The organism is Methylomonas sp. HW2-6, from assembly GCF_052474525.1.
Map to the genome: position 1 here is coordinate 1,724,365 of NZ_CP184124.1, position 112,794 is coordinate 1,837,158.

At 57.0% G+C, this 112,794-nt stretch carries 115 protein-coding genes and 1 other RNA gene (2 of these 116 cut by a window edge); 51 read left to right on the plus strand and 65 right to left on the minus strand.

Features of this window, described 5'->3' with window-relative positions; translation table 11 throughout:
- The 10 genes from ACH518_RS08940 to ACH518_RS08985 all read left to right on the plus strand — a co-directional run.
- Nucleotides 1-539: the end of a Dyp-type peroxidase gene (locus tag ACH518_RS08940; RefSeq protein ID WP_445372631.1), read on the plus strand. Its footprint begins 805 nt before the window's first position; only the last 539 of its 1,344 coding nucleotides appear in the window; its start codon lies beyond the left edge, outside the window; its stop codon occupies nt 537-539.
- A 280-nt stretch (nt 540-819) separates the two neighbouring features.
- Entirely contained in the window at nt 820-2,310 is a 1,491-nt protein-coding gene (gene zwf / locus ACH518_RS08945) for a glucose-6-phosphate dehydrogenase (protein WP_445372632.1), read from the plus strand.
- Nucleotides 2,311-2,868: 558 nt separating this feature from the next.
- A complete protein-coding gene (locus ACH518_RS08950; RefSeq protein WP_445372633.1) occupies nt 2,869-7,047 on the plus strand; it encodes an EAL domain-containing protein in 4,179 nt (1,392 codons plus the stop codon).
- Between the two features lie 170 nt (nt 7,048-7,217).
- Nucleotides 7,218-9,296 carry a diguanylate cyclase gene (locus tag ACH518_RS08955; RefSeq protein ID WP_445372634.1) on the plus strand — a complete coding sequence of 693 codons (2,079 nt, stop codon included), beginning with the start codon at nt 7,218-7,220 and terminating at the stop codon, nt 9,294-9,296.
- 296 nt (nt 9,297-9,592) lie between these two features.
- Nucleotides 9,593-9,805 carry a cold-shock protein gene (locus tag ACH518_RS08960; protein WP_064022702.1) on the plus strand — a complete coding sequence of 71 codons (213 nt, stop codon included), beginning with the start codon at nt 9,593-9,595 and terminating at the stop codon, nt 9,803-9,805.
- A gap of 233 nt (nt 9,806-10,038) precedes the next feature.
- Nucleotides 10,039-10,302: an RNA recognition motif domain-containing protein gene (locus tag ACH518_RS08965; RefSeq protein WP_445372635.1), complete on the plus strand. Its 264-nt coding sequence runs from the start codon at nt 10,039-10,041 to the stop codon at nt 10,300-10,302.
- Nucleotides 10,303-10,435: 133 nt separating this feature from the next.
- A complete protein-coding gene (locus ACH518_RS08970) occupies nt 10,436-11,623 on the plus strand; it encodes a DEAD/DEAH box helicase (protein ID WP_445372636.1) in 1,188 nt (395 codons plus the stop codon).
- 66 nt (nt 11,624-11,689) lie between these two features.
- Complete coding sequence (locus tag ACH518_RS08975; protein ID WP_445372637.1) at nt 11,690-11,827, plus strand: hypothetical protein; 138 nt, start codon at nt 11,690-11,692, stop codon at nt 11,825-11,827.
- Nucleotides 11,828-11,973: 146 nt separating this feature from the next.
- A complete protein-coding gene (locus ACH518_RS08980) occupies nt 11,974-12,159 on the plus strand; it encodes a hypothetical protein (RefSeq protein ID WP_140913007.1) in 186 nt (61 codons plus the stop codon).
- A 69-nt stretch (nt 12,160-12,228) separates the two neighbouring features.
- Nucleotides 12,229-12,447, plus strand: a complete 219-nt coding sequence (locus tag ACH518_RS08985) for a type II toxin-antitoxin system RelE/ParE family toxin (protein ID WP_445372638.1) — start codon at nt 12,229-12,231, stop codon at nt 12,445-12,447.
- A gap of 396 nt (nt 12,448-12,843) precedes the next feature.
- On the opposite strand, the gene ACH518_RS08990 is transcribed toward ACH518_RS08985, so the two are convergent.
- Nucleotides 12,844-13,266 carry a DoxX family protein gene (locus ACH518_RS08990; protein ID WP_140913009.1) on the minus strand — a complete coding sequence of 141 codons (423 nt, stop codon included), beginning with the start codon at nt 13,264-13,266 and terminating at the stop codon, nt 12,844-12,846.
- A gap of 104 nt (nt 13,267-13,370) precedes the next feature.
- Here ACH518_RS08990 and ACH518_RS08995 point away from each other — a divergent pair, with 104 nt between their 5' ends.
- Nucleotides 13,371-14,246 carry a LysR family transcriptional regulator gene (locus ACH518_RS08995; RefSeq protein WP_445372639.1) on the plus strand — a complete coding sequence of 292 codons (876 nt, stop codon included), beginning with the start codon at nt 13,371-13,373 and terminating at the stop codon, nt 14,244-14,246.
- A gap of 34 nt (nt 14,247-14,280) precedes the next feature.
- Here the strand turns inward: ACH518_RS08995 and ACH518_RS09000 are convergent, their stop codons facing one another.
- The 4 genes from ACH518_RS09000 to ACH518_RS09015 all read right to left on the minus strand — a co-directional run bounded on the left by ACH518_RS09000 (nt 14,281) and on the right by ACH518_RS09015 (nt 19,902).
- The gene (locus ACH518_RS09000) at nt 14,281-15,411 is read right to left on the minus strand and encodes a fatty acid desaturase family protein (RefSeq protein WP_445372640.1); all 1,131 of its coding nucleotides are present in this window, start codon (nt 15,409-15,411) and stop codon (nt 14,281-14,283) included.
- A gap of 430 nt (nt 15,412-15,841) precedes the next feature.
- On the minus strand, nt 15,842-17,206 hold the full coding sequence (locus tag ACH518_RS09005) for an O-linked N-acetylglucosamine transferase, SPINDLY family protein (protein WP_445372641.1): 1,365 nt from the start codon (nt 17,204-17,206) through the stop codon (nt 15,842-15,844).
- Between the two features lie 181 nt (nt 17,207-17,387).
- On the minus strand, nt 17,388-18,473 hold the full coding sequence (locus tag ACH518_RS09010; protein WP_445372642.1) for a hypothetical protein: 1,086 nt from the start codon (nt 18,471-18,473) through the stop codon (nt 17,388-17,390).
- A 118-nt stretch (nt 18,474-18,591) separates the two neighbouring features.
- Complete coding sequence (locus ACH518_RS09015; RefSeq protein ID WP_140913013.1) at nt 18,592-19,902, minus strand: hemolysin family protein; 1,311 nt, start codon at nt 19,900-19,902, stop codon at nt 18,592-18,594.
- Nucleotides 19,903-20,104: 202 nt separating this feature from the next.
- Here ACH518_RS09015 and ACH518_RS09020 point away from each other — a divergent pair, with 202 nt between their 5' ends.
- Nucleotides 20,105-20,758: a type VI secretion system amidase effector protein Tae4 gene (locus tag ACH518_RS09020; protein WP_278209312.1), complete on the plus strand. Its 654-nt coding sequence runs from the start codon at nt 20,105-20,107 to the stop codon at nt 20,756-20,758.
- Nucleotides 20,755-21,030, plus strand: a complete 276-nt coding sequence (locus tag ACH518_RS09025) for a hypothetical protein (protein WP_445372643.1) — start codon at nt 20,755-20,757, stop codon at nt 21,028-21,030. The genes ACH518_RS09020 and ACH518_RS09025 overlap by 4 nt, the downstream gene beginning before the upstream one ends.
- A 17-nt stretch (nt 21,031-21,047) precedes the next feature.
- Here ACH518_RS09025 and ubiH read toward each other — a convergent pair whose 3' ends face one another.
- The 3 genes from ubiH to ACH518_RS09040 are packed head-to-tail and all read right to left on the minus strand — an operon-like array spanning nt 21,048 to nt 24,113.
- Nucleotides 21,048-22,262 carry a 2-octaprenyl-6-methoxyphenyl hydroxylase gene (gene ubiH / locus ACH518_RS09030; protein ID WP_445372644.1) on the minus strand — a complete coding sequence of 405 codons (1,215 nt, stop codon included), beginning with the start codon at nt 22,260-22,262 and terminating at the stop codon, nt 21,048-21,050.
- 3 nt (nt 22,263-22,265) lie between these two features.
- Entirely contained in the window at nt 22,266-23,573 is a 1,308-nt protein-coding gene (gene pepP, locus ACH518_RS09035) for a Xaa-Pro aminopeptidase (RefSeq protein WP_140913017.1), read from the minus strand.
- A gap of 12 nt (nt 23,574-23,585) precedes the next feature.
- Nucleotides 23,586-24,113 carry a UPF0149 family protein gene (locus ACH518_RS09040; protein ID WP_445372645.1) on the minus strand — a complete coding sequence of 176 codons (528 nt, stop codon included), beginning with the start codon at nt 24,111-24,113 and terminating at the stop codon, nt 23,586-23,588.
- 105 nt (nt 24,114-24,218) lie between these two features.
- On the opposite strand from ACH518_RS09040, the gene ACH518_RS09045 reads away from it, so the two are divergent.
- The 4 genes from ACH518_RS09045 to ACH518_RS09060 all read left to right on the plus strand — a co-directional run bounded on the left by ACH518_RS09045 (nt 24,219) and on the right by ACH518_RS09060 (nt 25,519).
- A complete protein-coding gene (locus tag ACH518_RS09045) occupies nt 24,219-24,446 on the plus strand; it encodes a TIGR02449 family protein (protein ID WP_445372646.1) in 228 nt (75 codons plus the stop codon).
- Nucleotides 24,443-24,739 (plus strand): cell division protein ZapA, encoded by a 297-nt coding sequence (locus tag ACH518_RS09050; protein WP_140913020.1) that lies wholly within the window; start codon nt 24,443-24,445, stop codon nt 24,737-24,739. The genes ACH518_RS09045 and ACH518_RS09050 overlap by 4 nt, the downstream gene beginning before the upstream one ends.
- 20 nt (nt 24,740-24,759) lie before the next feature.
- Nucleotides 24,760-24,939: non-coding RNA, 6S RNA (gene ssrS, locus ACH518_RS09055), on the plus strand.
- Between the two features lie 355 nt (nt 24,940-25,294).
- Nucleotides 25,295-25,519 (plus strand): hypothetical protein, encoded by a 225-nt coding sequence (locus tag ACH518_RS09060; protein WP_445372647.1) that lies wholly within the window; start codon nt 25,295-25,297, stop codon nt 25,517-25,519.
- A 163-nt stretch (nt 25,520-25,682) separates the two neighbouring features.
- On the opposite strand, the gene ACH518_RS09065 is transcribed toward ACH518_RS09060, so the two are convergent.
- Entirely contained in the window at nt 25,683-26,990 is a 1,308-nt protein-coding gene (locus ACH518_RS09065; protein ID WP_445372648.1) for a replication-associated recombination protein A, read from the minus strand.
- A gap of 81 nt (nt 26,991-27,071) precedes the next feature.
- Here ACH518_RS09065 and accA point away from each other — a divergent pair, with 81 nt between their 5' ends.
- From accA to ACH518_RS09145, 16 genes are all read left to right on the plus strand, one after another.
- Nucleotides 27,072-28,049: an acetyl-CoA carboxylase carboxyl transferase subunit alpha gene (accA, locus tag ACH518_RS09070; RefSeq protein WP_140913022.1), complete on the plus strand. Its 978-nt coding sequence runs from the start codon at nt 27,072-27,074 to the stop codon at nt 28,047-28,049.
- Between the two features lie 54 nt (nt 28,050-28,103).
- The gene (tilS, locus tag ACH518_RS09075) at nt 28,104-29,462 is read left to right on the plus strand and encodes a tRNA lysidine(34) synthetase TilS (RefSeq protein WP_445372649.1); all 1,359 of its coding nucleotides are present in this window, start codon (nt 28,104-28,106) and stop codon (nt 29,460-29,462) included.
- Complete coding sequence (locus ACH518_RS09080) at nt 29,446-29,664, plus strand: hypothetical protein (protein WP_260839357.1); 219 nt, start codon at nt 29,446-29,448, stop codon at nt 29,662-29,664. Before tilS ends, ACH518_RS09080 begins: the two co-directional genes overlap by 17 nt.
- Before the next feature lie 2 nt (nt 29,665-29,666).
- On the plus strand, nt 29,667-29,861 hold the full coding sequence (locus ACH518_RS09085) for a hypothetical protein (RefSeq protein WP_445372650.1): 195 nt from the start codon (nt 29,667-29,669) through the stop codon (nt 29,859-29,861).
- A gap of 158 nt (nt 29,862-30,019) precedes the next feature.
- Nucleotides 30,020-31,660: a CTP synthase gene (locus ACH518_RS09090; protein ID WP_278209304.1), complete on the plus strand. Its 1,641-nt coding sequence runs from the start codon at nt 30,020-30,022 to the stop codon at nt 31,658-31,660.
- Between the two features lie 12 nt (nt 31,661-31,672).
- Complete coding sequence (gene kdsA, locus ACH518_RS09095; protein WP_445372651.1) at nt 31,673-32,509, plus strand: 3-deoxy-8-phosphooctulonate synthase; 837 nt, start codon at nt 31,673-31,675, stop codon at nt 32,507-32,509.
- Between the two features lie 43 nt (nt 32,510-32,552).
- Nucleotides 32,553-33,836: a phosphopyruvate hydratase gene (eno, locus tag ACH518_RS09100; protein ID WP_445372985.1), complete on the plus strand. Its 1,284-nt coding sequence runs from the start codon at nt 32,553-32,555 to the stop codon at nt 33,834-33,836.
- A gap of 166 nt (nt 33,837-34,002) precedes the next feature.
- Nucleotides 34,003-34,236, plus strand: a complete 234-nt coding sequence (locus tag ACH518_RS09105) for a septum formation initiator family protein (protein ID WP_445372986.1) — start codon at nt 34,003-34,005, stop codon at nt 34,234-34,236.
- 3 nt (nt 34,237-34,239) lie between these two features.
- Nucleotides 34,240-34,935 (plus strand): 2-C-methyl-D-erythritol 4-phosphate cytidylyltransferase, encoded by a 696-nt coding sequence (gene ispD / locus ACH518_RS09110; protein ID WP_278209302.1) that lies wholly within the window; start codon nt 34,240-34,242, stop codon nt 34,933-34,935.
- On the plus strand, nt 34,932-35,405 hold the full coding sequence (gene ispF / locus ACH518_RS09115; RefSeq protein WP_445372652.1) for a 2-C-methyl-D-erythritol 2,4-cyclodiphosphate synthase: 474 nt from the start codon (nt 34,932-34,934) through the stop codon (nt 35,403-35,405). Before ispD ends, ispF begins: the two co-directional genes overlap by 4 nt.
- 42 nt (nt 35,406-35,447) lie before the next feature.
- Entirely contained in the window at nt 35,448-35,900 is a 453-nt protein-coding gene (locus ACH518_RS09120) for a hypothetical protein (protein WP_140913030.1), read from the plus strand.
- Nucleotides 35,901-35,917: 17 nt separating this feature from the next.
- Complete coding sequence (gene truD, locus ACH518_RS09125) at nt 35,918-36,961, plus strand: tRNA pseudouridine(13) synthase TruD (protein WP_445372653.1); 1,044 nt, start codon at nt 35,918-35,920, stop codon at nt 36,959-36,961.
- A gap of 125 nt (nt 36,962-37,086) precedes the next feature.
- The gene (locus ACH518_RS09130) at nt 37,087-39,237 is read left to right on the plus strand and encodes a type I secretion system permease/ATPase (protein ID WP_445372654.1); all 2,151 of its coding nucleotides are present in this window, start codon (nt 37,087-37,089) and stop codon (nt 39,235-39,237) included.
- Nucleotides 39,234-40,598: an HlyD family type I secretion periplasmic adaptor subunit gene (locus tag ACH518_RS09135; protein ID WP_445372655.1), complete on the plus strand. Its 1,365-nt coding sequence runs from the start codon at nt 39,234-39,236 to the stop codon at nt 40,596-40,598. Before ACH518_RS09130 ends, ACH518_RS09135 begins: the two co-directional genes overlap by 4 nt.
- A gap of 27 nt (nt 40,599-40,625) precedes the next feature.
- Nucleotides 40,626-41,276 carry a response regulator transcription factor gene (locus tag ACH518_RS09140; protein ID WP_278209298.1) on the plus strand — a complete coding sequence of 217 codons (651 nt, stop codon included), beginning with the start codon at nt 40,626-40,628 and terminating at the stop codon, nt 41,274-41,276.
- Nucleotides 41,273-42,601 carry a TolC family outer membrane protein gene (locus ACH518_RS09145; protein WP_445372656.1) on the plus strand — a complete coding sequence of 443 codons (1,329 nt, stop codon included), beginning with the start codon at nt 41,273-41,275 and terminating at the stop codon, nt 42,599-42,601. Before ACH518_RS09140 ends, ACH518_RS09145 begins: the two co-directional genes overlap by 4 nt.
- Before the next feature lie 373 nt (nt 42,602-42,974).
- Here ACH518_RS09145 and ACH518_RS09150 read toward each other — a convergent pair whose 3' ends face one another.
- The 7 genes from ACH518_RS09150 to ACH518_RS09180 form a co-directional block, all read right to left on the minus strand.
- Nucleotides 42,975-43,331, minus strand: coding sequence for a hypothetical protein (locus ACH518_RS09150; protein ID WP_445372657.1), 357 nt, complete (start codon nt 43,329-43,331; stop codon nt 42,975-42,977).
- Nucleotides 43,332-43,643: 312 nt separating this feature from the next.
- Complete coding sequence (locus tag ACH518_RS09155) at nt 43,644-44,603, minus strand: IS110 family transposase (RefSeq protein WP_445372658.1); 960 nt, start codon at nt 44,601-44,603, stop codon at nt 43,644-43,646.
- 930 nt (nt 44,604-45,533) lie between these two features.
- A complete protein-coding gene (locus tag ACH518_RS09160) occupies nt 45,534-45,755 on the minus strand; it encodes a formate dehydrogenase subunit delta (RefSeq protein WP_140913036.1) in 222 nt (73 codons plus the stop codon).
- Between the two features lie 4 nt (nt 45,756-45,759).
- Nucleotides 45,760-46,599, minus strand: coding sequence for a formate dehydrogenase accessory sulfurtransferase FdhD (gene fdhD, locus ACH518_RS09165; protein ID WP_140913037.1), 840 nt, complete (start codon nt 46,597-46,599; stop codon nt 45,760-45,762).
- A gap of 18 nt (nt 46,600-46,617) precedes the next feature.
- Nucleotides 46,618-49,470, minus strand: a complete 2,853-nt coding sequence (gene fdhF / locus ACH518_RS09170) for a formate dehydrogenase subunit alpha (protein WP_445372659.1) — start codon at nt 49,468-49,470, stop codon at nt 46,618-46,620.
- Between the two features lie 21 nt (nt 49,471-49,491).
- A complete protein-coding gene (locus ACH518_RS09175; RefSeq protein WP_445372660.1) occupies nt 49,492-51,036 on the minus strand; it encodes a formate dehydrogenase beta subunit in 1,545 nt (514 codons plus the stop codon).
- A gap of 1 nt (nt 51,037) precedes the next feature.
- Nucleotides 51,038-51,511, minus strand: a complete 474-nt coding sequence (locus ACH518_RS09180; protein ID WP_445372987.1) for a formate dehydrogenase subunit gamma — start codon at nt 51,509-51,511, stop codon at nt 51,038-51,040.
- A gap of 237 nt (nt 51,512-51,748) precedes the next feature.
- Between ACH518_RS09180 and ACH518_RS09185 the strand changes: the two genes are divergently transcribed.
- The gene (locus ACH518_RS09185; protein ID WP_140913040.1) at nt 51,749-51,940 is read left to right on the plus strand and encodes a (2Fe-2S)-binding protein; all 192 of its coding nucleotides are present in this window, start codon (nt 51,749-51,751) and stop codon (nt 51,938-51,940) included.
- A 67-nt stretch (nt 51,941-52,007) separates the two neighbouring features.
- On the opposite strand, the gene ACH518_RS09190 is transcribed toward ACH518_RS09185, so the two are convergent.
- From ACH518_RS09190 to ACH518_RS09210, 5 genes are read right to left on the minus strand one after another with little or no spacing between them, the layout of a single operon-like run.
- A complete protein-coding gene (locus tag ACH518_RS09190) occupies nt 52,008-53,003 on the minus strand; it encodes a peptidylprolyl isomerase (RefSeq protein ID WP_445372661.1) in 996 nt (331 codons plus the stop codon).
- Nucleotide 53,004: 1 nt separating this feature from the next.
- Nucleotides 53,005-53,280, minus strand: a complete 276-nt coding sequence (locus ACH518_RS09195; protein ID WP_278209290.1) for a BolA family protein — start codon at nt 53,278-53,280, stop codon at nt 53,005-53,007.
- Complete coding sequence (locus ACH518_RS09200) at nt 53,277-53,579, minus strand: YciI family protein (protein WP_445372988.1); 303 nt, start codon at nt 53,577-53,579, stop codon at nt 53,277-53,279. The genes ACH518_RS09195 and ACH518_RS09200 overlap by 4 nt, the downstream gene beginning before the upstream one ends.
- On the minus strand, nt 53,579-54,121 hold the full coding sequence (locus ACH518_RS09205) for a septation protein A (protein ID WP_140913043.1): 543 nt from the start codon (nt 54,119-54,121) through the stop codon (nt 53,579-53,581). The genes ACH518_RS09200 and ACH518_RS09205 overlap by 1 nt, the downstream gene beginning before the upstream one ends.
- Before the next feature lie 22 nt (nt 54,122-54,143).
- The gene (locus ACH518_RS09210; RefSeq protein ID WP_140913044.1) at nt 54,144-54,473 is read right to left on the minus strand and encodes a hypothetical protein; all 330 of its coding nucleotides are present in this window, start codon (nt 54,471-54,473) and stop codon (nt 54,144-54,146) included.
- A 113-nt stretch (nt 54,474-54,586) separates the two neighbouring features.
- Between ACH518_RS09210 and ACH518_RS09215 the strand changes: the two genes are divergently transcribed.
- From ACH518_RS09215 to ACH518_RS09230, 4 genes are all read left to right on the plus strand, one after another.
- A complete protein-coding gene (locus ACH518_RS09215) occupies nt 54,587-54,892 on the plus strand; it encodes a DUF1244 domain-containing protein (protein WP_445372662.1) in 306 nt (101 codons plus the stop codon).
- On the plus strand, nt 54,889-55,629 hold the full coding sequence (locus tag ACH518_RS09220; protein ID WP_445372663.1) for a methyltransferase domain-containing protein: 741 nt from the start codon (nt 54,889-54,891) through the stop codon (nt 55,627-55,629). Before ACH518_RS09215 ends, ACH518_RS09220 begins: the two co-directional genes overlap by 4 nt.
- 64 nt (nt 55,630-55,693) lie before the next feature.
- The gene (locus ACH518_RS09225) at nt 55,694-57,454 is read left to right on the plus strand and encodes an SPOR domain-containing protein (protein WP_445372664.1); all 1,761 of its coding nucleotides are present in this window, start codon (nt 55,694-55,696) and stop codon (nt 57,452-57,454) included.
- A 10-nt stretch (nt 57,455-57,464) separates the two neighbouring features.
- On the plus strand, nt 57,465-58,358 hold the full coding sequence (locus ACH518_RS09230) for a 5'-nucleotidase (RefSeq protein ID WP_445372665.1): 894 nt from the start codon (nt 57,465-57,467) through the stop codon (nt 58,356-58,358).
- On the opposite strand, the gene ACH518_RS09235 is transcribed toward ACH518_RS09230, so the two are convergent.
- Entirely contained in the window at nt 58,342-59,838 is a 1,497-nt protein-coding gene (locus ACH518_RS09235) for a hypothetical protein (RefSeq protein ID WP_445372666.1), read from the minus strand. The two genes, ACH518_RS09230 and ACH518_RS09235, sit on opposite strands and share 17 nt — an antisense overlap.
- 101 nt (nt 59,839-59,939) lie before the next feature.
- On the opposite strand from ACH518_RS09235, the gene lnt reads away from it, so the two are divergent.
- Nucleotides 59,940-61,481 carry an apolipoprotein N-acyltransferase gene (gene lnt / locus ACH518_RS09240; protein WP_445372667.1) on the plus strand — a complete coding sequence of 514 codons (1,542 nt, stop codon included), beginning with the start codon at nt 59,940-59,942 and terminating at the stop codon, nt 61,479-61,481.
- 348 nt (nt 61,482-61,829) lie between these two features.
- On the opposite strand, the gene ACH518_RS09245 is transcribed toward lnt, so the two are convergent.
- Nucleotides 61,830-63,080, minus strand: coding sequence for an urease accessory protein UreH domain-containing protein (locus tag ACH518_RS09245; protein WP_445372668.1), 1,251 nt, complete (start codon nt 63,078-63,080; stop codon nt 61,830-61,832).
- A 179-nt stretch (nt 63,081-63,259) separates the two neighbouring features.
- On the opposite strand from ACH518_RS09245, the gene ACH518_RS09250 reads away from it, so the two are divergent.
- Together ACH518_RS09250 and ACH518_RS09255 are read left to right on the plus strand one after the other, a co-directional pair.
- Nucleotides 63,260-63,727 carry a hypothetical protein gene (locus ACH518_RS09250; protein WP_445372669.1) on the plus strand — a complete coding sequence of 156 codons (468 nt, stop codon included), beginning with the start codon at nt 63,260-63,262 and terminating at the stop codon, nt 63,725-63,727.
- A 10-nt stretch (nt 63,728-63,737) separates the two neighbouring features.
- Nucleotides 63,738-63,995 (plus strand): hypothetical protein, encoded by a 258-nt coding sequence (locus tag ACH518_RS09255; protein ID WP_445372670.1) that lies wholly within the window; start codon nt 63,738-63,740, stop codon nt 63,993-63,995.
- A gap of 124 nt (nt 63,996-64,119) precedes the next feature.
- On the opposite strand, the gene arsB is transcribed toward ACH518_RS09255, so the two are convergent.
- From arsB to ACH518_RS09290, 7 genes are all read right to left on the minus strand, one after another.
- Nucleotides 64,120-65,181 carry an ACR3 family arsenite efflux transporter gene (arsB, locus tag ACH518_RS09260; protein ID WP_445372671.1) on the minus strand — a complete coding sequence of 354 codons (1,062 nt, stop codon included), beginning with the start codon at nt 65,179-65,181 and terminating at the stop codon, nt 64,120-64,122.
- Between the two features lie 55 nt (nt 65,182-65,236).
- Entirely contained in the window at nt 65,237-65,680 is a 444-nt protein-coding gene (locus ACH518_RS09265; protein WP_445372672.1) for an ArsI/CadI family heavy metal resistance metalloenzyme, read from the minus strand.
- The gene (locus ACH518_RS09270; RefSeq protein ID WP_445372673.1) at nt 65,677-66,213 is read right to left on the minus strand and encodes an arsenate reductase ArsC; all 537 of its coding nucleotides are present in this window, start codon (nt 66,211-66,213) and stop codon (nt 65,677-65,679) included. Before ACH518_RS09270 ends, ACH518_RS09265 begins: the two co-directional genes overlap by 4 nt.
- 9 nt (nt 66,214-66,222) lie before the next feature.
- On the minus strand, nt 66,223-67,980 hold the full coding sequence (gene arsA / locus ACH518_RS09275) for an arsenical pump-driving ATPase (RefSeq protein WP_445372674.1): 1,758 nt from the start codon (nt 67,978-67,980) through the stop codon (nt 66,223-66,225).
- A gap of 16 nt (nt 67,981-67,996) precedes the next feature.
- On the minus strand, nt 67,997-68,353 hold the full coding sequence (arsD, locus tag ACH518_RS09280; protein ID WP_445372675.1) for an arsenite efflux transporter metallochaperone ArsD: 357 nt from the start codon (nt 68,351-68,353) through the stop codon (nt 67,997-67,999).
- A 17-nt stretch (nt 68,354-68,370) separates the two neighbouring features.
- A complete protein-coding gene (locus ACH518_RS09285) occupies nt 68,371-68,850 on the minus strand; it encodes an arsenate reductase ArsC (protein ID WP_278212867.1) in 480 nt (159 codons plus the stop codon).
- Nucleotides 68,851-68,920: 70 nt separating this feature from the next.
- A complete protein-coding gene (locus ACH518_RS09290; RefSeq protein WP_445372676.1) occupies nt 68,921-69,250 on the minus strand; it encodes an ArsR/SmtB family transcription factor in 330 nt (109 codons plus the stop codon).
- 105 nt (nt 69,251-69,355) lie between these two features.
- Between ACH518_RS09290 and ACH518_RS09295 the strand changes: the two genes are divergently transcribed.
- Both ACH518_RS09295 and ACH518_RS09300 read left to right on the plus strand, forming a co-directional pair.
- Entirely contained in the window at nt 69,356-70,948 is a 1,593-nt protein-coding gene (locus ACH518_RS09295) for an alkaline phosphatase (protein WP_445372677.1), read from the plus strand.
- Nucleotides 70,949-71,119: 171 nt separating this feature from the next.
- Nucleotides 71,120-71,779, plus strand: a complete 660-nt coding sequence (locus ACH518_RS09300; protein WP_445372678.1) for a hypothetical protein — start codon at nt 71,120-71,122, stop codon at nt 71,777-71,779.
- 87 nt (nt 71,780-71,866) lie between these two features.
- On the opposite strand, the gene ACH518_RS09305 is transcribed toward ACH518_RS09300, so the two are convergent.
- The 6 genes from ACH518_RS09305 to ACH518_RS09330 all read right to left on the minus strand — a co-directional run bounded on the left by ACH518_RS09305 (nt 71,867) and on the right by ACH518_RS09330 (nt 78,303).
- Nucleotides 71,867-72,166, minus strand: a complete 300-nt coding sequence (locus tag ACH518_RS09305; protein ID WP_445372679.1) for a hypothetical protein — start codon at nt 72,164-72,166, stop codon at nt 71,867-71,869.
- Nucleotides 72,167-72,292: 126 nt separating this feature from the next.
- A complete protein-coding gene (locus ACH518_RS09310) occupies nt 72,293-73,720 on the minus strand; it encodes a PAS domain-containing protein (protein ID WP_445372680.1) in 1,428 nt (475 codons plus the stop codon).
- Between the two features lie 219 nt (nt 73,721-73,939).
- Nucleotides 73,940-75,427 carry an FAD-dependent oxidoreductase gene (locus tag ACH518_RS09315; protein ID WP_445372681.1) on the minus strand — a complete coding sequence of 496 codons (1,488 nt, stop codon included), beginning with the start codon at nt 75,425-75,427 and terminating at the stop codon, nt 73,940-73,942.
- 700 nt (nt 75,428-76,127) lie between these two features.
- Nucleotides 76,128-76,712 (minus strand): hypothetical protein, encoded by a 585-nt coding sequence (locus tag ACH518_RS09320; protein ID WP_445372682.1) that lies wholly within the window; start codon nt 76,710-76,712, stop codon nt 76,128-76,130.
- A gap of 1 nt (nt 76,713) precedes the next feature.
- On the minus strand, nt 76,714-77,232 hold the full coding sequence (locus ACH518_RS09325; protein ID WP_445372683.1) for a GNAT family N-acetyltransferase: 519 nt from the start codon (nt 77,230-77,232) through the stop codon (nt 76,714-76,716).
- A 66-nt stretch (nt 77,233-77,298) separates the two neighbouring features.
- Nucleotides 77,299-78,303 carry a hypothetical protein gene (locus ACH518_RS09330; RefSeq protein WP_445372684.1) on the minus strand — a complete coding sequence of 335 codons (1,005 nt, stop codon included), beginning with the start codon at nt 78,301-78,303 and terminating at the stop codon, nt 77,299-77,301.
- Nucleotides 78,304-78,621: 318 nt separating this feature from the next.
- Between ACH518_RS09330 and ACH518_RS09335 the strand changes: the two genes are divergently transcribed.
- Nucleotides 78,622-79,656: an IS30 family transposase gene (locus ACH518_RS09335; RefSeq protein WP_445370157.1), complete on the plus strand. Its 1,035-nt coding sequence runs from the start codon at nt 78,622-78,624 to the stop codon at nt 79,654-79,656.
- A gap of 67 nt (nt 79,657-79,723) precedes the next feature.
- Nucleotides 79,724-80,758 (plus strand): IS110 family transposase, encoded by a 1,035-nt coding sequence (locus tag ACH518_RS09340; RefSeq protein ID WP_445372086.1) that lies wholly within the window; start codon nt 79,724-79,726, stop codon nt 80,756-80,758.
- Nucleotides 80,759-81,650: 892 nt separating this feature from the next.
- Here ACH518_RS09340 and ACH518_RS09345 read toward each other — a convergent pair.
- The 4 genes from ACH518_RS09345 to ACH518_RS09360 form a co-directional block, all read right to left on the minus strand.
- Nucleotides 81,651-82,397, minus strand: coding sequence for a TylF/MycF/NovP-related O-methyltransferase (locus ACH518_RS09345; protein WP_445372685.1), 747 nt, complete (start codon nt 82,395-82,397; stop codon nt 81,651-81,653).
- 96 nt (nt 82,398-82,493) lie between these two features.
- A complete protein-coding gene (locus ACH518_RS09350) occupies nt 82,494-82,739 on the minus strand; it encodes a hypothetical protein (protein WP_445372686.1) in 246 nt (81 codons plus the stop codon).
- Nucleotides 82,740-83,210: 471 nt separating this feature from the next.
- Nucleotides 83,211-84,986 carry a bifunctional metallophosphatase/5'-nucleotidase gene (locus tag ACH518_RS09355; RefSeq protein ID WP_445372687.1) on the minus strand — a complete coding sequence of 592 codons (1,776 nt, stop codon included), beginning with the start codon at nt 84,984-84,986 and terminating at the stop codon, nt 83,211-83,213.
- 4 nt (nt 84,987-84,990) lie between these two features.
- A complete protein-coding gene (locus ACH518_RS09360) occupies nt 84,991-85,551 on the minus strand; it encodes a VPLPA-CTERM sorting domain-containing protein (RefSeq protein WP_445372688.1) in 561 nt (186 codons plus the stop codon).
- A gap of 378 nt (nt 85,552-85,929) precedes the next feature.
- Here ACH518_RS09360 and ACH518_RS09365 point away from each other — a divergent pair, with 378 nt between their 5' ends.
- Nucleotides 85,930-86,856 (plus strand): class I SAM-dependent methyltransferase, encoded by a 927-nt coding sequence (locus tag ACH518_RS09365; RefSeq protein WP_445372689.1) that lies wholly within the window; start codon nt 85,930-85,932, stop codon nt 86,854-86,856.
- 65 nt (nt 86,857-86,921) lie between these two features.
- Here ACH518_RS09365 and ACH518_RS09370 read toward each other — a convergent pair whose 3' ends face one another.
- Both ACH518_RS09370 and ACH518_RS09375 read right to left on the minus strand, forming a co-directional pair.
- The gene (locus ACH518_RS09370) at nt 86,922-87,638 is read right to left on the minus strand and encodes a hypothetical protein (protein ID WP_445372690.1); all 717 of its coding nucleotides are present in this window, start codon (nt 87,636-87,638) and stop codon (nt 86,922-86,924) included.
- A gap of 437 nt (nt 87,639-88,075) precedes the next feature.
- Entirely contained in the window at nt 88,076-89,041 is a 966-nt protein-coding gene (locus ACH518_RS09375; protein ID WP_445372691.1) for an AraC-like ligand-binding domain-containing protein, read from the minus strand.
- A gap of 143 nt (nt 89,042-89,184) precedes the next feature.
- Here ACH518_RS09375 and ACH518_RS09380 point away from each other — a divergent pair, with 143 nt between their 5' ends.
- Entirely contained in the window at nt 89,185-89,640 is a 456-nt protein-coding gene (locus ACH518_RS09380; protein WP_445372692.1) for a hypothetical protein, read from the plus strand.
- Here the strand turns inward: ACH518_RS09380 and ACH518_RS09385 are convergent.
- From ACH518_RS09385 to ACH518_RS09410, 6 genes are all read right to left on the minus strand, one after another.
- Nucleotides 89,637-90,887 (minus strand): amidohydrolase family protein, encoded by a 1,251-nt coding sequence (locus ACH518_RS09385; protein WP_445372693.1) that lies wholly within the window; start codon nt 90,885-90,887, stop codon nt 89,637-89,639. The two genes, ACH518_RS09380 and ACH518_RS09385, sit on opposite strands and share 4 nt — an antisense overlap.
- Before the next feature lie 134 nt (nt 90,888-91,021).
- Entirely contained in the window at nt 91,022-91,522 is a 501-nt protein-coding gene (locus ACH518_RS09390) for a hydrogenase maturation protease (protein ID WP_445372694.1), read from the minus strand.
- Nucleotides 91,522-93,027, minus strand: coding sequence for a Ni/Fe hydrogenase subunit alpha (locus tag ACH518_RS09395; RefSeq protein WP_445372695.1), 1,506 nt, complete (start codon nt 93,025-93,027; stop codon nt 91,522-91,524). The genes ACH518_RS09390 and ACH518_RS09395 overlap by 1 nt, the downstream gene beginning before the upstream one ends.
- Before the next feature lie 12 nt (nt 93,028-93,039).
- Nucleotides 93,040-93,579: an NADP oxidoreductase gene (locus tag ACH518_RS09400; RefSeq protein WP_445372696.1), complete on the minus strand. Its 540-nt coding sequence runs from the start codon at nt 93,577-93,579 to the stop codon at nt 93,040-93,042.
- Nucleotides 93,569-94,285, minus strand: coding sequence for a 2Fe-2S iron-sulfur cluster-binding protein (locus tag ACH518_RS09405; protein ID WP_445372697.1), 717 nt, complete (start codon nt 94,283-94,285; stop codon nt 93,569-93,571). Before ACH518_RS09405 ends, ACH518_RS09400 begins: the two co-directional genes overlap by 11 nt.
- A gap of 1 nt (nt 94,286) precedes the next feature.
- Entirely contained in the window at nt 94,287-96,068 is a 1,782-nt protein-coding gene (locus ACH518_RS09410; protein WP_445372698.1) for an NAD(P)H-dependent oxidoreductase subunit E, read from the minus strand.
- 272 nt (nt 96,069-96,340) lie between these two features.
- Here ACH518_RS09410 and ACH518_RS09415 point away from each other — a divergent pair, with 272 nt between their 5' ends.
- The gene (locus ACH518_RS09415) at nt 96,341-96,673 is read left to right on the plus strand and encodes an SMR family transporter (RefSeq protein ID WP_140913083.1); all 333 of its coding nucleotides are present in this window, start codon (nt 96,341-96,343) and stop codon (nt 96,671-96,673) included.
- A 27-nt stretch (nt 96,674-96,700) separates the two neighbouring features.
- On the opposite strand, the gene ACH518_RS09420 is transcribed toward ACH518_RS09415, so the two are convergent.
- The 3 genes from ACH518_RS09420 to ACH518_RS09430 form a co-directional block, all read right to left on the minus strand.
- Nucleotides 96,701-97,324 carry an inorganic pyrophosphatase gene (locus ACH518_RS09420; protein WP_140913084.1) on the minus strand — a complete coding sequence of 208 codons (624 nt, stop codon included), beginning with the start codon at nt 97,322-97,324 and terminating at the stop codon, nt 96,701-96,703.
- Between the two features lie 122 nt (nt 97,325-97,446).
- A complete protein-coding gene (locus tag ACH518_RS09425; protein ID WP_445372699.1) occupies nt 97,447-98,499 on the minus strand; it encodes a hypothetical protein in 1,053 nt (350 codons plus the stop codon).
- A gap of 81 nt (nt 98,500-98,580) precedes the next feature.
- Nucleotides 98,581-101,850, minus strand: coding sequence for an EAL domain-containing protein (locus tag ACH518_RS09430; RefSeq protein WP_445372989.1), 3,270 nt, complete (start codon nt 101,848-101,850; stop codon nt 98,581-98,583).
- Between the two features lie 256 nt (nt 101,851-102,106).
- Here ACH518_RS09430 and ACH518_RS09435 point away from each other — a divergent pair, with 256 nt between their 5' ends.
- Nucleotides 102,107-102,469 (plus strand): hypothetical protein, encoded by a 363-nt coding sequence (locus ACH518_RS09435; RefSeq protein WP_445372700.1) that lies wholly within the window; start codon nt 102,107-102,109, stop codon nt 102,467-102,469.
- A 15-nt stretch (nt 102,470-102,484) separates the two neighbouring features.
- Here the strand turns inward: ACH518_RS09435 and ACH518_RS09440 are convergent, their stop codons facing one another.
- From ACH518_RS09440 to ACH518_RS09505, 14 genes are all read right to left on the minus strand, one after another.
- Nucleotides 102,485-103,006, minus strand: coding sequence for a phage virion morphogenesis protein (locus tag ACH518_RS09440; RefSeq protein ID WP_445372701.1), 522 nt, complete (start codon nt 103,004-103,006; stop codon nt 102,485-102,487).
- A gap of 101 nt (nt 103,007-103,107) precedes the next feature.
- Nucleotides 103,108-104,268, minus strand: a complete 1,161-nt coding sequence (locus ACH518_RS09445; protein WP_445372702.1) for a PBECR2 nuclease fold domain-containing protein — start codon at nt 104,266-104,268, stop codon at nt 103,108-103,110.
- A gap of 119 nt (nt 104,269-104,387) precedes the next feature.
- Nucleotides 104,388-104,696, minus strand: a complete 309-nt coding sequence (locus ACH518_RS09450) for a hypothetical protein (RefSeq protein ID WP_445372703.1) — start codon at nt 104,694-104,696, stop codon at nt 104,388-104,390.
- The gene (locus ACH518_RS09455; RefSeq protein WP_445372704.1) at nt 104,693-106,279 is read right to left on the minus strand and encodes a DUF935 domain-containing protein; all 1,587 of its coding nucleotides are present in this window, start codon (nt 106,277-106,279) and stop codon (nt 104,693-104,695) included. The genes ACH518_RS09450 and ACH518_RS09455 overlap by 4 nt, the downstream gene beginning before the upstream one ends.
- Nucleotides 106,272-106,529 carry a hypothetical protein gene (locus ACH518_RS09460; RefSeq protein ID WP_445372705.1) on the minus strand — a complete coding sequence of 86 codons (258 nt, stop codon included), beginning with the start codon at nt 106,527-106,529 and terminating at the stop codon, nt 106,272-106,274. Before ACH518_RS09460 ends, ACH518_RS09455 begins: the two co-directional genes overlap by 8 nt.
- Nucleotides 106,519-108,213, minus strand: a complete 1,695-nt coding sequence (gene terL, locus ACH518_RS09465) for a phage terminase large subunit (protein WP_445372706.1) — start codon at nt 108,211-108,213, stop codon at nt 106,519-106,521. The genes ACH518_RS09460 and terL overlap by 11 nt, the downstream gene beginning before the upstream one ends.
- A 5-nt stretch (nt 108,214-108,218) precedes the next feature.
- Nucleotides 108,219-108,461, minus strand: a complete 243-nt coding sequence (locus ACH518_RS09470) for a hypothetical protein (RefSeq protein ID WP_445372707.1) — start codon at nt 108,459-108,461, stop codon at nt 108,219-108,221.
- Between the two features lie 3 nt (nt 108,462-108,464).
- Nucleotides 108,465-108,638 (minus strand): hypothetical protein, encoded by a 174-nt coding sequence (locus ACH518_RS09475; RefSeq protein ID WP_445372708.1) that lies wholly within the window; start codon nt 108,636-108,638, stop codon nt 108,465-108,467.
- Nucleotides 108,639-108,824: 186 nt separating this feature from the next.
- Nucleotides 108,825-109,319, minus strand: coding sequence for a DUF1804 family protein (locus ACH518_RS09480; protein WP_445372709.1), 495 nt, complete (start codon nt 109,317-109,319; stop codon nt 108,825-108,827).
- A 3-nt stretch (nt 109,320-109,322) separates the two neighbouring features.
- Nucleotides 109,323-109,652 (minus strand): hypothetical protein, encoded by a 330-nt coding sequence (locus tag ACH518_RS09485; protein ID WP_278211974.1) that lies wholly within the window; start codon nt 109,650-109,652, stop codon nt 109,323-109,325.
- Complete coding sequence (locus ACH518_RS09490) at nt 109,633-110,139, minus strand: hypothetical protein (protein ID WP_445372710.1); 507 nt, start codon at nt 110,137-110,139, stop codon at nt 109,633-109,635. The genes ACH518_RS09485 and ACH518_RS09490 overlap by 20 nt, the downstream gene beginning before the upstream one ends.
- The gene (locus ACH518_RS09495; protein ID WP_140911049.1) at nt 110,136-110,447 is read right to left on the minus strand and encodes a DUF4406 domain-containing protein; all 312 of its coding nucleotides are present in this window, start codon (nt 110,445-110,447) and stop codon (nt 110,136-110,138) included. Before ACH518_RS09495 ends, ACH518_RS09490 begins: the two co-directional genes overlap by 4 nt.
- The gene (locus ACH518_RS09500) at nt 110,444-111,097 is read right to left on the minus strand and encodes a transglycosylase SLT domain-containing protein (protein WP_445372711.1); all 654 of its coding nucleotides are present in this window, start codon (nt 111,095-111,097) and stop codon (nt 110,444-110,446) included. Before ACH518_RS09500 ends, ACH518_RS09495 begins: the two co-directional genes overlap by 4 nt.
- A complete protein-coding gene (locus ACH518_RS09505; RefSeq protein WP_445372712.1) occupies nt 111,097-111,438 on the minus strand; it encodes a putative holin in 342 nt (113 codons plus the stop codon). The genes ACH518_RS09500 and ACH518_RS09505 overlap by 1 nt, the downstream gene beginning before the upstream one ends.
- Nucleotides 111,439-111,598: 160 nt before the next feature.
- Between ACH518_RS09505 and ACH518_RS09510 the strand changes: the two genes are divergently transcribed.
- Nucleotides 111,599-112,108, plus strand: coding sequence for a DUF7338 family protein (locus tag ACH518_RS09510; RefSeq protein ID WP_445372713.1), 510 nt, complete (start codon nt 111,599-111,601; stop codon nt 112,106-112,108).
- Between the two features lie 6 nt (nt 112,109-112,114).
- Nucleotides 112,115-112,794: the 5' portion of a DUF2786 domain-containing protein gene (locus ACH518_RS09515; RefSeq protein WP_445372714.1), read on the plus strand. 22 nt of this gene lie beyond the right edge of the window; only the first 680 of its 702 coding nucleotides appear in the window; its start codon is at nt 112,115-112,117; its stop codon lies off the right edge, out of view.

Below are 112,794 nucleotides of genomic sequence, written 5' to 3' on the forward strand. Positions count from 1 at the left end.
GCCGCTGGAAAAGCGGTGCGGTGGTCGAGCCGGGGGAAAAGACCGATTCCAATAAAATCGACAACAGCTTTACCTTCGCTAACGACAAGGACGGCACCGGTTGCCCGTTCGGCTCGCACATTCGCCGCGCCAATCCGCGCGGGGTGGGTTTGGGCGAAAACGAGGCCGAATCGCTGAAAGTGGCCAACCGCCACCGCATCTTGCGCCGCGGCCGCAGCTACGGCAGCTATCTGGAAGATCCGAGCCAGGACACCGGCAAGGACGAGCGCGGTCTGCTGTTCATCTGCCTGAACGCCAACATCGAACGTCAGTTCGAATTCGTGCAACATACCTGGATCAACAACGTCAAATTTGCCGGCTTGTACGACGAAGACGATCCGTTGATCGGCAGCGCAGTGGAAACCGACCGCAAATTCACCATTCAGGACCAACCGTTACGGCGCCGGGTCTGCGGCTTCCAGCAGTTCGTCACGACCCGCGGCGGGGCTTATTTCTTCCTGCCCAGTCTGACGGCGTTGGCGATGCTGGCCAATACCTGATGACTTTTGGTTCGTGCCAACCGCGTCGTTCGCAGTAGCGTTTCCAGCCACGGCTCCCGTCAGCGCGGGAGCCAATTGCATCGGTCCGGCAAACCACCCCGAAAAATCAAGCTGCTAGTACCTGGCAACCGGTAATCCGCAGCTTTGCAGGGACCGATGCGACCTGCCTAGCCGCACTTCCTGGTGCTAGTGGTCACGCCAAGATCGACGGCTCTCGATAAATCATGCAAACTGGCTGAGACTGTTTTAAGCAGCGCCATTTCGGCAAGGAGTCAGAGCCATGAATACCGATCCCTGTACCTACGTGATTTTCGGCGCCACCGGCAATCTCGCCCGGCTGAAATTGATGCCCGGGTTTTATCATTTGCAACTGGAAAAAAAACTGCCGGACGACACCCGCATCCTGGCCGTCGGCCGGCGGCCGTGGGATCGGGCGACCTGGCTGGCCGAAGTAAAAACCTTGTTGCAGGAGCAGTCGAAAACGCCGCTGGACGAAGCCGAATTCGCCCGTTTCGCCGAACGCCTGGATTACCACCGTGGTGACCTGGACCAGGCCGAATGCTACCAAGCGCTGGCGGAAACCCTGGGCGGTCGCCCGCAATTTTCCCGCAATATCGCGTTTTATTTGGCGATCGGCCCCAGCGATTTCGGCAACGTGATCGAATCGCTGAGTAACGTCGGCCTGCTCAACGAAGAGTACGGTTGGCGCCGGGTCGTGATCGAAAAGCCGTTCGGTTACGATCTGGAGAGCGCGCAAGCGCTGCAAAAACGCCTGAACCGCTATCTGAGCGAGGACCAGATTTACCGGATCGACCACTATCTGGGCAAGGGCATGGTGCAGAACGTCCTGGTGTTCCGTTTCGCCAACGTGATGCTGGAGCCGTTGTGGAATCGCAATTACATCGATCACGTGCAGATCACCCATGCCGAAGAACTGGGCATCGGCAGCCGCGGCGACTATTACGACAGTGCCGGCGCGTTGCGCGATATGGTGCAAAGCCATTTGCTGCAACTATTGACCTTGGTGGCGATGGAACCGCCGGTATCGATGGACGCCGAATCGCTGCGTGACGAGAAAGTCAAAGTCCTGAAATCGATCCGGCCGATTCCGAAGTCGGCCGTGCATGCCCACGCCTTCCGCGGCCAATATGCCAAAGGCAACATCGCCGGCCAAAAAGTCCCGGCCTACCTGGAAGAACCCAATATCCCGGCCGAAAGCACGACCGAGACCTACGCCGCTGTGAAATTGCTGATCGACAACTGGCGTTGGCGCGGCGTACCGTTTTATCTGCGGACCGGTAAGCGTATGGCCAAGGGCCAGTCGTCGATTTCGATTTGTTTTCGCCATCCGCCCTTGCAGTTTTTCCGCGACACCCAGGTGCAATGCATGACGCCGAACTGGGTATTGATGGGGATTCAGCCTGACGAATGCATCCGGATGGAAATGACCGTCAAAGAAGCCGGGCTGGAGATGCGCACCCGCACTACCAGCCTGGATGCCAGTTTCCGCCAACCCGACGAGCGTCGGGTCGACGCTTACGAGGATCTGTTGCTGGACGTGATGAAAGGCGATCGCTCGCTGTTCCTGCGCTTCGACGAAGTGGAGTATGCCTGGCGTATCGTCGATCCGATCCTGCAAAACTGGGCAATCGAACGCGACTATATCCCTACCTATCCGGCCGGTTCCTGGGGGCCGGAAGAAAGCCGGCGTTTGTTCGAGAAAGAAGGCCAATACTGGCGAAGTTCGCTGTTGCCGGAGTGCCATCCATAGAGGGCTTTGCCCCATCTGGCGGCAAATCCGTGATTGGCCTTATTTTGATCAGCAGGGCAGCATGATTGCGCTCCTGCTGATCAGACCGGAGTCCAGCTCAATTCAAGTGGCTTTCGATTCCTCATCCTGCGATTTCATACTCTATAATTTTCTCGACCGTATTCGGCGCCGAGTTAGCTTCAGGTCAGTGACATTGCGTTAAGTCAATGGTTTAGGATGTTTTTCGTCGGTTGTGATAACCGCCTTCAGCTGAATCACACAAAGCGGTTTGCCTCAAACCAAAGCGCAAGACGGACGCCGGAATTGCCTGCCGTTTTTTTACGAACTGACACGTGGTTGTCGGAGAACCAGTCCCATGGAGTCTGTATTTTCCGACCGACTTGACTTCCTCTGACGCCACGTCCAAGTTGCGTAGGTTTTGAATAGAGTTTGTTGGTATTGGGGGTGCGATTGCTGGATCGGGTCAGGGCTCTAAGCCCAAACAGATTCGACGACATTCGGATGGGCCGGACGGGGCGCCGGGTGTTCCGAGTTACCTGAGTTGAAGAGGCAATATTGATGCCGTTGGCCTTAGAATTGGAACAGCGTTTTTCGCGGATGGCGGCCCATCTGCCGGGCTTTGTGTTTACCTTTCGCTTATCGCGGGATGGCCGTTTCAGCTTTCCCTATGCGAGTAGCGGCATATGCGATTTATATGGTTTGCAAGCGGAGCAGGTGGCCGAGGACATGGCTCCGTTGCATGCTATGGCCCATCCGGATGACAGGGAAATGATCGAGGCCGCGTTGGCCAACTCGGTGAAACAGCGGGGGCTGTTTCATATCGAGTTTCGTATCATTCACCCCGCCAAGGGAATCCGCTGGCTCGAAGCCAAGTCCGCCCCAGCCCCGGATCTGGGCCCCGAGGGTGAGATCGAGTGGCATGGCATCATGCTGGATATCACCGAGCGCAAGCAGATCGAACAAGCCTTGCAGTCCAGTCGAGTGGCGCTGGAAGAAGCCCAACGCATCGGTCATATTGGCAGTTGGGATGTCGATATCGTCAATGATGTGTTGACCTGGTCGGACGAGACCTTTCGCATCTGGGAAATCGACAAGACCCGGTTCGCTGCAACGTTTGAATCCTTCGTCGACACGGTTCATCCCGACGACAGAGCGCGAGTGGTGCAGGTGTATAACGCATCGATTGTGCAACGGACGCACTATGAAGTCGAACATCGTTTGTTGTTCCCGGATGGTCGCGTCAAATACATCCTCGAACGCGGTCAACCTTACTACGATGCCGACGGCAAGCCGGTGCGCTTTATCGGCACATCGCTCGATATCACTGAACGCAAGCACATCGAGAACACCCTGCAATTCATTGCGCAACGGCGTTGGCAGGCCGACGGCGAATCGTTTTTGTCGGCACTTGCCCGTTACTTGGGCGAGACGCTGGCAATGGATTATGTAGTCGTCAACCGGTTGCTGAAAGGCTCGGGGACTGCCGAAACCGTAGCGATGTACGCTAAGGGGGCTATGTTGCCCAATACCCAATACGACTTAAAAGGGACGCCTTGCGCCAACGTGATCGAGGGCGGCGCGTTGTGTTGTTACACGGAGCAGATACGGCGCCTGTTCCCGGAAGATGGATTGCTGGTTGAAATGGATGTCGAGAGCTATGTCGGTCTACCGCTGCTGGATTCCTCGGGCCAGGCGGTCGGTTTGATTGCCGTGATGGACGGCAAGCCGATGCACGACCTCGCCGGTGTGACCGCCTTGTTGCAACTGGTGGCGACCCGTGCGGCAGCTGAGCTGGAACGCGAGCAGTCGGAACGCCTGCTCAATGAGTCCCACCAATTTCTCGACAGGGTGATCGAAACGATCGCCGACCCGGTGTTCGTCAAAGACCGTGAGCATCGCTGGGTCAGGCTCAACCAGGCTTTTTGCGAGTTCATCGGCCAGCCGATGGACACCTTATTGGGGCAGCGCGATTGCGATTTTTTTTCCGCGCAAGAGGCCACCGTATTCCGGATTAATGACGATGCGGTGTTCGCCAGCGGCGAGGAGAATGTCAGCGAGGTGACGTTTACCGACCGTGCAGGCACCGCCCATACCATCATCATCAAGAAAACCCGCTGCAACGACGAGCGTGGCCAACAGTTCCTGGTGGGTACCATCCTGGACATCACCGAGCGCAAACGACACGAGCAAGAGCTGGCTCGCCTGCACTATGCCATCGATCGGGTCGAGGAATCGGTTTGTCTGATCGACGCCCATGCCCGCATCCGATACGTCAATGCGCACGCCTGCCAAGCACTGGGTTATAGCAAAGACGAAATGTTGGGCTTGAGCGTCCCGGATATCGACCCCAACTACCAGCATGCGATCTGGCCCGAACATTGGCGCGAGCTGCGGGAGAACGGCTCCTTGACCTTTGAGTCCTGCCACCAGACCAAGGACGGGCGGATGTTTCCGGTCGAGGTGGTCGCCAACTATTTCGAAGCCGACGGCCAAGGCTACAACATGGCGATGGTCCGTAACATCAGCGAACGCAAGCAGATGGAGTCTGCACTGGCCGAACGCCAACAAGAATTTCGCACACTGATCGAAAACTTGCCGACCTACGTGCTGCGTCTGGACTGGAGCTTGCACCACACCTACGTCAATCCGGCTTTCGTGGAAGCTGTCGATCTACCGGAAGCAGACATCCTGGGTTCGCATGTAACCGCATTCTGGCGGGCGACCAATGTGACGGTCGATGATTACATCGCCTTGTTGCGGCGGGTGTTGTCGTCCGGCAAACGTGAAGATGTGACGTTGGAATGGCGCAATAAGCAGGAGGTCTTGTACAGCCATCTGGTGCGTATCTCGCCGGAGTGTAATGCAAACGGGGAAATACGCGGTTTGCTGGTGTTGGGTTTCGACATGACCAAACATCGACGAGAGCAACTGTTGGATATTGAACGTCGACGGGTGTTCGAGCGCATGGCTCAAAGCGGTGACCTGTGCGAGATACTCACCCAAATCGCACTCTATGTCGAGTCTGCCTGTCCCGGTTGTCGTTGTCGGATTCAATTGCTGGATCAAACTGGCAAGCGTTTGATTCAGGGGGTGGCGCCGTCGTTTTCCATTCCCTGCCCCGTGCATGGGCAAGGCGTGGCAGTGGGCGAGCCGGGTTGCGGCTGTGCCATGGTATTCGATCGGGCCGAGCCTTTGATCATAGAGGATATGCGCTTGGCCACGGCTTCCGAAAAGTGTCGCGCGTTTGCCGCGGCAACCGGAATGGTCTCCAGTTGGTCGGATCCGATTATCGGCTCTTCCGGCCAGCAATTGGGCGTCATCACCCTGTATCGCGGCCAACCCGGCGAGCCGAATGAATTGAACCTGGGACGACTGCGCTATGCCAGTCATTTGAGCGCTATCGCTATCGAGCGCAAGCGCATCGAAGAACAGATGCAACATCAGGCCAGCTACGACACTTTGACCGGATTGCCCAACCGGCGCATGTTTCGCGACCGCTTGCACGAAGAAATCGGCAAAGCCGCCCGTGGCGGCGAGAGCCTGGCTCTGCTATTTATCGATTTGGATCGTTTCAAGGAAGTCAACGACACGCTGGGTCACGAAATCGGCGATCTGTTATTAGTCGAAGCCGCCCAGCGGATTCGTGCCTCTGTTCGCGAAACCGATACTGTCGCTCGGCTGGGCGGGGACGAATTCATTGTCATCTTACCGCGGGTGGATGACATGTCGCACCTCGGTCGAATCGCGCAAAACATCGTCGGCGACATTAGCAAGCCATTCAGCTTGGATATACACACCGTGTATATTTCCGCCAGCATCGGGATTGCCGCTTATCCTTTCGATACAGTCAATGCCGACAGCTTGGTCGGTTGCGCCGACCAGGCCATGTATGCCGTCAAACAACAGGGGCGCAACGGTTTTAGCTTTTTCACGCCCGCCATGCAGCAACAAGCGCAAAACCGCTTGCAACTTGCTAGTGATTTACGGGAGGCCTGGGTCAAAAGCCAATTGCAAGTTCACTATCAACCGATTGTCGACATTGCCAGCGGCCAAATCGTCAAGGCCGAAGCGCTTCTGCGTTGGCGGCATCCGCAACGCGGCATGGTGCCGCCCGACCAATTCATCTCGATTGCCGAAGAAAACGGGCTGATCCACGACATCGGCGATTGGGTCTTTCGTCAGGCCGTGGAAACCGCCCGGCGTTGGAACGCCGACAGTCGGCTCATCCGGCAAATTAGCGTCAATTTGTCGCCGCGCCAATTTATCAAGGGTGACTTTTACGTGTCTTGGCTGGCTGATTTGGCGCAAACCGGGCTCACGCCGGCACACATCGTCATCGAAATCACCGAGGGCTTATTGCTGGACGATCGTCCCGACATCCTGCAAATCATCAAACATCTGGGTCAGGTCGGCATGCAGGTGGCGTTAGACGACTTCGGCACCGGCTATTCGGCGATGGCTTACTTAAAAAGATTCCCCATCGACTACCTAAAGATCGATCGTTCGTTTGTGCGCGACCTGGAAAGCGATTCCAACGATCGTGCGATCGCCGAAGCGATTGTCGTGATGGCACACAAGTTGGGTTTAAAAACCATTGCCGAAGGAGTGGAGACAGTGGGGCAGCGTGATCTTCTGGCGGCGGCCGGTTGCGACTTCGTGCAAGGCTATCTGTATGCCAAGCCCATGCCGGCCGAGGAATTATTGGCGTTTCCGCTGACAGCTTCCCACTTTTCATAAAAGTTTCATGGCAACCAGCCGCGGCTCGTAAGGATCGGAAGAATGCCGGCGTCTGGTGCTGCATGACTGTCGGTATTTGCCTCGTTTTTCATTACCGGAATGTCTTTTAAACCAACCGGTACATGCTTAAATTCGCTAAACTGGAGATCTAAGTAGCGGAGACCGTACTGATGACCGGAGAGCCGTTTAAGGAAGCTAACATCGCGCAAAATCGTGCCATTGCCCGCGCCTTGATCAGGCGCTACGCCGTGGCGTTGCTGTTGGTTGCTGCGTCGTCTACCGCCGCCTGGTTCAGTTTGCGCTTGGTGATTGCAGAGCAGCAAAGCACGGCCGCGATCGTTAATGTCAGCGGCCGCCAGCGTATGCTCAGTCAGCGTACTGCATTGTTTGCCAATTTGTTGGTAATGACGCCGCCGGCCGGCCGGCCGGCCATCCGGGCCAGTTTGCAGGACGCTGTGGATTTGATGGAGCGTTCGCACCGGGCGCTGACGCTTGGCGATCCCGCCATGGGGTTGCCCGCCAACCATTCGCCGACGGTAGAGGCCATGTATTTTGCCGGTGCCGACGGCGTCGACGCTCAGGTGAACCGTTACGTCGCCGCGGTTCGGCAGTTGCTGGAACTAAGCGACGACGCGTTGACGACAAACCACCCGTTGCTGTTGCAGATCACGCGTACCGCGCCAACCACGCTGGTGTCGGCGCTGGACGGAATGGTCAAGCAATATCAGGCAGAGGGCGAGGCCAATGTCAGGCGCATCGAAGCCACCGAAACGGCGGTTTGGCTGCTGACTTTAGCCTTGCTCGTGCTCGAAGCGGGGTTGATTTTTCAACCGTTTGCCAGCCATATCAAACGCGTGGTCGGCAAACTGCAATTGCTTACCGACGAATTGCAACACCATCGGGATCACCTTGAAGAATTGGTGCGGCAACGTACCACGGAGTTGCAGAACAAAAGCGCGGAACTGGCGGAAAGCATGGAAAAGTTCCGCTTGATTAGTTCTGCGGCGCAGGATGCGATTGTCATCATCGGCAGGAACGCCGAGGTGGTGCACTGGAATCTGGCGGCGGAAAGAATTTTCGGTTACACCGAAACCGAAGCGCTGGGCCGAAACCTGCATGAGTTGATCGTGCCGTTACCGATGCGCGAGCTCGCGCATGCCGGTTACCGGACCTTCGAAAGCACCGGCCAGGGCATCATGATCGGTAAAACCCTGCAAACCATGTCGCTCAGAAAAAACGGGGACGAGTTTCCGATAGAGCTGTCGGTGTCGGCGATCAAATTGCAGAATAACTGGCATGCACTCAGCATTATTCGTGACGTTACTCAGCGGAAGGGCGACGAGGACAGTTTACGCAGCAGCGAGGAGCAGCTCAGATTTGTGTTGGAAGGCGCCGAATTGGGCTATTGGGATTGGAATATCAGCACCGGCGAAGTAATCCGTAATTCCCGTTGGGCGGAAATGTTGGGATACAGTCACGAGGAAATCCGCCATACCACCCAACAATGGAGCGATTTCGTGCATCCGGACGACCGGGCGGCGGCGTGGCAGTCAATTCGCGATGTGATCGAAGGTCGGTCGCCGTCGCACAAGCTGGAATACCGTATGCTGCACAAGGACGGCAGTATTCTTTGGGTTTTGGACCAAGCCAAAGTCATGCAGCGCGATGTGGCCGGCAAACCGGTTCGGATGAGCGGCACCCATTCCGATATCACCGAACGCAAAAGGCTGGAGGCGGAGCTGACCCGGCAGGCGCGTACCGACTATTTGACCGGTATCAGTAGCCGCGGGTATTTCTTGGAACAGGCCGAGCAGGAACTCGCCAGCGCGTTGCGTTACGGCAACCCGTTGACGATGTTGATGATGGATGTGGATTTCTTCAAACAAGTCAACGATATTCACGGCCACCGCGCCGGAGACGCAGTATTGAAAAAATTGGCGGACGTTTGCCGGGAGACCTTGCGCGAAGCGGACATCATCGGCCGGCTGGGCGGCGAGGAGTTCGCGATCCTGTTGCCGCAAACCGATAAGGGAAGCGCGGTCGAGGCGGCTGAGCGGCTGAAAGAGGTGCTCGGCACTGCGCAAGTCCCGCACGATGGCGGCAAGCCGCTGAGTTTTACCGTTTCGATCGGTGCGGCCGCCTTAACCGGCGGAGACGACAGCGTCGATGCGCTGCTGAATCGGGCCGATCAGGCGCTTTACCGAGCCAAGGAAAGCGGGCGCAATCGGGTCTGCGCAGCCGTTGACTAGCGCTCGATTCGACGCGGGCTTGGTTGGCAAGGCCCATCGTTCGAAGGTTTCGATCTGAGAGGCCACGCGCGATAAGGGGCGGGGTATTCGGCCGATCGGGAAAATACTGCTTGACTCGCGCCGGTTAGGCATCCATACTCCAGCCAGCTCCAAAATTAAGATTTACCCTGCTGATTACCATTTCGATGCCGCTTCCACCGAAGTCGCAACTCGCTCTGATTTCATAAAGTAAGTTCCAATTTTACCGGCTACACCTGCCATCTAGGCAGTATTTCACATTTATCAAGGACTTACTCATGTCTACAATCACGACTGGCACCGTAAAATGGTTCAATTCCGATAAAGGCTTCGGCTTTATCGAGCAACAATCCGGCCCCGACGTTTTCGTTCATTTCAAAAACATCATCAACTCCGGCGGTTACAAAACTCTGGAAGAAAACCAAAAGGTCGAATTCAGCATCGGCCGTGGCCCTAAAGGCCTTCAAGCTGAAAACGTAAAAGTCATTTAATCGATGGCTCTGCAGGTTGCCGGTAGCTTACGCGGCAACCTGTATTCAATACCGAACCAATCCGCACGGACAACGAATCAACCGAGTTAAAGCGATATCGCTGGCTTTGTTGCCTCAACGTTTTGATTTTCCAGTGCCGCGCCAATGGTCTGGAAAGTTCGCCAATCCCGCCTCCGTTACGCGCTCTGCCCAAAGCAGCAGCCGCATACTGATCCCCCAACTCAGGACTCATTTTGAAAAGAATATTTGTCGGCAATCTGCCTAGCGACGCGACCGAATCCACTGTCACGGCCCTGTTCTCCGAATTCGGCAAGGTGCATTCCATCGAACTCGTCATCGATATGTTCAGCGGCAAATGCCGCGGCTTCGGTTACATCGGGATGGAAGGCCATGAAGCCAGAGCGGCGATAGCCAAACTGAGCGGTTTTCAATTCGGCGGCAATATGCTCAGAGTCGGTTTCGAAAGTGCCGGCGGCAAACAAGGCAGACGCCGTTAACCGCGATCACACCCTGATACGACTTCAATCAGACACCGATGTTTCGGTGTCTTACCCTTTTCGCTGACCGGATGCTCCGGTTAGGGATTCCTTTTTTTCACGGGATTTCACTCCCGCACATCGAGAATTATTCATGCCATTTTCCAATCTCGGCTTGGCCGAGCCTTTAATCCGCGCCGTCCGCGAAGCCGGTTACAGCGCGGCGACGCCGATTCAACAACAAGCAATCCCGCTGGTGCTTTCGGGTCGCGACTTGCTCGCCGCCGCCCAAACCGGCACCGGCAAAACCGCCAGCTTCACCTTGCCGATTCTGCAGCGTTTGGCGACCAATCCCGGCGCCAGCCGCAATCGGCCGGTCAGGGCGCTGATACTGACGCCAACCCGCGAATTAGCGGCGCAAGTGGCCGAATCGGTCGCCAAGTACGGCGTTCATCAACAGCCGCGCTTGAAATCCGATGTCGTGTTCGGTGGCGTCAAAATCAATCCGCAGATGCTGCGTTTGCGCGGCGGCGTTGATATCCTGACCGCGACGCCGGGACGCCTGCTCGATTTGGTCGGCCAGAATGCCGTCAAACTGAATCAAGTTGAAATGCTGGTGCTGGACGAAGCGGACCGCATGCTGGACATGGGCTTCATCCGCGACATCAACAAAATTTTGGCCTTGCTGCCGAAAAACCGGCAGAACCTGCTGTTCTCCGCCACCTTTTCCGCCGACATTCGCCGATTGGCGCAAACGCTGCTGCGCAATCCGGCCCAAGTCGAAATCGCCGCCGAAAACGCCGCGGCCGACAGCGTCGAACAAATTGCCTATGCCGTGGAAAAACCGGCTAAAGCCGGGGTGCTGGCGCATTTGATTAAAAGCAACGACTGGCGGCAAGTGTTGGTTTTTACCAGCACCAAACACAATGCCAACCGCCTGACCGAGAAATTGAACGCGGCCCAAATCAGCGCCAAGGCGATCCACGGCAATAAAAGCCAGGGCGCCCGTACCAGCGCCTTGGCCGACTTCAAAACCGGCGACATCCGGGTGTTGGTCGCGACCGATGTGGCGGCACGCGGCATCGATATCGCCAAACTGCCGCACGTGGTCAATTTCGAGCTGCCGCGTTCCTCCGCCGACTACGTGCACCGCATCGGCCGCACCGGCCGGGCCGGGCGGAGCGGGCTTGCCGTGTCCCTGGTTGCCGCCGACGAACGCAGTGCGTTACGGCAAGTGGAAAAATTGATCGGTAATAAAATCGCCTTCGGCTCGATTGCCGCTGCTGCCCCCGCTGCTCCTGCGGAAGCGAAGCCCGTTCGGCCGAGTTCCGCCGGAAAATAAGCGCCCTTCGCTTTTGGGATTGAATTTGCCTGAGCCGAAATATTAATTGGCGCAGGCAAAACCCGGTTGGAATCCAAGGCAACAGATCATCTGTTACAGGCCATTGTATGGCTGAAGCCCTTGGTCGCCGAGGCTTTCTCGGTGTCGGCGGCGCTACAAATGGTGGCGACCACCACTTTATCCAGCGGATTGGCGGTGTTGTAGAGCAAGTATAACGAGACCGGTTTTCAACAATGGTGGTCACCGCGTCCTGTCTGTAAAATAGTGCTCCAAGGTGAAACTACTAGCTTGACACTAACCAATGTCAGACAAGCCTAGAATGCCATCAGCGACTAAAGGAGACGTTCACCATGCAGCTAAACACCGCTAAACAAGAAGCCCTCGCCATCATTCAGCGTTTACCTGATACCGCCGACATGGAGGAAATTATGTACCGGCTCTATGTGCTGGAAAGCATTCGGCGCGGCCAAATGGACGCTGAACAGGGCAGAGCCCTACCCGCCGAACAGGTACTAAGAGATATTCAGGCCTGGTAAAGTGGACCGATCACGCATCGGCCCAGCTTCGTCATATTCACGACTATATTGCGCAGGATTCGCCGCTTTATGCCAAGCGGGTGGCTGCGCTGGTTAGTAAAACGATTGGCTTGGATAAACTGCCGTCTTGGACTTATAGTGCCAGAATTAAGCAACGAGGCTGTGCGTGAACTTTCGCTCTATTCTTACCGCATTCTTTACGAGATCAAAACTACCCATATCGAAGTGCTCGCGGTGATTCATAAGCGCCGCGACTTACAACCTGACGAGATTCTGCGCGAGCAGTAATATAGAACCGGGCGACTTCCGCCAAAATGGTAGGCATACGGTCGCCGGGTGCGATTTGTTAAAACATATTGGGCAATAGGGCTACGCCTATTGTCAACCTAGCAATTGCGACTTACGGCCTTCGCACTCGAACAACTGGGCAATCGCTTTGAATGCGTGGCCAATCCCAGTGGCAGCGCCGCCGGCGCGCACCAACTGCTGGCGACAAGTCTTACAGTTGGCTGCTACCCGTTATACAAGGGATTGGCGGCATTCGCTCATTCGGCGCAGGCCGGGAGCAGGAATGATCCTTGCCGATGGTGCTTTTGGGTATCGGTGCCACGCGTTACCGCGGGATAGAGCTTTGTTTATCGCACCAGCCCATTGGGCATTTCGTTTGGCTTGGATGTCTCGGTGTTAGATTCGGCCCCGAATCGTGTACTCGTTTTTCCGCCCCCACAGCACGAACAGCGACAGACTTAATAAAACCAGGTTGATCGGCAACACGGCAAACTCACCACGCGACAAGTGAAATAACATCGCGCAAATCTGTAAAGTGGAACAGCCGGTAGCGGCCCAGACGGTTAAGCCGGGCTTTATACGGGTCAGCGCCGGGACAAGGATGCCGATCCCGCCCGCCAAGTCTATCAGCCCAATCACACGCACAAAGCTTTCCGGGGTAACGCCTGTCCACGGAATGGACACTGCGAGTTCGGCAATCGGTTGGGTAACTTTCATTGATCCGGCAGCGATATACACCAGTGCCAGCAGAACTTGCGCACCCCATAGCGTTACGTTCATCAGTTTGCCGGCGGGTTGGGGAATGACGGTTGTATTCATAGCAATGTTCTCTGCAAAAATTGGGAGGTCGTAGTCTAAGGCTTTCCTTTCATTGGATCATTCCCCATATAATTGATCTTGTCTTTCTCCTGAGGAAACAATTAATGGACAGACTTACCAGCATTCAAGTGTTTCTAAACGTCGTCGAATGCCGGAGCTTCGTCGCAGCGGCGGATCGAATGCAGATTTCCCCGGCAATGGCGAGCAAGCACGTAATGGCTTTGGAGCGTCATTTAGGTACCCGATTGTTAAATCGGACGAGTCGTAGCTTAAGTCTTACCGATGATGGCAGGCTTTATTTTGAGCAATGTCGTCACCTGCTGGATGGGCTAGAAGAGGTGGAGGCCAGTATCACTCAATCGAAATTTGTTCCGAAAGGCTTACTTCACCTCAGCGCACCGGTGTGGTTTGCCAACGCCACTTTCGTCGGCATTCTGGCCGATTTTCGTAAGCAATATCCGGAGGTGCGCTTCGATCTGGATATATCGGGGCGGTTCGTTAATCTGGTGGAAGAAGGTGTCGACCTTGCATTGCGGGTTTCGCAATCACTAGGCGACACCCTGATCGCCAGACCGGTCGGCTCGGTAACCTTCAACATGCTGGCGAGTCCAGATTATCTGCGACGTGCGGGAACCCCGACAACAGCGGCGGAATTGGTCGCTCATGACATGTTATGGTATTCCCTTCTCCCAACCGATTTGGGTAATTTGGGGTTTCCCTCCGTTAAAATAACTCCGGTTTTATCCAGTACCGATGAGTCCTTGTTGCGCTACGCGACTCTCCAGGGAATGGGCATCTCGGTGTTGCCCACCTGGCTCGCCGAAGAGGATATTCGCGCTGGCCGCTTAACGACGGTACTTTCCTCCAGTATGGATCGCCAAGTTAGCATCTATGGTGTCTACCCCTCACGAAAAAATCTGTCTTTCAAAGTGCGCGCATTCCTGGAGTTTCTCGCCCACGATCCGCGGATGAAAACTTAGATGGCACGTACTGCGGGTTTGTTCTGGGCTCAGGTCAAGCCTGTGCCAGCGTCGGCTTCAGCATCGAGGTCTTGCCGACCATGATGTCCACCGCCTTTAGCAGGCGTTTGAATACCGAATCCTGGCAATAAGGGATGCCGTGGTGGGCGCAGAGGGCTTTGACCTGGGGTTGCAGCTTTTGGTATTGACTCAACGGCAAATCCGGCCACAGGTGGTGCTCGATCTGGTAGTTCAGCCAGCCGTATAAAAAGTCGTTGGCGTTGGACCCGGTCGGGTAGTTGACCGAACCCAGGATTTGCCGCAGATAAAATTCGCCTTTGCTGTGTGCTTTTTCGTCGAAGCCCATCACGTCGTCGCCGGCGTGGTTGGGGATCATCACCAGAAAGGTATGCATGTTGGTGAAAATTTCCGCCAGGATGGAATTCAACAATACGCTGGTGGCGGCCACCGTGCCGAGCGGCAGGAACAGCGCCGGCAGCAACAGGAAACGATATGCCGCGTAAGGCAAAATGCTTTGTAGCCACAGGCCGCGGCCTTGCGGGGTGAACAGGCTCCAGGCGCCGAGCCGGGTCATTTGCGGTGCCGGTTGGTGCTGATGGCGGGCCTGTTCCAGGCGCAATTCCTTGTGGGTACGCGGTGTGTAATAGCTCAGCTTCCAGACGCCGGAGAACAGCGCCACAATCACGTAACGCAACCACATCGGCAAGCCGGATTGGCGCAGCCATTGCATATTGTGCTGGGCGTTATTGGGGTCGGCAGTCTCGCCCAAACGGTAATGGTGCAGCACGTCGTGTTCGTGGTGCCAGCCGGCCGGCGTCATCCAGTCCGGCCAATCCAGAAACCGGCGCCAACCTTTGGCAAAGCCTTTGCTTTGGTAGCGCGGCTTAGCCTGCTTGATTTTGTCGTAGCCGCGATGCTGGATCGGATGCGCCACCTGGGTCCAGCGGGCAAAACTGCCCTGGCTGATCAACAGTGCCGACAGCGGGTTCGGTGCGATCCAGGCCGTAGCGTAGCCGAGCAGCGAACAGGCTTGGCCCCAGCGCTCCATCCGCTGCATGTGGCGGTAATCTTCAGGCCCCAGATCGTCCTGGGCTTGTCGGTAAAGTTGTTTGATATCGTGCGCAAGCTGTTCGCGGTCGACGTTGCGGTAACTGGATAAACTCAAAAGAACCTCGTGGGTACACTAGCGGCGGAAAATCCCAGTGATCAGATTCGCCGTCGACACTGTCCCTGCGTCGGTGCCAAAACGTAATCGGGGTTGAGTGCCCTGAACGCGCTGGTAGCGTTGATGCGGAGTGGTGGATAACTTACGAAACACAACTGAGCCAATTGCCTGGCCGGGTCTGGTCTGGAAGCGAATAACGACTCTGGTTCGCTATGTCGTTTTAATCGGACGCGCTTAACTCGATTCTCCGAATTTTTAGCCCAGCAAGGCAGCCGGCAATTTTACTGCAAACGTCGGGAAAATATCTGAATTTGCTATATCCGGAGGTCAAAGCCGGTTCAAATCCGGCTCTGGCAAGGGTAGCGGGGATTACCGTCGCTCCGCGAATGGGGCGCGTGTTGGCTGGTGCTGCAGCCTCGATTGTGTGCGGTTAATCAGTTCGACCTATCGCCGCCGGCAATTGGCCGGCCAAATGCCTGTCCCACATGGCTTGATACAACGCTTCCAGGTCCAGTGTGTACGCCGCATTGTCGAATAAGGCGACCGATAAACGGTTTTGCTGCAGTTGCTGTCTGATTTCGGCCAGGCGTTGCGGATTGCTGCTGAGTGCCAGTGCCAACGCATAATAGGCATCCGCATCTTCGGCGATCAACTCTTCCAGATCCACCGCCCGCAGTAGGCTGCCCGCCACCCGAGACGCGAAAGTGTCGCCGGTAAACGTCACCAGCGGTACGCCGACCCACAAGGCGTCGCTGGCCGTGGTATGGGCGTTGTAAGGCGCCGTATCCAACACCAGATCGGCCAGACTCAAGCGCGCCAAATGCTCGGGCTGCGGCGCCTCGTCGGCAAAAATCAGCCGCTCCGGCGATATGCCGCGCTGATAGGCTTCGTTACGGAGCCGGCCTTTAGCCTGCGAGTTTTTCAGCAGCCACAGCACACTGCCGGGAGTGTTGTATAGCAGCCGGCACCAAATATCGAAGGTCTCGGGCATGATTTTGTAAGCCTGGTTAAAGCAACAAAACACGAAACCGTCGGCGGGTAGACCCTGTTCGGCTCGGCTGCTCGGTTGGCCGATCGCCACATCGCAGCCGTGCGGTTGATAGCTGCCGGGCATGCAAGCGAACGCTTCGCTGTAATCGCCGGCGCTGGCAGGTGGCGTTACATAATTATCGGTAATGATGTAATCGCAGAAATCGCCGCCCATCGTGCCCGGATAACCCAAATAATTCACCTGAATCGGCGCTGGACGGTAGGTCAGAATTTCGGTGCGGGTGCCGCGGGTATAACCTTTTAAGTCGATCAGAATGTCGATCCGGTCCGCGTAAATTGCTTTGGCGCAGGCGGCGATGGACAATTCCCCAAGATCGATGAAACGGTCGAAACAGCGTTCCAGGCGCTGGCGCATAGTGCCGTCGTCGGCGGCGCCGTAGGAATAGGCGTAAAGTTCGAAACGGTCGCGATCGTGGGCTTCCAGCGTTTCGGCCAGCAGGTAGGCGGTGGCGTGTTCCTGAAAGTCGGCGGATAGGTAACCCAGGCGAATTTTGCCGCGCGGCAAGCGGTCGAAAATGAACTCTAAATTTGCCCGTTCCGCCGAGCTGGCGGCCAAGCGATCGGACATCCAGACATCGGCACATTGGCGCTGTTCGGCAGCAGTGAATCCGGTCAGAGATAACAAATGAAACGGCGAAATCCGGCTTGTTTCGCCGCCGGCGAGGCTGCTGCGGATTTTGTCCCGCCATTCGTCCAGCCGTTCCCATTCGCAGATGCTCCGGCTGCGATCGTAGTACTTCATCATCGGGATCCACTCCGGTATCGGCGGTCAGCCTGGAAAGGCCCGACGTGCAGTCCGGGGCTGTCTGGCATCGTACTCCGATTCGCCGAAAATGCCGAGCAATTCCGCAGCAGTGCTCGAGTCCAGTTTGCGGCCGGCTGAATAGCCGGCGCGGTTGGCGCAAATGCGTATTTGCGGAAGTGCGTTACTGCGTCGGCTGCGAGTCGCCAGGCACCAATAAGCCTCGTAATGGTAAGCCGCCGGACGGCAGGTAGAACGCTATGCCAGCGGCTCGAATCCGCCGGCCGTCGCTGTGGCGCCAACGCTCGAAACCGGCTGCCACACAATCCGTTGTCCTTTGTTCGCCGGCTTCGGGCGGATTGCCAAGCATCTCGGTATAGTCCTGCAAGCCTTCTTGCAGCAGAATCAAGTGCATGCGCACGCGCGGAATCGGTGCGACCGGGTCCAAGCCGGCCTCGCGAAAATTTGCGCTGAAGAACTGAGGAGTGGATTTATCCGCGCTCGCCATGTCGGGCGTGAATTCGGTTGTGGCTGTCCTAGCGTCGGACTGCAGCCACGATAGCCGCAAATACGGCGGCGGCTCTTGCGCCGACCACATCAGATGAACGTCGTTGCCCTGTGTGCAGTAATTGGGGTGCTCGACATCGTATGCGGGCCAGTATCCGCCGAGACGTTGCTCGACGCGTTGCAAGCGGATGCCGGGTTCTGCCCGTAGCGATTGGGTGTATATCAGGCCGGCACCGGGCATCGTATAGGGCGTGACCGGCTCTACGCGATACGGCAGCGGTGGGTTGTCCGGCGGCAATTCCCGGCGCAAACCGATCTGCCGGGCGGCGGCGTGCAATGGGTTTTGCGCCGCGAAATAGGCCGTCAACGGCACGGCTAGAATCGCCAAGCCGCTGAAACCCAGCGCGATACTTTCGTTTCGGGAAAAACCGGGGCTTACCAGGCTGCCGCAAACGATGTGGCAACCGAACCAGAGCAACGGCGCCGCCGTGAACAGCGAGAGATAGAATACGGCAAGGCCTTCCATGCCGCTGACCGCTTGGGCCGGCAATACCAGAACGGCAAAGGTGAGCGGTGCGGCAATCAGCGACGCGATCCGCACTGCCAGCCAACTGCCGGCTCGGCCGCGGCGGCCAAAAACCCGGCTTTCCAGCCAGAGCAGGATGGCTACCGTTGCCGCCACGCCGGCCGTCGCCACTCGCCATTGGCGGCGTTCGGCCGGTGTGATTGCGTTCAGAATATCGAGAATTTGTGTCCAGTCCATATTGCAACCTCTAGTTGCCGGTGTTGACCAGGGACAGCAACGGCGAATTGGCTTGGTTCCGGCGAGTAGTGTCGGACGCGCGCTTTAACTTGGCGGCATTTAGGCGCTGGACAGGGGATTACGGTTTCGGATGCACTTCCACCCATTCGATGCGCGGGCCTTGCATTTCCTTGACCACGATTTCGAAATCGTTGAAAGCGATACGTTCGCCGACATCGGGTATGTCGCGCAATTGCGCCAGAATCATGCCGCCGACGGAATCGACATCGTCCAGGTCCAATTCTTCGTTTTCGATGTCGACGCCGAGAATGCGCTCCAAGGAGAAGATCGGCAGGCTGCCCTTGCCTAACAGGCTGCCGTCATCCTGCCGGGTCCAGTCGCTTTCCGATTGGCAGAATTCGTCGCGGATCTCACCGACTATCGCCGACAGCAGATTGTCCAGGGTGATGAAGCCCAACGGTTTTTGGCCTTTCTGGCCGATGACCGCAAAGTGGGGGGAGCCTTGGGTAAAGCGGCGGAATAGTTCCAATGCCGGCATGTGCGCGGAAATATGTAGAATCGGGCGCAGGTAGGCTTCCAGGTCGTGCAGCGGATCGCCTTTTTGCTGGGCCAGAAACAAATCCTTCAGGTGGATGATGCCTAACGCATCCATTCCGTTGCTGTCGAAGTACGGAAAGCGGCTGTAGCAACTGCTGGAAACGATTTCCAGCATTTCCTGCGGCGACTGGCCGCGTTGCAGTGCGGTGATTTCGTGGATCGGCCGCATCAAGTCAGAGACTTCCAGTTTGCCGAAATCCAGGGTTTTGGCTAACACCTTATATTCTTCGCCGGTAAAATTCTCGGCCGATCGGGTGGAACGCAGGATGAGTTTCAGTTCATCGGTGGAGTAATGGCTGTCGTGGTGGTGGCCCTCGCACAGCCCGCTCAAGCGCAAGACCAGGGTGGCGCTACCGTTCAGCAGCCAGATGGCCGGATACATCAACCAGTACAGCGCATACAGCGGCCCCGCGCTCCACAGACCGATGCCCTCCGGATTGCGAATCGCCAGCGATTTGGGGGCTTGTTCGCCGACCACGATATGCAGGAACGAGATGGTGCAGAAGGCAAAGGCGAAAGAAATATTGTGGATTAATTCGGGCGAAGTGATTTGCAACTGATCGAACAAGGGTATCAGTAAATCGGCGAAGGCCGGCTCGCCGATCCAGCCCAGGCCCAGAGAGGCCAGCGTGATGCCGAGCTGACAGGCCGATAAATAGGCGTCGAGTTGTTTGTGAACTTTGGCCAGAATCCGGCCGCGCCAGCCTTCGTTTTGTTCGATGGCTTTGATTCGGGTCTGCCGCAACTTTACCAGACTGAATTCCACGGCCACGAAAAAGCCGTTCAACAACACCAGCAGCAAGGCGCAGGCGACCAGAAAAACATTACTCATATACAGCTAAAGGATTACAACGGAAGATTCATTATACCGGTAATTGTGGGGTTTGCTTGACAGGCGTGGCGGCGGCCAAATGCCGGCCTGGTTTTAGCGGATGACGCGGCGCAGCAGACGTGCTGTAATCCGGGCTCTCGCCGGCCAAGCGATTCGTCGGCCGTTCTCAGGATAAACTTCTCGTCGTTTGGAGGAAGCCGTCATGCCCGGACAACGCCCTGGCCCCGTCTGTAACAGCAGAGGAAACGAAACCATAGACCAAGGTACCAGTTGTCGGGCGGTATCGCCGCGGCCGGGGCCGGTCGGTGCCTTCTCGGGAGCGGTCGGCATGGCGGCGAAGCCCATCAGTTTTGCCCGGTTGTGGGCCGGCTATCCGGACGAAGCGCCTTACCGCGACGGCAACGGCAACGTGCCTGTGGGGTATGAAAACCAATGCGCGATTAAAGTCAGCGCGGCATTGTATGCGGCCGGTGCCAAGCTGGATGGCTTTACCGGGGCTACGGTCAGCGTTGGCGGTAACCGGTTGGCGATTCGGGCGCAGGAAATGGCGGACTGGCTGCAGACGGCTTCGGTTAAGGTGCTGCAAAGCCGGGTTGCCGATGTCACCGGTCAGGATTGGCAAACCAAAATCAAGGGTAAGACCGGTATCGTCTATTTTCAGAATTATTGGTTGCGCCCCGGCGAAAAAACGCCTTCCGGCGACCATATCGATCTGTGGAACGGTAGCCGGCTGACGGCGTCCGGGTTTCAAGGGACGGTGGTGACCGTGTTGCGCTTCGGTTTGGGGGTGGCGTCCGGACCGGGTTTTTCCGATTTGAGTAAGTCGCAAAAGATTCTGTTTTGGGAGGTACCGTGAGTTTGCGCTTTCTATCTCGCTTGGCCGGTGCCGGTTTGGCGGTCGGCTTGGGCGTTGGTTTGTGGCGCTATTGGACCGGAATTTGTAACGAGGCCTGTGCCGCGGAACGGGCGCTGGCGATGATTTTGTTGAGTTTCCTGTTGCCGGCCGCGGCGTATTGGACCCTGCTGGTTTGGACCGCCGCCAGTCCGCGGCCGCGCGCGCGGGTTTTTGCCGCGTTGTTGACTGGCGTGTGTCTCGCGATATCGATCTGGTTGAGCGTTACCGGCTGATGCCGGCGGTTGGCGGCTTACTCGCGGTCGCCGATTTTCGGCAGCCGGTCGGCCAAGCCCATCGCGTGGCGGGCCAGCATTTGCTTGGCGAAGGGCAGGTGGTCCAATAAGGTCAGGCCGGCGTTGCGGACTGCGGCCAGCGGCAGGTTGCCGTTGGAGAAGATCTTGACCAAGTTGTCGGTGAAGCCGATGGTTCTGCCGTGGTCTTGCTGGCGCTGCCGGCTGTAGTTTTTCAGCATGCGGGCATCGCCGATATCGCGGTTATGCTGGTGTTGCTCGGTCAGCATTTCCGCCAGCAAAGCCACATCGCGGATGCCCAGGTTAAACCCTTGTCCGGCCACCGGATGCAGTTGGTGAACGGCGTTGCCGATGATCACGGTACGGCCAGAGACCATGCTCTCGGCCCGAATCAGGCTGAGCGGAAACGCCCGGCGCGGCGCGGCCAATTTCAGTTCGCCCAGCCGATAGCCGAAGCAATCCTGCAGTTCGGCAAGAAATTCGCGGTCGTTGGCATTGAGCAGAGTTTCGGCTTGCTCGTGGCTGCGGGTCCAGACGACGGCCGATTGCTTGCCGGCTACCGGCAACAAGGCCAGCGGGCCGAACTCGGTGAAACGTTCGAAGGCGGTGTTGCGGTGTGGCAGCGCCGAATGCACGGTGGTGACCAGCGCGGTCTGGCCGTATTCGGTGACTTGCTGCGGAATTTCCAACAGTTTGCGTACCGTGGAATTGCCACCGTCGGCGCCGACCAGTAATTGTGCGCTGACGTTCAGCGAACTGCCGTCGTGCTGCTTCAAGCTGACGTTGACCGCATCGCGGCCCGACATCAATCCGGCGACCCGGGTCTGGTGCAGGCAAACGGTATCGGTTTTCTCGGCCAAGTCGGCCATGTGCTGTTCGATGTCGCGGGCGACGATCACATAACCCAGGGCATCGACGCCCTCGGTTTCGGCCGATAGCCGGGTTTTGCCGAAATGACCGCGGTCGGAAACGTGGATGTGTTTGATCGGAGTGGCTTTGTCGGCTACGCCGCGCCAGGCCCCCAAGGCGTTCAACAATTCGACGGTGCCGGCCGCGAGGGCCAAGGCGCGGTCGCCGGCCGGCGAATTTCGCAACTGCTCGCGGCTGGCGGCTTCGACCAACGCGATCTTCAATCCGCTGCGCTTCAGGGCCAGAGCCAGGCAGTTGCCGGCCAAACCGGCGCCGACGATGATCAGATCGAAGTCGTGTTGCATTGTCTAGCCCGTCATTAGCGCTTCGATGGCGTCTATCGACTTCGGTACTCCGCCGGTCAATATCTCATGACCGTCCTTGGTGACCAGCACGTCGTCCTCAATGCGGATGCCGATGCCGCGCCATTGTTTATCCACCGTTTCGCAGTCGGCGGCGACGTAGAGGCCCGGCTCGACGGTCAACACCATGCCGGGTTCGAGCAGGCGCCATTCGTCTTTGATTTTATAATCGCCGACGTCATGCACGTCCATCCCCAGCCAGTGGCCGATGCGGTGCATGTAGAACTGTTTGTACTTTTCGTCTTTGATCAGTTTTTTCACCCTGCCTTTGAGCAGGCCCAGTTCCACCAAACCCCTGGTCAAAGTTTCCACCGAAGCGTCGTGGGCCTTGTTCCACGGATTGCCGGGTTTGATCTCGGCCAAAGCCGCGGCTTGGGCGTCCAGCACCAGTTGGTACAACAAGCGTTGCGGCTCGCTGAATTTGCCGGACACCGGGAAGGTGCGGGTGATGTCGGCGGCGTAATGGTCGCATTCGACGCCGGCGTCGATCAGCAACAGGTCGCCTTTGTTGAGTTTGTCGTTATTTTCGGTGTAATGCAGCACGCAGGCGTTTCTGCCGCCGGCGACGATGGACGGGTAGGCCACTGCGCGCAAGCCATCTTGCACAAATTCGTGCATCAGTTCTGCTTCGATCTGGTATTCGTATAAACCCGGCTTGCAGGCCCGCATGGCCCGAACATGGGCCTTGGCCGAGACTTCGGCGGCGCGGCGCATCAATTTCAATTCCTCGGCGCTTTTGAACAGCCGCATCTCGTGCAGGATGTGTTCCAGCGACACCAATTCGCCCGGCGCCGTGATACCGGAACGGGATTGCTTGCGGATGTTGTTGATCCATTCCATCAGCTTGTGGTCGAGATCGCTGTCCTTGCCCATCGGGTAGAACACCTTGCTCTTGTTTTCCAGCATGCCGGGCAGGATGTCGTCCAGATCGTCGATCGGAAACGAATCGTCGGCTTCGTAATGTTTGGTGGCACCTTCCAAACCGGCATGGGCGCCTTCCCACAAGGCCTTTTTCTCGTCGAATTCGCGGCAGAACAGGATGTATTCGCCTTGTTCGCGGCCGGGAATAAACACGGCCATCGATTCGGCTTCGTTGAAGCCGGTCAGGTAGTAAAAGTCGCTATCCTGGCGGAATGGGTAATGCACGTCGCGGTTGCGGGTGCGGTGGGGGGCGCTGGCAATGATGGCGATATTGCCTTTGCCGATTTGTTTCATCAGGCTGGCGCGGCGCTTTTTGAATTCGCTTTGTTTCATCGGGGCGGCGGCTTAGTGAGTTTGTAGCGGGTGTTGTTCGGCGAACTGGTCGCGTACGGTAAATACGGCAGCGCGCACGTATTCGCGGATTTCGATTAGCGCGTTTTCGTCGTCTTCTTCGCCAAGGTCGCTGTCGATTTTAGTCAGTTCGATCATGTCCCGCATCACCTCTGCCGTGTCGCCCGGCCAGTCGGCGTCGGTTTGGGCGTAGCCTACGCCGAACAGAAATCCCTGGCACCAACAGCGCAGGGCTTCGATCTGTTCCGCCAATGCCTCGTCCTCGTCCGGCAGCAGCAAGTCGAACGCGAACTCGTCGTTTTGATTTTCCAGTAAAGTGCGGGTTTGTTCGAAGACGCCGCACAGCAGGTTCTTGTCTCCCTCAATCAATTGTTCAATCTCGGCAAACAATTCCCGGAGCCAGTTTTCCACGTCGGCTTTAATTTCGACGCAGAGCATGCCGGTAGCGACGCCGTGTGCCTCCGCGGCGCCGACGTCCGCGTCGTGTTGTTGCAGAATTTCGCTGATCGCGCTGTATGTCATTGGATACGTGTTTCCTGTCAAGGAGCTGTTCAAATACCTGGCTTATGCTAACATTCCTAGCCGAACGTGAGGATTATAACGTCATATCAGCCCATACTTCTGACTATGTCTCAACTCGATAAAGATCCGTCTACCGAACTCGAAGCGCTGGAAAATAAACTGGATGTGCTGATCGCTCAGTTCAATCAAGTCAAAAATGAGAACAAGTCGTTGAAAGTCAAACAGGATGCCTTGGTTAAGGAGAAAGCCAAATTGCTGGAAAAAACCACGCTGGCCAAAGCCCGAGTCGAAGCGATGATCGCTCGCCTGAAAGCGATGGAACACGACTCATGAGTAAAGCCGTTCACCCCGTCTCGTTGAATATTCTGGACAAGGAATACAAGATCGCCTGTGCGCCGGACGAGAGAGATTCGTTGATTAGTTCCGCTCGCGAGCTCGACAAGCAAATGCGCAAGATCCGCGATACCGGTAAAGTCAGCGGGGCCGACCGTATTGCCGTGCTGGCGGCGTTGAATCTGGCTCACGATTGGGCTGCGGAAGCCCATAAGCCCACCGGCGACAGCGATATGGCGAATCGCTTGGCAGATTTGCGCATCAAAATAGAAAACGTTTTGGAAAACCCGTAAATCCGGTAAACTACAAGTCCAATCTCCTGCAGCGTTCGAGCAGTACTGGGTGTTTCCTGAACCTGCATTTGCCCCGGAAGCTTTTTACCCGTCATGGTGTGCATGCCTGTTCGTTCAGGAAGCCTGATTGGCGGGAATCGGTTTCCACTTGAACCTCCGGTTCAAGGACGAAAGTATCAGACGGCGCAGGCGGGAGATCTCTTTACCTTTCAAATCCCGCTCTTCTTCCCCCAAATAAAGTTTCGGATGGCGTTGGTTTTGCTGCGCCTATTGCGCGTGGGCGCCAGCCTCAAGACTGACCGATCCGCTCTCAGCTGAAATATTCAAGTGCCACCGCGCGATGTGGCTTTCGTGATGAGCGCCACATATTTAAATTCAATCTGAAGTCGGTTTTTTATTATTCGGCCTATGTCTCGGAAATCCGGTTTTTTGTGCGGAAGCCTATGGTTTTTTGGTTGAAATATGCGAAATGTATTAAATAACGGAAGATCGGTGCTGGCAGTAACTGAAGTTTTGGATTTTACTTAACTCACGTTGCCGCTTGAGGTGGCGAGAATGGATTTAACAGCGTTTTGGGTCGGACGTGTTTGCATATTAATTTATCGTAGGGTGGTCGCAATGAATGAATTTAAAAAAGACGTGTTTGTTGGCTTGGTTTCTTTCTCCGGCATACTGAGTTTTATTTTCGGGCAATTTATAATTTCAACCATGCTGTTCGGTATCGCGGCGCTTTCCAGCAACATGTTGCTGGAAAGTCGCGCCAAGCTCGAAAGGTTTTAAAAGTTTCTCCATTTGGCGGAGATTCGCAGGTAGATATTCTAAATATTTGCTTGCTTTTGCTCCCGTATCGGCCCTCCGGTACGGGAGTTTTTTTATGCCAAATACTCTAGTACGGACAATTGCGAAGATAGTATTGCAATCACCGGTTCCCGCTGCCGGTTTTTTATTGCTTCCGTAAAAACTCCAGTTTATCTTTTATCTTTACTTCCAGGCCGCGTTCTACCGGAAAATAATAACGTTTGCCTTTTAAAGGTTCCGGTAAATAGTTTTCGCCGGCGGCATAGGCGTTTTTCTCGTCGTGAGCGTAACGATACTCGGCGCCGTGTCCCAGTTCTTTCATGAGTTTGGTTGGCGCATTGCGCAAATGGATCGGCACCTCCAACGAGCCGCTGGTTCGAGCATCGGCCATTGCCGCCTTATAAGCGACGTACACGGCATTGCTTTTCGGCGCACAGGCTAGATAGACGATGGCTTGCGCCAGCGACAACTCGCCTTCCGGACTGCCCAGGCGCTCGTAGGCGTGAGCGGCATTCAGCGCCAGTTCCAGGCCGCGCGGGTCGGCGTTGCCGATGTCTTCCGACGCCATCCGCACCACCCGGCGGGCGATGTACAACGGGTCGCAACCGCCGTCTATCATCCGGCAGAACCAGTACAATGCCGCGTCCGGGTCGGTGCCGCGCACCGATTTGTGCAGCGCGGAAATCTGGTCGTAGAAAATATCCCCGCCCTTATCGAAACGAGCCGCATGGCCTTGCAAAACTTCGCCGATCACCTCGCGGTCGACGACTTCCCGGCCGTCCACGGTTTCCGCCAGGTCGGCGGCAATTTGCAGAATGTTAAGGCAGCGACGGGCGTCGCCGTCGGCCGCCTTCGCGATCATTGTCAGCACGTCGTCGCTGATTGCCAGTTTGCGCTTACCCAAACCGCGGGTTGGATCGGTCAACGCTTGGTGCAGAAGGTCCACCAAATCCTCATCTTCGATGCTGCGCATCACGTAAACCCGTAGCCTTGATAGCAGCGCGTTGTTGAGTTCGAACGACGGATTTTCGGTGGTGGCGCCGAACAGGATGATCGCCCCGCTCTCGATCGGCGCCAGCAATGAATCCTGCTGGCTTTTCGAGAAGCGGTGGATCTCGTCGATAAACACCACGGTGTTCAGGTTCCGGCTGAGCTTGACCTCCTCGGCCTCCGCCACCGCGGCGCGGATTTCCTTGACCCCTGCCATCACCGCCGACAGTTCGATGAAATGGCAATGGGCGCTGGCGGCGATAATTTTCGCCAGCGTGGTCTTGCCAACGCCCGGCGGCCCCCAAAACACCAGCGAATGCGGCACGCCCTGGTCAATCGCGGCGCGGAGCGACTTGCCCTTCGCCAGCAAATGCTGCTGGCCGATGTATTGGTCCAGATTGGTCGGACGCATGCGGGCGGCCAACGGCGCGTGCGGATTGATGTCGAAGGCGGTCTGGTTCATGATCCGGTAAAACTGATAGGCAATGGCAGCATTTTTCTTTAAAATCGCCGGCCATTTTATTGATTCTCTGGCCGGATTGACATGGATTTAAAATTCTTAGATTTCGAACAGCCCATCGCCGAATTGCAAGCCAAAATCGAAGAGCTGCGCAAGGTGGAGCTGGACAATAATTTCGACATTTCCGAGACGCTGAAACAGCTCGAGCAAAAATGCGAAATGCTGACCGAGAGCATTTTCAGCAACCTGTCCGACTGGCAGATTTCGCAATTGTCCCGCCATCCTGGCCGTCCCTACACATTAGATTACGTCAATCTGATGTTCACCGACTTCCACGAACTGCACGGTGACCGGGCGTTTGCCGACGATCAGGCCATCGTCTGCGGCTTGGCGCGGCTGGAAGGTCAGCCGGTGGTGGTGATCGGCCACCAAAAAGGTCGCGACACCAAGGAAAAAATCCATCGCAACTTCGGCATGCCGCGTCCGGAGGGTTATCGCAAAGCCTTGCGGGTCATGAAGATGGCCGAGCGTTTCAAGTTGCCGATTATCTGCCTGATCGACACTCCGGGCGCCTATCCCGGCATTGGCGCTGAGGAGCGCGGCCAAAGCGAGGCGATTGCCCGCAATCTGTTCGAAATGTCCAAATTGCGCACGCCGATCATCTGCACGGTCATCGGCGAAGGCGGCTCCGGCGGCGCGCTGGCGATTGGCGTTGGCGACCGCTTGTTGATGCTGGAATACAGCACCTACGCGGTCATTTCGCCGGAAGGTTGCGCCTCGATTTTATGGAAAAGCGCCGACAAAGCCCAGTTGGCGGCGGAAGCCATGGGCATTACCTCCGACCGAGTGCGCGAGCAAGGCTTTTTGGACGAGGTGGTGCGTGAGCCGGTCGGCGGCGGTCACCGTAATTTTCAGAAGATTGCCGAAAATTTGCAGGAGGCGTTATTGAGGCACTTGGCGGAATTGAACCAGGAGGCGGCTGCCAACATGGATCAAATGTTGGAAAAACGCTACCAGCGGATCATGCGCTTTGGCTCCTACATTGAAGAGCCGGTTAAATAGTCCGGCCACATTCGTCAGCTTAGATAAAAGGCCGGCTGCGTTCGGCCTTTTTTTATGAACCCGAAAATCTCTAGTCTCGACCCGGGTCTGATCACTGCGCTATTGCCGCCGGATTGTCGAACGGTTTACGTGGCCTATAGCGGCGGCGTGGATTCGCATGTGTTGCTCCATTTGGCCGCAGTCGGAGCCGGACTACAAGAGCGCATTGTCGCCGTATATGTCAACCACGGTTTGCAAGCCAGCGCCGATGCGTGGGGCGAGCATTGCCGCCGCCAGTGCCTGGAATTGCAGGTGGCGTTTCAAATTGTCAAGGTCGACGCCGTTGCCCGAAACGGTGAAGGCCCCGAGGCTGCGGCGCGCGAAGCAAGGTACCGGGCTTTGCGTCCATTGTTGGAGGAGGGCGACGTGTTGTTGCTGGCGCAACATCGCGAGGACCAAGCGGAGACGTTGTTGCTGCAATTGTTCAGGGGGGCGGGGGTGGCCGGCTTGGCTGGCATGCCTGTCGATGCGGCATTTGGCCGCGGGCGTATGCTGCGGCCTTTTTTGGATGCGTCCAAAAAAGATATCTGCGACTATGCGCGCGCCAATCATCTGCAATGGGTGGATGATCCGAGTAACCAAAGCAGCGATTTCGATCGCAACTTTCTGCGCAATCAAATCCTGCCGTTGTTGAAGCAGCGCTGGCCGGCGCTGGATAAAACAGTGGCGCGTTCGGCCGCGCATTGCGGCGAAGCCTCACTGATGTTAGAGGATTGGGTAGGACCGGTTTTGGCGGAAATGCTCGACCCTGAAAGCAAAAGTATCTGTCTTGCCGGTTTAAGCCGGCTCAGTGACTCGCAGCGCCGCTTTGTGTTGCGGAAGTGGCTGACCTCATTCGGGTTGAAGCCGCCGAGTGCCGCAGTGATCGATGCGCTGACGGCGCAAGTCGCCAACCGTCAGGGTAAAACATCGGCGCCGCAGCTCCAAATTCAGGGGTATCATGTCCTCGGTTATCGGCAAAAATTGTTTTGCATCCCGGCGGCCGAGTTGGATAAATTCGCAGGTAATTTGTTGTGGCCGAAACCGGATGCCCGGTTAGATTTGGGAAACGGCTATGGTTTGGTCAGGGCGGAAGCCTGTTCCGGAGTCGCCAAGGCTCATTGGGACGGAGCCGAAGTGTCGGTAAAGGCTCGAGTTGGCGGCGAAAGGCTCAAGTTACCCGGACGTGCTGGGCATCATTGTCTGAAGAAGTTGTACCAGGAGGCGGCTATTCCGCCCTGGGAACGTGATCAGCGGCCGTTGCTCTATATGGACGGGCGTCTGGCGGCGGTAGCGGGCTTATGGGTCGCGGAATGGGCTTGGGCCAGCGGTGAGGCGGCTTGTTATCGAGTGGATTGGAAGGCCAGTCGCTGGCTTGATGATTCCGTTTTTTGACCAGGGGGTGGAGATGTTTCCGGATGTTCTGCAGAGTGCGATTGTCGGGATGATGGTGGCGATCCCGACCATCGTGGTTTATAAAAAGGCCGGTTTGCATCCGGCTTGGGCTGCGTTGGTATTTTTGCCGGTGTTCGGCTTGTTGTTGGTATTCTTGCAGTTGGCGTTCCAAGGATGGCCTAGCCTGAAACAGGAGCGGTGACCATGGAATTGTTTTTTATCCTTTTGCCGGCCTACATTCTCTTCTGTCTTTGGCTGGGCAATCGCATTTTGCAAAAAGCCGGGTTCGACGGGCGTTGGGCGCTAGTGTTGCTGGTGCCGGTGGTGAACATCATCATGATTTGGGTGTTCGCATTCGGCTCCTGGCCGAATTTGCGGTCGGGCGCAAAGTTGGAATGATCGGGAGTTGCCGGCCTGTTAAGCAAAGTCGGCCTTCGGGTTCCGCTTGGGTGCTGTTTGGATTGATCGGGCTAATTTAGCGGCAAGCTGCGGCCAAAGCTGCTAAAATCGTCGTTTGTTTTGATCCTGCTATTCGCTAAACAGGGCGCAAATCCTTAATGACAAAATTCATCTTTATCACCGGCGGCGTGGTGTCTTCCTTGGGAAAAGGCATTGCCGCTTCATCGCTGGCGGCGATTCTGGAAGATCGCGGCCTGAAAGTCACCATCACCAAACTCGATCCTTACATCAATGTCGATCCCGGCACGATGAGCCCGTTCCAGCACGGCGAAGTGTTCGTCACCGAGGACGGCGCCGAGACCGACCTCGACCTGGGCCATTACGAGCGGTTTTTGAAAACCACGATGGCCAAGAAAAACAACTTCACCACCGGCCAGGTTTACGAGCAGGTTCTACGTAACGAACGTAAAGGTGAATACCTTGGTGCCACGGTGCAGGTCATTCCGCACATCACCGACGAAATCAAACGCCGGGTGTTCGCCAGTGCCGAAGGCATGGACATCGGCATCATTGAGGTCGGCGGCACGGTCGGCGACATCGAGTCGCTGCCGTTCCTGGAAACCATTCGCCAAATGGGCGTGGAATTGGGCCGCGACCGCGCGGTATTCATCCATTTGACGCTGGTGCCCTACATCAAGTCGGCCGGCGAACTCAAAACCAAGCCAACGCAGCACTCGGTCAAGGAACTGCGCACGATCGGTATCCAGCCGGACATTCTGATCTGCCGCTCCGAGCAGCCGATTCCGGCCAGCGAGCGTCGCAAGATCGCGCTGTTCACCAACGTCAGCGAAAAAGCCGTGATTTCGGCGATCGACGCCGACACCATTTATCGCATCCCGCTGTTATTGCGCGAACAAGGCCTGGACGACCTGGTGGTGCATCAGTTGCGCCTCGATGTGCCACCGGCCGATTTGACCGCATGGGAAAAAGTCGTCGACGGCCTGACCCATCCGACCGACGAGGTGCAAATCGCCATCGTCGGTAAATACGTCGACCACACCGACGCCTATAAATCGCTGAACGAAGCGCTGTTGCACGCCGGTATCCATACCCGGCATAAGGTCGAAATCAAATACATCGACTCGGAAACCATCGAGCAGGAAGGCACGGCGCAATTGAAAGACGTCGACGCGATTCTGGTGCCGGGCGGTTTTGGCGAGCGTGGCGTCGAAGGCAAAATTTCCACCGTGCGTTTCGCCCGCGAGCACAAAATTCCTTACCTCGGCATCTGCCTGGGCATGCAATCGGCGGTGATCGAGTTCGCCAGAAACGTGGTTGGTTTGGAAGGCGCGCACAGTACCGAATTTTTGCCGAAAAGCCCGCATCCGGTGATCGGTTTGATTACCGAATGGATGGACGAAGCCGGTGAACTGGTGACCCGCGACGAAGATTCCGACATCGGCGGCACCATGCGCCTGGGCGCGCAGAAATGCCGGTTGAAGTCCGATTCGCTGGCCTTCGATGTGTATCAGAAGGATGTGATCACCGAGCGTCACCGCCACCGTTACGAATTCAACAACCAGTATTTGAAACAATTGGAAGCCGCCGGCATGCGTTTTTCCGGCAAATCGCTGGACGGTCGTTTGGTCGAGATCGTCGAATTGGCCGACCACCCTTGGTTCCTGGCTTGCCAGTTCCATCCTGAATTCACCTCGACGCCGCGCAACGGCCATCCGTTGTTTTCCGGTTTCGTCGAAGCGGCCGCCAAGCACAAACAGCATTCATCCGCATCCAATTAATCAAGGTCAAGCATGCAACTTTGCAATTTCGAAGTCGGACTCGACAAACCGTTATTTCTGATCGCCGGCACTTGCGTCATCGAAAGCGAACAGATGACGCTGGATACCGCCGGTAAACTCAAGGAAATCACCGGCGAGCTCGGCATCCCGTTCATTTACAAATCCTCGTTCGACAAAGCCAATCGCTCGTCGATTAGCAGTTTCCGCGGCCTGGGCCTGGAAACTGGCTTGCAGATTCTGGAAAAGGTCAAGCAACAACTGAATGTGCCGGTATTGACCGACGTGCATGAGGACACGCCGTTGGCCGAAGTTGCCGCCGTCGTCGACGTGATGCAAACCCCGGCTTTCCTGTGCCGGCAAACCAATTTCATCCAAAGTGTCGCGGCCCAAGGCATACCGGTCAATATCAAGAAAGGCCAGTTCATGGCGCCCTGGGACATGGGCAATGTGGTTGCCAAGGCCAAGGCTACCGGTAACGACAAGATCATGGTCTGCGAGCGCGGTGTCTCTTTCGGTTACAACAATCTGGTGTCCGATATGCGTTCGTTGGCAGTGATGCGCGACACTGATTGTCCGGTGGTGTTCGACGCCACCCACTCGGTGCAGTTACCGGGTGGGCAGGGCAGTTGTTCCGGCGGCCAGCGCGAGCATGTGCCGGTGTTGGCGCGGGCGGCAGTGGCGGTCGGCGTTGCCGGCCTGTTCATGGAGACCCATCCGAAGCCGGAAGAAGCCCTGAGCGACGGTCCCAACTCCTGGCCGCTGCACCGGATGAAAGAATTGCTGGAAACCTTGATGACCATAGACCGCGCCGTTAAAGCTCAGGCCTTCATCGAAACCACCTTAGGCTGAAAAAATTAATAACTAATCCATCCTTACCACGGAGCAAGCAAAGATCATGAGAATCGTTGATGTAAAAGCTAGAGAAGTTCTGGACTCGCGCGGCAACCCCAGCGTCGAAGCCGAAGTGTATTTGGATTCCGGCGTCGTCGGCAGCGCGATGGTGCCGTCAGGCGCCTCCACCGGCGAGCGCGAAGCCATCGAATTGCGCGACGGCGACAAAAGCCGCTACCTGGGCAAAGGCGTGTTGAAAGCCGTCAATAACGTCAATACGGCGTTGAAAGACGCTGTCGTGGGCATGCAAGCCGACGATCAAGCGGCGCTGGATCAAAAAATGATCGATCTGGACGGCACCAATGCGAAAAGCAACCTGGGCGCCAACGCCATCTTGGGCGTATCGATGGCCGCCGCCCGCGCTGCCGCGCAAGAAGCCGGCAAACCGTTGTACCAGTTCATGAACAAATCCGGCGAATTCATCCTGCCGGTGCCGATGATGAACATCATCAACGGCGGTTCGCACGCCGACAACAGTGTCGACCTGCAAGAATTCATGATTCTGCCGGTCGGCGCTCCAACCTTCCGCGAAGCGATCCGTTACGGCGCCGAAGTGTTTCATAACCTGGCCAAAGTGTTGAAAGGCAAAGGCCTGGCCACCACCGTCGGCGACGAAGGCGGTTTCGCGCCTAACCTGCGATCCAACGAAGAAGCCATCGAAGTCATCCTGGAAGCGATCGAAAAAGCCGGTTACAAAGCGGGCCAAGACATCTACCTGGGTATGGACGCGGCCGCTTCCGAGTATTTCGAAAACGATAAATACTTCCTGTCCGCCGAAAACCGCAGCTTTACTTCCACCGAGATGGTCGATTTCCTGGCCGCCTGGGTTGATAAATATCCGATTATTTCGATTGAAGACGGTCTGGACGAAAACGACTGGGACGGTTGGAAATATCAAACCGAAAAACTGGGTAATCGCATTCAATTGGTCGGTGACGACTTGTTTGTGACCAACCCGGCCATTTTGAAAGAAGGCATCGAAAAAGGTATCGCCAACTCGATTTTGATCAAAGTCAACCAAATCGGTACCCTGACCGAGACCCTGGAAGCGATCAACATGGCTGGTGCGGCTGGCTACAGCGCCGTGGTTTCTCATCGCTCCGGCGAAACCGAAGACACCACCATTGCCGACTTGGTTGTCGCCACCGGCACCGGCCAAATCAAAACCGGTTCCTTGAGCCGCTCCGACCGCGTCGCCAAGTACAACCGTCTGATGAAAATCGAAGACGAGTTGGGTGCGAAAGCCCGCTATGCCGGCCGTAGCGCATTTAAAATGCTGAAATAAAAGCGTAGGTTGGGTTTACCCAAAGGGCATATAACGCGCTAGCCGTAACCCAACACGTCGGCTTTTAAGTTGGGTTACACCCTTCGCTACCGCTCAGGGTTAACCCAACCTACATTTTCGAGATAACGCCATCAAAACTCTGATCCTTGTCATCATTGTCCTGACGCTGCACTTCCAATACCGGTTGTGGTTCGGCGATGCCAGTCTGTCGCAAATTCGCGAATATCGCGCGCGGTTGGAGGAATTGACCAAGGAAGCTCAAGAGAAAAAAGAGCGTAACGATACTTTGTATGCCGAGGTTAAAGACTTGCGCAAGGGTCTGGAAACCATCGAAGAACGCGCCCGCTACGAACTGGGCATGATCAAGGAAAACGAAACTTTCTTTCAAGTGCTGGAATAGCGCATGAACCAAATTCCCCAATGCTGGGCTGTAGTGCCTGCAGCCGGAGTCGGCAAACGCATGCAAGCCGATCGCCCCAAACAATATCTGCCGCTGGCCGGCAAGACCGTCATCGAACACACTTTGAGTCGCTTGCTGGCATCCGGCGCGTTTCAAAAAGTCGCGGTGGCGATTTCCGTTGAAGACCCGTATTGGCCGGAACTGGAAATCTCCAAACATCCCGACGTGATTACCGCTCCCGGCGGCAAGGAACGCGCCGATTCGGTGTTGTCGGCTTTGAAAGCGTTGCAAGGCCTAGCTGAGGAAGACGATTGGGTGTTGGTCCACGATGCCGCGAGGCCGTGTTTGACCGCCTCCGATATTCATCTGCAAATCGACAGCCTGAAAGATGACGCCGTCGGCGGCATCCTGGCCTTGAGTTCGCACGACACCCTGAAACACGTCGACGGCGATACCATCACTGCGACCATCGACCGCAAGCACGTCTGGCGGGCGCTGACGCCGCAAATGTTCAAATACGCCATGCTGCGCGACGCGCTGCAACAGACCGAAGGCAATCCGGCCGTGACCGACGAAGCCAGCGCGCTGGAAATCCTGGGCTACAAGCCTAAAATCGTCGAAGGCCGCCCCGACAACATCAAAATCACCCGCCCGGAAGATCTGGCCCTGGCGCAATTCTATATGGAGCAACAAGCATGATCCGAGTCGGCATGGGCTACGATGTCCACCGTTTCAACGACGGCGACCACATCATTCTCGGCGGCGTCACCATTCCTTATGAAAAAGGCCTGGAAGCCCATTCCGACGGCGACGTGGTATTGCACGCGCTGGCGGATGCTATCCTGGGCGCGGCGACGCTGGGCGACATCGGCAAGCATTTTCCGGATACCGACCCCGAATTCAAGGGCGCCGACAGCCGGGTGTTGTTGCGCCACGTTTACGGCATCGTTAAGGAAAAAGGCTACAAACTGGTCAACGCCGACGTCACCATCATCGCCCAGGCGCCGAAAATGCTGCCGCACGTCCCGGCCATGCGCGCCAACATCGCCGCCGACCTGGAAACCGACATCGACTTCATCAACGTCAAAGCCACCACCACCGAGAAACTGGGCTTCGAGGGCCGTAAGGAAGGCATCGCGGTGCAGGCGGTGGTGCTTATTGAGAAATAAGCTTGGCGGAATTTGATGCGGAACCGGATTTGTCTCCCTAATTTGAAATTGGCTTTTGTTGGATTGACGGCAATCTGCCTCTCATATTCAGCGTTGGCAGACGAAAAATTCGCCAAAACGTTATGTGGTGGGGCTTCTGTCGAAGTAAGCGCAGAGAGATTTCCGGATGCCAAGTTAGCCTTATCTAAAATAGTCCTCTCCGCCAGCTCCGGGAAAGAATCAATTCGTTTGGTTTTTGACAACACGGTCGACGGTCCAAAAGCAGCCGAGTACTTTTTTGCCGCTTGTCTAAAAGGAAAAGATCAACGTTCGTACATCGTTTTCCAAAATTATTGCGGTGGTTCCGGATGCCATGATTTGGACAACTTTGGCATTATCGATGCGGCGTCACTGCGCGTATTGTTGGCACCGTCGGATAACAATCATTCTCTTGCTGACCAAATTATCGGTCATCCCGTCCAGCCTCTTTTTGACTATAAGGAACGTTTTTTCTGAGCCGCTTGCCGTTAAATTTGGAATCAAGCGGTTTTGATTTAATTTGCGGGCCATACGCCCACGGCGGCCCATCCGGCATTGGCGAAATCAAAACCACTCCCGACGACTTCATCGTCGAAGAAATCCTTGGCTTCGAACCGGAAGGCAGCGGCGAGCACGTTTTCCTTTACATCGAAAAAATCGGCGAAAACACCGAATACATCGCCCGCCTGTTAGCCCGCCATGCTGGGGTCAGGCAACGCGACATCGGCTACGCCGGCCTGAAAGATCGCCATGGCCGCACCCGGCAATGGTTCAGTGTCTGGCTACCGGGCAAAGACGATCCCGATTGGTCGGCGGTCGAATCGGAAACGCTAACAGTCCTGCAAGCGGTTCGCCATCCGCGCAAACTGAAGCGCGGCGTGTTGGTCGGCAACCGTTTCGAAATTCTGCTCCGCAACTGGCAGGGCGACCGCACGCAAACCGAATCCCAACTGCGACAGATCCAAGCGCATGGCTTCCCCAATTACTTCGGCCCGCAACGCTTCGGCCACCAAGGGCGCAACCTCGAGAAAGCTCTGGCGCTGTTCGCCGGCGCCAAAATTAAACGCGAGCAAGCATCGATCTATCTGTCCGCTGCCCGTTCCTATTTGTTCAATCTGATCCTGGCCGAGCGCGTCCGCCAAGGCTGCTGGAACCGCGCTTTAGCCGGTGATGTGTTCAAGCTGGCGGCAAGCAATAGCGTGTTTGCCGACGAAGCGGCGGATGCCGGCCTGTCAGCGCGGGTGGTGGCCGGCGAGATTCATCCGACCGCCGTGCTGTACGGCAAATCCGGCTTGTTTGCCGTGGCCGATGCCGGCGAAATAGAACAATCGGTTTTAAACAATAATCCGCTATTGGTCGAGGGCTTGCGAGATCATGCGGATGCCGCCGACCGTCGGGCATTGCGGGTGATACCGGGCGAACTGCGCTGGAACTGGGAAAGCGAGGGCCTGCGGTTAGTTTTTTCGCTGCCGGCCGGCAGTTATGCTACGGCGTTAGTGAGGGAGTTGATCGGCTGCGACGACGCTGGAGATCTGTAAATTTCAAAGTAAATTGGACTTGGGTACAAGTGTTGGTAGGAATGTGATCTTAATCAATTTATAATCTGGAGCCGAAGCCGGACCGGTTCCACTATAAAAATAATCACTACCGACCCAATAACCCGATGCCCGATAGCCTGCAGAGTGTAGGACCTGCCAATCCCAAGTTTGACGATCCGCTATTGCTGGCACTGCTCTCGGTCTGCAAAATTCTGCATATTCCGCAAACCGAGACTGCGCTGGTGGCGGGTTTGCCGTTGCAGAATCATAAACTCACTCCGGAATTGTTCCAACGTGCCGCCGAGCGCGCCGGCTTGCGCAGCAGCCTGCTGCGTAGACCTTTGGCGCGGATTTCCAATCTGGTATTGCCGGTCGTACTGTTGCTGAAGGACGGCAACACCTGCGTTCTGGTTGGCAGGGAAGGCGATCGCTGTAGCGTCGTCGTGCCGGAAACCGAAAGCGGCGAAAAAATCGTCGATGCCGGCGAACTGGAGGCCTTGTACAGCGGTATGGCGTTCTTCGTGCAACTTAACCACCGCTTCGATGCCAGAAGCGAGGAATCCGCGCTGCCAAAAGCCAAGCATTGGTTTTGGGATGTTATCGCCAAGTCCTGGCCGATTTACGCTGAAGTGGTGGCGGCGTCGTTATTGGTGAATCTGTTCGCGTTAGCGACGCCGCTGTTTTTTATGAACGTTTACGATCGGGTGGTACCGAACCGCGCCTTGGAGACTCTGTGGGTGCTGGCGATCGGTATTTTGATTGTATTCGGCTTCGAATTGGCGATGAAATTGCTCCGCAGCTACTTTATAGATTCGGCCGGCAAGCGGGCCGATATCATCCTGTCCGCGACTATTTTCGAGAAACTGATGGGGTTACGGATGGAGGCCAAGCCGGCCTCGGTCGGCGGTTTTGCCAATAATCTGAGCGAATTCGAGTCGTTTCGCGAATTTTTAACCTCGGCGACCCTCGCAACCCTGATCGATCTGCCGTTTCTGGTACTGTTTTTGTTGATTATCTCCAGCATCGGCGGCCATCTGGCTTGGATTCCGTTCGGCATATTGCCGCTGGCGGTGTTGATCGGCGTCACCTTGCAAGCACCGTTGAAGGCTACGATTCAAGCCCTGTTTAAAGCTGGCGCCGAGAAAAACGCCACGCTGGTCGAAGCGCTTACCAATCTGGAGACGATCAAAGCCGCCGGCGCCGAAGGTCAGTTGCAGGCGCGTTGGGAAAAAGGCATCGGCGAGATCGCACGCTTGGGTTTGAAGTCGCGGTTCTACTCAGGATTGGCGGTCAACTTAACCGCATTCTTTCAGCAATTGGCCTCGGTGATGATGGTTGTGGCCGGCGTTTACCTGATTGCCGACGGCGATTTGACCACCGGCGGGCTGGTAGCGTGCACGATGTTGACCTCGCGCGCTTTGGCGCCGGTCGGCCAGGTCGCGGCACTGTTGACCCGCTATCATCAGGCGCGTGCGGCGCTGGATTCCTTGACCCGGATGATGGCCTTGCCGGTCGAACGTGAAGCCGGGCGCGACTATTTGCATCGGCCGCGCTTTGCCGGCGATATCGAATTCAAAAACGTGGTGTTCAATTACCCGCAGCAGCCGGTCAACGCACTGGAAGGCGTCTCGTTCAAAATTAAAGCCGGCGAACGGGTCGGCGTCATCGGCCGTATCGGCTCCGGCAAGAGTACGCTGGAGCGCCTGATCCTAGGCCTTTACCAGGTCCGGCAGGGGGCGGTATTGATCGACGGCACCGATATTCGCCAACTCGATCCGGCCGACTTGCGCCGCCAGATCGGTTATGTGCCGCAGGATATTTCGTTACTCTACGGCAGCGTCAAAGACAATATCACGCTCGGTTCCGGTTTCGCCGACGACCAACAAGTGTTGCGAGCGGCGCGGATTGCTGGCGTAGACGCGTTCGTGAACAAACATCCGGCCGGTTTCGATTTGCAGGTCGGCGAAGGTGGTGCCAATTTATCCGGCGGCCAGCGCCAGAGCATCGCATTGGCCAGAGCGCTGGTGTTGTCGCCGCCGATTTTCGTATTGGACGAACCGACCAATGCGATGGACAACAGTAGCGAGGAAGGTTTCAAACAGCGTTTTGCCGCCGAGCTCCAAGGCCAGACGCTGATTTTGGTCACGCATCGCATGTCGCTGTTGAGCTTGGTCGACCGGCTGATCGTAATGGATGGCGGCCATATCGTGGCTGACGGTCCGAAAGATCATGTGCTGGAAGCCTTGCGCCAGGGCCAGATCAAGGTTGCGGCATGACGCTGTTGCGGAAGATCGCCGCATGGCGGGCTGCCAAGCGTTACCGCGCCGAAGATCAGAATTTTCTGAACGACGTCAACGCGGCCAATCTGTACGAAGTGCCGCTGCAAGGTCACCTGATTTTGTGGCTGACGCTGGCTTTTGTGGCGATCGCCTTAATCTGGGCCGGGTGTGCTCCTATCGACGAAGTGACCCGCGGCCAGGGAAAAACCATTCCCTCCAGCCAGGTTCAGGTGGTGCAGAATCTGGAGGGCGGCATCGTTTCCGACATTCTGGTGCAGGAAGGACAACTGGTGGAAAAAGACCAGGTGCTGCTGCAATTGGACGAAGTCAGATTCGCCTCGTCGTTCAAGGAAACCAAACTGAAATATTACGAGCTGCTGGCCGCCACCGCTCGGCTGAATGCCGAAATCAACGGCACGCCGCTGCAGATTCCGGCCGATGTGGCAAAGCATGCGCCGCAGATTGTCGAAAACGCCAAGCAATTGCTGCTGTCGCGGCAGAACGAACTCAAATCCAACAGCGATATCCTTGCCGAGCAAGTCCGGCAAAAAGAGCAGGAAATTGTCGAGCTGCAATCGAAGAGCGAGCAATTGGCTCGCAGCTACCACTTATTGCAGGACGAGGTAAAAATGTCGGAGCCGTTGGTGGCCGACGGCGCCATGTCGCAAGTGGAATTGCTCAGGCTGCAGCGCGCCGCCAACGATTTGAAGGGCGATTTGAATTCGGCCAATCTGGCGATACCGCGCTTGCGTTCGTCGTTGGACGAAGCGCGCAATAAACTGGCGGAAATCAAAATCCGCTACCGCACCGAAGCGTTGAAGGAGCTGAACGAAGTCAAGGCCGAACTGGACCGCACGTCGGAATCGGCAGTGGCGCTGGAAGACCGCGTCAGCCGCACCCGGGTGTTGTCGCCGGTGAAGGGCACCGTCAAGCGCATCAAAGTGGCGACGGTCGGTGGCGTGATCCAGCCCGGCATGGATTTGCTGGAAATCGTGCCGGTGGAAGACCAGCTCCTGATCGAAGCCAAAATCCGCCCGGCCGATATTGCTTTTCTTCACCCCGGACAACCAGCTGTGGTAAAACTAAGCGCGTACGATTTTTCGATATACGGCGGTCTGGATGCGACGTTGGAGCATATCAGCGCCGACAGTATTCCGGGTGAGCGCAAGGACGAGGAAAACTATTACTTGATCCGCTTGCGGACGGCAAGGAATTATCTGGAAAAAAACGGCCAACGTCTTGATATCATTGCCGGGATGACGGCGGAAGTCGATATTTTGACCGGCAAGAAAACCGTACTGGACTACCTGTTGAAACCGATATTGAAAGCCAGAGATCGGGCCTTCAGAGAACGATAACTTTAGACGATATTCATACTACTCACTGTGGCTAACATACTGATTTATTCCAATAACCCTCAGTTGACCGCGCAATGGACGCATGCGTTACTGGCTGAGTACAGTGTCAGTATGCTCCACAGCATTCGCAGCGATTTTCAAGCCGACGCCGTCATCTTCGATGCCAAAAAGCTGGACGAGGACGCCAGCCTGCTGACGGTTTTTGCCAATAAACGGACCCGCTTCTTGGTGATTGGTTCCGACTGGCCGGAAGAGAAGCAAATCAACATTTTGATCAACGGTGCAGCCGGTTATTGCGAGCAGGCGGAGGCGCCTGCTCTGTTGGCGCGGGCGGTTGCCAGCATCCTGGCTGGCGACATCTGGATCCGCCGGGCGCTGGTACCGAAAGTGATCGGCGCTCTGACCGGGGCGCGGCGAATGCAGTCGGCACCCGCCAGTACGGTGGATTGCGATCGAAAACTGCAGATGCTGGCCGCGTTGTCGGCCCGCGAATTGGAAGTGGCAAATATGATACGCCAGGGCGAAAGCAATAAACGCATCGCGTTGGCGTTGAATATATCGGAACGGACGGTGAAAGCCCATTTATCTTCGATTTTTAGGAAACTGGAAGTCGACGATAGATTGCGCTTGGCCATATTGTTGAAAGAGATCGATCAATATCAGAGAGGAACGTCATGAAATTTGCTTTGGGAATTGGCATCGGCGTAGCCATGCAGATGGGTTGTGTAACTGCGAGTCACGCATTGAGCTTGCAGCAATCAATACAAAAAGTTCTGGACGATAACCCGAAAATCCAGGCTGCCAAGTCGGAACGGCGTGCGGTCGAAGAGGAAATCGACCAGGCTAGGGCTGGCTACTTTCCCACCGTCGATGTGACAGCCGGCATCGGCTGGGAGGAGTCCAACAATCCGACCACCCGCGGCCGCGGCGACGGCTCAGTGTTTTACCATCGCGAAGAAGGCGCGATTCAAGTCAGGCAAATGCTGTTCGACGGCTTGGCGACGCCGAACGAAGTCGAACGTCAGGAAAAGCGCACCGATTCGCGTGCTTATACCGTATTTGGCCAATCCGAAATCACCGCGCTGGAAGGCGTCGAAGCTTATTTGAAAGTATTGCGTCGCCAGGAACTACTGAATCTGGCCAAGGACAACCTGCAATTGCATTTGCGCACCAACGAGCAGATCAAATTGCGCAGCGAGCGCGGCGTCGGTAAACGCGCCGACGTCGACCAATCCATGGGCCGGGTGGCATTGGCCGAAAAAAATGTCTGGTCCGAAACCGGTAATCTGAGAGACGCCGAAACCGGCTTTCAACGGGTGATCGGCATCCTGCCGGATGCGGTCGAGCCGGTGGCTGCGCCGACCGCGGCGTTGCCGGCGACGATGGAGCAAGCCATCGACGAAGCCCTGGCCGAACATCCGATTTTGAAATCGGCCAACTCCGATATCGAATCGGCCTTCGCTCAACACGAAACCGCGAAGGCGCCGTATTTCCCGCGCTTCGATATCGAGACCGGCGTCAGCCATAACTACAATCTGGACGGTATTCGCGGCACCAACTCCGACATGACGGCAATGCTGCGCATGCGCTACAACATCTTCAACGGCGGCAAGGACATCGCCCGCCGCGAACAAACCGCGCAATTAATCAATCAGGCCAAGGACATCCGCGATAACACCCATCGGCAAGTGGTGGAAAGCATGCGCTTGTCGTGGGTGGCGTACGAGACCGTGAAAAGCCAGATGGATTTTTTCAAACAGCATGCCGAGTCTGCTGAAAAAACCATTACCGCCTACCAGCAGCAATTCAACATCGGCCAGCGCACCTTGTTGGACTTGCTCGATACCTTCAACGAAATGTACATCGCCAAAAGTTCGCTAATCAATGCCAAGTACGACGAGTTGTTCTCGCAATACCGGATTCTGGCGAGCAAAGGCCAGTTGAACAAATATCTGGGTACCCAGTTGCCGGCTGAGGTGCAGCCGGTGAGTTTGGCGGAATAGGGGCGTTATCTGGCCGTTTGGGAATTGCCTGCCATCCGGCACTTCGGGTGGCAGGCTTTCTGATCGCAAAGTGGCCGCCTAGTCCGGACCTTGATGTTCGTGCGAATTAGAGCTTAATCGGGATATGGTGGGTAATTGATGATATACATGTGCGAGGAGCGGTTGCTCGTAAATATGCGGTTAACCGTTTAATAGCTAGTTAGGCCTCTTAAATTCCATGGATGATCTGCCCCTGATTGGCTACTTGATCCTCGCTCCATTCATTCTTTGTTGGGTGGGCGGCGTCATTAGTTGGGGTTTCGCCGCGTACTACATGTTCAAAACCATGGCTCGGTTCCGCCCTGATCGCCAGTGGGGAAGATACGTTCCTTACTCAATATTCTTCTCGTCCTTTTTCACTGAAGAGGGAAATATCTACCGGGTGAAACTCCTTAAAGCTGGCGGAATGTTCGTCCTCCTTCTTGCCATGGGCGGGGCTACCGGCTTTGGCATTAAAATTCTCACTGGGCATTAGCGCAGTGTCGAAGCCGAGGGTGGGCACGGCATTTTGTGCCCACGCGGTAAATAGGCCTTCGTGTCTTGTGTCGCTAACGCGACGGTTGCTTTGAATGTCGGTTCGCGGACCGACAACCGCGATACTTTCTTTTGTTTGGCGAGCCACATGGATGTGGCGAATGCCGAAAATGCAGAAGCAATTTCTCGCCAAATCCTCCGGTGCTCGGCGCGTCATCAGGGGTGGAAAACCGGCCCGACTTCCCGGTGTTCCTGGTTCCCTCGGTCCACCGCTAGCCGTCTACACATCTTTGTTTGTAACCGTCATTCCGGCAGGGATTGCCGGAATCCATGCTGCAAGGATAGCTTGAAGCTACCATCCATGGCACTGGATGCCCGCGTCCTGCGGGCATGACGGCACTTGTGTATAACGATGAGCGAGAATCCATACAGCGTTGGAATTGGTTGCCCAGCAAAAGCGATGTAGGCTGGAATAAGCCTAGCGTTTCCGGCAGGTTCTGAAGTCGAGTAGATACCGTCTTAAACCCGCTCATGCAATGGAAAAATTAGGATCAAAAGGTTTACCGGATTTCAAGATAGCGAAAGCCAGATGAATGAGCTTACGCATGGCGGCGCAGACGATGAGCTTGCCGTTTTTGCCGTTGGCTTTGAGCCGTTCGCATGGGACGCGGATGGCTGGATTATGTTGCCAGGCGACCAAAGCGGGTAGATAGAGCGCTTTGCGCAACCGAGCGTCACCGGTCTTGGCAATACAGGTTTTGCCTTGCCATTGTCCTGACTGACGGATGGCGGGCGCGAGTCCGGCTTGGGCCACGATTTGTTTGGCATTGACGTAGCCGTGATGAGGGCTTAGAGCCACGAGCAAATAGGCGGTCGTCGCGGGGCCGATCCCCGGAATGGAGGTCAACAGGTCGCTTTGCTGTTTGAGATCGGGATTCTTGTCGATATGGTCCTGGATGGCTTGACGGGTGGCCTTTAGTTCGGCCGCCAATGTCGCCAGCACCGTGTTGATGGAAGGGACGATGGTGGTGTCAGCCGTCTCCAACCGGTTCTGCTCCATGCGCTGCATTTCCCCCAAGTGCTCTAAGCGACGCGTGAGGGCGTGCAACTGGCGCAGATTTGCGGGTAGTGGTTTCCAGGCGACCGGGTCGGCTTGCAGGGCATAGCGGGCAATCAGCTTGGCATCGGCTTTATCGGTTTTGGCGCGACTGAGTTCGCTTTTTCCGAAGGCATGAATTTGAGCAGGATTGACCACGCTGACGAAGTAGGCTCGGTCGGCGAGAAACTCTGCCAGGGGTAGGCCGTAAGCGCCAGTGGCTTCCATGCAAAGACGCGGGTCGGTGTCGCCAAAGCCGTCTAGCCAGACGGCAAACGCGGCAAAGCCCTCGGGATTGTTGGCAAACTTAGCATGCTTGTATTTGCCTTCGGCGAGCCGGGCCACGTCGAATTTAAGCTTGGCAATATCGATGCCAATGATAATGGAAGTCATGATCGCTACCTAACTGAAATAACAAAAATCGAACGCTGGATCAGAATGGACACTCGCAAAGTTCAGCCTTATGCATACAGGGTCAAGGTTAACCAAGCCCTTAGAATACCGTTCGAACTTTAAAGTGAGTGCGGGCGATGGAGAGAACTATCTACAAGGCAGGCTTTAAAGCCTCAGGGTGGGCACGTCTTCTCCATCGCCCTCCCGATGATCAGTCGGGGATTCTGCCTCTTTTTTCGGTCAGAATCGAGATATAAGGGTGGGCACGGCATTTTGTGCCCACGCGGTAAATAGGCCTTCGTGTCTTGTGTCGCTAACGCGACGGTTCCTTTGAATGTCGGTTCGCGGACCGACAACCGCGATACTTTCTTTTGCGTGGCCAAAAGAAAGTATCCAAAGAAAAGGCCACCCCATGCCGCGTTGGTCCTGCGCTCCTGCGGATTTGGCGAGGGTTTTCGGAAGGGCTGTCCTAGCCCTCCGAAAACGAGCGGCATCCCTGCTGCTCCCCTACGGGCAATTTCTCGCCAAATCCTCCGGTGCTCGGCGCGTCATCAGGGGAGGAAAACCGTCCCGACTTCCCGGTGTTCCTGGGTCCCTCGGTCCCTCGGTCCACCGCTAGGCGTCTATACATCTTTGTTTGTAACCGTCATTCCGGCAGGGATTGCCGGAATCCAGGCTGCAAGGATAGCTCGAAGCTACCATCCATGGCACTGGATGCCCGCGTCCTGCGGGCATGACGGCACTTGTGTATAACGATGAGCGGTCCTCCGTGGGAGAATCCATACAGCGTTGGAATTGGTTGCCCAGCAAAAGCGATGTAGGCTGGGAATAAGCCTAGCGTTTCCGGCAGGTTCTGAAGTCGTTGGAGGTTGGAGGATAGGGGCGTAAGCCGAGACCTATCCTTTGATCGGAAAAAACGGTTGCCTTGGCTCAGGGCTTTTGGGCGATGCGTTTGACGGCTTCGGCGACGATGTCGAGCAATTCGTTGCCGCCGTGCTGGATGTATTCGACGATTTGCTTGCGCATTCTGGGCTCCCAGAAATTGCGGATGTGCTGTTCGACGCCGGCTACGGCCACATCGTGCTCCGGTTCGGATTTAAAAAAGGCGCCAATGTTGTTAGCCATTTTGATCAAATTGCTGTGATTGTCCATGATGCTATGCGACGGATGTTTGTAAATGTTGTAGGCGAAAAGGATGAGTATAAATCGTGTGGTTATCGTTGCGGGTAAAGCCGACCAGGGTTAAGCCGCACTCGTCCGCCAAACGGATCGCGAGGGCGGTCGGCGCCGAGATGGCGGCCAGCAAGGTGATGCCGACGCTGGCGGCTTTTTGTACCATTTCGTAACTGGCGCGGCTGGTGACCAACAGCCAGCCGGCGGAAAAATCGCAGCCGCTTTTGGCGAGGGCACCGATCAGCTTGTCCAGCGCATTGTGGCGGCCGACGTCTTCGCGCACCGCGGTTATGCCTTTTTCGGAATCTAGCCAGGCGGCGGCGTGTACGGCCCCGGTCAATAAATTCAACGCTTGTTGCTGACGCATCGTTTCAAAAGCGTCGCGCAGTAGCGGTGCGTCCAGAACCAAGCCTTTGCCAACCGTGCGTGGCGGACGGATGGCTTGTTCCAACGTCGTAGCCCCGCACAAGCCGCAGCCGGTGCGGCCGGTCAGGTTTTTGCCTTTACCGTGCAGTTTGTCGAAACGTTCCTCGGGAATTTGCATGCGGACTTCGATGCCCTTGGAGCGCTGTACGACCTTGATTGACTGGATCTCGGACGGATGACGGACGATGTCTTCGGTCAAGCTGAAGCCAAGGCCGAAATCCTCGAGATTGAGCGGTGTGGTCAGCATGACCACGTGAGGTATCGTGTTGTAGACCAGGACTACCGGCACCTCTTCGGCGACGTAGTCCTGTTTGCGGCTATGCTCCGGGCCGCGCCAGCTATCGAACGTTCCGGTCCGATAGCTGGTCCAGCCTAGTTCCGCGGGTACTGGATCCATGCTAGGTTTTGCTTGGATTTAGCCGGCGGTGACGATACGGTTATCCAGCAAGGATTGCTGGTCGTCGGAGAAGGCCTGGTATTCCTTCTGCCACTCGGACGGTTGCGCCACTTTCGCGACGTGTACCGCCGTAACCTTGTATTCCGGGCAGTTGGTGGCCCAGTCCGAGTTGTCGGTGGTGATCACGTTCGCGCCGGAATGCGGGAAGTGGAAAGTGGTGTAGACCACGCCAGGCTGCATCCGGTCGGTAACCAGTGCCCGTAGCACGGTCTCGCCCGAACGGCTTTTTACGCCGCACCAGTCGCCGTCCACGATGCCCAGAACTTCGGCATCGTGCGGATGGATTTCCAGACGGTCCTCCTGATGCCATGCCACGTTTTCGGTACGACGGGTTTGGGCGCCGACGTTGTATTGCGACAAAATGCGACCGGTAGTCAGAATCAGCGGATATTTGCTGTTGGTGCGTTCACTGGTAGCAACATACTCGGTCAACAGGAAACGGCCCTTGCCGCGTACGAACTGATCGGCGTGCATGATTGGCGTGCCGTCCGGGTGTTCCTCGTTGCAAGGCCATTGAATGCTGCCCATTTCGTCGATTTTCGCGTAGCTGACACCGGCAAATTGCGGGGTCAGGCGAGCGATCTCGTCCATGATTTCCGACGGATGTGCATAATTCATCGGATAGCCTAGCGCGTTAGACAGGTCTTGGGTGACTTCCCAATCTTCTTTGCCGGCTAAGGGCTTCATGACTTTACGCACCGGTGAGATCCGCCGTTCGGCATTAGTGAAGGTACCGTTCTTCTCCAGGAACGATGAACCGGGCAGGAACACGTGAGCGAACTTGGCGGTTTCGTTGAGGAAAATGTCTTGCACGATCAGGCATTCCAGTTCGCGCAGGGCGTGGTGAACGTGGTTGATGTCCGGGTCGGATTGGGCGATGTCCTCGCCTTGTACGTACAGGCCTTTGAAGCTGCCTTCGATCGCGGCAGCGAACATGTTCGGAATCCGCAGGCCGGGTTCGGAAGCCAGGTTGACGCCCCATTCCGCTTCGAACTGGGCGCGGGTGGCGCCATCGGAAACGTGGCGGTAGCCGACGAATTCGTGCGGGAAGGAGCCCATGTCGCAAGAACCTTGCACGTTGTTTTGGCCGCGTAGTGGGTTGACGCCGACGCCTTCGCGACCGATGTTGCCGGTGGCCATCGCCAGGTTGGCAATGCCGATCACGGTGGTCGAACCTTGGCTGTGTTCGGTAACGCCCAAGCCGTAGTAGATCGCGCCGTTGCCGCCGGTGGCATATAAACGCGCCGCGCCGCGCAACAATTCAGCGGGTACGCCGGTCAATTCGGCCATGGCTTCCGGAGAGTTTTCCGGTTTGGCGACGAAGGTGCGCCATTTGCCGAAGGATTCGACGTCGCAACGTTCGTTGACGAACGCTTCGTCGACCAAGCCTTCAGTAACGATGACGTGAGCCAGCGCGGTGACCACGGCGACGTTGGTGCCGGGACGCAGTTTCAGGTGGTAATCAGCTTTGATGTGCGGGCTATTGCGCACCAAGTCGATTTCGCGCGGGTCGACCACAATCAATTTGGCGCCTTGGCGCAGGCGGCGTTTCATCAATGAACCGAATACCGGATGGCCGTCGGTCGGGTTGGCGCCGATGACCAGGATTACGTCGGATTGCAACACCGAGTCAAAGGTTTGGGTGCCTGACGATTCTCCGAAAGTGGTTTTCAAACCGTAACCGGTCGGCGAGTGGCAGACGCGGGCGCAGGTGTCGACGTTGTTGTTGCCAAAACCGGCGCGGATCAGTTTTTGTACCAGATAGGTCTCTTCGTTGGTACAGCGGGAAGAGGTAATGCCACCTACCGCGTCTTTGCCGTACTTGGCTTGAATCCCTTTCAAGCGGCTGGCTGCAGTTTCGATCGCTTCTTCCCAGCTCACTTCGCGCCATGGGTCGGTGATTTTATCGCGCACCATTGGTTTGGTGATGCGGTCTTTATGGGTGGCGTAACCGAAGGCGAAGCGGCCTTTCACGCAAGAGTGACCGTGGTTGGCTTGGCCGTTTTTGTCCGGAACCATGCGCACCAGTTGTTCGCCTTTCATCTCGGCTTTGAACGAGCAGCCGACGCCGCAATAGGCGCAGGTGGTAATCGCGCTGTGTTCGGGTTGGCCGTGGTCGATCACGGCTTTTTCCATCAGCGTTGCCGTCGGGCAAGCTTGGACGCAGGCGCCACAAGACACGCACTCCGACTCCATAAACGGCTGGTTTTGGCCCGGAGAGACTTTCGACTCGAAGCCGCGGCCATCGATCGTCAACGCAAAAGTACCTTGCACTTCTTCACAGGCTCTGACGCAACGCGAACAGACGATGCATTTCGAAGGGTCGAACGAGAAATAGGGGTTGCTTTCGTCTTTTTCGGCTTGTAGATGGTTTTCGCCTTCGAAACCGTAACGCACTTCCCGCAGACCGACCGCGCCGACCGTATCTTGCAGTTCGCAATTGCCGTTGGCGGAGCAGGTCAAGCAATCCAGCGGATGGTCGGAGATATACAGCTCGGCAATGCCTTTACGCAGCTTCGCCAGCTTTTCATTTTGCGTGGTCACCTTCATGCCGGCGGCGACTGGTGTAGTGCAAGAGGCGGGGTAGCCGCGTGCGCCTTCGATTTGTACCAGACACATTCGGCAAGAGCCGAACGGGTCCAAACGGTCGGTGGCGCACAATTTCGGAATGCTGATGCCGGCCTCAGCGGCCGCACGCATTACCGAAGTGCCGGCATTGACGGTCACTTTGTGGCCGTCGATTTCCAGGGAGACTTGTTCAGCCGACGCGCTGGCCGGCGTGCCGTAGTCGATTTCGTTGTTTAATGACATAGCTACCTCCGGGAGGATAGATCAGGCTTTGGCGGGGTGTAAGCCAAAGTCTTCGGGGAAATGGTTCAATGCGCTCAACACCGGATACGGTGTCATGCCGCCCATCGCGCACAGCGAGCCGCACAACATCGTGTCGCACAGGTCGCGCAGCAATTCGGTGTTTTTGGCCTTGTCGACGTTGGCGACGATGCGGTCGATGACTTCGACGCCGCGGGTCGAGCCGATCCGGCACGGCGTGCATTTGCCGCAGGATTCCTCGACGCAGAATTCCATCGCGTAACGGGCCATGTCTGCCAGATTGGTCGTGTCGTCGTGAACGACCAAACCGCCGTGGCCCAAAACCGCGCCGATGGCGGCGAAGGCTTCGTAATCCAGCGGTGTATCGAATTGGCTTTCCGGCATGTAGGCGCCCAACGGGCCGCCGACCTGCACCGCCCGGATCGGTCGACCGCTGGCGGAACCGCCGCCGTAGTCGTAGAGTAGTTCGCGTAAGGTCATACCGAATGCGGCTTCGAACAGACCGGGATGTTTGATGTTGCCGGCCAGTTGCAACGGCAGCGTGCCGCGCGAGCGGCCCATGCCGTAATTTTTGTAGTACTCGCCGCCCTTGTCCAGAATGATCGGCACGGACGCCAGAGAAATCACGTTGTTGACGATGGTCGGTTTGCCGAACAGGCCGACGATGGCGGGAAGCGGCGGTTTGAACCGCACTAGGCCGCGTTTGCCTTCCAGGCTTTCCAATAATGATGTCTCTTCGCCGCAGACGTAAGCGCCGGCGCCGCTGCGGACTTCCAAGTGGAAAGTCTTGCCGCTGCCTTGGATGTTTTCGCCCAGATAGCCGTTTTTGTAGGCGGCTTCGATGGCTTGGTTCAAGGCAATTTTGGCGTGGGGGTATTCGACGCGCAGATAGATGTAACCTTGGGTGGCGCCGACCGCAACGCCGGCGATGGTCATGCCTTCGATCAGTACAAACGGATCGCCTTCCATGATCATCCGGTCGGAGAAGGTGCCAGAGTCGCCTTCGTCGGCGTTGCAAACGATATATTTCTGGTCGCCGGTGGCGTTCAGCACGGTATTCCATTTGATGCCGGTCGGGAATGCTGCGCCGCCGCGGCCGCGTAGGCCTGAGTCGGTAACATGTTTGACGATTTCGGCCGGTTGCAGCGCTAAAGCGTTTTTCAGGCCTTTGTAGCCGTCGTTGGCCAGATAGTCTTCGAGACTGACCGGGTCGGTGATGCCGACACGGGCGAAAGTCAGCCGGTTTTGGTTTTTGAAATAGGGGAGCTCTTCGATATTGCCCAGGTAAAGCGGATGTGATTTTCCTTCCAATAATCCGGCTTCGAGCAGCGAAGCGACATCTTCTTCCTGCACCGGGCCGTAAGCGATGCGGCCATTCGGTGTTTCGACTTCTACCAGAGGTTCCAGCCAGAACAAGCCGCGCGAGCCGTTACGAACGATTTGTACCGATTGGCCGCGGTCGGCCGTATGTTGAGCGAAGGCGTTGGCGACTTGTTCGGCGCCCAGTGACAGCGCGGTGGAGTCGCGGGAAATAAACAGGCGGGTCATGTTAAGCACCTTTGAATTTTGCAATCAGACTGTCGAATTTATCCGGCGTGACGCGGCCGAATACTTGGTCGTCTATCGTAATGGATGGCGAGCAGGCGCAATTGCCCAGGCAATAGACCGGTTCCAGCGAGAAGGCTTGGTCTGCGGTAGTTTCGTGATAATCGATGCCGAGCACCTGTTTGGCGTGGTTTTCCAGGGCGGTGCTGTTCATCGATTGGCAGGATTCGGCACGGCAGATGCGCACGGTGTGTTTGCCTGGCGGAGTGTCGCGGAAGTAATGATAAAAACTAATAACCCCGTGTACTTCGGCTTGCGACAAATTCAGAGAACTTGCGATGTCTGCCACGGCAGCCGGAGGAATGTAGCCCAGGGTGTCCTGAATGCCGTGCAGAATCGGTAATAAGCTGCCCGGCATCGTTCGGTGAGCGTCCAGTATTTCCAGCACAGTGGCTTGTTGGGTTTGATAGTCTTGCATCATTGGCTCTTGTAAATGACGAAAAGGTTATCAGAGTATTTAAGCACGAAAAAACCCGCCAACGCAATTGGGATTCATGGCTCAATCCCGCGAATTTCCTAAGCATCGCAAGGTAATCCGGCGTTTCGACTAAGAGCGTTTGGCTTAGTTCGGTACCAGAAAAAAATGCCGCCGGCATCACTTTACTTTTAAATGATAATTGTTATCATTAATCCAAAATGATCTGGAGATTTTTGTATGTATGTGTGCGTGTGCAAAGCGGTTACCGATAAGCAGGTTGCTCAAGCGATCAGCCAGGGTGTTTGCAGTCGTAGACAGGTCATGGAGTGTACCGGGGCTGGCGGCGTTTGCGGTAAATGTTCCGCCAGTATCAAGGCGATGTTGGATGAGAAGTGCCAAAATCAGGCGTTGAGGGCGCAGGCAGCTTAGTCCGCTGCTATAGGATTCAGAGGAACAGGGCGGGTGTCCGCCCTGTATTGCCACGCAGGCTGTTTGGTTATTTTGCGGCTGCCGGGTCCGCGGGTTTGGTTTCCGTTGACGGGGTTGCCGGTTCGGATGGAGCGGCTGGCTGATCGGCCGGTGCCGCGGCAGGTTGTTCAGCTGGAGCTGCAGGTTGCGATTCGGCCGGAGCTGCAGGTTGCGCTTCTTCTGGTTTAGCCGGTGTCGGCGGCAACATCACTTCCACTTTTGCGTTCTTGCGCAGGTTTTCGATCATTGCTTGAGCTTTTTGCCGTTGCAACATCGGCCGGATTTGTTCTTTGACGGCGTCCAGCGGCGGTGGGGTCAAAGCTCTGGATTCTTCGCGCAAAATCACGTGCCAGCCGAACTGGGTTTGCACCGGTTGTTTGCTGTATTTGCCGTTCTCCAGCGCTACCACCGCTTCGGAGAATGGCGGCACCATCCGGTCGGCGGTAAACCAGCCTAAATCGCCACCTTCCGAGCCCATCGGGTCGATCGAATGTTTTTTAGCCAGTTCGTTAAAGTTGCCGCCTTTATCCAGCTCGGCGATCAATTTTTTGGCTTCGTCTTCGGTTTTGACCAGAATATGGCGGGCCTTGTATTCGCTGCCCATATTGGCCATTTTCGAATCGTATTCGGCTTTGATCTCTTCATCGGTGACCGGGTTGGCTTTCAGGTAATCCTGCAACGCTGCTTGCGACAGCAAGGAATTTCTGACGGTTGCCATCCGCTCGATCACTTCCGGCGTTTTATCCAACTGCTTCTGCAGCGCCTGTTGAATCAACAATTCGCGTTGAATCAACTCTTCCAATAATTGTTCCTTCGGAAAGGTTTGGCCTTGGCTACGTTCCGAAATCTCTTTTTCCAACGTTTCCAGGGTTTTTTTGCTGATGTAGGTGCCGTTGACCGAAGCGACTGCATCTTCTTTGCTGACTGTCGGGGTTGCGGGGGCAGCCTCTTTGGCTTTTTCTTCGAAGCAGCCCGGCAGCAGAGCGGCGCCGGCCAGAACCAGAGGGACAAGTTTCAATTTCATATCAAGAATTTCCTTTGCTGTTTTCAGAGGGAGTTAAAGCGTTAATGCTCAAGGCGTGAATCTCAGCCTTCATCATATCGCCCAAGGCTTGGTAGACCAATTGGTGGCGTTGCACCAACGATTTGTTTTCGAACTGCGTTGAAACCAGGGTGACGTGGTAATGGCCGCCGCCTTGGTTTCCGGCATGTCCTGCATGCGCGGCGCTATGGTCGATAATTTCGATTAATTCCGGCTGGAAAGCGTCTTCCAGCTTGTGTCTGATGATATCGGCAGTCATTGGGGAAATACTTGTTTAAAAGGTTTGACGGTAACGCCGGCGTAAACGCCGGTGGCAAAATAGGGATCGGCATCGGCCCATGTCTTGGCGCTCTGCAGATCGGGAAACTCGGCAACGATCAGGCTGCCGCTAAAGCCGGCTTCGCCGGGGTTTTCGGCGTCGATTGCCGGATGCGGCCCGGCCAGCACCAATCGGCCCTGGTCTTGCAAAGCCTGTAGTCTCGCCAAGTGGGCGGGGCGTGTCGCCAGGCGTTTGCTCAGGCTGTCGGCCGCGTCTTCAGCAATAATGGCGTAAAGCATCATTCCTTCGCTTCCGGAGTCGGCACATGTTTATAGAGAAATGCCATTTGTACGCCAATAAACAACACCATCAGGCCCGGTACGCCGAAGGTCTTGAAGCTGACCCAGTCGTCGGTGCTGTAATGGTGCATCACGTATAAATTCAAAAAGCCGACGCCGATGAAAAACAAGGCCCAGCTTAGGTTCAGTCGTTTCCAGATACGGGCCGGCAGCTCCAGATTGGCGCCCATCATACGTTCGATGAAGGTTTTATTGCCGACGAATTGGCTGGCCAAGAACGCGCCGCCGAACAACCATTCGATGATGGTCAGTTTCCATTTGATGAATTGTTCGTCTTGCAAATACAGTGTGGCGCCGCCCATGACCAGGATCAATCCCAGCGTAATCCATTGCATCGTTTCGACTTTGCGGTAGAGCAGCCAGTACAGGCAGACCTGAACGACGGTTGCGGCAATCACCACGCCGGTGGCAACGTAGATGTCGTAGAGCTTGTAGGCGACAAAAAACAAAACGATGGGAAAGAACTCTAAAAGCGGTTTCATGATGGATGGTTAAGCAGAATAGTTAGGCGTAAAGATCGATACCGGAAATTGTTTGGTTGAGCTGTTCTTGAACGAGTTGGTTGCGGTTTTCGGTATAAGCGTTCAGGGCTTTCAAAGTGCGCGAATTGGTCGGTACGTTACGGGGTTCAAGCATCAATTCGGTTTCGGCCAAGGCTGCCTGGATTTGCGCGGTGGACGAAGGTTGGCGTTGGCTTTGCGGTTGCCGGTTTGTCAGCTCCGCTTCGGTAATCGCTATCGGCGGCTGTTCGCGTTTGGCGTCTGACGGTCCGGCCTGCGGATATTTATAGCCGACCGGATAGTAGGCCAATGACGAACTGTGTATGGTGCTCACTGGAGTGACGTTAGGGGCCGAAGTAACGATGCTTCATTGTAGAATCTTTGTTTGCAATTGTACATGAGCCGGGCGGCTTTGCTGCTAAAATGCCGAATTTAAAGGAGGATTTCATGTCAGATACCCATAGCACCGAGTTGGAGGCCGCTGCTTTCCGACAACTGCTTGCCCATTTGCAAAAGCACACCGAAGTACAAAATATCGAATTGATGATCCTCGCGGATTTCTGTCGCAACTGTCTGGCCAAATGGTATGCGGCTGCGGCGGCCGAACGCGGTATTGCCGTCGATTACGAACAGGCCCGGGAGATCGTCTACGGCATGCCGTATGCCGAATGGAAGGAAAAATACCAGCTTGAAGCTACCCCTGAACAATTGGCGGCTTACCAGGCTCGGCAAAAACTCAAGGACGATAAATGAGTGCCGATAACCCGTTCGATGCGATGTTCTCCGGCGTGATCGGTCGGGAATACGACATGCTGAAACTGATCTGTCCGTTCGCGACGGAAATGAGTCGTCTGGTCGGCTTGGAAATCGGCGATTTTTGCCGGGGCCACGCTAGCCCGGCCAGTGTGGTCGAGTTGGGCGGCGGTACCGGTATTACCACGCTGGCTATATTGTCGGCGGCGGAAAATTGTCGGGTATTGAGCATCGACAGCGAACCGACGATGCAAAACCAAGCCAAATTGAGCTTGCAAGACTGGGTGCAACAGGGGCGGCTCGATTTTTCCGGGCAAGACGCCTTGAGCGCATTGCGCGATTTGCCCGCAGACAGCGCCGATGCGGTGGCATCCGCCTATACCTTGCATAACTTCGAGGCGGGTTACCGGCGTCAAGTGTTGGCCGAGATTTACCGGGTGTTGAAACCGGGCGGCATCTTCGTCAACGGCGACCGCTACGGCCTGGACGACATCGACGCACACACCCGTGCCACGCAACAGGAAGTCGCCGGTTACTTCAAAGTCTTAACCGGCATCGATCGCTTGGATTTATTGGAGCATTGGATCATACATCTGTTCAGCGACGAATCCGAAAACCACGTGATGCGCGAGTCTATCGCTCTGGCACAGATGGCGGAAGCCGGTTTCGGCAAGATCCAACTCAAGCGGAGGATGGACGTGAATGCGCTGGTGACTGCCGCCAAGAATGCCGGATAAACCTCGCGCAACAGACGCTTAATTCGGGCGCGTAAGCGGCCGCCCGACCGAACCGAGAAAACTCATGGCTGAACCGACTGGTAATAAAAGCAAGAAAACTCTGGATGCCTTCGCCGACGACCTGGATGCGATGTTGAACATCAGCGAGCCGGCCGGCCGCGAGGTTGGCGAAATCGACGACGACGAAGCGATAGACCGCTTACTGGTCGGCGACGAAACCTTGGGTCGCGAAGCGGATGAGCAGATCGACGAGTTCGGCGATTTCGACAACCTGTTGGAAATCGACCTGCCGGCCGGCAAGAACCGGCCGCTTGACGATATCGACGAATTCGGCGACGAATTCGATACTGAGATTGCCGAGATCGCAATCAATCCCGGTCGGGAGTCGGACGATCTGGCCGACGAAGTTGCCGATGCCGTCGGTGCCGACATTCAACGCGAGTTGGAAGAGGCCGACGCCATTGCCGACGCGGCCGAATTGACAGCGGCCGACGCCATCGACGACATCGACGAATTCGCCGACATCGATTCGGTGCCCGCGGCTAGCGCTGCCGAGCCGGGCCGGGCCGGCCAGGAAAGCGTGGCAGATATCGACGAATTTGGCGATGAACCGGAGTCGGCCGGTAACACGGCGGATTTTCTGATGGCGGATTTCGATATTACCGCGGACGACGATTTGGCCGAGCCCGCTGCCGAAACTGCCGAGGCGGAGCCAAGCGAGGCCTTTACCGAAACCGATGCCGCCGAAGCGCTAGCCCCTGCTGCCGTCGGTGAAGCGAACCAGCCGGAACCGAATATTCCGGTAGAGCCGGCAGCGGCGGCTGAAGCCGACGACGGCGATATTCTGATTGCCGGCGACGACGAGCCGGAGCTGGCGGCCGTTGCCGCAGCAGCCTCGGTAGCCGCTGCCGCGGTTACCCCACCGCCGCCGCCGCCGCCGGCCGTCGACTACAGCGGCGACATTACGGCATTGAACCGCCAAGTCGGCGAGTTGAAACGGCAATTGCAGCAGTTGAAGCATGAATTGGCCGAGAAACCGGACAGGACTCAACTTGGCGAGTGCCAGACCGGCCTGGAAAACCTGCAAGTCGAACAGAAAAAAACCAAACGCGGCTTGGATGCGCTCACTGCCAAAAAACCGGTGCTGGCCTACGCGGCGGCTGGTGTGGCCGGTGTCGCATTGCTGGCGAGTATCGGTCTGGGGGTGCAGGGCTTTATTACCAAATCCCAAGTCGGCGAACTGGTCACCATTATCGGAAAATTGCAGGAACAGGCAAATGCCGCGCCGACCAACGATGCGGCCGAGATGGCAATGATGCAAAAACAATTGGACGAATTGACGGTCAGTGCCGGCGTCATGTCGACCCAGATTACGGAATTGAGCAAAGTGCCGCACGCCAACGCTGGGGCTGCGCCGGCACCTGCTGGCGACCAGGCGACTAAACTGACCGAGCTGGCTAATCAGAACTTGCAGATCGGTGCGGCGATAGAAACTTTGCAGAACAAGGTCAGCGCTTTGGAAAAAGGCCGGACCGTTGTCGCGGCCGCGCCGAAACCGGAAAAGAAAAAACCGGAACCGGTCGAAGAGAACTGGGCAGTCAACCTGGTGGCATTCAAGCAGGATTGGTACGCCAAAAGCAAGGCCCAGGAGTTCGCCGGCAAAGGCGTACCGGCCAAGGTCAGCAAGACCGAAACCAAGGGCGAAAACTGGTACCGCCTCAGCGTCGACGGTTTTAAAACTCAGTACGAAGCGGCAGCCTACGCCGCAAAGGTTAAGAAAACCTTGAACCTCGATTCGGTCTGGGTCACTCGTGTCAAGGATTGAGGCTGCCGGGATGAGTAACCAGAAACTGGTGGTGGCGGTATCGTCGCGGGCCTTATTCGACCTGGACGAGTCGCACGCAATTTTCGAAACCCAGGGCAAAGAAGCGTTTTGCCGCTACCAGATCGAACACGAAAACGAAATCCTGCAACCGGGGTTCGGCTTTTCGCTGGTCAAAAAATTTCTCGACATCAATAAAGCCTTTCCCGGTTCGCCGCTGGTCGAGATCATACTGTTGTCGCAGAACAGCGCCGACACCGGCCTGCGCATTTTCAACTCGATCAACCATTACGACTTGGCGATTACCCGGGCCGCGTTTACCAGCGGCGTGTCGCCCTACGAATACATTCCGGCCTTCGGCGCCCATCTGTTTCTGTCCGCCAACAACGAAGACGTCCGCAAAGCGCTGGCCGCCGGCTATGCCGCGGCGACCATCGTTTCCGGTGCCGTAGCCAATCCGTCGCCGCAATTGCGGATTGCCTTCGACGGCGATGCGGTGCTGTTTTCGGACGAATCGGAACGGATATACCAGCAACACGGTCTGGCTGCATTTGCCGCCAACGAACGTAGCGAAGCGCACAAGCCGTTGTCCGGCGGGCCGTTAAAGGAATTTCTCAGCGCCTTGCATCGGATTCAAACCCATTTCGATCAGGAGGTTTCGCCGATTCGCACGGCTTTGGTCACGGCCCGCGCCGCGCCGGCGCACGAACGGGTAGTGCGCACCTTGCGCGCTTGGGGGATTCGGATCGACGAAGCCTTGTTTTTGGGCGGAATGTCCAAGGGCGCCTTTCTGAAGGCGTTCGGCGCCGATATTTTTTTCGACGACCAGAAAGGCCATTGCGATTCGGCCGAACGGCATCAGGTCGCGGCCGCGCATGTGCCGCACGGCGTCACGAATCAAGAGTGACGCGGAAGCGAGCGTAGTATTCGTTAAATTCCAGACAGCTTTTCAATTGCAAGCTCGGTCCGTGCGCCAAGCTTATTTTGCTTTCCAGCGAGTATTTGCCTTTGGGCAGAAATACTTCGGTACCGCTTTCGGCATTGACCAGAACGGCTTGCAGGGTGTTGCCGTCGCCGATGGAGAAGTCGTAGATCGACAATTCGCCTAACACCGGTTCCAACGCGATCAGCGAAGTATTTTCGAATGCCACCTGGCGCCGTACCAGCATCAACCTGGGTGCTTGCTGCTCCCGGCTCAGCATGCCGATGTCGCCGGTATTGAATGCGGCATCGGCACTTTCGGCCACGACAAATTGCTTACTATGGTTGCGTAGCAGCGTTACGGTAAAGCCGGGTTGATTGCTGAAGTTGGAAACGTGGCCGGTACTCGGTTTGTAAAAGTTTTTTTCGTGCTCCAACGGCACCAGACTCATGTCGCGCATGGCGCTCCGGTTCGCCGTTTGTCCGCTTAGGCGCATGATTTTCGACAATTTATCCTGGCTCGACAAATAGGCCTGAACGCTGCTCAAACCCGGAAAAAACTGCGCCGGCAATATCGGCGGCTTTAAATCCACGGTCGCGAACAATTGGTCGTAGCCGCAAAGGTGTTGCGTCAGTTTGTTTAGCGCAGCCTGCGGCAGTTCGCTGCTGATTTCGCCCAGGCGCAGAGCGTGACCTAGTCGATGGCTGCGGATCGCTACCGTGCCGCGCGAGGTGTGCCAATGACCGCGTTTGGCCGGATAGGGTTCGCCGTCTTTCAATTCCCAGCAAAAATCCGGATTCCGGCTCGGTTGCATGCTGGTTTCCAGCAAGGGTTGAGCGATGGCGGCAAGTTTGAATAGTTGTTCGATCTCCACGGCCGGGTAGCGGTTGGGAGCGCAAATCGCGAATAACAGATTGCGTTTGACCACGCCTTCAATTGAATTCGGTTGTCTCAAATCCGCGAACTTGGCGACGATCTCCCGCTGCAGCCAATCTTGTTTCGATGCAATCTGGTAGAGCAGGGCGGTTTTTTTCCATAACGTGGCCGAGGGCGGTTCGTAAAACAAGGCGCTAATACGTTGGCAATAGCCGATCAGTTGTAGGGCGTGGAAGATTGCGATCGGCTGCGATTCCGCCGTCAGATGATTGGATTCGACCGTCCGGCACAACGCCAAACTCAAATGGCGCAGGAGCTGTACAGCCAGTTTGGCGATTTTATAGGCTTTACCCTGGGCTTCGGCGCGGGCCAGATTGGCCAGACTGTTGGCGAGGTGCAGCGTCAGCGGGCTCAGATTGATTAACAACGGCAGCAACGGGGCGGCATCGGCGTTGGTCCGCGCCAATTCTTTCAGGGCCAGATTGAGCTGGTTGGCGGCAACGGCCGGCGCCAGCGAACTGAGCGATTTCAACCAGCCTGCCAGCGATTCGCTGGTCAGTTGGAACGGCAAGGATGCGGTGTCTGTCATGAACGGCGCGTTGATATGCATAGTAAAACCCAAACAAGTTTAGAACAGAATAACCGCTGCAACGTTGGCGGATTTTGAATAAGCGCACGCGGCTGCATAAAATGCCGCTCCATTTGCACTCCGGTTTGTTCATGTTTCGAATCTTTCGTCACCGCCCCGAAATCGCCGCGCTCGGCAGCGGCAGCTTTTTGACTCTGGCCTTCGCCCCATACGCCTACGCCTATCTTGCGCCTATTGCGCTGGCCTTACTTTATCTGAGCTGGAGCGGGCGCACTCCCCGGCAAGCGGCTTTGGTTGGCTATTGCTTCGGTTTGGGCTTGTTCGGTTCCGGGATTTGGTGGGTGTTTATCAGTATTCACCAGTTCGGCGGCGCCGACGCGGTCAGTGCCGCTGCCTTGACCGCGTTGCTGGTGGCGGTATGGGCCTTGTTTCCGGCGCTGGCGGCTTGGTTGATTGCGATGACGCCGTGGCCTGGCGTTTGGTCGCGGGTTGCCGGAGCCGCCTTGCTGTGGTTGGCGGTCGAGTACTTCCGCGGCAATTATGTGCTCAATGGTTTCCCCTGGCTGCAGATCGGTTATAGCCAGACCGCTACGCCGCTGGCCGGCTTCGCTCCGCTCGGCGGCGCCTATTCGGTCGGCTTTTTGCTGGCGTGGTCCGGGTTTGCGATGGCGGAGATCGTCCAAAGCCGATTGTCTAGGCGGCTCGGTTCGGCGATGTTGCTGGCGATATGGGTTGGCGGTGCCGGTATGCAGGCTATCGCCTGGACTGAAGCCGCCGGCGCGCCGATCGATATTACTTTGGTGCAGGGCAATATCGGCCAAGGCGACAAATGGCAGGCGAACCAGCAGCTGGCAACCTTGAAGTTGTACCGTAAGCTGACCGAACAACACTGGGATTCCGACGTTATCATCTGGCCGGAGACCTCGATCCCGGCTTTTCTGGAAGATGTGAAGCCGTTTTTTATCGACCCTCTGCACGCCGCAGCTCGCGAGCGCGGCGTCGATATCGTGGTCGGTTTGCCCAGCAGCGGCCAGGGTAAGGATTACTACAACAGCGTGTTGGCTCTGGGCGAAACGCAAGCGCTCTACCACAAAATCCATCTGCTGCCGTTCGGCGAATATTTACCGTTGCAACCCTTGTCGGGTTGGGTGTTGGACCAATTGGCGATCCCGCTTGGCGATTTCGCCGCCGGCGGCGCCCGCCAACCGCTGTTGCGGGCCGGCGGCCATGCCTTTGTCACGACCATTTGTTACGAAGATGCATTCGGCGAACTGGTCGCGCGTCAGGCGGCCGAGGCCGGGTATATCGTCAACATGACCAACGACGCCTGGTTCGGCGACTCGGCCCAACCCCACCAGCATCTGCAGATGGCGCAGATGCGGGCGCTGGAAACCGGCCGCTATTTGGTGCGGGCCACCAACACGGGCGTGACCGGCTTCATTGCCCCGGACGGAACCGTCAAGCGCCAAGCGCCGTTGTTCAGCACCGTCGCAATTACCGACCGTATTGTGCCGATGCGCGGTGCTACGCCTTACCTGCGTTTAGGCGACAGCGGCGCGTTTGCGGCCATGGCGCTGCTGGCGTTATCGATTGCTGCCGGCGAGCGCCGCCAGACCCGGCGCGCAATGTGCGAAACCGTGTAATACATTTCGCCAAACCTTAACCGGATTGACACCTTGTTTTGTTGCGAGCGGATTAAGATCGGTAACAAGCGACGGTGCGGTTTGGTTTTTCGATTCCGTAGCGTCCGCTTGCCGATGCCGCCGCCCGGCAAACCCTCGCCACAGGGATGTGAGCTTATCGAGTCTTGTCTGGTTTAGATTTGGCCGGGTAACCTCAATCGAGCGCAGGCTTGAAAGGCGACTGCCGCAGCCATTTGCTCCGCCGCAAGTTCAAGCCCTTGCAACGGCAGCCGCTCGATTCGACGAGGAGTTACCGGCGAGAGCGACGATCCGGTAACGACACGCTCCGGGGCTGAAAGCCGGTTATCGTTAGCGCAGGATTTTTTGCCACTGTTCGCGAAATAGGTGTAACAGCCGTTGCCAGACAGTCTCCCCGGCATCGACTGCGGCGGGCGATGCGGGATCGGCTATCGCCGACTTGACGTCGTCGACGACGATAAACGTACCCGGAATCATGCCCATCCAGCAGCTCCACGCTACCACGCCGGCTTCAGGCGGAGTGAATTCGACCACTTGCGTACCTTGCCGCAGCTGAATTTCCAGGCCGTAGTCGCGGACTACGATTTCTTTGTTGCATTGATTGAGCTCTTTGACGTCAATGACCCATTTCACCGGGACGCCTTTGCGCAAGGTGAATTTGTTCGGAGAAAAACGGTTTTCCAGCACCTCCATACGGATGGTTTGTTCGTTCTCGCAGCTCTGTGTTTGCGCCGAGGTCGGGGCGAATTCCAGCGAGAGCCGCGCCAGCAGCGTGTTGAAATCCGCACCGCTGCCCGTTACCGACAGCCCCCGGTTCAGCATAATGACCCCCAAAGCGATCACAATCACGCCGGATGCTTTCAGCAATTTGGGGGTCAAATTAGCCGATAACAGGCTGGTCAAAACACCGAAGCCCATCAACAGTGGCAAGGTGCCCAGACCGAAAAACAACAGAATGGCGGCGCCTTGCAACCAACTGCCGCTGCCGGCCGCCATCACGTACATGGCTTGCAGCGGGCCGCAAATAATCATCAGGCCGTTCAGCAGTCCGATCACGAACGGATTGCTGTGCTTGCGGTATTCTTTGCCGACGAAACGCATGACAAAAGCCGGTGTCTTGAACTGGAAATGGTGCAAAGCCGGAAATATTTCCAACATGTGGATGCCGAACAGAATCAGGAAAAAGCCGGCGGCCACGCCGATCACGCCTTGGGTAAACGGGGTGAAGGCGACGATGGCGCCGAATGCGCCGAACAGCGCGCCGATCGACGCGTAGGAAACCGTCTTGCCGGCGCCGTATAACAGATGGGCCGTATGCGAATGTTGCCCGGCCTTGGCACTTTTGGCGATATAACCCAGGATCAACGGGCCGCACATGCCGACGCAGTGGAAGCTGGTCAAAAAACCGATCAGAAACAGCAGGCCGAAATTCAGGTCGCCGTTCAAATCCGGCATGCCGGTATGATCCATGAACCAGCTGTCCAGCCACAAGATCAGCCCGATTCCGACCAAGGCAAAACCGATAGTCAGTATTTTTTTAAAAACGCTGCCGGAACCGGGTGGGGTAGGGGCTGATGGCATAGTGGAATCTCGGATAATTGATTTGGCGGCTAAATTTAAGGGAATTGACCGCACAACAAAACTGGAGAAAGATTAGTGAAGTCTGATATATCGGTCAAGCCTGTGCCAGATCGTAGCCGGCCACTTTGGCGTCGACTGCATGGCGCAGGCCAATTCCCGTTGCCAACACGGAGACAGTTATGAGCGACCACAGCATTACCGCCCACGAACAGCAAGATCCCCGTAAAAAATCCGGAACCGGCGGCCGCAAAACCAAACGGATGGCGCCGCCGACCCGAGGCGAGGCCTTGGTCAAAGGCGTATTCATGGGCATCGTCATTTCCGGCTTGACCCACGCCAGCAAAAGCATTACTGGGGCCTTGGTTCGCCACCCGTTGGCCTTGTTCGCCACCGGCGTGGTCAGCGGTTACCTGACCCACAAATACCGTAAAGAAATCATCGTCGTCGGCAGCCGCACAGCTGTGGAGAGTAAAAACTTCCTGTTGCGGCAACGCGAGAGTGTGCTGGATTTGGTTGCCGAAAGCCGCGAATATGCCGCCCGGCGCGATGCAGCCGACCCAACAGGCCCGGCCGCTAAAGCGGTTTCGGATCCAGCCGGAGACCGGCTGAACCGGAGGCTTGCATTACTTTATTTTTATAGCGATTGAGGTGATTACCATGGCACATGTACACGGAGCAAAAGCGGCGGTCGAGGCTGGCGGCAAAATGGTCGGCACGGCCATGAAAATGGGGGAAGGCATGATGCATCCGGCGCTGGCCGGCGCCGTGGCGGGGGCGGTTGCCACCACCAAGGCCGGCTTGGTCAGAAAAATTCTGCGGCACCCGCTGGTCTGGTTCAGTGCCGGCGTGGCGTTGGGTGTGGTGGCCTATAAATACCGCCGGGAATTGGCTGAAAAAGCGGAGCACGGCGAGTAGGTGTCCGGCATCGACCGGAGCAATAGCAGCCTACTTCGGAAATTCAGCTCCGGAAACTTGGCACCATGACCGCTTCCGGATCGGAATACTTTGGTTGATGTCGTGCATCCGGCGCCCATCCGCCCTAGCCGACGGCGGGGAACAAGCGTTTTCGAAACCAAAATGCCACGTTGACCAGACCCACCATCACCGGAACCTCGATCAACGGACCGATCACAGCGGCAAAGGCGGCGCCGCTGTCGATGCCGAACACCGCCACCGCCACTGCAATAGCGAGTTCGAAGTTGTTGCTGGCGGCGGTGAAAGCCAAGGTGGTGGTTTGGCCGTAGTCGGCGCCGATCAATTTGCCGCTGGCAAAGCTCACCAGAAACATCACCACGAAATACACCAGCAGCGGTAGCGCGATGCGCAATACGTCGAGCGGCAGTTGCACGATCAGTTCGCCTTTCAACGAGAACATCACCACAATCGTGAACAGCAGCGCAATCAAGGTCAGCGGGCTGATTTTCGGCACGAACAGCTCTTGGTACCAAACCTTGCCCTTGGCTCTGATCAGAATCCAGCGGGTGCTAAAACCGGCCAGGAACGGGATGCCCAGATAAATAAACACGCTGTGGGCGATATCGCCGATGGTAATGTCTACCAGACTGCCGGGCAGGCCGAACAGCGGTGGCAGCACCGTGACGAACAGCCAGGCGTAGACGCTGAAGAACAACACCTGAAATACGCTATTAAACGCGACCAGCGCTGCGCAATATTGGTTGTCGCCGCGCGCCAGTTCGTTCCAGACGATCACCATCGCAATGCAGCGCGCCAGGCCGATCATGATCAACCCGGCCATATATTCCGGATAGTCGCGCAAAAATAAAATCGCCAGGCCGAACATCAAAATCGGCCCGATCACCCAGTTTTGCACCAGCGACAGCGCCAATACTCGCCAATTGCGGAAAACATCGCCCAATTCTTCGTAATGTACCTTGGCCAGCGGCGGATACATCATCAGGATCAGACCGATCGCGATTGGGATATTGGTGGTGCCGACGGAAACCGTTTCGTTGATCTGCTTGACCTGCTCGGGCAATGCAAAGCCCAGGCCGACGCCGATGGCCATCGCGAGAAAAATCCAGAGCGTCAAAAACCGGTCCAGGAACGATAAACGCGGGCTAGGGCAGAGTGGGGTATTCATATCAAATTTCCTCCAAACGGTTTTTCGGAAAGGGTGTCCGAATCATTGCAAACGATCACTGGCTGGGATCGTTCTGCGTAGAGCCGCAGCAGGGCGCAGCCGGCGGCATCTGGATCACATCGTCTGCGCCGAACATCGGGATCTGTTCCAGGGAGTGGAAGGCTTCCCAGGCAATGCCCTGCGGGTCCACCGTCCAATACTTGTCCGACTTGGTGTAGCAGCAGGCGGCCTGCTTTTGCTCGGCCAGCGGTACCGCCGCAGCGGTCAAGCCCGACTGCACCGCTTCCAGCTCCGGCGCCGATTCGACTTGTATGCCCAGATGATCCAGGCCCGGTTTGCGTCCGCGCTGCGATATGGCAAAGTTGACGCGCGGATCGTCCAGCAGCCACTTGGCGTAATCGTTCTGCCGCACTGTGGGTTCGGCTTGAAATAGTGCGTTATAAAAGCGGATATTGGCTTCGAGGTCGTCGACGGCGATATGGATATGAAAACGTTTCATGGCGGCAATATCCTCGGTTCGGAAGGTGAGTGGCTGTCGGCGGCACTGCGGCCGATTTCGTCGATTCTTTGGGTTAGGGTCAGACTGTCCAAGGTCGGCAGCGGTAACGCGCAAAACAATTCGATACGGCGTTTCAACAGGCTGTAAACCTCGAAAAACAATTGCTTGCGTTGCTGTTCGGAGCCGTAGAGTAGTGCCGGGTCCGGCACGCCCCAATGGGCCCTTGCCCGTTTCGGCCAGACCGGACAGGGTTCGCCGGCCGCTTTGTCGCAAACGGTGAACACAAAATCCATTGGCGGTGCCTCGGTACCGCTGAATTCGGACCAATGTTTGCTGCGTAAGGGTCGTGTCTCGTAACCCAGCCGGTTCAACAGCTCGATGGTCAACGGATGCACGCTGCCGGCGGGCTCGCTGCCCGCGCTGAATGCCTGGAATCTGCCGCGGCCCACTCGATTGAGGATGGCCTCGGCCATGATGCTGCGCGCCGAGTTGGCCGTACACAGAAATAAAACAGTCGCAATTCGTTCCGGCATCGAAAAATCTCAGTGATCCGAGCCGGTCAACTGTTGCAGGCGGGCGATTCCGACCGGCTCGTCCTGCAGCAACGGTACCACGGCGTAGCGCGGCGCATGGCGGCTGGCAACGGCGGCAATTTCGGCCAGTTCGTTACTGGCGCGTTGCCGCAATAGCGGCGAGGTCGCGTTGGCGGCGGCGATGCTGTTATTGATTATCCAGGCCCAGGGCTCGATACCCGCCCGGCGCAAATCCTGTTGCAGATTGGCGGCTTCCAGCACCGGCGTGGTTTCCGCCAGCGTGGCAATCAGCACTTTGGTTTGTCGGCTATCCTGCAATTGCATCATCGGTGTCTGATAGTGAATACCGGGTTGCATTTGCCGCGCCACCTCGCGATGGTAGGCGCCGGTGGCGTCCAGTAACAGCAGCGTATGGCCGGTCGGCGCGGTATCCATCACCACGAATTGCCGGCATGCCTCGCGGATGATGCGGGAGAAGGCCTGGAACACGGCGATTTCCTCGGTACACGGCGAACGCAGATCTTCTTCCAGCAGCGCCCGGCCTTGGGTGTCCAGGTGTGCGCCCTTGGTAGCCAATACCTGCTGGCGGTAGCGTTCGGTTGCCTCGGCCGGATCGATCCGGCTGACGGTCAACTGTTCCAGCGCGCCGGCCAGCGTTTCCTGCAAATGCGCGGCCGGATCGGAGGTCGTTAAATGCACCGGCAGGCCGCGCCGGGCCAGATCGACTGCAATTGCCGCTGCCAGCGTGGTCTTGCCGACGCCGCCTTTGCCCATCAGCATGATCAGGCCGTGACCTGCTTGGGCGATTTCTTCGACTAATTCGGCCAAACCGGGATGAGCGTCGGGCCGGCAAGGCTCGCCGGCCGGGGCCAGGCCTGCGCCGTCGCCGGTTAGCAAGTGGCGCAACGCAGCCAATCCCACCATGTTGAAGGGCCGCAGCATCACTGCGTCGCTAGGCAAGGCGGCGAGGACGTCGGGCATGTTCGCCAATGCGGCTTGTTCGCGTTGATGAATCGCCATTGCCAGCGGGTCGTCGGCGACTTGCTCGGCCGGCAGTATCGCGTTGATCAGCAAATATTGACTGCGCAGGCCGATCTCGGCCAGTTCCCGATGGGTTCGCGCCATTTCCCGCAATGTGGATTGCTGGGCGCGAGCCACCAGAATCAAGCGGGTACGGGTGCTGTCCGCCAGCGCATCCACCGCGGCTTTGTACTGAGCGCGCTGTTTGTCGAGGCCGGCCAGCGGCCCCAGGCAAGAGGCGTCGCCTTTGCCCGCTTCCAGAAAGCCGCTCCAGGCGCCGGGCAATTGCAACAGGCGAATGGTGTGGCCGGTAGGCGCGGTATCGAAGACGATGTGGTCGTAACCCGCTACCAACTCGGCATCGGTCAATAAACCGGCGAATTGGTCGAAGGCGGCGATTTCGGTGGTGCAGGCGCCGGAGAGCTGTTCTTCGATCCCCTTGACCACGTTATCCGGCAACAAGCCTTTGACCGGGCCGACGATGCGGTCGCGGTAAGCTTGGGCGGCGGCTTGCGGGTCGATTTCCAGGGCGCTTAAACCGGAGACGGCGGGAACGGCGGCGATGCGGTTGCCGATGTCCAGGCCGAAAACCTGGCCGACGTTCGAGGCCGGGTCGGTGCTGACCAATAGCACTTTAGATCCGCTATCGGCCAAATGAACGGCGCTGGCGCAAGCCACCGAGGTCTTGCCGACGCCGCCCTTGCCGGTGAAAAACAGAAAGCGCGGCGCTTGCTGCAGAAAGTTCAAGGCAGGCCCCGGCCGATCAGCAGCAGCGGCTGCCACTGCAGCAGGCCGCTTCCGGTTTGTCCGTCGCCGGGTCGAGCGCGGCCCAGCGCGCCAATTCGTTTCGATTCGGATAGCGGCCGGTCAAGGCAATTTCACCGTCGACCAGAATCAGCGGTAATCCCTCCGCGCCCGACCGCTCCAGGAAAGCTTTCACAACCGGATTTTCGGCAAAGGCCAAAGGCTGCTGCGCCAGATTGAAGCGTTCGATGGCGGCACCGCTTTGCTGGGCCCAGGCGATGTCGGCGGCGACATCGACCAGTTGCTGATCGACCTCCACGCCGCAGACGCCGCTGCTGCAGCACAGCGAGGGATCGAAGATTTGAATGCTGCTCATGGCTGTTCTCCTGCTGGTTAAGGTAAAGACACGCCGATCCGGTCCATCTCCGCTTTCAAGCGTACCGGGTCGTGTTGCAATTCGGTCAACGGTAAAGCCAGAAATTGTTCGATGCGATAGCGCAGAATGGCGTAGGCCGTTTCGAATGCGGCTTTGATTTCGGCCTCGGTGCCTTCGGCATGGGCTGGATCTTCCACGCCCCAATGGCTGCGCAGCACCGGGCCCAGATAGGCAGGGCAAGTTTCGTTGGCGGCATTGCCGCAGACGCTGATGACGATGTCGGGCGTGACCGGCAGATCGTTCCAGGACTTGCTGTAGTAGCCGGCGGTGGCAATGCCTTTTTCCTCCAGCAAGGCTACGGCGCCGGGATTGAGCCGGCCAAGCGGCTTGCTGCCAGCGCTGATGGCATGCCAACCTTGCGGCGCCAGATGGTTGAAAATCGCTTCGCCCATCAGCGAGCGGCAGGAGTTACCGGTACAAAGAAAGAGAACGTTCATCATAGATTGGGATGCTGAATTGAGATTAGGTTTATCGTGACGAGCGACCGCTCCGGCAATCGCCCGGATTTCATGTTTGGGGCTCGCAGCGGCTGACCGAGGCCGCCGAACAGTCGTTTCCGCCGCAGCAGTTCTCGCTCAAAAATGCCAGTAGCTGGTTCATCGCAGCGAAATTGGCCGAATAGATCACGAAGCGGCTTTCGTTGCGGGACTCGATCAAACCGGCATGGACCAATTCTTTTAAATGAAACGACAACGATGACGGCGAAATTCCCAGCATTTCGCTGATCTTGCCCGCTGCCAAACCGGCCGGCCCGGCCTGGACCAGGGCACGGAACAGCGATAAGCGGGTCTCTTGGGCCAGTGCGGCGAGGGCGGTAACGGCGGTTTTATTTTCCATATTTCAAAATTAGTTGAAATATGGAAATAAGTCAACCCGTTTCACGAAATTGTCATGTTCGGCCATTAAGCTGCCGGTTTCCGAATCTAATGTTGGAGCCAACACATGAAACAAGCCAAACTAGCCGCGGCGCTGGGCGCCTTTGGTATTACGCTTTCAATTGCCGCGGTAGCAGACGACAACTACCGACACCATCACGACTTACCGGCGGGCCAAGTTCCGGAATCCGCCAGCGAATGGTTCCAAGCCGGCCAAGCAGCTGTCAGGCTTAACAAATACGAGTTGCCTAATCTGCGCAGAGCCAAAAATGTGATTTTGTTCGTCGGCGACGGTATGGGCGTTTCCACCGTTACCGCCGCCCGCATCCTGGAAGGCCAGATGAACGGGCGCGACGGCGAATTCAACCGGCTCAGTTTCGAAAGATTCAACCACACGGCGCATTCGGTTACCGCTAGCGCCAACCAGCAGACTTCCGACTCGGCGCCGACTGCGACAGCGATGGTCTCTGGCGTCAAAGCCAACGATGGTGCGATTTCTGTCGATCAAAGTGTTGCCCGTACCGAAACGAGTGCCGACGTCACCGCAGCGAAGAGTGTAAAAACCATCCTCGAGCGTGCCGAGGAGCGGGGTATGTCTACCGGGGTTGTGACGACCGCCCGCTTTACCCACGCCACTCCGGCCGTCAATTATGCTCACATTGCCGATCGCGACTGGGAGGCTGACAGCAATCTGCCGGCCGGCGCGACGGTGAAAGACATCGCCCGCCAATTGCTCGAGTTCCCCTACGGCGACGGTTTGGAAGTGGCCTTGGGCGGCGGCCGCAGCTACTTCATGCCGAAAACGGCGACCGATCCGGAATATCCGACCCAAAAGGGCCGCCGGGCCGATAGCCGCGATTTGACAGCCGAGTGGACGGCCAAATACAACAACTCGGAGTATGTTTGGAACCAAGCCCAATTCGATGCGGTGAATCCGGCTAAGACCGATCATCTGTTGGGTCTGTTCGAACGCTCGCACATGCGTTATGAAGCGGATCGGAAAGACGATGCTGCAGGCGAGCCTTCCTTGGCGGAAATGACCGAAAAAGCGATCAAAGTTCTGCAAAAAAACCGCAAAGGCTTTTACTTGATGGTTGAGGGCGGACGGGTTGACCATGGTCATCATGCCGGCAACGCTTACCGGGCATTGACAGACGCGATAGCGCTGTCCGATGCAGTGAAAAAAGCCAAGCAACTGACCAACGACAAGGACACCCTGATCCTGGTTACCGCCGACCACAGTCATGTGTTCACCATCGCCGGTTACCCATCGCGCGGTAATCCTATTCTGGGCAAGACGGCAATCGACGGCGTCGAATCGAAAGATTCTTTGGGCTTGCCGTATACCACCTTATCCTATGCCAATGGCCCGGGCTGGACCGGCGGCCTGCAACGCAAGGAATTCAACCCGGCCAATGAAGGCACTGTGGCGGCAGAGTATGCCGGCAACAAGCTGCGCCCGGATTTGAGCGCGGTAGACACCGAAAATCCTAACTATATGCAAGAAGCAACCGTGCCGATGGGTTCGGAAACCCATGCCGGCGAAGACGTGACGATCTATGCCGACGGTCCCGGTGCCTACCTGGTGCGCGGCACGTTGGAGCAAAACGTGATCTACCACATCATGGCGGACGCGCTGGGCTGGAACGACCGCCGCTAACGGCAGTCGCTATTGCTTTGTCGGGGGCGGCTACAATGCCCCCGGTGTTTTCGTCAATCCCGTATCCGCTTATTCATGGCTCAAATTGTTAATTCGCTTTCCAAGCTCCTCTTTGTCTTCGTTACGGCGGTAATTCTGGCCGCATGTAGCCAGACACCCCATCATCAAGCCGTGCCCGGCGGACTTGTCGACTTAGCATCCACCAACCTGCCGCCCGCCGCGGCCGAATATAGAACCACGCTGTCCAAAGGACCAGGCGAGCATGGACACGATTTGGCCGACGCGGACGCGGAACCTGTGACGTGGCGGTTTTGGCGGGATGCCAAGCAAATCGTCATCGAGCGGCCGCAACTCGGTTTGGGCGAGCTCTGGCAACGCGACGGCAAGACTTTAATTCACCGCAAGCTGTATCACGGCGACCGCCGGGCGCTCGAATTTCAAGAAGACGATTTGAAAATGCTCGGCAGCAAACCGGCTTGGCAGAAATTGGCGCTATTGATCGATCCGGCCGTGTTGGAGCGGTTGGAAGCCGGTAGCGAGGATCGACTGGACGGCAAACCGGTGCGTGAATACCAAGGTACCGTGGCCGGTGCCAAATGGCATGTCGTAATTCGGCTGGATCTAGGCCTGCCGGTGTTGATCGAACGCGAAACCGCCACTGCGGCCGAACGGACCGAATTGCTGAACGCCTACGCCCTCGGCTCCGCTCCCTGGCAACCGATTCCGAGCGACAGCTATGAGATTGTCGATTTCGCGGACCTGGGCGATAAGGAATACGATCCGTTCGTCGTCAAAGTCCAGGCGCAAATGGGACACGATCACCGTCACTGACCGGCAGCGGGCAGCCATTCAGGGATTGACGGCGTAAGAGGTACCGGGAGCGGTGGGAGAACGGGGAATAGGGACCGGACAGCGTTGCTACCGGGTGTGAGAGGCTGCCATGATTTGAGTGCCGATTTCACAACGGCCTAATTCCGGGCATTCGGTGCAGCGATTTGCCGCGTCGGATAAAATCTCGATTTGTCCGGACTCGGCGATAGATCGCAACAGCTGTGCCGTGAAAGTAACGTCCGGCAAGTTCCGGATAAAATCCGGATAACCAAATCCGCACAGCAAGGCGCCGGCAAACTGCGATTTACGGCCGCCGGCGTCTAACATCGATATTTTCTGCAAATAACGGGTAAGCGGGCAGTTCTGCCCGAAATCTATTTTGTCCATTGTCTAACTTGTTGCGCGTCCAACATAGGGCAAGCATAAGACAAAGGTACAAAAAAATAACCACCATAATGTGGTAACTCCGTAGCGTATATATGCTAATTTCTGCGCGCAGCCGACTAGGCCGGCTTATTTGGAAGGAAGTAGGCCGTGATCGATTGCAAACTTGGTGACTTCGGCGGTGCTGTGCAGATCCAGCTTCGCCATGAGGTTGCGGCGGTGCGAAATGACCGTTGGCGTCGCCAGATGCAAGCGCTTGCCGATTTCAGCCGAAGTCATGCCGATCGCGATCAGTCCCAGGATCTGCCGCTGGCGTTTGGTCAGACTTTCCGCGGTTTTGCCTTCTGCCGTTGCTGCAGAGGGGGACGATGAACTGTCGCGTATCAACGATTCGATCCGCTTCAACAAATCCATGCCTTCTTCGTTCAGACGCTTGCGCATCGTAATATCTTGAATGGTGCCGACCATGCGCAAGGGCATGCCGTCCTTGTCCCGGCGAGTCACCTTGCCTTTGGCTTCGACCGTAACCCAATGTCCGTCTTTATGCCGCAACTGGTGTTCGCTTTCGAAGCTGGCGGTTTCGCCTTGCAAATGTGCTTGAAGTTTGTGGCTAAAGCGTTCCAGGTCCCGAGGATTTATTAAGGCCATCCAGTCGTCTTCGTCCGTACCCAGTTCCGCGTCGGTGTAGCCGAGTAAGTCGAACCAGCGATTCCCGGCGGTGACCTTGCGTTCAGGTATATTCCAGTCCCATAGCACCAGCCCCGAGGCTGCCAACGCCATTTCCAGCCGCTCGTCGCTTTCGCGCAAGTCCGATTCGATTTGTTTCAGACGCGTGATATCGCGGCCGACCGACTGAATTTCTTTCAGATTTCCGTTCTCGTCGTAAAAGCCGCGATTGACGAATTGCATCCAGCGCAGTTCGCCGCCGGCGATGAACACCCGGTTCTCGATCACGATGACGGGCTGATCCGGCGACATTGTGCCCAGTCCGGTTTCGATCATCGGCACGTCGTCGGGATGGGCTACGGGTTGCCAGCGGTGGCCGATCAATTCGGCGGCGGATTTTCCGAATAGCCGGCAATAGATCTCGTTGACGAACAAGAACGTACCGTCCGGCAAAAAGCGGCTGATGACCTCGGTCTGGTCTTCCACGACCGACCGGTAGCGCGATTCGCTCTGTTCGAGTTTTTGCACCTCGCGATAGCAGGCGGTGCGGTCGACGATGGCGCCTACGGCCATGTCAGGACAGCCGGCGAGGCCGGAAACGTTGAATTCGTACCAGCCCGTCGTGCCGTCCTTGCGTCTTTGCGGGATGGTTCCGGTATAGGTTTGGCCAGCCGCTATCGCCGAATACGCCTCGTGGCCGAAGGCCTCGTACCCTGCCTGATCCAGAAACAGCTGGCGAGTGGCTTGGCCTACCAATTCGCCCGGTGCGTAACCGAATATACGATGCATCGCGGCGTTGGCCCAGACGACGTGCCGGTCTTTGACGATCGCAATGGCGATGAAGTCGCTGTCTAGAATTGCGGCGGACTGGCCGATGGCGTTTTCGGGCATAGGAGGCTTTGGCCTTGTCTGGCACTGAATGTTCAGGTGGAAGAATGCGGTTTTTGCGGCTTGGAGCGCCGGTTACTCATGGTATGGCGCGGGAGTTTAAGCCGCGATCAAGGCGCTCGGCTCGCAAAAAATGCACGGTAACCCAACTATACCCTATGCCATGATCGGCTTCCAAAAACGCCGAATTGTTAAAGTTCGAACCGAAGCAACTGGCCCTTTTCAGCGGGGCCGCGACGCCGTCAGAATCGCCTGCACCGCGCGTTGGGCCATTTCGACTGCGCCGTTGGAATGGGTGTCTTCGCTAAAGTCGCCGGCGAAATAGATTCTGCCTTGGCCTGCGCGCAGCGTATCGGCCAGTTCGTCGAAGCGCGAGCGCCCCACCGGCCACGAGGCGATGGCCCGCGGATGATAGCGGTAGAACTGCATCCGCTTGATCGCCGGCCGCACGCCGGGCCAGAGCTGGTCGAACGCGACCAGCAATTCCTCCCGAATTTGGTCCGGGTCGTTGACGCGGGAATTGAAGCGCTCCGCGCTGGCACCGTTGACCAGCAGATTCAACAAGATGTCGCGGCCGGGCTGGGACTGACCGGCATAAATCACGCCCAGCGGGCCGTCGCTGAGGATGGGCAGCACGCTCTGGCCTTGCACGGTCCAGAACCGGGCGGCGTCGGGGTCGAGAAAGACGTGGGCCGTGAAATAGGCGCCGGCGGATTGGGTTCGAATCGCCTGTTTGCGCTCGGCACTCAACGGCGGTTCGAATTGGATATCGTTCAGACGGAACAACGGAATGGCGGTAATTACGTAACTGGCCCGGTAAATCCGCTGGCGAAAATTGCTTTGATCGACGGCGGTGACTTCCACGCCTTCCGCCGTGGCGGTGATATGCGTCACCAATTGGTTCAACCTGATCCGCTTGCGGCCGACCACATCGGCCAACCTTTCCGCGGCGCGCTGGTTGCCGCCGATTACGTGGTACGGCGTCGCGCCGTCGCCGGAGAACAAGCGCCATTCGGCGATGCCTTCCAACGCGCTGATCTTGCGCCAGGAGGTGGCGAATTCCGGTTCGGTTTCGATCCGCACCAACTGCTGCGCGGTTTCCGGAAAGCCGCTGCGGGTTTCGATCCATTCGGCGAACGAGATATCCTGCAAGGCCCGCAATTCGGGACTCAGCGGTTTTTGTTCCAGTTGCCGCTGCAAAGCCGACATGTTGCTATCCCAGGCTTGGTAAGCCTTCAGCTCGGCCGGATCAAGCACCGATTCCAGAAACGCCCGGTTGGAATTCTGAGTAAACGGATACAAACGGCCCTGGCGGTAAAAGCTGGAAAAACTGCTGTACGAGGTTTCCAACGGAATCTTCAGCGCCCGGAACAACTCGATGGCCGGGCTGTTGCTCCAAAACTCTTCCAGGCCGATTTCGGCATGGGCGCCGTCCGGATAGTGTGCGGTCCGAATCCGGCCGCCGATATGCGGGCTCATTTCCAGCAGTGTCACGCTGTTCCCGGCCTGCTGCAAATAGTAGGCGGCGCTGAGCCCGGATAGACCGGCGCCGACGATGACGACGTGCTGGCGCTGATTCTTTGCTGCGGCTGGCGGTATGGCAAATGCCAGCATTAACAGCAGGCATATTGAAATCTCGAATCTACGGCTGCGAATGGCGGGCGGGTTCGTACCGATACTCGCCATGCCATTTTCGGAAAATTCGGGCATGACTACGCTCTCTAACTTGTGGTTTCGGCCGAGATTAGCCGGGTTATATGGCGGCATGATGAACATGCTTCGGTATTGGTTCCAGAAGCGAATTTTATCGGGACGCCATATTCCGAAGGCGGGATAACTGCAATCGCTGAAAATCTTGGAAAGGTAGCGTAAGCGAAGTGAAAATTTTCAGCGCGCGACAGCCTAAGTTTCGATCCCCTTGTTGGCTCGAAGCGAGCTGATGCGCACGAATCGCGGCCGCCTCCGGCGCAGCCGAGCAGATCAACTCCGACAATTACAAGATGATGTCGGCGTGGGCCAATAAGCTGTTTGCGGAAGTATTCTGATTAACAGTCGGTAAACCGATCCCGGTTTCTCGCTGGTCTAGCCGGGTCAGCCAAAATTGGCAAGCCCGGTTTTTTTTCGATCTCAAAAAGGGCGATGTGAAGACAGGGTTGGAAATGATCTCAACACGCGTTAAAGCCGCAGTAGCCGGTTAATGCATGCTGGGTTGAAATCGAAGGGAATTTAGCGTCAATAACTTTCCTGAGATTGGTTGGAACTCTCGGTCTTTAGGCTCCTGCCGACCAAAAGCCGGGACACGAAACAAAATTGCCAATGTCAACAGTCCAGCCCAAAGCAGGCGTAGGGTGTGGTGAGTTTACGAACCGCACCGATCGCGAACGATGCGGTGCACGTTGTTTACCGCATCCTACCGTGGTCCGGGTTGGAGGCCCGCGTGCAACGCAGACTGCATGTCATCGGCTAGGCCGGCGACGCCCCGGACGACACCTGGGCCGCCATTCTTCCAGTGCACGACAAACTGGCGCACTTCAGCGGCTGACTGAGGCGAGTATTCAGCAATGCGCAGGACCACTTCGGTTCCGCCTTCAACCAGCGCCAGAGACGACAGGAGTTTGACAATCGGGCCCAGCTCGCGGACCTCAATGCCAACTACCGAGCCGACCGGCTCGCGTGTGTTGCCAAGCGCCGCTTGGACTGTCGCCGGCGCCAGCGCCTGCACCCTGCGGAGCTCAGTGCGGGCGAAACAGCCCGATTGAGCAAAGAACTGGTTCAGACCGGAGGCGGCAGCTTCCTCGCGTGCGGTCCGGTCCTTTTGATCGGGACGCCAGTGAGGCGCCCACAGGACGAGCGCTTCGGTCGAGGAAATGCAGACAGGAGCCTGTGGCGTGGGCTGCAAAGTAATCGTTGTGCTGGCGCACCCGGCAAGTAGAGCGCAAGCCGCGAGGGTAGCGAATCGGGGTGCGATGCAGTAAAGGCTCGGGTTGACCGACATGTTAGGCTGTATTTGGGCGGCCCCGCACCAGCGCCCAGCGCTCGTGGTCGCGCCAGCGGCCGCCGAGCTTGAGATACGCAGGCGAGTAGCCTTCCTGCCTGAAGCCGCAGGCCCGAACAAGTGCGATTGAGGCTAGATTACCGGGCTGAATGTTTGCTTCCAGGCGATGTAGCCTGAGCTCGCGGAAGGCGTGGCGTACGACAAGAGACAAACCCCGCTTCATGTAACCACGGCCTTCGTGGCCCTGGAATGCGAAGTAGCCGAGGTAGCCGCTCTGAAACAGCCCGTAGACCACGTTCGTGAGGTTGATCGCACCAACGAGTTCCCCGGACTTGGCAAGCACGACCACGAAGCCAAAGTGGTTCCGGGCATCGAAGCGGGCAAGGTAGCGCGTGAACGCCGCTTCATCGCCAGGTGCCGATGTCCATGGCCGATGAAGCTCACGGCTTCGTCGTGCAGCCAAAATGAACTCATGCTGGTCTGACGCAGCCACGGCTCGAATCGCAATCGTCGGAGACATGCAGCCTAACGTTAAGCTAAGCCGACCGCTTGAGCAGAGCGGAAGCGGGTTGGCTTGAGCGGCGTGTTATGTGTTTTTTGCTAAATATTCTTCGGCTATTTCCCATAGAGGTTTACCTGACTCATTTACCCAATGCCAATTACCATTAACCCCACCGGGATCCTTCTTGTTTGGATGTGTGTCTTTAAATATTTTCCAAGCTAATGCAGAAATTGAATATTCTTCACCGTCTTCTGCCCACCGTACGGCATTGCTTTGACCTAATTTGCCAGTTATTTCTGCTTCAAACATTCGGTTGCCTTCCTCGTATTTTAAATGTGAAGGCAGGCCATTTTTTAAAAAGATTTTGTCACCCTCTTGAACAAGTAGATTCTCAATAAGAATCTTCATTGTTTTTGGGCGATACTTTCTACCAGATTGCTCCTTAACCTCTTCTTTTCTTTTTATGTCAATTAGATACTGCTTTGCTTCTTCAAGCGGAATCACTACCTTTGGAACAATTAAAATCTGTTCTTCTATTTTATATGGCGTTATTTTAACGCAACTAATATCAATGTCAGATTCTCTGAGCCACAGTACAGTTGCTGTTATTTCTTGCGAAAATCCTTCCGAACATAAAATTATGCGTGGCTTATTAGAAAGCTCTGAAAATGAATCGGATTCAACAAATTCAACAATTTGATCTTTTGCCTCCCCATCTGTGAGATTTTCAGCATAGTATTTTTTTCGATATGCAACGTAATACGGTATTAATACCTCTACTGTCATAGATGAAACCATTGCTGCGTAGCGTATTGCTTGTAAGTCGGCATACCCTGCTGCCGAGTCCCTTTTCAGTTCTATGACTACTAGGTTTCCTTCTCTATCAAGAGCTAGTACATCTAGGCGATCATTGCTGTTTGAAAATCGATCGAATTCAATACTTACTACCAATAGATCCTCGCCGAGCATCTCAGGGTTTGTTCTAACCCATTCTTCAATATGTTGGCGTTCCCAGATATTTAAGCCTGTAAAGCTACTTTCTGAAATTTTATTGGCTTTATCCAAGTTGCTTGATATAGAGAAGATCATTCGTTTTCCTTTTAAGAAGAAAAGGGGGCAGGTCTAGAAATATAGCAAAACCTTTCAAGGATGCTTAACAGGTTGGTGAAAAACCATATTTGAGACGCTAATTTTGCTCAATCGAACCAGCATTTAGTAGGAAATCGGCTTCATCGCCACTAAATATAGAGTCATTCAAAGCCAAAAAAGAGTTTTTCACCAACCTGTTAATTGCTAGACCTAATGGAATGGTCCGCCCCACTTCACCAACCGGCTCAAGTGGGCCAAGATAGTCATGGCGGATTCAAAAGTGAAGTGCAACACCCAAAACACCAGTAAGGTATGCACATGGAAATTACCTCAAAGCGCTATCAACAGCTTCAGCCTGAAGAGCGAGTCACGATCAGCAGTCTGAAGCAACAAAACTACGGTGTTCGTGCCATAGCACGGGTGCTGAAACGTCCCGCCAGCTGCATCAGCCGAGAACTGGGTCGTAATAGCGCATCCGGTCATTACGGCAGCGTCCAAGCGCATCAGGCCTGTCAACGTCGGCGGCGACAATCCAGACCTCGGCAGAAACTGCATGTCGATGGCGTGTTGTTTGGTGTCGTCAAATATTTCCTTCAGCAAGGCTGGTCACCGGAGCAGATTGCTCTGGCGCAGGCGGCTCTCTATCCCAAAGGTCATGAGTATCGCGTGTCACACGAAACCATCTACAACTGCATCTATGCCCAACCGGTCGGCGAATTAAAGCGCGACCTGATTGCCTGTCTGCGCCAGGCCAAAAACAAACGGGTGCCGCGCAGCAAGGGCCAAGACCGTCGAGGTCAGATACCGGACATGCTCAGCATCCACCTGCGGCCTCCTGAAATCGAAGACCGCCAGTTTCCAGGGCATTGGGAAGGCGATCTCATCAAAGGCGCGGGTAATGCCAGCGCGGTGGGTACCTTGGTGGAACGTACCAGTCGCTTGCTGATGTTGATCAAACTACCCCATCCGCAGCCCGCCAGTGCCGCTAACGTACTGCAAGCCTTTACCGACAAACTCAACAGCATTGCCCAACCGATGCGGGTGAGCATGACTTATGACCAAGGCCGCGAGATGGCTTTACACAAGCAGCTTTCGGCCAATACCGGCATTGCCGTGTACTTCTGCGATCCTCATAGCCCCTGGCAGCGCGGCTCCAACGAAAATATGAACGGCCTGGTTCGTCAGTATTTGCCCAAGGGCACTGATCTGTCCGGTTACACGCAACAACAACTCGATGCCATTGCCGATCAAATCAACTCTCGACCCCGGAAAGGTCTTGGGGTACGCTGTCCGCTCGCTGTTTACAGGGAATTGCTGCTGAACAGCTCGCAACAGTCAACTCTCATTCATTAATATCGAGGTGTTGCACTTCACTTTTGAATCCGCCCATTTTAAAATGACAGTTGAATTAGCGCAGATCATGAAAGAAACAAAAAATAAAGAGATCAAGGTATTAGGCATCGACTTGGCCAAGCAAAGCTTCCATGTATACGGTGTAGATGAAGCCGGCCGGAAGGTCATCAGCAAGAAGCTCAATCGCGCGCAACTGACCGCTTTTGTTGCTAACTTGGAGCCTTGTCTAATCGGGCTCGAAGCCTGCGGTGGTGCGCATCATTGGGTAAGAGTATTCACCCAATACGGTCATCAGGTGCGCATGATGGCACCTCAGTTCGTCAAACCGTATGTGAAATCGAACAAAAACGACGCGGTCGATGCGGAAGCCATCTGCGAGGCCGTGCAAAGACCGAACATGCGCTTCGTGCCGGTCAAACAGATCGAACAACAAGATATCCAAAGCCTCCATCGGGTTCGCAGCCAATTGGTCGGCAGACGAACCGCGCAAGCCAATCAGATTCGGGGCCTGTTGCTGGAGTATGGTTTGGTGATAGCCAAAGGAATTGGCCAGGTTAGAAAAGCGATACCCGTGATTCTCGAAGATGCCGATCAGACGTTAACGCCGCTGTTTCGGGAGTTGCTCAACGAGCTATACCAAGAGCTAATCCATTTGGATGAAAAAATCGCTTCGATTGAACGCAAACTGGCTGCGATCTGTACACAAAACGAAGATTGTCAGCGGTTATTGAGCATTCCGGGTATAGGCGTGTTAACGGCAACGGCGTTGATTGCCGCCATTGGCGACATCAAGGTATTCAAAAGCGGGCGCGAGTTAGCGGCCTGGTTAGGCCTAGTGCCGAAGCAATATTCCACCGGCGGCAAATCGACCCTGTTAGGCATTAGTAAGCGCGGCGACAGCTATCTACGTACGTTGCTGATTCACGGCGGACGTTCGGTCTCGCGAATAGCACACCGGCATCAGGATACGCGCAACCGTTGGATCTGTAGTATCAAGCAGCGACGCGGCGAGAACATTTCGAACGTGGCAGTCGCCAACAAGAATGCGCGAATTGCTTGGGCATTGTTGACCAACAAAGAAGGCTACCGGGCAGCCGCATGAGGGAACAAGCTATGAATTTATTTGAAGCACTCAAGCGGGGCGCCGCCCCGCGCCGTGCGGCTTACCCCGCCCTCGCCGGGAGGCAGGGTACGAAAGGCTTCGCACCCTGCACCAAGGGTAGAGCCGGTTTCGAGTGGATCAAGGACTACTCGGCGCGAGCGCCTGCGTTCCTCCTTGATCCATTCGGAACCGGCAAGAACAGCAAGTTATCAGTAACGACTATGTAAAGCAGGCAAAATAGGCAACCGTTTCAACGAATTGCGGAGATAAAGTTCAAGTGATGGCATAAAAGGTAACCCCTGCATTCCATAGAACCTGACGGGGTCTAGGGCTCTTTAGAAGCCGAAGACCTGATGAGGTCGGAATGCGCGAAGTCCATCAGGGCCCGAGGTCGTTTAATCCTCAATTACAGGCCGGATATATGGGCGCAATATTTTCTTTATGTTACTGGTGAATTTTTTCTTGCAATACGGGGCGGACCATATATGACCCCGTTCTGCTACGCGAGTTATATGAACTTCGTAACCCACAGAAATACTTCTTGAAAGCTAACGCCGAAAATCAGCAGGGGAGCGAACGAAGTGAGCGAATCCGCTGTATTTGCATTGTTATGCTAATTGATAAGTTTCTAACATAATTCAAAAAATTCATATTTATGGCCCAAAAACCTTATTTCACCTAATTTATAAGCAACCGTTGAAACTGTTGAAAGAACAGCGATAATCGTCACCAAAATTGCGATAACCTCAGATGTAGGACCGTAGGGTGTTTTCGCGATAGCAAAACGCCGGGTGGTTTCGAGGTTTTTGGCGGATTGTCGCTACCGCTCCGAATCCGCCTTACGGCCTTAGGTTGTGTCGGGAGGGCAAGAGAGAAACTCGCCCTTACCCGACTAGGTTCTTACCCTAGTAACTTTCAAAGAACGCGCAGAATCGTCGAGAACAAATTGACCAGTAACCTCCCTCAAATATTCATCGACAGCTTTTCTACAGCCACCCCAGTCGTGATAGTCGTCAAGAATTATGCTGCCTCCTAAAACGAGATTTGGAAAAACGCGCCTTATGCATGTCATTACTGGCTCATACCAATCAACATCAATATGTGCGAATGCAACTGGTTGATCGATCTTCATAGTGTCCTGAACCAATCCTTTTATTAGCGACACAGACTGTTCTTCGCGGTTAATTCCAAACGCTCCTAGATTCGATTTGACGGTATCGTAAAGGTTATCTTGGTAGCCATAGTATTTATCTCCGTCAATTCCGGTGGATTTTCCCTCCACGATTGTTCTGTAGCGATCATGCACATCCTGAGTATCTTCTTTCGTTGGCGGTGGGATCATTCCGAAAACATCATAAATAAAGAAAGGGCGTACTGTATTTTTCGTGGTTGCAATCAGAACTGCAGAGCCACCAAGCGCGCAGCCAGCTTCGATAAAGATACCAGGCAAGTTAGCCTCCTCAATTGCGCGGCATGTATTCAGAAGACTGGCCAGCTTCCTCTCTGACAAGTAGGTAAGTTTCCTTGATCGGATGTCAGCTATTAGTTCACTATCCTCGGGAGTCAATCCGGTCAGTGGTTTCTCCCTACCTATCGAACGAGCGATCTTCTTGATGAATCCTTTGATGGGTTGAATCATGACTTCTCCTTTGAAAGCTAACGATAAGGGTAACTTGGCGGCGAAAGCATAACGACGATAGGAGTGCAGCTTTTGCCGGTCAAGTTGACCCGTTAGTTATGCATTTTTGTTTTTCTTTGTCTTATTGTGATTTTTCAATATGAATTCACACTCTTCCTTTGTTGGTAGTGGGCGAGATTCATCAATAACGTGCCAACCACCACAAGTAGGGCAAGTACAACCGCATACTACCGAATAAACATGAAAGCTCTCTTTACCTTCCCTTTTTTTAATCGCATTAGTACGCTCCTCGCTTTTTTTGAGGTCGTACATCTGCTTGCCATTTAGAAAAATGCCTGCCATACGATTATTCTCTTCTATGCATAACTAGTAATTAGATGGTTCTGTATATCTACCGAAAAATGATCCTCGAAACGATAAGTTATTGATCAGCATATGGGTTTCCCTTCTGTATATCATCGGAACCTGGTAGGCATGCCTGGTAAACATCAGGCTGAGGCCATTGAATCAGATTAGGCGATAGACCGCAACGGGCCGTTTTACTCGTTCGCGTAAGCAAAAGCTGGAATGTCATCCATAGAGCTAGCTAAATTCGCGAGTTCGACCAAAGCGGCCCGCGTTGAATTCCAACCGCAGTTTGCGCGAATCAGACCTTGCGAATCAGGTGGTGCGTCAACCCGGTATTGCACTACTCGGGTAATCATGGCTTTGGATGGGCTTTGGGCTATCCAGCCTTAGAATGCACAACGCAAAAAAAAAGCCCGCCGTAAGCCTACCGGCGGGCAAAGTGCTGCAGAGCTTTAGCCTGAAACTTTAAGGTGTCGGCGCCAACAAGATGCGGTTGCGCGGGCCGGGATTGACGCTGCCGTTGGCGAGGAAGTAGCTTTCCAGGGCGTCCAAATCCAAGGCGCCGCCCAAGCGATTACTGCCTTGAGTCAACACGTAGTATTGGTCGCCGCCGTCGGCCATGAAATTGTTGACGGTCACCCGGTAGCTGGCGGCCGGATCGACCACGACGCCGTTGATTTTGATGCTGGCCGGATCGACGTTATCGCACGGTGTGCCTTTTTCCGACCACTCGTAACTAAAACCTCCCGAAACTTGCATGATCCGGTTGAACGGCTGGCCGCTAGCCGGCGCGCCGGCCGGGTAACCCGCGGTGCAACCGGTGAATTGCTGTTCCAGCAAAGTGTGGATTTGGGCGCCGGTCAGGGTCAACGTGACCAAGGTGTTGCCGAACGGTTGCACGGTAAAGGCTTCGGCGTAAGTGACCTTGCCGTCGCCTTCGCCGGCGCTGCTGCCGGGATAGGTCAAATCGGCACGGATGCCGCCCGGATTCATAAACGAAACCACCGCTTCGCCGAAACCGGCCGGGCTGGTCGCTGCCAATTGGGCGTCGGCGATCACGTCGCCCAGTGCCGATTCGCCGGCAGCCGTTGCGGTACGGGTAATCGCCGCGCTGATCGTGCCGATCACCCGGTTGGCGATCGGCGTAGCCAGGGCTTTGTAGTTGTCGACGATGGTTTTGATGCCGGCATTCGGCGTGATGGCCGAATTATTGCGCACGACCGCGATGTTCTCGGCATTGACCGCGCTGACTTCGCCGTTAGCGGTGTTGATCGTGACGTCGATGTCGGTCAATACCCGGCCTTGGGAGTTGGCGCTGGTCACAGAAATCAAACGGCCGGCTTTGTTAGCAATTTGGCAGTTATAGGCTTGGTGAGTGTGGCCGGAAATCACCAAGTCCACCTCGTCGTCCAATTGGTTGACGATGGTTTTGATAGGGGAATCGGCCAAACCGTTGTCGCAGTTGTTAATCGTCGCGACGCTTTGCGTGATCGGTATCGTACCGCCTTGGTGAATCAACACCACTACCGCCTCGACGCCGCGGGCGCGCAGTTTCGGGATCAACGCATTGACGGTGGCGGCTTCGTCGGTAAACGTCAAGCCGGCGACTCCGGTCGGGGTGACAATGGTCGGGGTTTCTTTCAAGGTCATGCCAATGAAGCCGACCCGGACGCCGCCGACGACTTTTATCGCGTACTGCGGAAACAGGGTTTTGCCGTTGGCGGTTTCGACCACGTTGGCGGCCAGGAATTTGAATTTGGCGCCTTCGAACGGCACCGGCGTCCCGACCTCGGCACCTTTGCAGCTATTCGGATCGGTCGGATGGCAGCCGCCGGTTTGCATCCGCTTCAATTCGTTCTTGCCTTCGTCGAATTCATGGTTGCCGACCGCGTTAAATTCCAGGCCGAGGCGGTTCATGGTTTCGATGGTCGGCTCGTCATGGAACAGTGCCGAAACCAGCGGCGTGGCGCCGATGATGTCGCCGGCCGAGACGACGATGGTGCTGGGGTTTTGCGCTTTCAGGTCGGCCACGTAGCCGGCCATCCAATCGACGCCGCCGACCGGGATGGTCGAAGCCGCATCGGTCGGCAGGTTGCGGAAATTGCCCGGCGATTCCAGTTGGCCGTGGAAGTCGTTGAAGGCGACGATTTTGATCGTCGTGGCCGGCATGGTGGTTACCGCTTGGGCGGTTGCGGCGCTCAGGCCCAAAGCGATGGCGCCGGCTAAGGTATGCAGATTCATGCGCTTAAACTCCGGATTTGGATTGGCGGCGGGCGGTCAAGCCCAGCAGGCCGGTTCCGGCCAGATACAACCAGGCGGCGGCCGGTAACGGCACGGCGGTCAGGCTGATCGCTCCGACCGTGGCATTGATGGCGCCGGCGCTGTCGTCCAGCGCCGATTGGCTCAGTAAGCCGCTGATGCTGTAACTGCCCGGCCCCAGCAGGAATACGCCGCGGCTGTATCGGTTGTCGGCAAAGGCTGCGTCGAAATCCAGGCCCAGCGAGTCGGGGTAATTATTGCTGGCCGCCGAGGTCCGGCCCAGCAGCAGGTTGCCGTTTAACACGTCGAAACGGTCGCCGGCAAAGCCGCCGTCGACGATTCTTAAAATGGCCGAGCCGGTCAGGGTAAAGTCGAAACTCAAGGCGTTGCCGTCCAGGTCTATCCAGTCCAGACCGGCGGATGCCGAGACAGCTTCGTCGACGTCGAACGGATGCCATTGGCCGTCGGCATTCAGCACCGCGGCGCCGGCATTGGCGGATAGCGCCGACAGTAACACTGCCTGGCAAAGAAATTTTTGGTTGAACATTTAAGCGGCTCCGGTTGTGTTTGGTGTTGAGTGGCGGCCGCTGCAGTGAATGGGGGACACTGCGGCAACAAAGGTTCGTCCGATCGCCTCGCCACAAAACAAAAATCCTAATTGGTGGGCCGCAGCAGTCCGTTAGCGGTCGGCACGCCGGGCACAATAGGGATGTTTTGTGATGGAGTTGTGATTGTTCGATGAAGATTTGGTGAAACGTATTACAAATGCGGGCAAAGCCTGATAAAGCGTCGGCGAAAGTTGCGCCTAACGCCAATTCCGGTCCCGGCTTATTTTTCGCGGCCGCCGCGATAGAATAGCCGCTGCCCGTGCCGCCTAACCTTAGGCGTCCAGCCGATCAATTCTAATCAGCCCGCTCACCGAATCATGCCGTCTCCATCCAACCTTTCCCAACGCCGCCGGCATCCCGCCCGGCCCAAAGTCAGCACTCAAGCAGCGCAGCCCGAAAACCTGCGGGAATACGCCGCAGCCTGGAGCGATTACGAATTGCTGGATGCCGGCGGCGGCCGGAAATTGGAACGGTGGGGCGAGGTGGTGACGATCCGGCCCGAGGTCAACGCCGCCGCCGCCGCGTTATGGCCGCTTACCGAATGGCGGGAACTGGCGCACTGGGAGTTTGTGGAAACGTCCTCGACTCAAGGCCGTTGGCAAAAAATGCGCGCCGATGCGCCGGAGAGTTGGAGCATCGGCTACCGGCAACTGCGCTTTAATTTGAAGCTGACCCAATTCAAACACCTCGGCCTGTTTCCGGAACAACAGGCCAATTGGCGCTTTATCGCCGAGCGGGTCGCACCCGGCGCCAGAATTTTGAATCTGTTTGCCTACACCGGCGCCGCCTCGCTGGTGGCGCGGGCGGGCGGCGCCGACGTGACCCATGTCGATTCGGTCCGGCAAATGCTGGATTGGGCCAACGCCAACCAGGCGCTGAGCGGCTTGGCCGATATCAAGTGGGTGTTGGAAGACGCCTTGAAATTCGCCGGTCGCGAACTGAAACGCGGCAAGCGCTACGACGGCATTATCATGGACCCGCCGGCCTGGGGGCTGGGCGCCAACGGCGAGAAGTGGAAGCTGGAACACCAGTTGCCGCGGCTGGCGGAAACCGCGCGCGGCCTGCTGCAGCCCGGCGGCTTTCTGGTGTTGAATACCTACTCGCCGCAAGTTGGGCTGCAGGAATTGGCCGCCGCGGCCGGACTGCATTTTGGACAAGGTCAAAGCGAGACCAGGCAACTCTGGGCGCGCAGCCGGACCGGCAACGCCTTGTATTACGGCAATTTGCTGCGGGCCGTGGTTTGACCGGCGGTTTCGAGTGCGCCGGGACGCCCGCGCTTGGCGGTTTGCCCGTCGTTGCCGGTGCTGGGTTAGCGCGATCGCTTGATGCGGCCGAATCGGCTGACGGCCGCCAGCGCCGAACCGAACAACCATAGCGCAGCGGGTACCGGTACCTGGCTGGGATCGATTTGATTCAGCAACAGCTGGCGGGTTTGCGAACTGGCGCTCGGGAATGCGTCGGACCAGTCAAAACCGTTGACGAAAATGTAGCCGGCGCCGTAACTGCCGCCGACAATGACAGGCGCGCCGGAGCTACCCCTTGTCGCCAAGATGCTGCCGCTGCCTAACGCATCGAAGTCCTGAAAAAATTCTGTCCGATCGCCATCGCGGTAACTGGCCCCGATGAGTTGTCCCAAACCCAGCGCCAATCCGCTGGCGCTGAAATTTATCGAGTCGTTGGTGATGTAGCCGTCGTAATTATCGCTGGCGCGGCCGCCCAGCAAATTCATGCCATATTGCGAGCTGCTCCATTCGGTAATTAACTTGCCGCCGGCATAAATGAAGTCGGCCAAAGCGATGTTGCCGCTGATGGTGCGGTCCATGATTACAACATCCACATCCAGCAGGTCGGTGCCGGTAATCTCCGCTTCGCCGCGATTGCTGGCGGCGTTACCGGTGGTGTTGAGCCAATTGGTTATGTCGGTTGCGTAGTAGCCGCCGTAAACAGCGATGTTGGCGGCGTTTGCGTCGAACGTCGTACTTAAAGTAACGACCACTATCCATTTTAAAATCGATTGCAGCTTCATACCGGCTCCTGGAAAAACGGGTTAAAAGCCGTCCGTCGGTTTGGCAATGGGACTGTTGCGCATTGCGTTAAAACTGGCGGTCGGCGTTAGCTTGGAACCGACTCGGCGTAGTCGCTTGCATCGCACGCCAGGGCCTGATTCCAACGGATTTTCCCCCGATTCGCGGTTTGATCCTTATCACCGCGGGTTGCGGGTTCGCCTACCTGGGTACAACTAGTCCTTCCCGGCGGCGAGCCTGCGACTCAGTTATAAGTTAGTCAGAAAATATGTCAAATTAATTTTATTGCGAGTGATTCGTGAAAAATTTTGTTGGCGTTGCAGATGGGCGGTGGCGGGGTAGAGATAAGGCGGCGCCGCTTGGATCGCTCGGCATCGGCTTAAGTTGAAGGTGAGGGCGGAGAGGCCTTGTCGGCCGGGCAAACGGCATCGTCCAAAAACTAGGCCTGCATCTGCCGGTAATCGCTGGGCGTGCAGCCGAAATGGCGTTTGAAGGCGCGGCTGAAGTGGGCCATGTCGTTAAATCCCCAGCGCAGGGCAATTTCGGTCAAACTGCGGCCGACATGTTGCTCGGACCGCAGTTCCTCGGCGCAATGTTGCAGCCGGCGCAGCCAGACGTAGCGCATCAGCGAGGTGTTTTCGCCGTTGAACAGCGCGTTGAGGTAACGCGGCGACAGGTGCGCCGTGCGGGCGATTGCCGCGCTGTCCAGCGCCGGGTCGGTCAGCCGGGCTTCGATCAGGCGTTTGATGCGGTTCAGGGTCAACGTGCGGTGGTCGGCCAATTCGAACCGACCCGGTCGCTGCGAGCTTAGCGTTAAAGTTAACAAATCCAGCGCCTGACCGGCCAGCGGTGCAAACCGGGCGGCGTCGATGCAATCGGCCTGGCGCGCGGCGCTGCGCAAGAAATCGGCGGTTACCGCGCCGAGGCCGGAGTCGCCCGGAATCTGCAACGCCGAACAATGCTCGACGCCGGCCAGGCGTTGTTGCAGCAGTTGGCGCGGAATCGATACCAACAGCTTGGCAAACGGCTCCGGACAATCGATCCGGTGTGGCCGGGTGGCGTCGTACAGCGCGATGTCGCCGGGTTGCAATTCCGCCTCGCGGCCGTCCTGCTGCAGCCGGTAGCGGCCGCTCAGCAATACCACTGCGAAATAAGCATCCTGGCTGGCGGTTTCAGGTTCGCACGGCGGGCAGTGCAGGCCGATGCTGTGCGAGCGGATCGCCGACAGCCGCAGTTCCCGCCACGGGTAAATCGTCATCTCATTGAACAGCTCGGCTTGCTGCGGCGGCGTGATCCGGACCTTGGCGTACTCGCGGCCGATCACCTCGTGTAACCAGTCCCGCCGCTGTGCCGGCGGCAGGTCGGCGGTCGACAGGCGTAACGCCGGATTGGCGGATGGCTTCACGGTATAGCTCCCTAAATTCGATGTGCCCATGATAGCCGTGCCGGCACCGTTGCAGTCAAGCGATAGCGCCGTCCCGGTCAAGCCGGCTGCGTGTCTGGCGGCTAGGATAACCGCATCGATTGATAGAACCGAGGGAGGAGAAGATGGCTACGAACAATCCGGCGCCGACCGACATTTTGTTGTTGAAAGGCGCGGCGTTATGGCTGTTGGCGGCGTTGCTGCTGGCCTGGTGTCTGGTGGGCTTGAACCTGGAACTGACGCCGTTGCAGGCGTTGTTCTCCGGCAAGCCTGCACGCTTGTTGCAGGCGCATTTGGACTACCTGCTGATGAGCGCGTTGCTGTTCGGCTTCGCGGCGGCCGGCATCGGCTTGCCCCGACTGGTGGCGTGGGCGATGGTGGTCGGCGCCTGCACCAATTCCAGCCTGTTCTTGCTGATGGCGCTGTTTCCGCACCTGGACGGCCCGCAGCCGCAAGCGGACGGCTGGTTGCTGTTATTTAAACTCTATACCTTTGCCAGTATCGTCACGACCAGTTACGGCTTCGGCCGCGCCGCCTGGTTGTTGTTGGCCTGGACCCGGCAGCGGCCGGGTGCGGCTTAAGCGGCGCTTGGTCGGCCGGCGGCGAAAAACGGCCGGGTCGCGAAGATACGGTCGGCAAAGCGTTTGCCTTGCCAGGACAAGCTGCGTTTCAACACGAAATCGAAGCGAAACGGATGGTAGTCCTGCAGGGTTTGCAGCGGTGCTATCGCCGTTTCCGGCAACAGGCCGGCCTCGGCTAAGGCCGGCACCGAAATCAACGGCAAGATACCGGTCAGCGGGTAATCGGAGCCGAACAGCAGCCGGTCGTGCCAGCCGGATTCGTTGAGCAGGGTTTTGATGACCTCCGGATCGCGGTTGCGCAGCACGATTGCGGAAATGTCGCCGAACAAGCGGCCCTGCCATTGGCGCTCGCTCATGAGCTGGGCGAATAAATCGAAACTTCTGACTTCGCGGCCGTCGGCATCGACGTCCTGGCCGATTGTGGCGCAATGGGCGATCACCACCCGCACCCCGGCTTCCAGTGCCCGCCGCAGTCGTAACGGATTGCCGAACAACGGTTGGTCGGCACCGTGCAAGGCCTTCTCCTCGCCGCCGTGGGTGATGATCGGCATATTCAATGCCGCCGCGGCTTTGTAAAAGCGGTCGCACAGCGGCGAGGCCGGATCGATCCCCATCACCGGCGGTAGCCATTTCACCGCCCGCGCGCCGTTGGCGGCGGCTTGCTGCAGAGCATCGACGCAATCGGCGCGGTAGGGATGGATGCTGGCGACCCATTCGAAGCGGTCCGGATCAGCCTTGGCCAGGCGTTGGGCGTATTCGTTCGGTACAAAAAACGCCGTGTTGGCGTGATCCGGGTCGCCGGTGGCGCCGTGGGCGCGGTCGAAGGCGTATAACATGGCCTTGGCGCCTTTGGGCATGGTGTCCATCAAGGCCCGCAGCCGATCGACGAAGGCCTGGTCTTGATTGGTGTCCGGAATGCAGGCGGCATTGGCGTAGGCCCAATGCTGCAGGGTTTGAATCGGATGGCGCAACGGCGCGTGCATGTCCGGGGTTTGGGTGATACCGCTGCCGCCGTCGCCGGAGCCGACGATATGAGTATGGCAATCCCACCAATCGGTCGGATCGATACCTTGCCAGGCGGCTGTTTCCAACTCCAGCATCGGCGTTTCAGTCGGATTCAGACAAGGGTTATTCAGGCGGAACAGCGCATTTGCCGCCGGGCTCAGCGCTGCCAGGCCGGCTGCGCCGAGTTGCAGGAAACGGCGCCGGGCCGGGTGAAATGGGGCGAAACGCGAATCGATAGTCATGTCGGATGTTGGCGGTTGCAAGGCGGACGTTGAATGAACGCAACGGTTAGGGGTTGCAGACGGCAAATATAGCCCGGCTTACAAATTCCGTTGCGTTTACACACGCCGATTTGCTGTCGCAGGATGGTTCCGCGCTATCCGTTGACGCTGGGCGTAACCGCAAGCTTTGCGGCGCAAGCGGCCATCTCAGTCGGCGCGCCCTGTAGCAGGTCCAGTGCAAAGCGGGTGGCCTGGGCCAGATTGGCCTGAGCGGCCGGGCTCAAGGCTTCGCCCAGTTCGAAACTGCGGCCGCCGATGCTGAGCAGGTAAGCTGGTGGCGGTTCGCCGTGGAGCGAGCGGTAAACGCCGAGCAATGCCGCCGGACTCAGCGCGTGGGTGGTATGGCTCAGGGCTGGTGCAGGCGTCAGCATGGTGAATTCGAAACTTGGCTCCCGAACCGACGCGTCGATGAAAATCACCAGTTGCCGGTCCTGCAAGTCCAGCGAGTGTTCGATCTGCAATTGAAAGTCGACGATGCATTCGACCAGGTCCGGATCGATATGCTCGGCCAGCGCCTCGAGCAATAACGGCCCCACGGCGTCGTCGCCCCGGCTGGGATTGCCGCAGGCCAGCAGCAAAACCGGTTTGGCCGCCATCAAACCGCGTCGCCGCGGGCGAATTCGCCGTTGCTGTGTCGAATCAAGCGATCGATGACTTGGCCGGCGGCATCGACCAATTCCACCTGCAACGGCATCTTGCCGACCGCATGCGTCGCGCAGGACAGGCAGGGATCGTAGGCGCGGATCGCCACTTCCAACTGGTTCAGCAGCGGTTCGGTCAATTCCCGGCCGGACAGGTATTCGGCGGCAACCTGGCGTACCGATTCGTTCATGCCGGTGTTGTTGCTGGTGGTGGAGACGATCAGATTGGCTTTGGTGACGATGTCGTTGTCGTCGACTTGATAATGGTGGAACAAGGTGCCGCGCGGCGCCTCGATCACGCCGATGCCTTGGTAACGCTTGCTGCCTTGGGCGACCAGATCGCTGCTGAGCAAATCCGGGTCGGCCAGCAATTGTTCGATGCTTTCGGCGCAGTGCAGCAGCTCGATCATGCGCGCCCAGTGGAAGGCCAGGGTACTGTGGACCAGCGCTTGGCCGGCGTGGTGATGTTTGAACTCGATCCGCGCCGCCTCGGCCAGCGGCGTGTCGATGAAATCGCAGTTGTTGACCCTGGCCAGCGGCCCGACCCGGTACCAGCCGTCGGCTTTGCCCAGAGCGGTTAGGTAGGGGAATTTCATATAGGTCCACGACCGCACTTCCTCGCGAATCAAATCCTGGTAGTCGCAGTAATCGTAATGGTCGAACAGGGTCGCGCCGTCGGCGTTTTTGGCGCGAATGCCGCCGTGGTAAAGCTCCAGCGCGCCGTTGGCTTTGACCAGCCCCAGGTAATTGCTGCGGATCGTGGCAAATTGGTCGTTAAACGGCCGGTTGGCGCTATGCAAGCGCTTGACCAAGGCCACCGCCGCCTGTGCCCAAGCCATAATCTGGCCGATGTCCTGCAACAAATAGTCGCGCTCCTCGCGGCTCAGCGCCTTGTTCATGCCGCCCGGAATCGCGCCGGTGCCGTGCACGCGCTTGCCGGATACCATGCGGATCACTTCCTGGCCGTATTTGCGCAGCTTGACGCCCTGCAAGCCGATCTCGGGATGGTCGGCCAGTACCGCGACGATGCTGCGCTGGCCGATCTCGCTGTCGAAGCCGAACAGCAAGTCCGGGCTGGACAGGTAAAAAAAGTGCAACGCATGCGATTGCAGAACTTGGCCGAAATGCAGCAGCCGGCGCAGTTTGTCGGCGGCGGGCGGCAGATCGGCCGGATCGATGCCGACCAACTGGTCGATGGCTTTGGCCGCCGCCAAGTGGTGGCTGACCGGGCAAATCCCGCACAGCCGTTGCACCAGCGCCGGCAGCTCCCAATAGGGCCGGCCCTGAATGAATTTCTCGAAGCCGCGAAACTCGACGATATGCAGTCGGGCCTGTTGCACCCGGTTCTGGTCATCCAGCAACAAGGTGACTTTGCCGTGGCCCTCGACCCGGGAGACCGGATCGACCGCGACCCGCTTCAGGCCGGCGGGGTTGGCGGCGGTTTCCAAATGTTCGTACATAAGGGTTCCTTATCAGTCGTAATGGACTAATTCATAAGGCAAGCTCGGTTCGCGGCCTTCGATCAGCGCGCTCAGGAAAGTCCAGAACACGTCGGCGGACGGCGGGCAGCCGGGCATGAAGTAATCGACCTTGACGATCTCGTGGATCGGATGCACTTTGTCCAGCAACAACGGCAACTCTGGATCGCTCGGGATTTGCGGGTTGTCCACGCCGATGCCGTCGCGGTAGGCTTCCAGCAAACAGGCCTCGACCGAAACGAAATTTCTTAACGCCGGCAGACCGCCGTTGATCGCGCAGGCGCCGACCGCGACCAGCACCTTGCAATTCTTGCGGAACTCGCGCAGTACGTGCACGTTCTCCGAATTGCAGACGCCGCCTTCGATCAGGCCGATGTCGCAGGGGCCGCAGTGTTCGATGTCGGTCAGCGGCGAGCGGTCGAATTCCACCACTTCCGCCAACACGGTAATCCGCTCGTCGATATCCAGAAACGACATGTGGCAGCCGAAGCAGCCGGCCAGCGAGGTGGTCGCGATTTTGATTTTAGGGCTCATGGTCAGCCTCCGCGGACAGCGCAACCTCGCTGATTTGGCGCTGGTCGTACAGGCGTTGGCCGATCGGCAACTGGTAGCCGCTACGCTTGATCAGAATCGCGCCGGTCGGGCAGACCTGGGTGGCTTGGTCGGCGACGCTGATGGCGCTGTCTTTCAGCTTGCCGCTGGCCGAATTGACGATCAAGCGTTTGTTGATACCGCGCCCGGCGATGGCGAACACGTTTTTGCCGTCTTTATCCCGGCTGGCCCGCACGCACAGATTGCAGAAAATGCAGCGGTTGTGGTCCAGCAAAATGTCCGGATGCGAAGCGTCCACTTCCCGCTGCGGGTAGAAAAGCGGGTAGTGGTTGTCCAGCATGCGCAAATGGTAGGCCACGCCTTGTAGTTGGCAATTGCCGGACTTTTCGCAGGACGGGCAGAAATGGTTACCTTCGACGAACAGCATCTGGGTCAGGCGCAACCGGTCCTGCTGCAGTTCCGGGGTATCGCTGACCACGTTCTGGCCGGCCGCCGCCGGATAGGTGCAGGCCGAGCATTTGCGGCCGTTGACGAACACTGTGCACAGCTTGCAACTGCCGTGCGGCGCGTAGCCCGGCTTGTGGCACAGGTGAGGAATGTAGACGCCGGCACAACGCGCGGCTTCGATCACGCTTTGCCCTTCCGCGAACGGAATGGTCTTGCCGTCTATGGTCAGCGTGCCGCTCATGTCAATTCTCCACTTGGTTCAAATGCGCAGCGGCATCGTCGCGCTGCGCCAGGCGGCGGGCCGCCGCCAAGGTCGCGTCCAGATCGAAGCCGGGCGCGAATTCCCTGGCTTGCAATTGTTGCAGGTAGAGCTCCGGATAACTCAGCAGCGTGGTCAATATCGGATTGGCGGCCGACTCGCCCAAGCCGCAGTGGCTATTGTTTTTGACCACTTCGCATAAGGCGCTGAGCTGTTCCAGGTCTTCGGTGGCGCCGTGGCCGTCGGCAATTTTTGCCAACTGGTTTTTCAGCAGCGAAGTGCCGACCCGGCACGGGGTACAGAAGCCGCAACTCTCGTGGGCGAAAAAGTCGATAAAGTTTTGGGCGATGGCGAAAAGGTTGCGCGAGCGGTTGAACACCATGAACGAACCTGCCGTCGATAGATCTTCGAACGCCAGGACCCGGTCCAGTTCCCGGTTCGAGATAAAAGTGCCGGACGGGCCGCCGACTTGCACGCCCATCACTTCGTCGGCGCCGCAATCCAGCAGAATCTGGCGCACCGGGGTGCCGAACGGGTATTCGTAAATTCCCGGCCGCCGGCAGTCGCCGCTGATGCTGAGTAGTTTGGTGCCGGTCGACTGCGGCGTGCCGACGTCGGCAAACCACTGTCCGCCTTGAATGGCGATGTGGGTGGCGGCAAAAAAGGTTTCGACGTTGTCGACTACGGTCGGTTTGCGCTGGTAGCCGCACACCACCGAATTCGGCGGCTTGGTGCGCGGGATGCCGGGCTTGCCTTCCAGCGATTCGATTTGGGCCGAAGCCTCGCCGCAAATGTAGGCGCCGGCGCCCATGCGGATTTCGATGTCGAAATCGAAGTCTTCCCGGCCCAAGATCGCCTTGCCGAGCAAGCCTTGCTCGCGCCGGGCCTGCAGCACCGCCAGCAGCTTGTCGCGCAGGAACAGGTATTCCGCCCGCAGGTAGACCAGGCCGTGGCTGGAGCCGATGATCGCGGCGCAGACGGTCATGCCTTCGAAAACCTGATCGGCGTATAGGTCGAGCAACATGCGGTCTTTGAAGGTGCCCGGCTCGCCTTCGTCGGCGTTGCAAATCACATAGCGCGGCGTCGCCGCTTGCTGCGAGCAGGTGCGCCACTTCAACGCGGTTTTAAAGCCGGCGCCGCCGCGGCCGCGCAAATTCGATAGGTCGACTTCGGCCAGGGTCTCGGCCAGCCCGCGGGCGAACGTGGTCTGCAACGCCTCGCCGCTGCTGAACGGCTGCTTCAACAGCAAGTCCGCGCGGTAAATCGGTTCGTCGACCTGAAATAAGTCTGCGGGCCAGTCCGCCAGCGGCACTTGCTGTTCGATCAACGCCGCTAGCGTGTCGATTTTGGCCGGGGTCAGACGCGGCAGCGGATAGCCGTTGACCAGCCCGGCCGGGCCCTGGTCGCACATGCCGGTGCAGGAAGTGCGGTTCAGGCTGACCAGACCGTCGCCGCGCACGCTGCCGACTTGGACTTGCAAGCGTGCGGCCAGCGCGTCCAGCACTTGCCGGTTGCCGAGCATGCGGTCGGTAATCGAGTCGGAGACCAGCAGATCGTAGCGGCCTTGCGGCGTCAGATGCAGGAAGCTGTAAAACTCGGCGACCGCGATGATTTGCGTGCGCGGAATTTGCAAACTCGCAGCTATCTGCGCTATGGCCGGCTCCGGAATGTGGCGGAATTCGGCTTGCACCGCCCGCAAAATTTCCAGCAATCGGGCCGGCTGAAATTCGGCCTGGGTCAGAACCTTGTCTACAAAAGTCTTCATGGTCTGTTTTTTCTTCCTGTTAGCGGCAATCGCGGTCGAAACGAGTCTGCCAAATCAAGGCCGGGTCCGGCGCCGCGGCAAGCGGGCGTTAGCCCAGGCTGGCCCGACGGACAATTTATCGAAATTGGCGACATTAATAAACCACCGAATTCGGCAATAGACTGTATGCCGGTTCAGCACTGCTGCGGCCTTGGTCGGCCGATTCGGCGTTGACCGGGCAAGCCGATTCGGGCTAATAATGTCGGGGTCGTTCCATAAACAGGCAGGTGGATATGAATCCGTGGTTGTTATTAGCCGTGGCAATCGGCAGCGAGGTGGTGGCGACTTCGGCGCTGAAAGCCAGCGACGGCTTTACCCGGCTTTGGCCGGCGCTGATCGTGGTGGCCGGTTACGCGGTGTCGTTCTTTTTTATGGCGCTGGCTTTGCGCTATATCCCGATCGGCATCGTCTACTCGGTCTGGGCCGGAGTCGGCATCGTTTTGATCGCGTCGGTGGGTTGGCTGTTGTTCGGCCAGCAACTGGATGTTCCGGCGCTGGCCGGCATGTTTCTGATCGTGTCCGGCGTGGTGGTGATCCGGGTGTTTTCCAAAGCCGCCGCCCTGTAGTCGCCAAAAAAAGGTGCCGGACCCGGACTACTCGTCGTCCTGGCAACCGAAGTGGTATTGGTAATCGGCCATGGCCCGTTTTATCACTTCATGCGCTTCTTCGCGGTTGTAAACGTGGGTGATTTCGCAGACGTTCTTCTCGCTGGGCAGATGTTTGTAGGTCAAAAAATAATGTTTCAGCCGATTGATGTAGGAATCCGGGCAGTCCGAAACATCGCGCCATTGCCGGTAAAACTCGTCGCCCTTCATCACCGCAATGATCTTGTCGTCGGCCTCGCCGCCGTCCAGCAGCCGGAAACCGCCGATCGGGATCGCTTGCAGCAGGATGTCGCCGTGGGTCACGCTACGTTCGCTCAATACGCAAATATCCAGCGGGTCGCCGTCGCCCTTGGTCACGTCACGGCCGGAACGGCTGGCGGCGAATTCGGCGATGCGTTCCGCACAATAACTGCGCGGAATGAAACCGTATAAAGTCGGAATCATGTTGGAAAACTTCTGCGGCCGGTCGATCTTCAGATAACCGCTGTCTTTATCGATTTCGTATTTGACCGTGTCCGACGGCACGATCTCGATGAAGGCCGTGACGATGTCCGGCGCATTGTCGCCGGGATGGATGCCGTGCCAGGGGTGTGCTTTGTGTTTAATATTCATCAGGGTTTTAGGGCTGGGGAGGAAACTGGTTACCGGCTTGGTTTACCAGGGCCGGGATGATGTGCAAGGCTGGCGGGGGCGGCGGCATGCCGGTCGCCGCCAATCGACCGGCGTCGTCATGATTATTCTGCCGCCACGGTCGCCGGTTTGCGTTTCAAATCTTTGTTCAGACGCTGCAGGCGTTTGACCATCTCCTTTTTCATTTGCTCGCGGCCGATCGAGTGTTTCAGGCTGCTACCCATGCCGGCGACCTGGTCGGTGGAACTGCGGATCGAATAGAACACCAGCGTACCGTCTTTATAGGGCAAACCGCCGGCGACGACCTGGCTGGAGTTGTAGGAGTGGCCGACGTAAAACTGGCGGGACAGGATGATACCGCCGGCATCGCCGACTGAGATTAGCCTATGATTCAGAATCGCGGTGGGCCGGTCTTCCACCCGCCGATTCAACCAAATGAATTGCTCGGTCGTGTTGGCAGGTAATGCGGCCGGATAAGTCAACCAGGCTTGCTGCAATTCCGGAAAGTAGCGGGCCCAGGCTTTGCTGTTGACGGCGTCGGTGCGCAACTCGGCGGCGGGGTCGGCGCTGCCGCCGTCGCGGATGTAGGCGGCGATGCCGTTCAGGCCGTTTTTTTTGTACGCCAGCAGGCGCTGCAGCAAGAACTCGCGGTAGGTCTGGTTGGCGGTTTTCAACAGGGTCTTGTCGTCGGCGTCTTCCAGTTGGGCTTGCAGGCTGTTCAGGCGGTCCAGCTCGGCTTTGGACAGGTTGAATTCGTCGCCGGCTTCGGCGGCCAGAAAGGCCTTGGCTTCGTCCAGTTGTTTGTCGGTGAAGGCGAATTTTTTAAAGCTGTCGCTGCTCGGATTCGGGCCCAGCGTCGCGCTGGCCAGAATGTCGCTTTCGATCGCATTCATATTGCCCTTCTTGATGTAATCGGCAATCTGCGCCAACGGCACCGGCAATACCATTGCCACCCCTATCGCCAACTCCTTTTGGCTGGTTTCGCTGACGTCGTAGCCGACAATCTCGCCGCGGTCCAACTGGGCGATTTGCTCGGCGCCGATGCCGAAGTTTTGCAGAGCTTGCAGCGGCGAAGGCGCCTCCTGAGCTGTGGCCGGCGCGGCGGCCATTACGCAGCTCAACAGCAGTGCTGCGGCGAATGGGATCTTGATCGGCATACAGGCTCCTTTGCAGCGGGGCGCCGGATTGGCCCCGGTTTCGACCCTAAGTGTCGGCCATCAGCCGCCGTTTGACAACCGTCAATCGCGTTCGGGCTCGCCGTCGGCCGATCTGTTAGCGGCGGAATCGCCGTCGGCGGCGGCTTGGGCCTCGATCAGGTTGCTACCGAACAAGTCGGCAAATTTTTCCGCCGGTAACGGCTTGGAGAACAGATGGCCCTGGCCGTAATCGCAACCGGCGGCCCGCAACAGCTGCATTTGCTGCCGGGTTTCGATGCCCTCGGCCACGACTTTCAGGCCCAATTTGTGGGCCATGACAATGATCGCTTCGCACAATGCCAGATCGCTGGCGTCAAACCCCAGATTGCGGACGAAGCTTCGGTCGATTTTCAGGTAATCGATGTCGAATTTTTTCAAATACGACAGCGACGAATAGCCGGTACCGAAATCGTCGATCGCAACCTGGATCCCGGCATCGCGGTAGGCGTACAAGTGGTCGCGGATCACGTTGTCGGCATCCAGCAACAGACCTTCGGTGATCTCGATCACGATGGCCTGCCCGGCCAGACCCAGCGATTGCAAGTAAGCCAGCCACTCGCTGTCGACTCGGTTATGGCGGGCGAACTGGACCGGCGATTTGTTGATGCTGATTTTGAAATCCGGCGCGTGGCTGGCGCGCCAGCGGGCGATTTGCTGGGCCGCCACCCGGAACACCCAGTCACCGATGTCGACGATCAGGCCGGTTTCCTCAGCCAGCGGTACGAACTCGGCCGGACTGACTCTGCCGCGCTTCGGATGGCGCCAGCGCAACAACGCTTCGGCTTTATGCATGGCGCCGGTGGTCAGGTCCACGACCGGCTGGTAATGCAGTTCCAATTCGCCGTTGACCAAAGCTTGGCGCAGATCGTTGGTCAGTCGCATGCGGTTTTGCGCGACTTGTTCCATCTCGGCGGTAAAGTAACTGTAGCGGTTGCGGCCTTGCTGCTTGGCGCTATACATGGCCTGATCGGCGTTTTTCATCAACTGCTCGGCGGCGGTGGCATCCTGCGGATACAGGGTGATGCCGATACTGACCGAGATATACGCGAGTTCGGCGTCCAAGCGGAACGGCTCGCTGAGACTGTGCAGAATGGCCTGCGCCACCCGGTCGGTGTCGGCCTGCGATTCCAGTTCGCCGAGGATGATGGTGAATTCGTCGCCGCCCAGGCGGGCCACGGTGTCGGCTTGGCGAACGCAATCGAGCAGGCGTTTGGCCGCTTCCTTCAATAATACGTCGCCCATACCGTGGCCCAGCGTATCGTTGACTTCCTTGAATCGGTCCAGATCCAGTAGCATTACCGCCAAGCCTGTGCGGTCGCGTGCCGATTTTTTGATCTCCTGGTTCAGCCGGTCCTGAAACATGCGGCGGTTGGCCAGATCGGTCAGCGGATCGAAATTGGCCTGGCGCCAGATGGCCTGTTCCACGTGTTTTTGTTCGGTAATTTCGGAGAACATGGCCACGCGGCGTTCCAGCTCGCCGTTTTCGTTATAGATACTGTTGATCACCAGCCACTCGTGGTAAATCTCGCCGTTTTTGCGTTTGTTCCAAATTTCGCCTTGCCAGTGGCCGGTCTGCAGCAACGAATGCCACATATGCTGGTAGAAGTCGGGGCTGTGGCGGCCGGATTTCAAAATATCGGTGGTTTTGCCGATCACTTCCTCTTCACGGTAACCGGTCAGGCGGGTAAAGGCGTCGTTTATGGCGATAATCCGATTGTTGGCGTCGGCGACCATCACCGCTTCGCCGATGGCTTGGTGGATCATCGCCATCAATTGCATTTCCCGTTCCAGGCGTTTGCGTTCGCTAACGTCGTGCACCGATACCAATACGGTGTGTTGATTGTTGATCTCGAGCGGGTTCAGACTGATTTCCACCGGAAACTGGCTGCCGTCGGCACGCAGTGCCGCTAGCGAGCGGTTGGCGCTCATCGGCCTGGCTACGTCATCCCGCATGAAACGCTCGCGCAACGCGGCGTGGTTCAGGCTGGCCGGAAACGGCACCAAATCGTCGACGTTACGGCCGATCAGGACCTCGCGCGCATAACCGAAAACCGTTGCCGCCGGTTGATTGGCCAGCAGAATGCTGCCGCTGGCTGCGACCAGTAGCGCCGCTTCCGGCGCGCCGGCGACGATTTTTTCCAATTGTTGCCATTGCAGTAGCTTACGTTTGGAAATATCGGTGTGAGTGCCGATCATCCGCAGGGCCTCGCCGTTGGCGTCGCGTTCGATGACCAGGCCGCGACTCAAGATCCAGCGCCAGTCGCCGTCGACTTTGATTCGGTGTTCGTTACTGAAACGTGGGTTCAGATTATTCAGATGGGCCTGCAAATCGGCCATCAGTTTCGGGCTGTCTTCCGGATGGATGCTGGCTTTCCAATGCCGGTAGTTATTGCGGGCGTCGAGTTCGTCGAAATTGAGGATTTCCATGCAGCGCGGCGATAGAAACACTTGGCCGCTGGCCAGGTCCCAGTCCCAGACCCCGTCGCCGCCGCTTTCCAAGGCGAATTTCCAACGCCGCTCGCTTTCTTGCAGCCGTTTTTCGGCCGCCTTGCGCTCGCTGATGTCGGTGCAAATGCCGCAGACTGCGTAGATGTCGCCGCCGGGGGTGCGTAGCGGGAACTTATGCGCCAAGTAGGTTCGGAGCGTACCGTCCCGGTGCGGGACTTGTTCTTCGAAGATCATGGGCTGCCCGGCCTCTAATACCATGCGGTCGTTGCCGCTCAGGCTGGCGGCAATCTCGGCCGGGAACAGGTCGGCATCGAAATGGCCGCGCACCTCGTCTTCGTTCAGGCCGAATATTGCAGCTAATTGCCGGTTGACCATTTGGTAGGCGCCGTCCGGGGTTTTCGTGAAAATCATCGTCGGCGTATGGTCCAGAATGCTCTGGAACCGGGCTTCCGATGTGGATAGCGATTGGCCGAACTGGATTTGCGTCGACTCGTCCTTCACCAGTTCGATTACCCCGACGATGCGGTCGTCGGCGTCGCGCAACGGTGTCTGCACCGAACCGAGCCAACGACCGTCCACGCTCTGGAACGGGGCGTGGTAGACGGTTTCTCCTTTCAGGGCGCGCTTGATCCCGGCCGGGACCTCGGTTGCCGCCAGCCAGGGAAATTTTTCCAGCGGTGTCCGGCCCAAACAGTCGTCTTCGCCGATGCCGGTCAGGGTCTGCATAAAACGGTTCCATAGCTGGTAGCGGCCATCAGCATCGTAGACCACCACGCCTTGTTGCACCGACTCCAGAATCTGCCGGTTAAACGCGCTCAGCGATTTGGCGGCCAGCTCCGCGCGTTTGTGGTTTTCGACGGCCAGGGAGTAGGGAGGGGGTGGAAACGGGACGGGTTAACTAACCCCATTTCGCCCGGAAACCCCCGAAAACACTAGATTCTCACCGAAACATCAAAAATCTTGAATTCCGGACAAAATCGGGCTCAATTGTAGGAAATATCCCGAGAATATCGGCATAAATTAGCCGCGTAATACGGGTATTTTCCCCCGGTTTTCGCTTGAAAACCTGCCGCAACAGAGCGTCAATACCGTCAACACAACACAACGACGGAGAGAAACAATGGCGCAAATCATCCCTCAAACACACAATACCGAATGGGGCTTTTGGGGCACTTTAGATGGGCATACCGACCCGGCCGCCGCATGGCCCATAGCGGTCGAAAAAATTGCCAATGCCACCCATCAGCCATTCGAAACCATCCAACCCTTTTTAGACAGCCGGTACGGCCGACAATTTGGCGATACCGTCCTAAACCATCTTTTACTAAAGCCCGACCTAACCGATGCGATCGCCGCCGCCGTCGACCAATGGATGAATTGGAAGATCAGCAAAATGACCTCGAAAGAATACGGCATACCGAAAGGCGTGCCATATCTAACCGGCTTCGTTATCCATTGTGAAGTCATCGAATACGCCGATTAAATCCCCTTCAAACGATCATCGAACCCGGTTTAAAACCCGGGTGAGATGATCGATCGTCACATGCTCCACCAAATTCTTGTCGCTCTCCGGAAAGCCCAGCAACTCCCGTTTGGGTAAGCCTGGATGATTCACCCGCCGCCGCACAATCCCCCCAAACGCCAACGCTTGCTTATTTCGCGGCCGAATCACATAGGGATCGGTACCGCCGTGGTGAATTGCCGCTAGCTTGGCATCCCTGGCACCGTCAAACCCCAAAATCAACGTATTCGCCGACACCTGATAATTCAAACTCGCCAACATCCGCCCGGTTTTTTTCAGCGGTCCACCTTTGCGCTTGCCCTCAGCCAACGTCATCGTAGACAGCGGCTTCCACGCCTTACCCTCCGGATCGACACCTTTTTCATGCCGCTTTCGATTAACCCGCAACAACGACTCGCCGATACTGCCCAGCATCTCCTCCGGTGTTGCAATCTCACGCCTGGCCGCTTCCAAAATATGATCCAAGTGACTGGTATCAAACTCGATCTCAAATTGCATAATCGTTCATCGCCTATATAATAAGTATCATGGTGACGGAGCTGCGGTTCTGCATGGCCCTCAAACCCGATCCTGCTGCCAAGTTTGTGCAGAAGCTTGGCTCAATCACCCTTCTTGAACACCAAGCGGCCGTTGCGCTGCTTATCGAAATACTCCTCGCGTAAATCCTCTGTCGGCTGATTCGTCATAAACGTTGTCGAACCCGTCCAGCCATTGCTGCCCCACTCAAATACCGTCACGGCATAGGTTTTCTCGCCATCGACCGTGAATGCGCGCAGATAACGCCGCTTGAGCCGCCACTTACCTTTTTCGTGATGATCTTTAACCCATAGCCACCAGATTTCATCCGGCTCAATCAAGGCCATCGCCATCAAATTGATATACCGCAACCGTTCGGCTTTGCGTTCGCTGGCCAGCCATTTGAAATCGCCTTTGCCGTCTTGAAATAGCGCCTTGGTAATCGCCAAGGTACTGCCAGCCGCATCGGTAAATGCCACGCCTTGATCCATCGTCGCCCCAAAAATATCCAGATATTCAGCTACGGCTTCTTCCGGAACGGCGCCCGGAGGATTAATGATCTTGGATGAAACATTTGTCGCCTTTGATTTGCCCGGCTTTACAAAATCCGTTGGCCATGGCTTATCGCGCTGTTTCAACACCGCGTCGTAACCCGTCAACGGCGGCACCGTCAGCGGTTCCAGATACGCCTTGCCGGGGTTATACGCAAAGCCGGGGTCGATCCCTTTCGGCACTCGTACAGTGCGCGGCGACGCACCTTTGCTGCCGACCGTCTTTTCTTCCCATTCGAGTACCAAATTATCAGGCCCGGACATACCCTTGGCAGTCCACAACTGCTCCGCCTCCCATTGCGACAACGAATTCCAGCGACATTTGCAGCCCCAACCGTTCTGCGGTGAAATGACGTCAACTACTGGATCATCAACCGAAAAAATCAGACCATCCCAGGCCTTATGCTCCAGGCGCGGATGCTCAATGGAGGTATGGTCATACTCTAAATAAGGCCGCAAGTGTTTAACAGCCTGTATTTGCTGCCACCGTCCCGCGTTGTACGATTGATTGATATTGGTGTCGTAGATGATTTTGCTCCGCCAGCCGGCGGAACCGTTATAACTCCAGCCGTGCTTGGCCACGATATCGTCAAACCGCCCGCGAAAATCCTCATACCCGCCGCCGTTCTGCTTGGCGTCGAAAATCGCGTTATAGAAGTCTTCGACCAGCGCATCGTGGGCGGCGCCGGCCACGACAAACGCATGGCTATGCTGTTGTTCCCAAATATCGGTCCAACTGGCGGTTGGCAGCTGGATTTTGGCTTTGTAAAAGTCGATGGCCTCATTAAACGGCAGCTTGGCCGGCGAATCGGTCACAACGGTATCTCCCACAGTGCCAGTTGGCCCTTGGTGCGGATCACTCTGCCGCCGTAAGGCACTTTGCGGCCGATCTTGCGCCAGCAATGCACCAACTCAAACCCGGCCGCGGCTAATTCGGCTTTCAAATCGGCGATATCGCCGCGACTGAGTTTACGTTGCGACAAATCCGCCGACAGCAGCACCGTATCCGGCCCGATTTTGTCCAATTTCACGACGGATACGAACGGCGCCGCATCCTCGAAGCGCTTGCCGGGATCGAACGTCCGCGCCACGCCCTGCGTCCATTCGATATGCACACTCATTTTGCACCGCCGATATCGCCGCGCCCGGCCATATGCGCCGCCGCCATCCCCAACTGCAACGATCCAGCCCAAGCTTTACTGTCCAGATTCAGCGCCTCAATGCCGGCAATCGCCTCATCAAACGACCCCGCTGCCGCCACCACCGCCGCAATCTGCTGAATCGCCGCCTCTTCGTGCGGCATGCATAGCGCTGCCAATTGCTGGCTGTAATTGCCGACGATATCACCGTCTTGTTGTTGCCTGGCCAGCGCCGCCAGACGGGACAACGCCGCCCCGGCCGGACTCGGCGCCGCAGCACGGCCCGCCGTCGTCAAAATCTTTGCCTGATCGCCTGCGCGCGGAATCTGCAACGCCCGGTGTGCCCAATCGACATCGATTTCCATGCCCAACGCCGCACCTTTCTCCAACACCTCCACCATCGCCTTTTGGTCCACTTCGTCGGACGTGTCGTAGCAAAATTCCGGGATGCGATCTTCAGCAAACATCCCGTTCAACAGCACAATCGGCCGGACGATATCGCGGTTGACGGTCGGTTGAATCTGCTGCACGTCGTGCAGCATGATTTCGCGCCGCACCTTGTCATGAATCGCACCCAGCGCATTGGTACTGGTCTTGCCGTCGGCCTGGCTGGTCAACGTCCCGCCCAGGATGGCCATCGATTGCTTGCGCTCCCAATACTGGATCGCGTTTAAAAAATCGGTGACATTGCCGGTCGAGCTTTGGGTGACGAAATCGATGGTCATGGTGCTGGGCACGATGCCGGCGCCGTCGTTGCCAATATTGCGCACCGCGCGCAATAACTGGTCGCGTTCGGTCTTGCCAATGCCGGCCGGATACTTACCCAAGCGCAGCGGCATGCCGTACACTTCCAGGAATCGCTGCATGTCGCGCACGTTGTAGGCTTTGTAGGCATAAGTCCACGCCAGGACCCGGAACAGCGCGGCCTGCTCGATGTAGCCCGACTTCGCCCGGTGCTCGTGAATCACCCAGCCCCACTCGCGTAGCGACTCCGGCATGCCGTTTTTGCGGTACATCAACTCGCCGCTTTTGATATCGATTTGAAACTCCCGCTGCGGCACCCAATGCAAGGCCGCCGGCACCCATTCCGCGCCGGTGCGCCACTGAATCTCTTGTGCCGCCAAACCTTTACCGATCGCATCCGTTAAATCGAACAGCACGTCGGAAAAGCTTTGGTATTTTCGCTGCCCGGAATCGTCAACGCCTTTGATCTGGCACAGCATGTCTTTCAGCTCTTTTGCCCGATCGATCTCGGCCTGAGTGGCATCGTCTTTCGGATGCAAGTCCCAGTTCAACCCGGTCACCGCGCGGCGGCGCTTGGCCAGCTCGGAGAAAATATGCGCGTCCTGCTCTTCGACCAACTCGAACAGCGTCGCCTGATCGGTGATGTAACCCTGGTCGGCCTGGGCAAAGGCGTTCGCCAGCCGGGTCGGGTCCAGCGTGTTGACGCTGTTGTAATTCATCGGCGTGCTTTGCGTGGAGCGAGCGCCGGCTTGCAGCACTTGCAGACCTTTTTTACTGACACCCGCCAGCGCGGCCAGGGCGGCTTTGGCTTGTTTAATCATTGGTCATATCCTCATCGCATCCATCAAACCAATCGGTGCCGTACCATTCGATTGACAAATCCTCATGTACATACGACGTCGAATCGTCTGCTAAAACCCAAAAAGCCCAGCCGCACTTACCTTTCGCCGAGTCTTCAGAACCATCTTCGATCAGACTGAATGGCGGAACAATGCCGTCGAATATCTCCGCTAGAAATTCTGAGATAACGTTAATCGCGGCAACTTCGGTCGGTCTTCTTTTAGTCATCATCCCAATCCTCATCATAATCAGCACTCCGACGGCTGGTAGACCGGCGTTTGCCGCGTCCGCCGCCCGCCGGGGTGTATTCAAATTCGCCGCCAAACTGTTTGGCGATCTGCCACAGCATTTCCAGCGCATCCGGGCCGTCGTCGTGAGTGGCCTCGGGCCAGAACTTCAATTGCTCGGTCATGGTTGACTGATTCCGATGTAACCGAATCAGGCCATTATTAACGTATGGCTGCAAACTGATAATCCGCAGCGCTTTGTCAGTATCCGGCTGCACCGGAATTCCCGGAAATGCAATAGAACGGCGCGCCGCCTCTTTTATTAACTGTGTATGCAGAAAAAATTGAAACTGCACAGTTTCTACCGCCCACGCCAGGCATTGATACTCAATCTGATAGTCAATTGCTCTGGTAATGATTAACTCTGGAACCCGCTTGCAGATATCGGCTTCCACCACGTCCAGCGTCATCTTCTTGCGGTCCAAACCACCGACCAGAATCGCCGACGGGTCGCCCTTGACCGTGCCTTTCTTGCCCAATGACGGGTCTATCGAACCGAAAAACACCCAATCCGCCAACCGGTTAACCCAAAACTGAATATCCTTAAACGGCGCGTTTTCATCGTTGCCGGCCTCGTTTTGCTGTTCCTGGCTGAAGGCGTCGTGATTAATCGCCCGCATGCACATCAACCGGTACAGCGGCCGTACCTCCGGCCAACTGACCACCGCGCCGGCATCCATTTCCGCCTTGTTGGCTTCGTAAAACGCCAGCGCCTCGGCTTCGAACCGTTCCTTTTCATCGTCGTCGCCGCTGCGGGTGTACAGCGCTTCCCACTGGTCCCAAAGGTCCATCCGGTCCGGCCATTTCAAAATCGACCGAAACACCTTCCGCCGCCAGCCCGGCGCGCGGCTGACACGGTTGATCGCCGCGTCATAATGCAAACTGGTACCCACCCAAAACACATCCATGCCGCCGCCCGGTCCGGCCAAACCCAGCACCGCGCTTAAAACGTACTTCTGCACCTTGTCGCGCTGGCCTTTGTCGCGGACGTTCTCGTCGTTTTCCAGATCGTCCAGGAAGATCAGGTCCGGCCGGTGCGGTCCGTGTTTCATCCCGCGCACTTTTTTGCCTGTGCCGCCGATGCGAATCTTGCGATTATTGGCGGTGATGGCCGTCGTCGCCTGCCACACCCGACCGCGTCCGCACGCCTCCGGAAAGTCCATCATCAAGCGCGGATTGGTATCCAACTCCGCCTTGATGCTTTCCAGCATCTCCGCCGCCTGTTCCTCGGTGTTCATGATGATGCCGATCATGTGCTTGCGGCCGGTGACGATGCACCACAAGCTGCCGAGCTGGGTTTCGTAGGTCGATTTCGCCTCGCCCCGTGGCGCTTGATGCACCTCGCGGGCGTCGGCGGCACCGTCGATCACTTGCGGGAAGCGCAGAAAGATGAACTCGTGAAACTGGCTGAAATGCGGCGTCGGCACATAGTGCGGGAAATAGGTTTTGCAGAAATAGCCGTAGTCGTTCCAGGCCCGTTCTCGCCGCTCGCGGCTCGCCGCCGGATCGGTGGCAAACGCCTCGCACTCCAGCTCTATCTGCTGGCGGATTTGCTCGCCGAGAACGGCCAGCTCTTTTTCGAACTCGCGCCAATTGCGAACTTCTTGGATGTCGATGGATTCAGACATGGCGTTCAATTAGCCTTCGTGACTTTCCAAGGAGTAGTCGATACCTTTTCAGATATGTAATCCGTCGTACCTTGCATCCTGGCAACCGCATCGGCATGACCAACAACCGCCACCATGCCAATACCGCATATGCTCGCCAACTTCATTAGCACATTGGCAACATCCTCTTCGGTTTGGCAATGGCAGGCGTTGACATAATCGGTCATGGCCTGCTTGGCTAAGATTTCCGCTTCGGCCGCAGTAATCATGGACTATCCCAACTTCGCCCGAACCAGACAGTCTTTAGCCTCCAGCAGCTTGCGCAATCCGGCGCTTTTTTCCGCGCCATCCGGCAACGATTCATCCATCTGCCTGGCTAAATCGCCGATGGGTTTGCTGATTTCCTGCAAATGCTCCGGCAGGTGTTCGTAGTTAAAATATTTCATGATTGGCGACATACACACCTCGCGTTATTGTCATTGGATTGGCGGGTTACGCTATCGCTAACCCGCCCTACATTTTTTGAATTTTGTTGAGTCATCGCACAGCCGCAGCCATCGCAAAATGCCCACCCCTCTTCCATGGTGTAAGCGTCTGACTGTTTCTCGCAAACTGGAGTCGTGCATACCCAATCACCCATACCTCTTCCCCAACACCGCCCCAATCTCCTCAATATGCGGCTGCAAGGCCCGCAACGCTTGCGGGTCGCGCTTTTGCAACAAATCCACCACGGTTTTCAATGTATCCAGCGCCACGCTCAGCCCGCTAAACTGCGGATTGATGCGCGAAAAGGCCTTGGCGAACTTGGCATGGGCGTCGGCCAGCTGCGACAGCACGCCGGCTTTTTCATGGGCCGGAATCGGCGAATTGTCCAGCTCACGCGTCGTGGTCAACACCAGCCGGGCAAAATCCTCGATCATGTTCTTGTTCAGCTCGTCGATGCCTTGCTCGCTGATGCGATAGGCCGCCCGCGCCGTATCCCAATCGTCGCCGCGTTCCTTGCCCAGCCGCTTCCACTCGCGCGCCGTGTCGTAGCTGACATTGCAGCAAGCGGCAGCGGCCGTCAGCGCCATGCCCTCCACGTACATGCGGCGGACGTTGGCCCGTGTTTCCGGCGTGTGGGCCATGTGCTAGACCACTCGCTTCAAAATCTCGACCAGCCCGGCTACCAGCGCGCCGCTGGCACCGCCACCCAAGGCGCCCAGCTTGGCCACCTTCTCGATGATGCGTTTGTCCTCGCTTTGCAGCTCGCCGATCTTGGTTTCCACCGCATCCAACCGACCGGACAACCGATCTTCCAGACGCTCGATGCGCTTGTTGCTGGTGTCTTCCAGCCGGCGCATGTCCTCGCGCAAATGTTCAATGCTGGCCAGTACCGCCGCATGCATGGCGCGGATTTCGCCGGTCAAGTGGCCAATCTGTTGGGCCAGCGCGGCTTCGTTATTGTTCTGTTCGGTCATCGGGACGTCCTTCTTCGTAATCGATCAATGCGCCGAGCCGGGCTCGGCAGGTTTCGTATTGGCCTTGGGCGTTGCCGATCCAGCCGGCGACGTCGGTATCGGTGGCAATGGCGGCACTCTCTGCAACAGATGCGCCGGCGGTTTCGGACACGGTTGGATCGTCACGCGGGGCGCGGTTGAGCAGGCGGACAGCAGCATCGCCAAGACAAGCGCGACCAGTAGTAACTTTAGAAACGGCACGGGTCACCTCCAGGGTGCGTAGGTTTAAATCGGATTCGGTGTGCGCCAACCGGTTGGACAGCGCATCGCCGCGGACTTGCTCGTCGACAAACCGGCGGTGGTAAATTTGCGCGGATGCCGCCACAGCCTTGGCCTGGCTGGCTTCCATGATTGCAATCCGTTCGCCCATCGCGGCTCCGGTCACATAGACGCCGCCGCCCAGGCCGCAGATCAGGCCGGCCAAGCCGGCTATCGCTAATGGATTCATGCGTCCTCCGCCAATAGATCGCCCACCATACGGATGGGCATGGATAATTGCGTCGCCACTTCATGCTCCAGCTGGGCGCCGCGCGATTGCTCCCAATTCGGTAAAAACACGGCCATGTCGCAGGTCAACATCTGCCGAATGGATAGCCGCATATACTCACGCCAACTGTTGCCCTCGGGCACCGGATTCTCGGCCGGGTTTTCCACGTGGTAACCCTTGGCGCGCAGCTTTTCGGCGGTTGCGTTGAACAGCGGGTAATTGAAGTCAGCGATGCCGGACATCGGGCCGGCGAGATAAATGCGAGTCATGGCGTAACCTCCCCGCCCCAAGCGGAGTAGAGAGGTTGCAGAGTAAATAGAATGCGCCGGGGATAACCCAGGTTTTCGGCGCAATGCACGGCCGCGCGGCTGGCCGATCCGCAAGCGCGGTCCACCTCCGCGCGCTGATAGCTGCCGGCGTTTTTAGCCTCGTTCAACCAATGTCCCAGGCCGCCGTTGTAACTGCGCAATGCTGCCCAATGCCGGTCGAAATCAGAATCACCCGATACCCGTTGATACAGCCAGCGGTCATACCCCACCAAGGCACGCATCGACCAAACCGGATTGGCCGGCTGGCAATCCTCGGCCGGCGGGCGCTGCACCTGGCACCACCACACCGCCGTGGCCGGCATGAACTGTGCCATGCCCCTGGCGCCGACGCGGGACACCGCCTCCGGCCGCCAGCCACTCTCTTGATGGATTTGTGCGGCAAACGCCGCCACCGGCGCAGCCAATCCCCATTCGGCATGGGCGATGCGCGTCAGATCGGACCGGTAAGCGATAGCGGCGCGCGGTACGATAGGTGCGGCCTGGGCCGGACCGGACAGCAAATGCACGCCCATCAATATCACCAGAATGCCGCCGAACAACGCCAGCAATTCGCGGGCGATGTCGGCCAAATGTAAGCTGCGGCGTGCCATTACGCCCCCAAGCCCACGGCCAACATCGCGGCGGCCACGATCAGCGCCCGGCGGATCATTGCGAGGGCAAAGACCAGGTGATAGCCCTCGTTGACGCGGATATCGGCATCATTTTTGTTGGCCAGAGGCTTGTAGCGGTTATGAAAGTGTTCGGCCAAATACCCATCCGGCCGCGCATACGGAAACAACGACCGGTCCAGGTAATAACCCACCACGCCGGCCGTCGTCACCAAGCTCACTTTGAACACGGCCACGCCGATCTGCTGCGGATACAGCAGCGCAATCACGACCAACAGCAGCAGGCTTATGCCCGCCCACACAGACAATCTCGGTAATTTCATCTCAGTCTCCTGCGTTAATGACGATTCAAAAACGAATCAAATGCAGGGTGAAATTTACGCGCGCGCGCGAAGGCCGGTCAGGCTGGAAACGTTTCCAGGGTAAGCAACGGCAGGCCGCCGGCGTATCGTTCGCCGCGTCTTAACCCAACAGGAAACTCCGATGACACTCACACGCAGAATCATGCAATGGCTGCTGTACCTGCCGCTGCATTTGCTGGTCGCCGTTGCCCGCTACCCGCTGGCGCCCATTGCCGTGGCGTCTTTTACCACCAACGACAAACGCTTTTTGCTGTTCCCATTCACGTGGCTGGAAACCATCGACAACGATCTGTCCGGCGACGACGGCTGGCGCACCGAGCATATCCGGCCCGGCAGCGACCCGCTCAGCCTCTGGAACCGTATCCGCTGGCTGTGGCGCAACGGCGGCAACCGAGTTAACTACATGGTGCTGGGATGTCCGGACGATCCGAACTTTCGCGCTGATTGGAGCAACATGCAGGACCGCGAGGCGTTCTGGATACGCGATGACGGCTATTGGATGATCAGAGGCCATATCCCGATCGGCCGCAAATACCTGTATCTGTTTGTCGGCTGGTCGTTATTCGGGCCGCTATGCGCGCGCTGTAAGTTCACCTGCACCATCCGGATCAAAGCCAATAAGCCGGGGTAATGCGTGATGACGCCTGACGACTTGAAAAAAATCGCAAACAAAATCGCCAAATGTCTGGCCCTGGCGAGTAGCGACAACCCGGCGGAAGCCGAAGCCGCGAAACGCCAGGCCGATGCTTTGATGCAGAAGTACAACCTCACCAGTGGTGACGTGGCCGCGGCCAATGTCCATGACGAAACGGTCGATACCGGTGCCGCCTTTAAGTTGCCGCCCTATCTGGGCGATCTGTCCGTCATTATTGCCAAGGCCTTTGGCTGCGGCGTGGTCTGCGAGTTGGGTTTCATCAATATCCATACCCAGGTGCGTTTTTTTGGGCTGGGTATCAAGCCGGAGCTGGCCGCGTACACCTACGATGTGTTGCGCCGCCATGTGCAGCGCGACCGCGCGGCATTCAACGCCGGCCAGAGCAGCCGCCTGAAACGCCCAACGAAAATCAGGCGCGCCGACTTGTTCTGCCAGGCCTGGGTTAATCGCATCGCCAAGCAGGTCAACGAATTCGCCGGTAATGAAGCCGAGCGACAAGCCATTGCCGCCTTCAAGCAGCAAAAGTACGGAGACATGTTGAGCGACGATACACGGCCCGGCGCATCCACCAAGCACGGCAACGACTGGCAAGCCAGCGCCGCCGGCTACCAAGCGGCGGCCGACGTGTCATTGCATAAACCGGTGCAGGCTAGGCGCGGCGC

Excerpts from the sequence above, each read along its gene's own strand:
- ACH518_RS08995 (WP_445372639.1), top strand. The coding sequence starts at position 13,371 with ATGGACAGACTTACCAGCATTCAAGTGTTTCTAAACGTCGTCGAATGC.
- ACH518_RS09475 (WP_445372708.1), bottom strand. The coding sequence starts at position 108,638 with ATGAAATATTTTAACTACGAACACCTGCCGGAGCATTTGCAGGAAATC.
- ACH518_RS09350 (WP_445372686.1), bottom strand. The coding sequence starts at position 82,739 with ATGGCAGGCATTTTTCTAAATGGCAAGCAGATGTACGACCTCAAAAAA.
- fdhF (WP_445372659.1), bottom strand. The coding sequence starts at position 49,470 with ATGTCATTAAACAACGAAATCGACTACGGCACGCCGGCCAGCGCGTCG.
- ACH518_RS09005 (WP_445372641.1), bottom strand. The coding sequence starts at position 17,206 with ATGATGAAGTACTACGATCGCAGCCGGAGCATCTGCGAATGGGAACGG.
- ACH518_RS09205 (WP_140913043.1), bottom strand. The coding sequence starts at position 54,121 with ATGAAACCGCTTTTAGAGTTCTTTCCCATCGTTTTGTTTTTTGTCGCC.
- ACH518_RS09235 (WP_445372666.1), bottom strand. The coding sequence starts at position 59,838 with ATGACAGACACCGCATCCTTGCCGTTCCAACTGACCAGCGAATCGCTG.
- ACH518_RS09500 (WP_445372711.1), bottom strand. The coding sequence starts at position 111,097 with ATGGCACGCCGCAGCTTACATTTGGCCGACATCGCCCGCGAATTGCTG.
- ACH518_RS09255 (WP_445372670.1), top strand. The coding sequence starts at position 63,738 with ATGGCACATGTACACGGAGCAAAAGCGGCGGTCGAGGCTGGCGGCAAA.
- ACH518_RS08960 (WP_064022702.1), top strand. The coding sequence starts at position 9,593 with ATGTCTACAATCACGACTGGCACCGTAAAATGGTTCAATTCCGATAAA.
- ACH518_RS09270 (WP_445372673.1), bottom strand. The coding sequence starts at position 66,213 with ATGCCGGAACGAATTGCGACTGTTTTATTTCTGTGTACGGCCAACTCG.
- ACH518_RS09090 (WP_278209304.1), top strand. The coding sequence starts at position 30,020 with ATGACAAAATTCATCTTTATCACCGGCGGCGTGGTGTCTTCCTTGGGA.
- ACH518_RS09195 (WP_278209290.1), bottom strand. The coding sequence starts at position 53,280 with ATGACTGCCGATATCATCAGACACAAGCTGGAAGACGCTTTCCAGCCG.
- ACH518_RS09130 (WP_445372654.1), top strand. The coding sequence starts at position 37,087 with ATGCCCGATAGCCTGCAGAGTGTAGGACCTGCCAATCCCAAGTTTGAC.
- ACH518_RS09450 (WP_445372703.1), bottom strand. The coding sequence starts at position 104,696 with ATGAGTGTGCATATCGAATGGACGCAGGGCGTGGCGCGGACGTTCGAT.
- ACH518_RS09155 (WP_445372658.1), bottom strand. The coding sequence starts at position 44,603 with ATGACTTCCATTATCATTGGCATCGATATTGCCAAGCTTAAATTCGAC.
- lnt (WP_445372667.1), top strand. The coding sequence starts at position 59,940 with ATGCCGCTCCATTTGCACTCCGGTTTGTTCATGTTTCGAATCTTTCGT.
- ACH518_RS09440 (WP_445372701.1), bottom strand. The coding sequence starts at position 103,006 with ATGCAATTTGAGATCGAGTTTGATACCAGTCACTTGGATCATATTTTG.
- arsB (WP_445372671.1), bottom strand. The coding sequence starts at position 65,181 with ATGAATACCCCACTCTGCCCTAGCCCGCGTTTATCGTTCCTGGACCGG.
- ACH518_RS09410 (WP_445372698.1), bottom strand. The coding sequence starts at position 96,068 with ATGAAGACTTTTGTAGACAAGGTTCTGACCCAGGCCGAATTTCAGCCG.
- ACH518_RS08955 (WP_445372634.1), top strand. The coding sequence starts at position 7,218 with ATGACCGGAGAGCCGTTTAAGGAAGCTAACATCGCGCAAAATCGTGCC.
- ACH518_RS08985 (WP_445372638.1), top strand. The coding sequence starts at position 12,229 with ATGCCAAGCGGGTGGCTGCGCTGGTTAGTAAAACGATTGGCTTGGATA.
- ACH518_RS09340 (WP_445372086.1), top strand. The coding sequence starts at position 79,724 with ATGAAAGAAACAAAAAATAAAGAGATCAAGGTATTAGGCATCGACTTG.
- ACH518_RS09265 (WP_445372672.1), bottom strand. The coding sequence starts at position 65,680 with ATGAAACGTTTTCATATCCATATCGCCGTCGACGACCTCGAAGCCAAT.
- ACH518_RS09355 (WP_445372687.1), bottom strand. The coding sequence starts at position 84,986 with ATGAATCTGCATACCTTAGCCGGCGCCATCGCTTTGGGCCTGAGCGCC.
- ACH518_RS09015 (WP_140913013.1), bottom strand. The coding sequence starts at position 19,902 with ATGAGTAATGTTTTTCTGGTCGCCTGCGCCTTGCTGCTGGTGTTGTTG.
- ACH518_RS09390 (WP_445372694.1), bottom strand. The coding sequence starts at position 91,522 with ATGGCGGCCAAACCGGTTTTGCTGCTGGCCTGCGGCAATCCCAGCCGG.
- ACH518_RS09380 (WP_445372692.1), top strand. The coding sequence starts at position 89,185 with ATGGCTACGAACAATCCGGCGCCGACCGACATTTTGTTGTTGAAAGGC.
- ACH518_RS08970 (WP_445372636.1), top strand. The coding sequence starts at position 10,436 with ATGCCATTTTCCAATCTCGGCTTGGCCGAGCCTTTAATCCGCGCCGTC.
- ACH518_RS09160 (WP_140913036.1), bottom strand. The coding sequence starts at position 45,755 with ATGGACAATCACAGCAATTTGATCAAAATGGCTAACAACATTGGCGCC.
- ispF (WP_445372652.1), top strand. The coding sequence starts at position 34,932 with ATGATCCGAGTCGGCATGGGCTACGATGTCCACCGTTTCAACGACGGC.
- ACH518_RS08980 (WP_140913007.1), top strand. The coding sequence starts at position 11,974 with ATGCAGCTAAACACCGCTAAACAAGAAGCCCTCGCCATCATTCAGCGT.
- ispD (WP_278209302.1), top strand. The coding sequence starts at position 34,240 with ATGAACCAAATTCCCCAATGCTGGGCTGTAGTGCCTGCAGCCGGAGTC.
- ACH518_RS09435 (WP_445372700.1), top strand. The coding sequence starts at position 102,107 with ATGGCGCAAATCATCCCTCAAACACACAATACCGAATGGGGCTTTTGG.
- ACH518_RS09185 (WP_140913040.1), top strand. The coding sequence starts at position 51,749 with ATGTATGTGTGCGTGTGCAAAGCGGTTACCGATAAGCAGGTTGCTCAA.
- ACH518_RS09085 (WP_445372650.1), top strand. The coding sequence starts at position 29,667 with ATGGAATTGTTTTTTATCCTTTTGCCGGCCTACATTCTCTTCTGTCTT.
- ACH518_RS09145 (WP_445372656.1), top strand. The coding sequence starts at position 41,273 with ATGAAATTTGCTTTGGGAATTGGCATCGGCGTAGCCATGCAGATGGGT.
- arsD (WP_445372675.1), bottom strand. The coding sequence starts at position 68,353 with ATGAGCAGCATTCAAATCTTCGATCCCTCGCTGTGCTGCAGCAGCGGC.
- ACH518_RS09495 (WP_140911049.1), bottom strand. The coding sequence starts at position 110,447 with ATGACTCGCATTTATCTCGCCGGCCCGATGTCCGGCATCGCTGACTTC.
- ACH518_RS09200 (WP_445372988.1), bottom strand. The coding sequence starts at position 53,579 with ATGCTTTACGCCATTATTGCTGAAGACGCGGCCGACAGCCTGAGCAAA.
- ubiH (WP_445372644.1), bottom strand. The coding sequence starts at position 22,262 with ATGCAACACGACTTCGATCTGATCATCGTCGGCGCCGGTTTGGCCGGC.
- ACH518_RS09470 (WP_445372707.1), bottom strand. The coding sequence starts at position 108,461 with ATGATTACTGCGGCCGAAGCGGAAATCTTAGCCAAGCAGGCCATGACC.
- ACH518_RS09395 (WP_445372695.1), bottom strand. The coding sequence starts at position 93,027 with ATGTACGAACATTTGGAAACCGCCGCCAACCCCGCCGGCCTGAAGCGG.
- ACH518_RS09010 (WP_445372642.1), bottom strand. The coding sequence starts at position 18,473 with ATGGACTGGACACAAATTCTCGATATTCTGAACGCAATCACACCGGCC.
- fdhD (WP_140913037.1), bottom strand. The coding sequence starts at position 46,599 with ATGGATCCAGTACCCGCGGAACTAGGCTGGACCAGCTATCGGACCGGA.
- ACH518_RS09460 (WP_445372705.1), bottom strand. The coding sequence starts at position 106,529 with ATGATGACTAAAAGAAGACCGACCGAAGTTGCCGCGATTAACGTTATC.
- ACH518_RS09065 (WP_445372648.1), bottom strand. The coding sequence starts at position 26,990 with ATGAACCAGACCGCCTTCGACATCAATCCGCACGCGCCGTTGGCCGCC.
- ACH518_RS09365 (WP_445372689.1), top strand. The coding sequence starts at position 85,930 with ATGCCGTCTCCATCCAACCTTTCCCAACGCCGCCGGCATCCCGCCCGG.
- ACH518_RS09485 (WP_278211974.1), bottom strand. The coding sequence starts at position 109,652 with ATGACCGAACAGAACAATAACGAAGCCGCGCTGGCCCAACAGATTGGC.
- ACH518_RS09190 (WP_445372661.1), bottom strand. The coding sequence starts at position 53,003 with ATGAAATTGAAACTTGTCCCTCTGGTTCTGGCCGGCGCCGCTCTGCTG.
- accA (WP_140913022.1), top strand. The coding sequence starts at position 27,072 with ATGGATTTAAAATTCTTAGATTTCGAACAGCCCATCGCCGAATTGCAA.
- ACH518_RS09175 (WP_445372660.1), bottom strand. The coding sequence starts at position 51,036 with ATGACCCGCCTGTTTATTTCCCGCGACTCCACCGCGCTGTCACTGGGC.
- ACH518_RS09310 (WP_445372680.1), bottom strand. The coding sequence starts at position 73,720 with ATGCCCGAAAACGCCATCGGCCAGTCCGCCGCAATTCTAGACAGCGAC.
- ACH518_RS09400 (WP_445372696.1), bottom strand. The coding sequence starts at position 93,579 with ATGAGCCCTAAAATCAAAATCGCGACCACCTCGCTGGCCGGCTGCTTC.
- ACH518_RS09060 (WP_445372647.1), top strand. The coding sequence starts at position 25,295 with ATGGATTTAACAGCGTTTTGGGTCGGACGTGTTTGCATATTAATTTAT.
- ACH518_RS08950 (WP_445372633.1), top strand. The coding sequence starts at position 2,869 with ATGCCGTTGGCCTTAGAATTGGAACAGCGTTTTTCGCGGATGGCGGCC.
- ACH518_RS09180 (WP_445372987.1), bottom strand. The coding sequence starts at position 51,511 with ATGCAAGACTATCAAACCCAACAAGCCACTGTGCTGGAAATACTGGAC.
- ACH518_RS09045 (WP_445372646.1), top strand. The coding sequence starts at position 24,219 with ATGTCTCAACTCGATAAAGATCCGTCTACCGAACTCGAAGCGCTGGAA.
- ACH518_RS09490 (WP_445372710.1), bottom strand. The coding sequence starts at position 110,139 with ATGAATCCATTAGCGATAGCCGGCTTGGCCGGCCTGATCTGCGGCCTG.
- pepP (WP_140913017.1), bottom strand. The coding sequence starts at position 23,573 with ATGAAACAAAGCGAATTCAAAAAGCGCCGCGCCAGCCTGATGAAACAA.
- ACH518_RS09420 (WP_140913084.1), bottom strand. The coding sequence starts at position 97,324 with ATGAATATTAAACACAAAGCACACCCCTGGCACGGCATCCATCCCGGC.
- ACH518_RS09285 (WP_278212867.1), bottom strand. The coding sequence starts at position 68,850 with ATGAACGTTCTCTTTCTTTGTACCGGTAACTCCTGCCGCTCGCTGATG.
- ACH518_RS09370 (WP_445372690.1), bottom strand. The coding sequence starts at position 87,638 with ATGAAGCTGCAATCGATTTTAAAATGGATAGTGGTCGTTACTTTAAGT.
- ACH518_RS09230 (WP_445372665.1), top strand. The coding sequence starts at position 57,465 with ATGAGTAACCAGAAACTGGTGGTGGCGGTATCGTCGCGGGCCTTATTC.
- ACH518_RS09385 (WP_445372693.1), bottom strand. The coding sequence starts at position 90,887 with ATGACTATCGATTCGCGTTTCGCCCCATTTCACCCGGCCCGGCGCCGT.
- ACH518_RS09405 (WP_445372697.1), bottom strand. The coding sequence starts at position 94,285 with ATGAGCGGCACGCTGACCATAGACGGCAAGACCATTCCGTTCGCGGAA.
- ACH518_RS09320 (WP_445372682.1), bottom strand. The coding sequence starts at position 76,712 with ATGTCGGTCAACCCGAGCCTTTACTGCATCGCACCCCGATTCGCTACC.
- ACH518_RS09480 (WP_445372709.1), bottom strand. The coding sequence starts at position 109,319 with ATGGCCCACACGCCGGAAACACGGGCCAACGTCCGCCGCATGTACGTG.
- terL (WP_445372706.1), bottom strand. The coding sequence starts at position 108,213 with ATGTCTGAATCCATCGACATCCAAGAAGTTCGCAATTGGCGCGAGTTC.
- tilS (WP_445372649.1), top strand. The coding sequence starts at position 28,104 with ATGAACCCGAAAATCTCTAGTCTCGACCCGGGTCTGATCACTGCGCTA.
- ACH518_RS09455 (WP_445372704.1), bottom strand. The coding sequence starts at position 106,279 with ATGATTAAACAAGCCAAAGCCGCCCTGGCCGCGCTGGCGGGTGTCAGT.
- ACH518_RS09245 (WP_445372668.1), bottom strand. The coding sequence starts at position 63,080 with ATGCCATCAGCCCCTACCCCACCCGGTTCCGGCAGCGTTTTTAAAAAA.
- ACH518_RS09345 (WP_445372685.1), bottom strand. The coding sequence starts at position 82,397 with ATGATTCAACCCATCAAAGGATTCATCAAGAAGATCGCTCGTTCGATA.
- ACH518_RS09415 (WP_140913083.1), top strand. The coding sequence starts at position 96,341 with ATGAATCCGTGGTTGTTATTAGCCGTGGCAATCGGCAGCGAGGTGGTG.
- ACH518_RS09080 (WP_260839357.1), top strand. The coding sequence starts at position 29,446 with ATGATTCCGTTTTTTGACCAGGGGGTGGAGATGTTTCCGGATGTTCTG.
- ACH518_RS09315 (WP_445372681.1), bottom strand. The coding sequence starts at position 75,427 with ATGCCCGAATTTTCCGAAAATGGCATGGCGAGTATCGGTACGAACCCG.
- ACH518_RS09290 (WP_445372676.1), bottom strand. The coding sequence starts at position 69,250 with ATGGAAAATAAAACCGCCGTTACCGCCCTCGCCGCACTGGCCCAAGAG.
- zwf (WP_445372632.1), top strand. The coding sequence starts at position 820 with ATGAATACCGATCCCTGTACCTACGTGATTTTCGGCGCCACCGGCAAT.
- ACH518_RS09325 (WP_445372683.1), bottom strand. The coding sequence starts at position 77,232 with ATGTCTCCGACGATTGCGATTCGAGCCGTGGCTGCGTCAGACCAGCAT.
- ACH518_RS09250 (WP_445372669.1), top strand. The coding sequence starts at position 63,260 with ATGAGCGACCACAGCATTACCGCCCACGAACAGCAAGATCCCCGTAAA.
- ACH518_RS09040 (WP_445372645.1), bottom strand. The coding sequence starts at position 24,113 with ATGACATACAGCGCGATCAGCGAAATTCTGCAACAACACGACGCGGAC.
- ACH518_RS09050 (WP_140913020.1), top strand. The coding sequence starts at position 24,443 with ATGAGTAAAGCCGTTCACCCCGTCTCGTTGAATATTCTGGACAAGGAA.
- ACH518_RS09335 (WP_445370157.1), top strand. The coding sequence starts at position 78,622 with ATGGAAATTACCTCAAAGCGCTATCAACAGCTTCAGCCTGAAGAGCGA.
- ACH518_RS09020 (WP_278209312.1), top strand. The coding sequence starts at position 20,105 with ATGCCCGGACAACGCCCTGGCCCCGTCTGTAACAGCAGAGGAAACGAA.
- ACH518_RS09425 (WP_445372699.1), bottom strand. The coding sequence starts at position 98,499 with ATGCCGATCAAGATCCCATTCGCCGCAGCACTGCTGTTGAGCTGCGTA.
- ACH518_RS09330 (WP_445372684.1), bottom strand. The coding sequence starts at position 78,303 with ATGATCTTCTCTATATCAAGCAACTTGGATAAAGCCAATAAAATTTCA.
- ACH518_RS08990 (WP_140913009.1), bottom strand. The coding sequence starts at position 13,266 with ATGAATACAACCGTCATTCCCCAACCCGCCGGCAAACTGATGAACGTA.
- ACH518_RS09305 (WP_445372679.1), bottom strand. The coding sequence starts at position 72,166 with ATGGACAAAATAGATTTCGGGCAGAACTGCCCGCTTACCCGTTATTTG.
- ACH518_RS09360 (WP_445372688.1), bottom strand. The coding sequence starts at position 85,551 with ATGTTCAACCAAAAATTTCTTTGCCAGGCAGTGTTACTGTCGGCGCTA.
- ACH518_RS09225 (WP_445372664.1), top strand. The coding sequence starts at position 55,694 with ATGGCTGAACCGACTGGTAATAAAAGCAAGAAAACTCTGGATGCCTTC.
- ACH518_RS09505 (WP_445372712.1), bottom strand. The coding sequence starts at position 111,438 with ATGAAATTACCGAGATTGTCTGTGTGGGCGGGCATAAGCCTGCTGCTG.
- ACH518_RS09295 (WP_445372677.1), top strand. The coding sequence starts at position 69,356 with ATGAAACAAGCCAAACTAGCCGCGGCGCTGGGCGCCTTTGGTATTACG.
- ACH518_RS09135 (WP_445372655.1), top strand. The coding sequence starts at position 39,234 with ATGACGCTGTTGCGGAAGATCGCCGCATGGCGGGCTGCCAAGCGTTAC.
- ACH518_RS09215 (WP_445372662.1), top strand. The coding sequence starts at position 54,587 with ATGTCAGATACCCATAGCACCGAGTTGGAGGCCGCTGCTTTCCGACAA.
- ACH518_RS09150 (WP_445372657.1), bottom strand. The coding sequence starts at position 43,331 with ATGACGCGCCGAGCACCGGAGGATTTGGCGAGAAATTGCTTCTGCATT.
- ACH518_RS09220 (WP_445372663.1), top strand. The coding sequence starts at position 54,889 with ATGAGTGCCGATAACCCGTTCGATGCGATGTTCTCCGGCGTGATCGGT.
- kdsA (WP_445372651.1), top strand. The coding sequence starts at position 31,673 with ATGCAACTTTGCAATTTCGAAGTCGGACTCGACAAACCGTTATTTCTG.
- ACH518_RS09510 (WP_445372713.1), top strand. The coding sequence starts at position 111,599 with ATGACACTCACACGCAGAATCATGCAATGGCTGCTGTACCTGCCGCTG.